The organism is Halorhodospira halophila (assembly GCF_016653405.1).
Taxonomy (GTDB): domain Bacteria; phylum Pseudomonadota; class Gammaproteobacteria; order Nitrococcales; family Halorhodospiraceae; genus Halorhodospira; species Halorhodospira halophila_A.
Window position 1 is genome coordinate 171,530 of the sequence record NZ_NHSN01000025.1, and the last position, 115,343, is coordinate 286,872.

The following is a 115,343-nucleotide window of genomic DNA, read 5'->3' on the forward strand; positions in this document are numbered from 1 at the left end:
TGATCGAACGGGGGAGCGGGCGTGACCTTTGACCTGCTGACCCTGTTCCTGGTGGGGGTCGCCTACCTGGGGCTGCTGTTCGTCATCGCCTTCGCGGTAGACCGACGCTGGTTCCCGCGGGCGGTGGTCCGTCACCCGGTCTTCTACGTCCTCGCCCTGGGTGTCTACGCCACCACGTGGAGCTACTACGGCTCGGTGGGCTTCGCCGACGAGCACGGCCTGATCTTCGCCACCATCTACCTCGGGGTCACCGCCGCCTTCCTCCTGACGCCGGTGCTGCTCGCCCCCCTGCTGCGCCTGACCAGCAACCAGCAGCTAACCTCCGTGGCCGACGTCTTCGCCTTCCGCTTCTCCAGCCAGTTCGCTGGCGTCCTGGTCACCGCCATCATGCTCGCCGGCATCCTGCCCTACATCGCCCTGCAGATCCGTGCCGTGGCCGAGTCGACCCTGGTGCTCACCGGCGGGGGCCACGACCCGCGCCCCCTGGCGCTGGCCTTCTGTCTGATCGTGACGGTCTTCGCGATCATCTTCGGCGCCCGCCACGTCACTCCGCGGGTGAAGCACACCGGGCTAGTGGTCGCCATCGGCCTGGAGAGCCTGGTCAAGCTCGGCGCCCTACTGATGGTCGCCTGGGTGGCCGTCGACCTCGCCTTCGACGGCCCGGCGGGCCTGTCGGCATGGCTGCGCGAGCAGCCACAGCAGACGGACGACTTCTATCAGCCGGCGCTGGAGGGGCCGTGGCTGAGCCTGCTCACCCTGACCTTCGCGGCCGCCTTCCTGCTGCCACGCCAGTTCCACATCCTCTTTACCGAGAACCTGTCGCCGCGCAGCCTGACCCGCGCCAGCTGGGCCTTCCCGCTCATGCTCCTGCTGCTGGCGCTGGCGGTGCCGCCGATCCTCTGGTCCGGCACCGCGCTGGATGCCGGCACGGCCCCCGATTACTACGTACTCGGCCTGGCCGCCCTATCCGGCTCCGAGCCGCTGACCCTGCTGGTGTACCTGGGGGGCATCTCGGCAGCGACGGCGATGATCGTCGTCTCGACCCTGGCCCTGTCGTCGATGACCCTGAACCACCTGGTCATGCCGCTGATCAAGTCGCTACCGCATCAGGAGCCCGACCTGTACGCCACCCTCCGCTGGACCCGGCGGTTCCTGATTACCCTGCTCATCGTCTTCGGGTTCACCTTCTACGAGTTGCTCGACCGCACCGAAGCGCTGGTCGAGTGGGGGCTGATGTCGTTCCTGGCCATGGCGCAGTTCCTGCCCGGGATCATCGGCGTCCTCTACTGGCAGCGAGCCACGGTCTACGGCTTCGTGGCCGGCCTGCTCGGCGGTGCGCTGATCTGGCTAGACACCGTGCTGCTGCCGGCACTGGCTGGCACCGAGCCGTTCTTCCTGCTCGGCTTCCCCCAGGCCCGAGAGAGCGCCACTGAGCTCTACGGCATCGCCACCTTCTGGTCCCTGGCCCTCAACGGCCTGCTCTTCGTGGGCGTCTCACTGTTCACGCCGCAGCGCTCGGCGGAGCGACAGGCCGCCGAGGTCTGCCGCGACCAGACGGCAGCGGTCGCACCCGGCACCCTGCAGGCGGCCTCGCCCTCGCAGTTCGTGGTCCAGCTAGCACCGGTCACCGGCGAGGAAGCGGCACGCCAGGAGGTCTCCCAGGCGCTGCACGACCTGGGGCTGCAATGGAGCGAAAACCGGCCCGACCGCCTGCGCGCCCTGCGCGATCAGGTCGAGCGCAACCTCTCCGGGATGATGGGGCCGATGCTCGCGCGGATGATCGTCGACAAGCGGCTCCAGCTCGACCGGACGGCCCGCACGGCGCTGACACACAACATCCGCCAGATCGAGGAGCGTCTGGAGTCCTCACGCAACCGATTCCGCGGCCTCGCCGCGGAACTCGACCGACTGCGCCGCTACCACCGCCAGATCCTTGAGGACCTGCCTCTGGGGGTCGTAGCGGTCACCACCCACGGCCGCGTGGTGCGCTGGAACACGGCGATGCAGGGCCTGTCCGGCATCCCGGCGAACACCGCGCTGGGCTCAAGGATCTGCGACCTGCAGGCACCGTGGGATTACCTCCTGGACCGGTTCCTGACCATCGAGCAACCACAGCACCAGGAGCAGATCCCGCAATCCGGCGGTGAGCAGCGCTGGCTGTCGCTGCACAAGACGTGCATCCGCGAATCCGGCCGCGGGCGGACCGGAGACACCCTGATGATCATCGAGGACATCACCCACATCCGCCGCCTCGAGCGGGAGCTGGCCCACAGCGAGCGGCTGGCCTCCATCGGCCGACTGGCCGCGGGCGTGGCACACGAGATCGGCAACCCGGTGACCGGCATCGACTCCCTGGCACAGAACCTGCGCGGCGAGTCCGACCCCGAGATCCTGCGCGAGAGCGTCGACGAAATCCTCGAACAGACACGCCGGATCAACAACATCGTGCAGACGCTGATCGGCTACGCCCACGCCGGCTGCGCCGACGAGCGAACACCGGACCCCGTGCCGCTGAGCGAAGTTGTCGAAGAGGCGCGCCGGCTGGTCCAGCTGAGCAAGCGCGGCCAGGACCTGGAGATCGACAACCAGCTCTGGGCCGAACTCCAGGTCCGCGGCGACCGCCAGCGGCTGGCCCAGGTCTTCGTCAACCTCTTCTCGAATACGGCCGACGCCTGCGGCCCTGGCGGACGGATCGCAATCTCGGCGCGCCGGCACGGCGACCGCGTGCAGATCCGCGTGGTGGACAACGGCCCGGGGATCCCGGCCGAACTGCTTGATAAGGTGATCGAGCCGTTTTATACCACCAAAGCCGTGGGTCAGGGCACCGGCCTCGGCTTGCCGCTGGTCTACAACATCGTCAGTGAACAGGGAGGCGAGTTCTCGATCACCGCCGACAGCGGCGGCACCACGGCGTGGATCACGCTGCCGGTGCTCGATGCCGCGCCGCCGGCCGAGCACGCCGCGACCAAGGAGGAATAACCCCAAATGGCCGACCTGCTGCTCATCGAGGACGAATCGGTCATCCGCAAGGCCCTGGAGCGGCTGCTGAGCCGTCACGGGTACAGTGTCCACCAGGCCGACTCTCTCGAACAGGCCCAGGAGCGCTGGAACCTGGACGCCTTCGACCTGATCCTCGCCGACATGCGCCTGCCCGGCGAGCCCGGCACCGAGGCCATCGAGCGCACCACGGCCCCGGTGATCATCATGACCAGTTACGCCAGCGTGCAGTCGGCGGTGGAAGCCATGCGCCAGGGCGCAGCGGACTATATTGCCAAACCCTTCGACCACGACGAGCTGCTGCTGCTCGTCGAGCGCACCCTCAAGGAAGGCCGGCTACAGCGCCAGAACGCCGCCCTCAAGGCCCACGTCGAGCGCGATTACCCGGTCACCGGCATCGTCGGCAACTGCGAGGCGATGCGGGCGGTCTTCGAGCGCATCCGCAAGGTCGCCCCCACCGATACCTCGGTGCTGATCCTGGGCGAATCGGGCACCGGCAAGGAGCTGGTGGCCCGGGCGCTGCACGAGCAGAGCGAGCGCCACGAGGGGCCTCTGGTGGCGGTGAACTGCGCGGCGATCCCCGACGGACTGATCGAAGCAGAGCTCTTCGGTCATGAGCGGGGCGCCTTCACCGGCGCCGTCGGCGCCCGTGCGGGGCTAGTGGAATCCGCCGACGGCGGCACGCTGTTCCTGGATGAGATCGGCGAATTGCCCCAGCAGGCCCAGGGACGACTGCTGCGGGTCCTCCAGGAGGGGGAGATCCGGCGCATCGGCTCGACACAGGCCCGGCGGGTGAACATCCGCCTGGTGGCCGCCACCCACCGCGACCTCAAGAGCCTGGCCGGCGCCGGCGAGTTCCGCGAGGATCTATTCTTCCGGATCAACGTGATGGAGATCCGCCTGCCCCCGGTGCGCGAACGCGCCCCGGACATCCCCGAACTCGCCCGCTTCCTGCTGGAGAAGACCTGCCAGCGGCTCAACCGCGCCCCTCTGGAGCTCTCGCAGGCAGCCATCGACGCCATGGGCGCATACTCCTGGCCGGGCAACGTGCGCGAGATGGAGAACACCATCGAGCGGGCGGTGATCCTCAGTGAAGGCAACACCATCAGCCCGGATATGCTCGGCCTGCCCGCGGCCGAAAGCGCGGCAGCCGGGTCCGAATCCGGCGCCACGGCCGAGACTGGCCCACGCCAGGACCTGTCCCTGGAGGACTACTTCCGCCAGTATGTCCTGACACACCAGGATCACATGACCGAGACCGCCCTGGCCCGAGGGCTCGGCATCAGCCGCAAGGCGCTGTGGGAGAAACGACAGCGCCACGGGATCCCACGGCCGGGTAGCAACCGGGCGTGACGTGTTACCTTTCGACACACCTGTGGACCGGAAGGCGTGCAACCTCGTAACACTTTGCTCTGCTATCCTCCCCGCGTGACCAGAGCGCGGGCACTTACGGCCGGGTCGTCGCCAGGAGACGGCCAGCTTGACCGACCAGAAATCCGGGAGGAGAGAACGATGTCGGAGACCAAGGTGTACCCTGTCCCCGAGGCGATCCAGCGGGACGCCCATCTGAACTTCGAGCAGTACCAGGAGATGTACAACCGCTCGATCCAGGATCCCGAAGGGTTCTGGTCGGAGCAGGCGGATAAGTTCCTGGACTGGTTCAGCAAGTGGGGCACCACCTGTCACTGGGATCTGGCCAAGGGCGACATCCGCTTCTTCGAGGGCGGGACCCTGAACGTGGCCTATAACTGCGTGGATCGTCACCTGGAGACCCGGGGGGATCAGACCGCCATCATCTGGGAAGGCGACGAGCCGGACCAGGATGAGCACATCACCTATCGCGACCTGTACGAGCGGGTTGGCCGCTTCTCCAACGCCCTGAAGGCCCGCGGCGTCAAGAAGGGCGACCGCGTCTGCATCTACCTGCCCATGGTTCCCGAGGCGGCGGTCGCCATGCTCGCCTGCGCGCGCATCGGCGCCGTACACTCGGTGGTCTTCGGCGGCTTCTCGCCCGAGGCCCTGCGCGATCGGATCCAGGACGCCGATGCCGAGGTCGTCATCACCTCGGACGAGGGTGTGCGTGGTGGCCGCAAGATCCCGCTCAAGGCCAACACCGACAAGGCCCTGGAGGGCTGCCCCAACGTCAAGACGGTCTTCGTGGTCCGTCGCACAGGCGGTGATATCGCCTGGAACGACGGGCGCGACGTCTGGTACCACGAAGCCTGCGCCGAGGCCTCTCCGGACTGCCCGCCGGAGCACGTGGACGCGGAGGATCCGCTGTTCATCCTCTACACCTCCGGCTCCACCGGCAAACCGAAGGGGGTGCAGCACAGCACCGCTGGGTACCTGCTTGGCACGGCGATGACCCACAAGTACATCTTCGACTACCAGGATGGCGAGGTGTACTGGTGCACTGCCGACGTCGGCTGGGTGACCGGCCACTCCTACATCGTCTACGGCCCCCTGGCCAACGGCGCGAAAACCCTGATGTTCGAGGGCGTGCCCACCTACCCCGATGCCGGTCGCTTCTGGCAGGTGGTGGACAAGCACGAGGTCTCCATCTTCTACACCGCCCCGACCGCCATCCGCGCGCTGATGGGCCAGGGCGACGACCACGTGAAGAAGACCTCGCGCAAGAGCCTGCGCATCCTCGGCACTGTCGGTGAGCCGATCAACCCCGAGGCCTGGGAGTGGTACTACCACACCATCGGCGAGGACCGCTGCCCCATCGTCGACACCTGGTGGCAGACCGAGACCGGCTCGATCCTGATCGCGCCGTTGCCCGGCGCCATGGACCTCAAGCCCGGCTCCGCCACCCTGCCCTTCTTCGGCGTGGAGCCGCAGCTGGTCGACGACAAGGGCAACGTGCTCGAGGGCGCGACCAACGGCAACCTGGTGATCAACCGCGCCTGGCCGAGCATGATGCGCACCATCTACGGCGACCACGAGCGGTTCATCAACACCTATCTCGCCGCGTATCCGGGCAAGTACTTCACCGGCGACGGTGCCCGCCGTGACGAAGACGGCTACTACTGGATCACCGGCCGGGTCGACGACGTGATCAACGTCTCCGGCCACCGGATGGGTACGGCCGAGGTCGAGAGCGCCCTGGTGCTCCACGAGAAGGTGAGCGAGGCCGCCGTGGTGGGCTACCCCCACGACGTCAAGGGTCAGGGCATCTACGCCTACGTCACCCTCATGGCCGGCGAGGAGCCGAGCGAGGAGCTCAAACAGGAGCTGGTCAAGCTCTGCATCCAGGAGATCGGCCCCATCGCCAAGCCGGACATCATCCAGTTCGCGCCGGGGCTGCCGAAGACCCGTTCCGGCAAGATCATGCGCCGCATCCTGCGCAAGGTCGCCGCGAACGAACTCGACAGCCTGGGTGACACCAGCACCCTGGCCGACCCGACCGTGGTGGATACCCTGATCGAGGATCGGGCCAACCAGTAAGGCGGGAGACGGACGGGGCCGGGCAACCGGCCCCGTCCTGCTGTTCCTGAACCCGGACCCTAGAACACCAAGCCCTAGAGACCCATGTCACCCTGGATCTACTTTCTCGTAACCCTCGCCATCGCCTGGCACGGGCTGACCTACAAGGACCCGGACGGCGATCACCCCACTGTGCACCTGCTCTTCGGCTGCATCGCCCTGATCTTCGCGATGCGCTTTCTCTTCGTCGATATCCTCGGGCTGCCGATCCTCGGCGTGGCGCCGCTGGACGCGGCCTGAACCACGCCACGGCACGGCCCGTTGAGGCGGGCCGTGGTGGGGTTGGGTCGGGTAGAGAGAAAGGCGGGACGGACATCCCACCCGGCAGGATCGGGCACGGCACGGCAGACGCCGCACCATCCCCTCTCTTCTGATGCGCTAGTCGGGCCGCTGCGTATAGGCCCGCTGCTGGCTGTCCTTCTCCGGATCGGAAAGCTTGCGCTCCGACTCCGGCAGCGCCAGTTGTTCCTCGATATAATCAGCCCGCTCGGAAATGCTCGGCTGTCCGTCCGGACCCATGTGGAAGAACCGGGTCAACCACCCCGGGCCGTCGTCCACGGCCTCGTCCAGCTCCGCCGCTTTGCGGTAATCGGCCAGCGCCTTTTCGTGCTCGCCAAGCCGGTCATAGGCAATGCCCCGATTCGCGTAGGCGCCGGCGAATTCCGGGTCGATCCACTCGATGAACCGATCGTAGAGGTCGATAGCGCGCTCGAACTCGCCGAGCTCGAGCAGCGTGGTCGCCTTGCCCAGGTGGGCGTAACGGTGCTGCGGCGCCTCCTCCAGCGCCCGGGAATACTCTTCCAGGGCGCGCTCGTAACGCCGATCCTGGAAGGCACGGTCGCCGGCGATGGTCTTCACATCGCCCGGGCCCCGATCCGGTGCCACGCCCTGGTACAGGGCATAGCCCAGCGGCAGGAGCGCCGCCACGATGGCGATCACCACCCAGGTCCGGTACCCCCGCTCGGTAATCTTGATCATTGCAACACACCCAACGTTGCGGAATTCAGGAAGAAAGAAAACACCGGCAGGATGATGGCGGTCAGCACGCGGGCCCGCCGTTTCTGCCCCGCCAGCTCCTCTTCGGACAACTCCCGATCCAGTCTCCGCTGCAGCCGCCGGACGCTCAACACCCAAATCCACTGACTGACGGGATAGAAGAGCAGGACGACCAGCAAAACGACCCAGAACAGGAATTGAAGCGTCGGATCCATATCGCTCGCTCGAATGAAGCCTTCTGGAAGGAAGGGGCGTAGGGGACCGAAATGGCCCCCTACGCTTCCCGGTCAAAGTGATCCGATGATCACCGACCCGTTACGGACGGCTGACGTCGTAGCGGGCCTTGCCCTGATCCTCGTCGAAGAGGACCTCGATTTCCTTCTCGGGCACGGTGCTCATCTCACACTTGTAGCAGGTGAACCACATCATGTAGATACCGATCACCCACCACAGCAGCTGCCAGACCCAGATGGACGGCAGGCCGAAGAACCACCAGGTATCGGGGTTGGTCGGATCGCCGAAGACCCAGTTGCCCAGCAGGGCGCCCGGACCGAAGGCGAAGATCCACCAGCCGATGACGATGGTGAAGGCGATCGGGATCAGGTGACGCTTCTCGGCCGGCAGCGACGCATGCTCACGCAGGAAGGCGTGCACCGTCATGCGGTGATCGTAGTCTTCCTTGTTGTTCTGCGTCATTGCCGAGACGATCACGGCCACCAGGGCGTTGAGCACCAGGCCCCACCCAGCCGAGTGGATGGTCAGCGGCCAACGACCCCAGGGCACGTCGACGCCCATCGCCGCCAGCAGGTCGATGCCGAGGTTCTCGGTCATCAGCACGGCGATGATGCCCACGCTCAGGCCCCAGACGACACCCGGACGGGTGAGCCAGGGGAAGAAGCAGATGGCTGCCAGGGGCACCCACATCTGCGTACCCATCGCGGTGGCCAGACCGCCGAGCAGCACCAGGGCGTCGGTGGTCACCGTTGCCACGGTCAATGCTGCAAGCACCAGGATGGTGACGAAGATCCGCCCCGCCACGACCTGGGTCTGGTTGCTGGCGTTCGGCATGATGTAGCGACGCAGCAGGTCACGGGTGAACATGCCACTGGTGGTGGACATGTACGCCGCACCGGTGGACTGCATGGCCGCCAAGGCACAGACCGCCAGCAGGGCCGCCAACCAGGGCGCTGCCGCCTCCAGCATATTCAGCAGCTGGGGCACCAGCTCGCTGTCACCGCCCCGATCCAGGGACAGGTCCAGCCAGGCCCGCTCGAGATCCCCCGGCAGGGCTGCCAGCCAGTCCGGATCCATGTTGCGCGGATCCTCACCAATGGACAGCGCCGCCAGACCGGCCGCAATGACCTGCTCGACCTCCTGACGGTTCAGCTCGGGGTGCTCGGCCTGGATCATGCCACGCTGCATGACCGCCGAGGGCACCAGCGGGCTGAGGTTCATGCCGTCCAGGGACTCACCGGCATCGAGGCGCTGGCGCACCTCGTCGACTAGCCCCCGGTGTTCCGCACCCGGCTCGAACAGCGTCCGGTACTCGGCCAGCTCCTCGCCGTACTGGTCGGAGAAGATGTCCTTGGCGAACTCGGTGTTGCCGCCCAGGCCGTGGGTGGCCATTGCCTGGATCGCCAGGAACGTGAACATCAGGGCACCGACGCCCAGCGGGGACATCCAGGTCTGCTGCGGCGCAAACGGCCGCGGGTTCTGGTTGGAGAACGCCCACATGGTGAACGAGGGCGAAGCCATGATGCCGCCCAGCGCCAGCATGTAGGTGATGTTCATCACGCCGGTCCAGACGCCGCCCTGGGCATTGGCCGCGGCACCGACCCACTGGATGGCACCCGGGATGGCGACGTAGCCGCTGGCACCGGAATCACCCGGGACCATGCCCGGCGAGATCTCCCCAGCACCGCCGGTGGCCGTCTCCCACTCGACGAGGCCGGCAATCACGTGCGTGAAGTTGTTCCAGCCGCCGATGTAGTAGAGCGCCACGATGCCGATGACGAAGATACCCGCCATGAGCAGCACGGCCTGCGCCGCATCCACGTACGCCACGGCACGCAGACCGCCCGAGGCCACGTAGAAAAGCACCACCGCGGACAGCAGCCACATGCCGATCTCGACGCCCATCCAGCCGTCGGTGAGCACGTGGAACAGGAAGCCCGAAGCGCGCAGCTGGATCCCCAGGTACGGCACCGCAAAGATCAGCGCCACGATGAGGATCAGGATGCGGATCGAGTCCGTCCGGAAGTAGTCCGCGAACATCTCGCCCGGCGTGACGTAGCCCCAGCGCTTGCCGATCATCCATTGGCGCTTGAGGAACAGCATGCCGGTAAACGGGATGCAGATGGAGTAGAACGAGGCGTAGGCGTACTGCAGGCCGGCCTCGTAGATCAGGCCCGGGTGGCCCACGAACGTCCATCCCGAGAAGGACGTGGCCGTCGCCGCCAGTATGAAGACCCACATACTGACGGAACGCCCAGCCACGAAGTAGTCGCTGGCTGTGCGCGACCAGAGGTATCCCTTGATACCCCAGAAGATGCAGTAGCCCCAGTACAGGCCTACAAACACCAACAGCCATATGGCCATAGCTGACATTACGCGTCTCCCCCTCACATTTCTGGAGTTATGAGGTGTTGCACCCCCCACAGGGGGCGGCAAGCACCTAGCGAAAAACGTGCCACCCTTGCGTGGCCCGCTAACCCGCTGATGCACCTGGGCGCCGGTCCCGGCCTCCCCGCGCGGACGTTACCCGCGGTAACAGGCCACGTTCCCGCAGGTAACACCGGTGAGTAACACCCGCACAGTGGTTTGTCTCCGCGGCCGGGCTTGGGCATGATCAAAGCGAGCAGACGCCCGCACAGGAGAAGCGCCAATGGCCACCGGAGCGAACAGCCCCGGGGAACCGCACGTATCCGCCGACACGCTGGATATCCGCCGCCTGGCCGAGAACGAGGTCTTCCGCAACCTCGACGACGGGGTCCTGCGTGCCCTGCTCGGCCGGGGCAGCGTCCACCACCTGGACAGTGGCGAGGTGCTCTTCCACCTCGGCGACCCGGACCGGGATACGCTCTTTATCCTCTACGAGGGGCGCGTGGAACTGCGCGACGCGCACAACGTGGTCACCGTGCGCGAGCCGGTGACCCTGCTCGGGCTGTCAAGCTACTTCGACGACGAGCCCTACACCCTCACCGCCCTCGCCACCCGGCCGACGCTGGTCGTCGGCGTCCCCTTCGAGGACGTGCGCACCCTCGAACGCGAGCACCCGGCGCTGGCCGACACCCTGAGCCGCATCATCGCCGACCGGATCCGCGCCAACTCCTGGCAGCACCGCGGCAGCCCCACTGGCGCCCTGTCGCAGCCGGCCCGCACCGCCATGTCCACGCCGCTGACCTACCAGCAGCCGGACTGCAGCCTCGCCGAGGCGTTCCGCTTCATGGACGAGCGCCAGATCGGCAGCATCGGCGTGCTCGACGAGGCTGGTGGACTGGTGGGCCTGGCCACGCTGCGCACCATCGGCCGGGCCATCTTCACCCGCGGACTCAGCCCGGACGCCTCCATCGTCGAGGCCGCCGAGCGGATCACCGCCATCGGTCCGGAAACGCCACTGTCCGAGGCCAAGGACATCCAGGCGCGGGAGAACGTCAAGTACCTGGTGGTCATGGACGGCACGCGCCCGGTGGGCATGCTCTCGCAGTCGAACATGCTGCAGGCGATCATGGCGCAGCAGACGGTCATGCGCGAGCGCACCAACCGAGCCACCAGCATGGCGGAGCTGCGCCAACTGGCCGGCGAGGTGGGCTACGTCGCCCGCGAGGCCTGGAACAACAACCGCGAGGCGAGCCGCGCCACCTACCTGCTCAGCGAATTCCACCTGCAGCTCCAGCGCCGCTGCATCGACCTCGTCCTCGACGAACTCCACGGCGAGGGATGGGGCGAGGCCCCGCGCCCCTACGCCCTGCTCGTGCTCGGCTCGCTGGCCCGCCGCGAGGCACTGATCAACCCGGATCAGGACAACGCCATGATCATCGGGGACTACCCCCGCGGCAGCAGCGAGCCCCGCCCCCTGGACGAGACCGAGGCGGAGTGGTTCGCCAACTTCGCCGAGCGGGTCAACGTCCGCCTCGACGAGCTCGGCTACGAGTGGTGCAAGGGCGATATCATGGCCCGCAACCCGGAGTACCGCCACGCGCTGGAGCGTTGGCGGCAGCAGTTGCGCTACATCGCCCGGCACCCGAACAGCACCTCGGCCCGGTGGAGCAACATCTTTCTGGATTTCGAACTCCTCTACGGTGAGCAGGGGCTGGTCACCGAGCTCTGGGATTTCGTCCTCGCCACCCTGCAGGAGCAGCCCAAACTGCTGCGCTTCATGACCGGCGACGACGCCGAGGGGCAGCCGGCCGTGGGGCTGTTCAACCGCCTGATCCGCTCGCGCCGCTCCGACAATGGTCACGGCTGCGTCGATATCAAGCGCAAGGGCCTGCGCATCATCGCCAACGGCGCGCGCATCTACGCACTCTCCGCCAACGTGCGGGAGACCAACACCGTCGCCCGGCTCAAGGGCCTGCGCCGCGAGGGTGTGCTCACCAGCGAGATGGTCGACTCGGTCCTGACCGCCCACGAGGAACTGCTCGACCTGCTGCTGACCCACCAGATCGAGCAGCATCAGGCGGGGCAGATTCCGGACAAGTACATCGACCCCGAGGAGCTGGACGACCTGACCCGGCAGTCCCTGGCGACGAGCATGAAAGCGGTCAAGCGCTTCCAGGACCGCGTACAAGGCGTCTTCGGCCTTTAGAATAGGGCGCTCGCCGGGGGGGCAGCACGCCCCCGGCGATGGCGACCCGGCACGATAACCGAGAGGAGGCGGCCACGAAGATGAGCCAAGAGATCCTGATCGTGGACGATGAGGACAACATCGTCTTGTCCCTGGAGTTCCTGATGAAGCAGGCCGGTTTCGAGGTACGCACCGCCCAGGACGGCGAGCAGGCCCTCGAGGCCCTCGAGGCGCGCATCCCGGACCTGGTGCTGCTCGACGTGATGATGCCCCGCAAGGACGGCTACGAGGTCTGTCAGGAGATTCGCCAGCGCGCCGAGTGGGCGCACCTGCCGGTGGTCATGCTCACCGCCAAGGGCCGTGACGTGGAGCGCGAGAAGGGGCTGGCCATGGGCGCGGACGACTACATCACCAAGCCGTTCTCGACCCAGGAAGTGGTGGAGACGGTCCAGCACATCCTGGCCAACGGGGCGCAGTGATGGCCAGCGCCATGGCTCGCCGCCGGCTGAAGTTCTGGGCACCGGCACTGTTCCTGCTCCTGCTGATCGCCGCTGCGCTGGCCACCGTCGGTTACTTGACCCTGGGCCACGTCCCCGAGGGCCCGGAGCGCGCCAACGCGCTGCTCGCCTTCGGGGCCGCCGGCGCCGTGCTCATGGGGGCCACCGTAGCCATCTGGATCCTCCTCGACGCCGCGGTGATCCGCCCTCTGGGTGCCCTGGCCCGCGGCGCATCGATCATGGCCCACTCCAATCCGGCCCACGAGCTGGAGATCCCGAGCATGCACCTGCTCGGCGAACTCCCGGAGAGCTTGCAGACCCTCGGCAGCAATCTCTACGAGAGCCGCCGCGAGGTGGCCAAGGCGCTGGGCTCCGGCGCGCAGGGGGCGGAGAACCAGAAAACGCGCCTGGAGATCGTCCTGCGCGAAATCCAGCAGGGTGTGATCGTTTGCGACACCGAGGGGCGGATCCTGCTCTACAACCCGGCCGCCGGGGAGATCCTGCGCAACGACGCCCTGGGCCTCGGGCGCTCGATCTACGATGTGCTGGCCCGCTCGGCGGTGGACCACACCCTGGAGATGCTCCAGCACCGGCTGGCCATCGCCGAGGACCACACGGTCGCCGAAAACCGGGCCGAGTTCGTCTGCGCAACGGTAGACGACGGTGCCCTGCTGCACTGCCGGATGAGCCTGCTGCCCTCCTCCAGCCCGCTGCGCTCCGGATTCGTGCTGACCCTGGAGGACATCACCCGCAAGATCGAGGGGGTGGCACGACGTGACCACGCCCTGCGCAGCGCCGTCGAATCGCTGCGCGCACCGCTGGCGAACCTGCGCGCCGCCGCCGAGAGCCTCGGGCAGGGCGACGAGGCCATGGCCCGCGAGCAGCGGCAGTCCTTCGAGGCCATGATGGTCCACGAGAGCCGCGAGCTGAGCCGGCGCTTCGAGCGCATGGCCCGGGAAACCCACCGCCTGGTCTCCGCCCCATGGACGATGGCGGACATCAGCAGCGCCGATCTCTTCGCCAGTGTGCTGCGCCGCCATCCCGAGGGGCTGCCCCGGGTGGAGGTGGTCGGCATTCCGCTCTGGATGCACGCCGAGAGCCACTCCATCGGCCTGGTGCTGGAGCACCTGCTGCGCCACCTGCGCGGCGACCTGGGCATCGAGTCGGTCCGGGCCGAGCCGCTCATGGGCGACCAGCGGGTCTATCTGGATCTCTCCTGGACGGGGGCACCGATCCCGCCGGAGAAGCTCGAGGGGTGGCTCGACGAGGAGTTGCCCGAGGCCACCGGACAGCTGACACCGCGTGGCGTCCTGGAGCGCCACGACAGCGTGGCCTGGAGCCAGACCCAGCCGCGTTGTGAAGACCGCGCGGTACTCCGCATCCCCGTGCCGGTGTCGCGGCGCCAGTGGGAGCAACCGGGCGAGCGGCTGCCGCCGCGGCCGGAGTTCTACGACTTCTCGCTGGCCGACCAGGCCGCCGACCAGGGCGAGCTGCTCGACCGTCCTCTGGCCCAGCTCTCCTTCGTGATCTTCGACACCGAGACCACGGGCCTGGCCCCTTCGGAGGGCGACGAGATCATCTCCATCGCCGGGGTGCGCATGGTCAACGGCCGCATCCTCGAGGGCGAATGCTTCGAGCAGCTGGTCAACCCGGGCCGGCCCATCCCCAAGGCGTCGATCAAGTTCCACGGCATCCGCGATGAGATGGTCGCCGACAAGCCCGGGATCACCACGGTCCTGCCGCAGTTCAGTGCCTTCGTCGGCGACTCGGTACTGGTCGCCCACAATGCGGCGTTCGACATGAAGTTCATCCGCCTTAAGGAGGAGCAGTGCGGCCTGAGGTTCGAGAACCCGGTGCTCGACACCCTGCTGCTTTCGGTCTTCCTGCACGACCACACCCCCGAGCACACCCTAGAGGCCATCGCCAACCGGCTGGGGGTGGAGATCAGCGGCCGCCACACCGCGCTGGGCGATACCCTGGTCACCGGCGAGATCTTCGCGCAGATGCTACCCCTGCTCGAGGAGCGCGGCGTCACCACCCTGCGCGAGGCCATCAACGCCTCCGAACAGATGATCGAGGTCCGCAAGCAGCAGGCTCAGTTCTGACGTGACGGAACGGCGCAGCGAGCGACTCACCGCCCTGGCCCTGCTCGGGGTGGTGCTGTTTAACTACCCGGTGCTATCGCTGTTCGCGGTGGACGGCAAGGTGCTCGGGGTGCCGGTGCTCTACGCCTACTTCTTCACCGTCTGGGCCGGACTGATCGCGGCCGTCGCCCGGCTCAACCGGGCGGCCGCACGGGGGTGAGCGCCGTGCTGCCGGCCTGGACCATTCTGCTGGTCTCGGCCCTTTACGTCGGGCTGCTCTTCGCCGTCGCCTATACGGCGGACAAGCTCGGCGACCGCGGCCTGTCGCTGGTCAACAACCCGTACGTCTACACCCTTTCCATCGCCGTCTACTGCACGGCCTGGACCTTCTACGGCAGCGTCGGGCTGGCCGCTGAACACGGGCTGGCCTTTCTGACCATTTACCTCGGCCCCACCCTGATGGCCATCGTCTGGTGGGTGGTGTTGCGCAAGATCGTGCGCATCAGCAAGCTCTACCGGCTGACCTCCATCGCCGACTTCATCGCCGCCCGCTACGGCAAGAGCATGCTGCTCGGCGGCCTGGCGGCGTTCATCGCCCTGGTGGGCACCACCCCGTACATCGCCCTGCAGCTGCAGGCCGTCTCATCGAGTTTCGACGTGCTGCTGCACTTCCCCGACATGGAGGCGGTCCAGGCGGGCAGCGCCGGCCTCCTCGACGACAAGGCGCTCTACGTAGCGGTCCTCCTGGCGCTGTTCACCATCCTCTTCGGCACGCGCCACATCGACGCCACCGAGCGCCTGGAGGGCATGGTGGTGGCCGTGGCCTTCGAGTCGGTGGTCAAACTCATCGCCTTCCTGGCGGTGGGGATCTTCGTCACCTTCGTTCTCTTCGCGGGTCCGGTGGAGCTCTTCCGCGAGGCAGCGGCCACCCCGGCCATCCAGGAACTCGGGCTGCTCACCGGGCTGCCCGGCGGCTACCAGAGCTGGATCGCCATGCTGGCGCTGTCAGCCCTGGCCATTCTCTTCCTGCCGCGGCAGTGGCAAGTGAGCTTAGTGGAGAACGTCAACGAGGATCATATTCGCACGGCCTCCTGGCTGTTCCCCCTCTATCTGCTGGTTATCAACCTGTTCGTCCTGCCGGTGACACTCGCCGGTCTGCTGTTCTTCGGCGACGAGATCCCCGGGGACGACTACGTCCTCGCCCTACCCCTGGCGGTGGATCAGGGCCTGCTCGGGCTGCTGGTGTACATCGGCGGCTTCTCGGCGGCCACCGGCATGGTCATCGTCGCCACCATCGCCGTGGCCATCATGGTCAGCAACGATATCGTCACCCCGGCCCTGCTGCGGCTGCGCCGCTTCCACGCCCGGGGCCGGCACGACCTGTCGAGGCTGATCGTCGCCATCCGACGCCTGGTGATCTGCGTCATCCTGGCGCTGGGCTATATCTACTACCTGCTCATCGCCGACACCCACGCCCTGGTCTCCATCGGGCTGATCTCCTTCGCCGCGGTGGCCCAGTTCGCGCCGGCGGTGCTGCTCGGGCTGTTCTGGAAGGGGGCGAGCCGGCGCGGGGCGCTGGCCGGGCTGGTGGCCGGCTTCCTGCTCTGGGTCTACACCCTGCTACTGCCCTCGCTGGCCGAGGCCGGCCTGCTTGGCGAACAGCTGCTCCGCGACGGGCCTTGGGGGGTCGAGTGGCTGCACCCCTACGCCCTGTTCGGCCTGGAGGGTATGGATCCGATCGCCCACGCCTTCTTCTGGACCATGCTCGCCAACCTCGGGCTGCTGCTGGGGGTCTCGCTGTTCGATCGACAGGGCGACATGGAGCGCATCCAGGCCACGCTGTTCGTCGACGTCTTCCTGCGCTCCGAGCGCGACGCCCGCTTCTGGGAAGGCACGGCCACCGTGGGCGATCTGCAGGATCTGCTCGGCCGCTTCCTTGGCCCGGAACGCTCCGCCGAGGTGATCCGCGAGTATGGCGCCCACCGCGGCCGCCCGCTGGACGAGGCCGAGCAGGCTCGGCCCGAGCTGGTCAACCACGTCGAGCGCCTGCTCGCCGGGTCCATCGGCTCCGCCTCGGCGCGGGTGATGGTCTCCTCCATCGTCAAGGGTGAGGCCCTCTCCTACGAGGGCGTGATGGAGATCCTCGACGCCACCTCGCGGGCCATCGAGTACTCACGGCAGCTCGAGGAGAAATCCCGCGCCCTGGAGAGCGCCACCGAGGAGCTGCGCGCGGCCAACGAGCGGCTCAAGGAGCTCGACCAGCTCAAGGACGAGTTCGTCTCCATGGTCAGCCACGAGCTGCGCACGCCGCTGACCTCCATCCGCGCCTTCGGCGAGATCCTGCTCAACAACCCCGAGATGGACGCCGATCAGCGCCGCGAATTCCTTGAGGTCGTGGTCCGCGAGAGCGAGCGTCTGACCCGACTGATCAACCAGGTGCTGGACCTGTCCAAGATCGAGAGCGGCTCGGCCCAGTGGCAGCTGGAGGACGTCGACCTCTCGCGCCTGGCCCGCGAGGCGGCCGAGTCTACCCAGCAGCTCTTCGCCGACCGGCAGACGCAGCTGCACATCGAGGTCACCAGCGACGACAACGCCGTCAAGGGTGATCCGGACCGGCTGATGCAGCTGATCATCAATCTGCTCTCCAACGCCTCGAAGTTCACCGAGCCCGGCGAGGGGCAGGTCTGGCTGCGTCTGGAGCCGGGCCGCGGCGACACCCTGCGCCTGTCGGTGACCGACAACGGCCCGGGCATCAGCGAGGAGGATCAGCGACGGATCTTCGACAAGTTCCACCAGATCTCTCAGCAACAGGCCGGCAAGCCCAAGGGCAGCGGTCTGGGGCTGGCCATCTGCCGGCTGATCGCCGACGCCCACTGGGGCACCCTGTGGGTGGAGAGCGAACCCGGCGCCGGGGCCAGCTTCGTCTGCGAACTGCCGTGCGCCGGCGGCGAGCACAGCAACGTCACCGGCTACGTAGCGTTCACCGAACACGGACCGACATCCCCAGGAGAGGCATCCGCGTGACCGATCCGCAGCCCCCCGCCTTCCAACCGGCCTGGTGGCTGCCGGGCCGCCACGCCCAGACCGTCTTCCCGGCCCTGCTGCGCAGCCCGCCGCGGATCCCGCTGACGTCGGAGACCTTCGAGCTGCCCGACGGCGACTTTCTGGAGCTGGCCTGGGGCCCCCCGGGCCAGGGGCTGGCGATTATCGGCCACGGCCTGGGCGGCAGCAGCGACTCGGCCTACGTGCGCGGGCTGGTGGCCGAGCTGGCCCGGCGCGGTATCGGATCGGTGGTCCTGCAGTCGCGGGGGGCCGGGCGGCGGCCCAACCGCCACCGGCGCTCCTACCACGCGGCGGCCTGGGACGATCTGGAGGCGGTGGTCGCCGGCCTGGTCGAGCGGCGCCCCGGGCAGCCCCTGGCGGTGGTCGGCTTCTCGTTGAGCGGCTCGATGCTGCTCAACTGGCTGGCCGAGCGCGGCGACTGCCCGGTGGCGCTGGCCGTGGCCGTCTCGTTGCCGTTCGAGCTGGACCGCTGCGCCGACGCCCTGGAGCAGGGTTTTGCGCGCGTCTACCAGGCGTACCTGCTGCGCCGCCTGCGGGCGATGGCCGCGGCCAAGTTCGCCGCACGCAGCGATGCGCCGGTGCCGGTGGAGCGGATCCGGCGCATCCGCCGCCTGCGCGAGTTCGACGACCTGCTCACCGCGCCGCTGCACGGCTTTCGCGATAGCGCCGACTACTACCGGCGGGCCAGCTGCCGGCAGCGTCTCGGCGCCATCCGCCAGCCCACCCGGATCCTCCACGCGGCGGACGACCCCTTCGTGCCACCGGAGACCATCCCGCAGGCCGACGAACTCGGCCCCGGGGTGTCTATGGAGCTGCAGCGCCACGGCGGGCACGTCGGCTTCGTCCATGGCACCCGGCCGGGCCGGCCCGGCTACTGGCTGGACGGGCGGATCGCCGGGCTCATCGAGACCGCGCTCGGCAACCCGCCCTCTACCGGCTAGACCGGCGCCGGGCTCAGAAGCGCAGCGTCCCGGTCACCCGGACGTCCCGGCCCGGCTCGTCGCGGATGTAGAAGTTGCCGCCCTCCTCGTCGACGAGTGAGGTGTGCTCGGCGTACTGCTCGTCGAAGAGGTTGTGCACCGCCAGCGCCAGGGTCAGGCGGTCGTCGGCCCACGGCTGCCACTCGGCCTGTACGTCGTGGAGGTGGTAGCCGTCGCGCTCCGGCTCGTCGTCGGGCACGTCGGTGTGATCACCCACCCAGGTGAACGTGTAGCCCAGGGTCAGGGTCTCGTGGGCCGCCCAGCGCTGATCGAAGACCAGGCGGTCACCGCCGCCCCCACCCAGGCGCCGGATCACCCCCACCGGGTCGCCGTCGTCGTCGACGGCCTCGGCGCTGAGGAACGAAAGCCGGGCGTCGTAGGGACCCACGCCCCAGGCGGCGCGCAGCTCGTAGCCACGCAGGCGGACCGAGTCGCGCTGAATGACCCCGTCGATATAGCCATGATTTTTTGATCGCCCGGGGTACCCGCTATCCGTGCGAGTCAGACTGTTCTTGATCCGCGTCTCGAAGAGCGTCGCCTCGAAGTCGAAGCGGTCGCGGGCCGTGATCCAATCCCGCCCCTGGTAGCGCAGGCCGCCCTCGGTGCGACGCGACTCCTCGGCCTTGAAGGGCTCGCCGTCGTTGAGGTTGGTCTTCTCATCGTCTATGAACTGCAGCCAGCCGATGGGCAGGACACCGGCGCCGCTGACCGCCTCGCCGTAGCCGGCGAACGCACTCCAGCCGGCGCTCATCTCCAGCTCGGCGCTGAGGTTGGGCGAGACGGCGTCGCCGTCCAGGTCCTGCTCCACCAGATCCGTGTTGTAGTCATCGAAGCGCAGCCCCGCCGAGAGGCGCAGCCGCTCCCAACGCATCCGGTTCTGCAGGAAGGCGCCGAAGTTGCGCGAGCGGTGGCTGAGCCGCGGACCGTCGGTCTGGCCGATGCGCCCGTCCTCGGTGTAGTAGTCGAAACCGGCGGTGAGCCGGTGACGGGTCGGCCCAGCGTCCAGGGTAAAGGTGTTGCGCAGGTCGCCACCGTGCTCCACGGCCCGGGTGGCGGTGCCCTCATCCTGGCGCTCGAGGCGATTGTCGTTGCGGTAGACCCGGGCCTGCCAGTCCACGTGGGGGTCGGCCGGTTGGTAGCGGTGCTCGGCGGTCCAGGTCTCACGCCGCTGCTCCTGGCCCGTTAGCTCCTGGTTCGGGTGGGTCCGCTCGCGGGGGTCGCCGAAGTCACTGCCCCAGGAACCGTAGTGGTGGTCCCCCTCGAAGGTGTTGCGCTGCACGCCGAAGCGCAGCTGGTGCCCGCTGGCCGGAACCCGGCTGATGCGGGCCAGGTAGTCGCGGTCGCGGCCGCCGGAGTACGGCATGCTCCCGCCGCCGCCAACGCGGTAGTCATCCCGGTTGACCGCACCGATGTGGGCCAGGACGCCCCAGTCGCCGCCCAGCCGGCCGAAGGCGGTGGCCGAGCCGCGCTCGGCCTCGTCGGCGCTGGCGTAGCCAGCGCGCAGGCGGGCCCCGATCTCCTCGTCGGGGTCGAGCAGGTCCTGGGCATCCACGGTCTCAAAGCGAACCGACCCCCCCAGGGCACCGGGGCCCTGGTCCGCCGCCGGACGCGGGTCGAGATCGGCCGACCGCAGCAGGTCCGGGTCGAGGCCGGTCAGGCCACCGCGGTGCTGGTGAAGATTGCGCCCCTGGCGGGCGCCGTCGACGCTGACGTTGAGGTTGCTCGACTCGACACCGCGCAGGTAGAGGCGCTGGGCGTTGCGGCTGCCGCCACCGACCCCGGCCGAGGCCTCGCCGCGGAAGATCTCGGCGCTGCTGGAGGCCTGGCGGCGCTGCAGGGCTTCGCTGTCCGCGCCGCGTCCCAGGGGATCGCCGCCGGCCTCGATGCGCACCGGCGACAGATCGGTGGAGGAAGCGATCGGTTGGTCATCGTCCGCGGCGTGGGCCGGGACCGACACCGCCGTGGCCAGCAAGGCACCGAGCAGGCGCCCGGGTTTTCGATCGTTCGGATTCATGTTCAGCGCTCCTCGTCTTGCGACGGGCGCTGGCGACTCAAACTGGGGGAGCGACGACGGCTGCAGCGCCGCCGCCGGACGGATGGGATCACCGGCAAGCTCACCCCCAGGCGCGCCGCCCGCACGCCGTTTCGTGGGTTGCTGTGGGCCGGTCTCCGGGCTCGTGGGGGGACGCTGGATGCGTCGTTGCGGATCGCCTTCCCGCGAGGGCCGCCGGGTGACGGCTGTCTCGCAGTGGCCTGTGATCCGCAGGCCCCACCTACCGTTGCGGGGGCAGCGCCGGCTTCACTGCTGGGTGCAGCTGGACCGGACTTCCCGTTTAACCCCAGGCGATCCTGTTGCGCCTGCGGGCACCCACATCGAAGTCGCGGAGTTTAGGCAGGCTGATCGGCCGGTTGCAAATCGACGAGCCGGACAGTTCGTCGCAGGGGGCGCGATCCCCGTGCCCACCCCCGGGGGATGCACCGACGGAACGCGCACCTAGCCCGCCGGCCGCCCCGGCACGCCGAGCGCCTCCAGCCAGGCGGGTTCCAGGGCCTGCTCCAGGGTGTCGGCAAGGCGATCCAGCTCCGCCTCGATGCGCGCCTGCTCGTCGCCACCCTCGCCCTCCAGGGCGAACCACTCCACCAGCAGGGCGCGGCGGAACGGCCCGCTGTCGAAGAGCCGGTGGAGGTAGCTGCCGAGCACGCGGCCGTCGTCGGAGCGCGCCACGAAGGGGAAGAGGCCCTCTTGGGCGCCGGTGACACCGTGGTGGATCTCGTAGCCGGTGACGGTCACCGGCGCCGGCCACTCGGCGTGGCCGTGCACCTCGGCCAGCTGCTTGGTCGCCGCCAGGCGGGTGCGCACCGGCAGCAGGCCTAGGCCCGGGGCGCTGCCGCCGCCCTCGACCCCTTCCGGGTCCTCGATGTGCTCGCCGAGCATCTGCAGCCCGCCACACAGGCCGACCACCCGGCCTCCATACCGACAGTGGCGCAGCAGCGCCTCGGCCACGCCGGATTCACGCAGCCAGGCCAGATCCGAGAAGACGTGCTTGGAGCCGGGCAGGACGATCAGATCCGCCCCGTCGAGATCCCGCGGCTGCCGGGCGAAGCGGACGTGGACCCCGGACTCCGCATCCAGGGCGTCGAGGTCGTCGTGGTTGCTCATCCGCGGATAGGCCACCGCCACCACCTGCAGGGCGCCGCCGGGGCCGCGCGGCCCGGCCATCCGGTAGGGGGCGTCCTCCTCGGGCAGGTGCAGATCGGGCACCGCCGGGACCACGCCGATCACCGGCACGCCCCCGCGCTCGGCGAGCTGCGCCGGCGCCTCGCCGAGCAACTCCGGGCTGCCCCGGAAGCGGTTAATGATCAGCGCCTCGACCCGGCGCCGGTCGGCCGCATCAAGCCACTCCAGGGTGCCGAGCAGGGAGGCGAAGACGCCGCCGCGGTCGATATCGCCCACCAGCCAGACCGGGACGTCGGCGGCCTCGGCGAAGCCCATGTTGGCGATGTCCCCCTGGCGGAGATTGGGCTCTGCCGGCGAGCCGGCGCCCTCGACCAGCACCACGTCGTAGGCGGCACGCAGGCGCTCGAAGGACTCGAGCACCGGCGGCAGCAGCGGCTGGCGGGCCTCACGGAAGGCGCGCGCCTCGAGCCGCCCGGTGACCTGGCCCTGGAGCACCACCTGGGCGGTGCGCTCGGCCTCGGGCTTGAGCAGCACCGGGTTCATGTCGGTGTGCGCCGGCACCCCGGCGGCCAGGGCCTGGAGCCACTGGCCTCGGCCGATCTCGCCGCCGTCGCGGGTGACCGCCGCGTTGTTGCTCATGTTCTGCGGCTTGAACGGCGCCACGCGGACCCCATGGCGGGCGAGCAGGCGGCAGAGACCGGCTACCAGCGCCGTCTTGCCGGCGCCGGAGCAGGTGCCCTGGAGCATGAGGGTGCGGGCACTCACCACTCGATCCCCGGCTGGGCGCGCACCCCGGCCTCGAAGGCGTGTCGCACGGCGCCTACCTCGCTGACCGTATCCGCGGCGTCGATCAGCGGCTGCGGCGCGTGACGGCCGGTAACCACCACGTGCTGTTCGTAGGGCCGCCGGGACAGGTCATCCAGGACCTCGCCCAGTTCCAGGTACTCGTAGCGCAGGACGATGCACAGCTCATCGAGCACCACCAGCGACGGCCCCTCCTCACACAGCCAGCCCCGGGCGGCGCGCCAGGCCTCGCGGGCAGCCGCCACATCCCGCTCGCGGTCGGCGGTCTCCCAGGTGAAGCCCTCGCCCATCACCTGCCAGTCGACCCCGGGCTGGTCACGGAAGAAGGCCTCCTCGCCGGTGGCCCGGCCGCCCTTGATGAACTGCATCACCCCGGCGCTGCGGCCGTGGCCCAGGGTCCGCGCCACCATGCCCAGCGCCGACGAACTCTTGCCCTTGCCCGGGCCGGTGAGCACCAACAGCACACCGCGATCCTGCTGCGCGCGGGACCGGCGCTCCTCCATGACCGCCCTCTTGCGCTCCATGCGCGCCGCGTGCCGCTGCGGATCCTTCGCGTCTTCACGCATCGCTTCGCACACCTCGTTGCTCGGGAGAAACCGCTCCCCGGGGAAGCGGCGACAGGTAGCCTACCGGCTCAGGAGCCCGGCGACGACCTCGGGCGCCGAGGGAAAATACGCGTGGAAGTAGGTCGCCGTCAGGCTGCCGACCCGGTAGACGCCCTCGGCCGGGCTGCCGCTGCGCCGCACGGTTTGCTCCGTGGGCTCCAGGGCCGTCTCCAGCCGCGAGTGGTGGAAGGTGTGGCCGCGCAGCTCGCCCTCCGGGCGGGACAGGCTCTGCAGGCCGATGCCCGTCAGCCGCCCGGCCATCTCGGCACGCCCCGCGAGGAGGCCGAGCATCGGGTGCTCGACGCCCTCGCCATCGACCAGCGACTCGGCGCAGTACATCAGACCGCCGCACTCGGCGAGGGTCGGCCGGCCCGCCGCGTGGTGCTCGCCGATGGCGGCCCGCATCCCGTCGTTGGCGGCCAGGGTGGCGGCGTACAGCTCCGGGTAGCCGCCGGGCAGCCAGAGGGCATCGCAGGGGGGCAGCGTCGCATCGCGCAGCGGCGAGAAGGGCACCACCTCGGCCCCCATCGCCTCCAGCAACTCGAGGTTGGCCCGGTAAGCAAAGGCAAAGGCGGCATCCCGGGCCACCGCGATCCGCTGCCCATGCAGCCGCCGGGGCGGAGCCGGCGGCGCCTCGCCGTGCAGGGCGACCGGGGGCGGCAGGCGGTCCACGCCGGCCTCGGCAAGCACCGCTGCGGCCGCATCCAGGCGTGCATCCAGATCGGCCACCTCGCCGGCCTGGACCAGTCCGAGGTGGCGGTCGGGTACGTGCAGGGCCTCGTCGCGGGGCACCGCCCCGAGCCATTCCACCCCCTCGGGCAGGCTGCCGGCGAGCATGCGCGCATGCCCCGGACTCCCCACCCGGTTGGCGATGGCCCCGATCACCCGCACGTCATCGCGGTGGCGGGCCAGTCCACTGACCACGGCCCCGAAGGTCTCGGCCATGGCCCGGGCGTCGATCACCACCGCCACCGGCAGGCCGGCCAGGGCGGCCAGATCGGCACTGGAGGGGTCGCCATCGAAGAGCCCCATGGACCCCTCGACGAGGATCAGGTCGGCCTCGCGCGCGGCCTCGGCCAGGCGCCAGCGGCACTCGGCCTCGCCGGTCATCCACGGGTGGAGCTGGTAGACCGGCGCCCCGCTGGCCCGCTCCTGGACCATCGGATCCAGGTAATCCGGGCCGTGCTTGAACACCCGCACCCGGCGCCCGGCATTGCGGTGCAGCCGGGCGAGCGCCGCGGTGATCATCGACTTGCCCTGGCCGGAGCCCGGGGCGGCGATCAGCAGCGCGGGGACCGTCATTGCCCGAAACCCTAGCGCAGGATGAGCAGCGGCGTGCTCGAGCGCATGATCATGTGGGTGGTCGTGCTGCCGACAAAGAACCGGCGCAACCGCGAGTGGCCGTAGGCGCCCATGGCCATCAGGTGGATATCCTGCTCCTTGCGGTAGTTGCACACCGTCTCGTCGATCCCGCCGGGACGGACCTCGGCGTGGACCGTGAAACCGGCCGCCTCCAGCTGCTGACGCGGGGCGAGCAACCGCTCGCGGTTGACCTCGGTATCGGCGTCAACCAGGAGCAGGTGCGCCTCGAGCCCCTGGAGCAGCGGGCTCTCGGTGATGCGATCGACCACCTTCTGGGCCGCCGGGCTGCCGTCGTAAGCGATCAGGAAGCGTTCCGGCTCGCGGAAGGCCAGCGGCGCCACCAGGATCGGCTTCTGCACCCGGCGGATGGTGCTCTCCAGGTGGCTGCCGATATGCTGCTCTTCGGCGTCGCCGTCCTCGCCCTGCTTGCCGAGCACCAGCAGGCGCATCTCCTCCTGCGCCTTGTCCAGCACATCGGTCACCTCGCCGTTGCGCAGCAGCCGCCCGGGGTTCTCGATGCCCTGTTCCCGGGCGCGGCTCATGGCATCCTCGAGGATGGCGCGCGCCTGCTCGCGTGCGAGCCTACCCCGCTGCTCCTCAAGCTGCACCATCTCGTCGAGGAGGTTTTCCCGCACCCCGAAGGTCAGATTGCCGCTGAGATCCGCCTCGCGCTCACCGTGCGGGTTGCGAAAGGCGTGCAGGAACGTCAACGGCGCCTGCAGGCGCCGTGCGGCCCAGACCGCGTGATCGCAGACGGAGGGCGACGAGCGGGATCCGTCGACGCTGGCGATGATTTTGCTCATGGTCGTTGACTCCTTGCCCGGCTCAGTGACCCATCAACCGCTCGACGGCATCCGGCTCGTTGTGGACCGCGTAGCGATCGACGATGGTCGCCGTCGCCTCGTTCATGCCGACCACGTCCACCGCGACGCCTTCGCGGCGGAAGTTTATGACGACCCGATCCAGCGCGGCCACCGACGTGATGTCCCAGAAATGGGCCCGGGTTAGATCGATGGTGACGGTGTCCAGGTCCTCACCGAAATCGAAGGACTTGCGGAAACGCTCCGCCGAGGCGAAAAAGACCTGGCCGACCACCTCGTAGCGGCGGTGCAGCGTCTGGTCGTCAGGCAGGCTCTGCACATCCGAGCGCACGTACATGAAGCGGCTGACCTTGTTGGCGAAGAACAGCGCCGCGAGCAGGACGCCGGTGAGCACGCCGATGGCCAGGTTATGCGTGAGCACCGTTACGGCCACGGTGCTGATCATGACGATGTTGGTACTCATCGGGTGCTTGGGCAGATCCCGGATCGAGGCCCAGCTGAAAGTGCCAATAGAGACCATGATCATCACCGCCACCAGCGCCGCCATCGGGATCATCTCCAGCAGCGGGGTCAGAAAGACCACGAGGATCAGCAGCACCAGGCCGGCGACCAGCGACGACAGCCGCCCCCGCCCGCCGGATTTCACATTGATCACGGACTGGCCGATCATCGCACAGCCGGCCATGCCCCCCAGGCTGCCCGCGGCGATGTTGGCGATACCCTGCCCCTTGCACTCGCGGTCGCGGTCGGTCTCCGTATCGGTCAGGTTGTCCACGATCCCCTGGGTCATCATGGACTCCAGCAGCCCCACCACGGTCAACGCCAGCGCATAGGGGAGGATGATCCAGAGCGTCTCCAGGTTCAGCGGGACATCCGGCCAGAGGAACACCGGCAGGGTGTCCGGCAGCTTGCCCATGTCCCCCACGGTGGGGATGTCCATGCCGAGGAACCAGGCCAGCGTGGTCAGGACGACGATGGTCACCAGCGGGGACGGCACCATCCGGGTCAGATACGGGAACAGGTAAAGGATCGCCAGACCGCCGACAACCATCGGGTAGACGGTCCACGGCACATCGATCAGCTCCGGGATCTGCGCCATAAAGATCAAGATGGCCAGAGCATTGACGAAACCGGTCATCACCGAGTTCGAGATGAAACGCATCAACTGCCCGACCCGCAGATAGCCGGCGATGATCTGCAGCACGCCGGTCAACAGGGTCGCCGCCAGCAGATACTCCAGCCCGTGCTCCTTGACCAGGGTGACCATCAGCAGCGCCATCGCCGCGGTGGCCGCCGAGATCATCCCCGGCCGCCCGCCGGTGAAGGCGATCACGACCGCGATGCAGAAGGAGGCGTAGAGGCCGACCTGCGGGTCCACACCGGCGATGATGGAGAAGGCGATGGCCTCGGGGATCAGGGCCAGTGCCACCACGATGCCGGCGAGCACGTCGCCCCGGATGTTGCCGAACCACTCCCGCTTGAGCCTGCTCCAGTCCATTCCGTTCCCCAAGTCACCAGACCATTACGCCCCCTTTCGGACCGCTCCAGGACCGAGGGCTCGTACGCAATACGAAACCGCGATGGTGCGCTCACGGGCCGGGCCCGGAGCCTGGATGCCGCGAATCACCAGCAGACCCGGAAGGGCCCGCCACCAAGGAGGGCGCTGTTCGTGCCAATCGCGAAAGGGCGAGGATCCTACCAGCCCTGGGGGGGCGAATGACAGACGGAGACCTCCGCGAAGCGCACCGCACCCTCGCCGGCGGGCACACGGATTGACGGCACATGCCCTGCGGCCGGATACTTACCGGCAATTTGCCGGCGATCCGTCCAACCGGTGGCAACACGGAGCGGGAGGCAAGCGTGAACCGCGTGATCTTTAATCAGAAAGGCGGGGTGGGCAAATCCACCATCACCTGCAACCTGGCCGCCATCAGCGCCGCCTCCGGGTTGCGGACGCTGGTGGTCGACTCCGACCCGCAGGGCAACTCCTCGCAGTATCTGCTCGGCGCCGATGCCGACGCGTGCGAGTCCACCATCGCCGACTTCTACGCCTCGACCCTGGGTTTCCGTCTCGGCCCCCGCAAGCCGGCGGATCTCGATCAGTTCATCACCGAGACCCCGTTCGAGAACCTCTCGATCCTGCCGGCCAACCGGGAGTTGGAGGCGCTGCAGAACAAGCTGGAGGCGCGCTACAAGATCTACAAGCTGCGCGACGCCCTCTCCAGCCTGCAGACCCCATTCGACGCCATCTACATCGATACCCCGCCGGCACTGAATTTCTTCAGCCGCTCGGCGCTGATCGCCGCGCAACGCTGCCTGATCCCCTTCGACTGCGACGACTTCTCCCGCCGTGCGCTCTACGAGCTCGTCGAGCACCTGGAAGAGATCCGCGAGGATCACAACGAGGCGCTGCGGGTCGAGGGCATCGTGGTCAACCAGTTCCAGCCCAGCGCCAATCTGCCCCGGCAGCTGGTCGAGGAACTGATCAACGAGGAACTGCCCATCCTCGCCCCCCACCTGAACACCTCGGTCAAGGTCCGCGAATCGCACCAGAACGCCCAGCCGCTGATTCACTGGGCGCCGAGGCACAAGCTCACCGGACAGTTCCGCGAACTCTACGAGAACCTCAACGGCGCGACGGTGGCCTGCTAGGGCGCGCCCGGCTACCCGTCCGTCCCGCGGCGGGCCAGAATCCGGTCGAGTTGGTTGGCGAAGGCCTGGCGGTCACGCTGGCTCAGCGCCGCCGCCCCACCGGTCTCCACCCCGCTGGCGCGCATAGTATCCATGAAATCACGCATATTCAGGCGCTCCCGGATGGTGGCGGGCGTGTAGAGCTCGCCACGGGGGTTGAGCGCCTGGGCGCCGGCCTCGATGACCTCGGCGGCCAGCGGGATGTCGCCGGTGATGACCAGATCCCCCGCTGCCACCTGGCGGACGATCTCATGATCGGCGACGTCAAAGCCGGGCGCCACCTGGACGGCGCGGATATGCTTGCACGGCGGCACCCGGATCGGGTGGTTGGCCACCAGCGTCAACGGCACTTCCGTGCGCTGGGCGGCGCGAAAGAGGATCTCCTTGATCGCGCCCGGGCAGGCATCCGCATCGACCCAGATCTTCACAGTGTCCTCCAGGCAGGTTCCGTATCGGTCTCAGGAGGCGGCCGGCCATCGAGCCTGGAGCCACCGCGCCACTCCAGCGTAACCGATCGCCACCGCCGCCAGGCAGAGGACCGTGGTGGCTAGCACATTGGCGCCGGCAAGAGCGGGCGCCCGCTCGAGGAGGGTCAGCGTCTCCAGGTTGAAGATGGAGAACGTGGTGAACCCGCCGCAGAAGCCGTTCACGGCGAACTGCCGCCAGTGGGTGGGCAGCGTCCGCTCCGCCGGATCCGCCGCCGCCCAGGCCGCCACGGCACCGATGAGCAGCGAGCCGAGGGTGTTCACCAGCAGGGTTCCCCCAGGGAAGGCCACCCAGCCGGCCACCTGCATCAACCGGTCCACGCCGTAACGGCTCAACCCGCCGAGGGCGCTGCCGGCGGCGACCCAGAGGGTGATCCTCATGAGCCGCCTCCGGCGATCCACGCCCCCGCCTGCAACCCGGCCCAGGCGCCCGCCAGGGTCAGCGCCAGGGTGGCGGCGATGTTCCCCACGGCACGGACCCCGCTGCCCGTCCGGGCGAGGGTGTAGGTCTGCAGGGCGAAGGAGGAGACCGTGGTGTAGCTGCCGCAGAAGCCGATCAGCAGCAGCCCTTCCAGCGTGGCGAATCCACCGCCCGTGGCGGCGAGCACAGCGGCCAGCACCCCGGCGAGCAGCGCCCCGGTGACGTTGACCACCAGCGTCCCCCAAGGGAAGGCCTCGCCCAGGCGCCGGTTGACCGCCGCCGCCCCCCAGAAACGGCCCACCCCGCCGAGGGCACTGCCCACGGCCACCGCCAGCGCACCGGCCATACCCGCCGAGGATGCCATGGCTCAGGCCGCCCTCAGGGTGCGAATCCCGTACTGGCGGATCCGCTCAAGAGCTGGGACTTGGCCTCATGAATGTTGACCTGTTTCATCGCACACCGGTATTCGCTAAGTCGGACTAGGCTATACGCCGCGGCCAGGGCCGGACAACGCCGCTGCGCCCCGGCGGCCCGGTCAGCGGCGCACGCTCAGCCGCCCTCCGTCGGCCAGTTCTCGGGGCGGGTGCACCACTACCTCGGCGCCGGCCTCCAAGCCCGAGTGGACCCGGGTCAGACGGGCACCGCGTTCGCCGATGGTCACCGGCTGCAGCCGCGCCCGCCCCTGCTCGACCACGAAGACCGCCCAGCCGTCGTCGTGGCGGAACAGGGCGCTGGTCGGCACCCGCAGCACGTCCTCCGCCGACCAGAGCACGAAGACCGCGTTGACCCGGTAGCCATCGCCAAGGCGCGCCCACGCCTGCCGGGGCGAGGCGAGATCGGCGATGACCCGCACCCGCCGCTCCTCCACGCCGAGGGCGGTGATGTACTCGAAACCGTAGGGCTCCACCCGGCGGACCACGGCCTCCAGGGGCTCGGCCTCGCCCCAGCGTTCCAGGCGCACCAGCATCCCGGGGGCGATGCGCACCGCATCCGCCGAGCGCACCTCGACCTCCACCTCCAGCCGGGCGAGATCGGCCAGCTCCAGGATCGGATCACCGGGCTGCACCACCCGGGCGCTCTCGAAGTGGCGCTGGAGGATCACGCCGTCGATGGGGGCACGCAGACGGATCGGCTCGGCAGCGCCGGCGTCCAGGGCCTCCTCCCCTTCCCAGCGCAGGACCGCCTGGGCCTGATCCCGCTGGGCCTCGGCGCTGGCCACCCGGAACTGCGCCGAGCGCCAGGCCGCCTGGGTCTGCCGGCGCTCGGCGTCGGCCCGCTCCACGCTCCGCTCCGAGACCGCCCCCTCCTCGCCCAGGGTCGCCAGACGGCGGTACTCATCGGCCGCCGATTCCGCCGTCGCCCGGGCCGCCTCGGCCTCCTCGCGGGCCGCCTCCAGCGCCGAGCGCGCGGCCTCCAGCTGGGCCCGGGCCTGCTCCCGGGCCCGCGCGTCGAGCACCGGGACGGCCATCGGGTCGAGGGTGGCGAGGACCTGCCCGGCCTCGACCCGATCCCCGGGCTCGGGAGTGACCCGCCGGGCCTGGGCCGTTGCCGGGGCGGAGAGGAGATAGCGATCGGCCACGCGGGTCTTGCCCTCCTCCTCCAGGGTGACCTCCAGGGCGCCGCGGCTGACCGCCTCGGTGTCCACGAGGATTGGCGCCGGCCGCAGCACCAGGACCAGCAGGCCGATGACTGCGACCCCGGCCAGGGTCCATGCGATGACGGCTTTCCAGCGTGGCTGCATCCCTACTCCCTCGATTTCAGGGCCTCGACCATGTCCAGGCGATCCAGCCGGCGCCGCACCACCCAGGCCGAGAGAGCGGCGACGCCGAGCAGGACCAGGGTAGCCAACGCCATGCCGGCCACCGACGGGATCATGGGGACCCGGTAGAGCTCCGACTCCGCCGCCTGGACGATGATGGCGTAGAGGTAGTGGCCGATCACGAACCCGATGGGCAGGGCGGCGGCGATCAGCACCGCCTGCTCGCCGAGGAGCAGATAGGCGATCTCGCGCCGGGTGAAGCCGAGCACCCGCAGGCTGGCCAGCTCGCGCCCGCGCTCGGCCAGTGCGATCCGGGCGTTGTTGTAGACCACCCCGAAGGCGATGGCACCGGCGAGCAGCGTGGTCATCGCCGCGGTGGCCATCATCGTGCCGGCCACGTTCTCCTCGAAGTTGCGCATGGCGGCATCGGCCTCGGTGGCCCCGGCCACCCGCGGGCGGCGGTCGAGCTCGCACAGCAGGGGGCCGCGCTCCTGCCCGGCAAGACCCAGCCAGGCCCCGGAGATCGCCTCGCCCTCGCCGAGGAGCCGATTGAGTGCGTCCAGCTCCATGTAGACCGACACCCCCAGGTACTCGGCGATCACCCCGCTGACCGGGACCTCCAGCGTCTGCCGCCGCCCCTCGAGCACACGGATCTCCAGCGTATCCCCGGGCCCGACCCGCAGCTGCTCGGCCAGGTAATCCGTCAGCAGCACCCCCTCCCCGGGCAGCGGAACCGTACGCAGGTCGGTATCGAGCAGCCGGCGCAGGTCCGCATCCGGCTCCAGGCCCAGCACCGCCATGCGGTGGCTGCGGTGCCCGAAGGCGACCTCCGCCGCCACCTGGCGAAACGGCTCGGCGCGATCGACACCGGGCAACCCGGCAAGCTCGTGGATCACCTTGCGCGAGGTCGTCTCGTAGAAGGAGACCGTCACGTCATCGCGCTGAACCAGGTTGAACTGGACGTCGATCATGGTGTTGAGCGCGTTGCGCTGATACGGGCCGATCATCAGGATCGCCACGGCCAGGGCGATCCCCACGGTGGCCAGCCCGGCGCGCAGGGGACGGCGCTCGAGACCGCGCAGGATCATCCGCGTCGGCTGGCTGAACCAGCGCTGCAGCCCAAGGCGCTCGATCAGTGTAGGCCGATAGGTCGGCGGCGGCTCCGGGCGCATCGCCTCCGCCGGCGGCAGCCGCGCAGCACGCCGGACCGCCAGCCACGTCCCGAGCAGCGCCGAGAGCGTGGTCACCGCCGCGGCGATGGCGACCACCGGCGGCTGAAGCCGGAACTCGAGGAAGGGGAAGCGGAAGAAGCCGGCGTAGATCTCGGCCAGCTGCACCCCCAGCCAGTACCCGGCCGCCACCCCGGCGAGCACCCCGAGCACGACGATGAGCAGCACCAGCCGGACGTAGTGCCCGGCGATGGCCAGCCGCGAGTAGCCGAAGGCCTTCAGGGCGCCGATGATCTCGCGCTGCGTGGCCACCAGGCGGCTGACCACCACATTGAGCAGGAAGGCGGCCACGCCGAGGAAGATCGTCGGGATCACGTAGGCCAGGTTGGCCAGCTGGGTCAGTTCGTCCTCGAGCAGAGCGTGGGAGAGCTGATCCCCGCGGTCGTGGGCGCCGCGCCCGCCCCAGGGCTCCAGTAGGCGGTCCACGGCCTCGATGACGTCACCGGGCCGGGCGCCATGCTGCAGGGTGAGCAGCAGGTCGTTGAAGGCCCCGTCCATGTCGTAGGCCGCGGCCAGGGCCCGGCGATTCATCCACAGGATGCCGTAGCGCTCGTAGTCGGGGAGGATCTCACCCGGGCGGATCTGATAGATGAACTCCGGCGAGACCGCCACGCCGACCACCTCCAGGCGCTGGTAGCGGCCGCGGATGATCGCCGCCAGGTCATCGCCGGGACCCAACCCATGGGCCTCGGCGAAGGCGTCACTGACCACCACCTCGGCCTCGCGGTCCGGCTCCGGCAGCCGCCCCTGGCGCAGGTGGAGGCGGTTCATGTCCGGCTGGCGGCCCTCGGGCAAGGAGAGGATGCGCCCGGTCACCGGGTTGTCGTAGCCGGGGACGTCCAGGTTGGCCGCGGTGACCACGCGGTCCTCCACGCGCTGGACGCCGTCGATCCGTTCGATCTCCGTCACCAGGCCCCGGGGGGCCCGCTCGGCGCTGGCGAAGAGATCCGCGAAGCGGTACTCCTGGTAGAAGGCGTCGCGGGTCTCGGTCAGGGCAAAGAGCGCGGTGAGGAACATCATCAGCGTCGCCACGCCGCCGGCGATGACCACGGCAATGGCGATCACCTGCCCACGCAGAGTCACCAGCTCGCGCAGCAGCTTGCGGGTGAGCGCGCTCACCAGACCAGCTCCGCCGCCCGGCGCCGCTGGTCATTGGTGTGCACCGAGTCGATCAGCCCGTCCTTGAAGTCCACCACCCGGTGGGCCATGGAGGCGATGTCCGCGTTGTGGGTGATCAGCGCGGTGGTAGTGCCCAGCTCCGCATTGATGCGCTCGAGGACCTCGAGCACCGCCACCCCGGTCTTCGAGTCCAGGGCGCCGGTGGGCTCGTCGCAGAGCAGGACCTGGGGGCGCTTGGCCACGGCGCGGGCGATGGCCACCCGCTGCTGCTCGCCGCCGGAGAGCTGCGAGGGGAAGTGGTCCAGTCGGCTGCCCAGCCCGACCAGCGCCAGCGCCTCCTCGGGGGGCATGGGGTCGCGGGCGATCTCGGTGACGATGGCCACGTTCTCGCGGGCGGTCAGACTGGGGATCAGGTTGTAGAACTGGAAGACGAAGCCGACGAAGTGGCGGCGAAAGGCGGTCAGCTCCGCCTCCCCGGCCCGGGTGAGATCGCGCCCCTGGACGATGACACGACCGCTGGTGGGCGTATCGAGCCCGCCGAGGATGTTGAGCAGGGTCGACTTGCCACTGCCCGAGGGCCCGAGCAGGACCACCAGCTCCCCGGCGTAGAGGACCAGGTCCACCCCGCGCAGGGCGTGCACGGCCACCTCGCCCATGCGGTAGACCTTGGTGATCCCCTCGGCGCGGAAGACTTCCTGGGCGGGCAACGGGGCGCCTCACGATGACCGGGCAGCGGTTCCCCCTATTCTAGGCGGTCCGCGGCGGCCACGGCCGATGCCCGGGGCATGGCCCCCCGTGGCGCTCAGTCGCCGCGCCGGCGCCGATCCGCCCGAAGCCGGGCGGCGGCGAGGCTGGAGAGCAACGGGATGGCGCCGAGGGCCACCAGCGAGGCGATCATCCCGGTGCTCATCAGCTCCGCCGGGGTGTGGACCGCCTCCAACTGCGCGCCGGCGTTGGTGAGGATGGCCACGCCGGGGAACATCCCCAGCAGGCTGACCCAGAAGTAGGTCCGCGCCGGCATCCGCGTCAGCGCGAAGAGCGCGTTGATCAGGAAGGTGGGGAACGGCTCGGCGATGCGCAGCAAAAACAGCGCGCTCGGGCCGTGGTCGGCACAGTGGCGGTCGACGCGCCGCAGTGCTTCCGGGAACCGGCGGCGCACCGCGTCGTGGAGGGCGTAGCGGGTGAGCAGGAAGATCGCCAGCGCGCCGGTGCCCACCGCCACCAGGACCAACGCCAGACCGGCCCAGAAGCCGAACATCACCCCACCGGCGACGGTCAGCACCCCGCTTCCGGGGACTGAGACCACCGAGAAGAGAAAGCGCAGCGACAGGAAGACGAGCGCCGCCTGCACCGGCTGCGACTCGGCCACCTGCCGCAGCTGTTGCAGCTGGCCGTGCACCCACGCCCACTCCGGCGCGCTGCCGGCCAGCAGGGCACCGAGCAGGGCCAGCACCAAGGCCGCGAGCACGGCGCGGGCACCGAGGGTCGTCCAGCTGAGGGTGGCTCCGTTCACGTCGTTTCCGGTGGCCGATGGAGATAGAGCGCGGTGCGGTCGAAGGTCGGCATCCCGTGCCGACAGCTCCCGGCCGCCGTCTCGCCGTCCGGCGCGGCCCCGTACTGGCCCTCCAGCCCGGGCCGCGGCAGCCGAAAGAGGATACGGGCCGGCGCGCGCTGGCGGCGGATGTTGGCAAGGATCGGCGTCCGCGGGCAAGCCTGCAGGGCGATCAGCGCCACATCCACCTCGGGCAGGGCGTCGGCCGCCGCATCGGCACAGAGGACCCGGACGCGCCCCGGTCCCTCACCGAGGAGGCCCAGGTGCGCCACCACGGCTTGCGCCCCGGCCACGGCGGCGGCGGAACGGTCCACGGCGATCACCCGGGCCCCGCCCAGGCGCGCGGCCAGCACCGCAGTGAACGGCAGCGCCCCGCAGCCTACATGCAGCAGCCGCTCGCCGGGCACGACCCCGGCCAGGCGCAGCTCCCGGGCCACCAGCCGGCGGTACGGCCAGGCGTAGAGGTGAAAGAGGAGCGGCCAGCGCGCGCTCCAGCGCTCCAGGGCGGCGACGCCGGGGGCGATCAGCCGCACGGCAGACCGCCGGCGGGTACGAAGACACGGGCCCCGTCGGCCTCGGCGGCGACCAGCCGCTGGCCGTACAGCGCCTCCAGCGCCTCGGTGACGAGCATCACCTCGGCGGGCCCCCAGCAGGCATCGCCGTTGGGGTAGAGCAGCAGGATGTGGGTACACCAGCGCGCCGCCAGGTTGATGTCGTGCAGGCACAGGAAGACACCGCGCCCCTCCCGCGCCTGGCCGGCCAGCAGGTCCATGACGGCCACCTGATGACGCAGGTCCAGGTGGTTGGTGGGCTCGTCGGCCAGCCAGACGGCCGGGTCCTGGGCCAGCACCGTGGCCATCGCCAGGCGCTGGCGCTCGCCGCCGGAGAGGGTGCTGACCAGCCGCTCCTCGAGCCCGCCGAGCTCCAGCCGCTCCAGCGCCTGCCGGGCGCAGGCCAGATCCTCGGCGGTCTCCAGATCCCACGGCGTCAGGTAGGGGTGGCGACCGATGAGCGCGGTCTCCAGCACCGAGGCCGGGAAGCCGTCGTGGCGCTCCTGGAAGACCACCCCCAGGCGCCGAGCCAGCGCCTTGCGCCGCCAGCGGCGCAGGCTGGCGCCGTCGAGCTCGACCGCGCCGGCGCGGGGCGCGCGCAACCCGGCCAGGGTGTGCAGCAGCGTCGTCTTGCCCGCGCCGTTGGGCCCGAGCACGCCCCAGATCTCCCCGGGCTCGATGGTGAGGTTGAGCGGATAGCCGTCGGGCCGCTCGGGGATGTCGATGATCAGATCCTGGGCCTGGAGCATGCTTCCCCCCTAACGACTGCGGTGCAGCAGGTAGAGGAACAGCGGCACGCCGAGCATCGCCGTGATTACGCCCACCGGGAGCTGCTCCGGGGCGATGAGCGTGCGCGCGAAGACATCGGCCAGCGCCAGCAGCGCCCCGCCGGCCAGCGCCGCGGCGGGCAGGATCAGCCGCTGGTCGTTGCCCAGCACCAGGCGCAGCATGTGCGGGACCACCAGCCCGACGAAGCCGATGCTCCCGGCGGTGGTCACGGCGACGGCGGTGAGCACGCTGGCCGCCACATAGACCGCCCACTCCAATGGCCGCACGGCGACGCCGAGCGCCGCCGCCTGCAGTGGCCCGCGGGCGAGGACGTTGAGGCTGCGCCCGAGCGGCAACGCCACCAGCACGGCCACGGCCAGGGCGACCAAGGCGAGCCACGGGCCGCGGGCGTAGGCCAGATCGCCCATGAGCCAGTAGAGCATGCCGGGCAGCTGCTCGGTGGGCCCGACGGCGAGCATGAAGGTGACCAGCGCCCCCCAGCCGGAGGCCACCACCACGCCGGTGAGCAGCAGCCGGGTCGGCGTCCAGCTGCCGGTGCCGTGGGCCAGGCCGAAGACCAGCAGGGTCGAGAAGAGCGCCCCGACGAAGGCCGCCCCGGAGACCAGGGCCATGCCCAGCCCGAGGAGCATCGCCGCCAGGGCGCCCACGGCGGCCCCGCCGGAGAGCCCGAGCACGTAGGGGTCGGCCAGCGGGTTGCGCAGCAGCACCTGCATCAGCGCCCCGGCCACGGCCAGCAGTCCGCCGACGGCGAAAGCGGCCAGGGCCCGGGGCAGACGCAGCTCCAGGACCAGGGTCTGGTGCAGCGGCTCGCCGCTGCCGGCCAGGACCGCGAGGACTTCGCCCGGGGTCAGGGGCACGCTGCCGATGGCCACCGCCGTGGCCACCGCCAGCAGTGCTGCCAGCGCCAGCACGCCCAGGGGCAAAAGGAAGCGCACCGGCGATCCGACCCCACTCGGCTGGGCCAGCGCCCCGCCCTCCTCGCTCACGGCGCCGGAGCGGCCCCGCTGATCGGCTGTGCGCCCGATCCCCATCAGCGGTTGCGCCGGGCCTGCTCGAGCTTGTCACACAGCGCCCGCGTCCCCTCGAGGATGCGCGGCGTCGGGCGCTGGATCGTCGAGGGCTGGACGAAGAAGAGGTTGTCCTTGGCGGTGGCCTCCAGGACGTCGTAGCGCCGCCACTCGTCCAGCCAGGCGTCGTCGGCCTCGCCCATCCCGCCGGCGACGATCGCCTCCGGGTCGGCTTCGAGGACGGACTCGGTATCCAGCCGCGGGGTCAGGCTGCCGAGATCGCCGAAGACGTTCTCGCCGCCGCAGATGCGGATCGACTCACTGATGATCTGCTCGTCGTTGATGGTCATCACCGGGTCCGGCCAGATCTGGTAGAAGACGCGCACCGGGTCGCGGCCGGCGTACTCGGCCTCGAGTTCCGCCACCGCATCGCGAAACCGGGCGGCCTCGGCCTCCGCGACCTCCTCGCTGCTGGCCAGGGCCCCGAGCCGTTCCAGGGAGGTGGCGATCTCCTCAAGGTGGCGGGGATCGCTGCGGTAGAGCGGCACGCCCAACGACTCGATGCGCTCGAGCTGGCTGCTGGAGTTGCCGCTGGTCCAGCCGATGACCAGATCCGGCTCATGGGCGAGGATCGACTCCATATCGAGCCGGTCGTAGCTGCCCACCCGGGGCAGATCGGCGGCCTCCTCCGGGTAGTCGGCGTGGCTGACCGCAGCCACCACATGATCGCCGGCGCCGGCGGCGAAGAGCAGCTCCGTCGCCCCGGGCGAGAGGGCCACGATCCGCTGCGCCGGGGCCTCCAGGCAGACCTCTTGGCCGGTGTCGTCCTCCACACAGCGCTCCCCGGCGTGCACCGGCGCCCACGCCGCCAGCGACACCAGGAACCCGGCTGCGATGCCCCCTAGCGCGGCTCGGGCCCCGGCGGGGCGTCCTCGAAGACCTCGGCTCCGACGAGTCGCGCCTCCAGGCTGGCCAGCACCACTTCTTCGTGGGCCTCGTGCGGGTACAACACCCAGTGGCCCTGACCGTCCGAGCGGTAGAGTTCCAGGCTCCCGATCTCCGGGTCGATGAGCAGATACTCCCGCAGCGAGGGGAGCTTGCGGTAGGCGGCAAACTTGGCGCCCCGGTCGTAGGCCGCCGTGGAGGGGGACAGCACCTCCACCACGAGGCACGGCGCCTCCTTGTGTTCGGAGCGCTGATGATCGGTCGGATCGCAGGTGACCAGCACATCCGGATAGAAGAAGGCGTCGGCCGCCTCCACCCGGACCCTCATGTCGGCCATGAACGTACGGCATGGCCCCCCGCGCAGCTGCTGGCGCAGCGCGCTGGCCGCATTGAGCGTCACGGTCACGTGCCGCTCCGGAGCCCCACCCATGGCGAAGACTTCCCCCGCCACGAACTCGTGCTTGAGGGGCTGCTCCGCCTCCCAGGCAAGGTACGCCTCGGCGGTCATCCCGGCTGGCTGCGGATCGGCCATGGCTGGAACCTCGGGATAAACAGTCATCGCCAGTGTAGCAGTGCCGCCACGCCTGCCCGACGCTCTTCAGCCGGCAGAGCCGCACCGCCAGCCGGCGCACCACGCCCCCGACTGCCATCACGTGTGTCCACCCTACCGTCGCGCCCACCATCGACACTTTACGCGCTCTCATCCGCCGCCCGCTGACCGGCCGGGCGCCAGAGCACCTCGCCGCCGTTCTCGTAGCGGGAGAGGACCCGGGCGACGACGAAGAGCAGGTCGGAGAGGCGGTTGAGGTAGGCCATGGACTCGGGCCGCACCGCCTCGTGGTGGCTCAGGGCCACGACCTTGCGTTCCGCACGCCGGCAAACCGCCCGGGCGACGTGGCAATCCGCCGTGGCCCGGCCGCCACCGGGGAGGATGAACTCCTTGAGATACGGCAGCGAGTCATTGAAGTAGGACAGCGCCGCATCCAGGCGATCCACGGCCCCCTCGGGGAACGCCTTGTGGCCGGGCACGGCCAGCTCGGCGCCCAGGTCGAAGAGCTCGTGCTGGACCTGTGCCAGCACCGGGGCCACGTCCTCGGGCAGCTCGTGGGCCAGCAGGCGCCCCAGGAAGCTGTTGAGCTCATCCACCTCGCCGAAGGCCTCGACGCGGTGGCTGTCCTTGTCCACCCGCGACCCGTCACCGAGGCCCGTGCGGCCCTCATCACCGGTGCAGGTGGCGATCTTGGAAAGTCGGTTTCCCATGGTTTCCTTCCTACTCCTCTAGCGGGGCGGGGCACCCGCACAGTAACGCGCCCGGTGCCCTGCGGCACCCTACGCCCCGTGCGGGTGCGCCGCGAATCGGGGTCTGCGTCGATGCATCCGCTCCATCGACACGCCCCGGTTAGTGCTGATTGAAGTGCAGAGAGACGTAGACCGCCCGGCCCGGCTGGTTGTAACCGTCCGCGGTTTCGAAGTCCTTGTCCAGGGCGTTCTCCAGCGTCCCGCGCAGGGTCCACTCCGGGGTGATGGCGTAGCTGGTACGCAGATTCAGGAGGCCGTAGCCGGAGAGGCGCGTGTCGTTGGCTTGGTCGTCGTAGCTACGCCCCCGTGCAAGAGCGGTCGCACCTACCGAGAAATCGCCCAACTGCCGGTCGATATCTACACGCGCCGATTCATTGGGCCGGCGCTGCAACTCATTTCCGGTGTCTCTATTCTCGTGATCGAGGTAAGTAAAGGCGCCGGAGACCTGCCATTCCTGCCAGTGGGCACCCGCTTCCAATTCGGCGCCGCGGACGCGGGCCTCGTCAATATTAATATTTTCTGATGAATCAATCAAATCGTCGATATCGGTCTGAAACACGGCGAGATCCCAGTAAGAGTATCGGCCTGCCTGGCGAACCCCGATTTCAAAAGACTCCGAGGTCTCCGGCTCCAGCTCTGGATTGCCAAAATCCGGGAAATAAAGTTCGTTAAACGTCGGCGCGTTGAAGGCCGTGCCGTAGCTCGCCCGGGTCTGGACTGCCTCGGTCAGCTGCCACCCCCAAGCAAGCTGTCCGGTGGTTTGGTCGCCAAACTCCTCGTCATCGTCGTAACGCAGACTCCCCTGCAGCTGATGAGAGCCGAGCCAAGCCGTCAGCACCTGATAGGTGCCGATGTTGTAGCGACTGTCTTCATCGAAGTCCGTGGTGGAATCAACGTGATCCTCACGCCAGTCCGCGCCAACGGCCAAATCCAGGTCCCTGCCTAGGTCAAATTCATTGTGCCACTTGGCCATATCGCGCCGGGTGTCGAAGGTTGAGTCATCAGGCCCCGCTTGGTCATCGTAGAGGTTATCTTCCTGGTCGCGGCTTTGAGAGATCGCGACCTCCATTTGCCACAAATCCGTAACTGAGAGCCTACTACCCGCCTGAAGCGCCGCCTGGGTAAACTCGTTATAGGCCGAGGCGGTGGGATTATCCGGATCAAAGTCGCTTTCACCCTCGGCATAGAGAAAGTTACCGAAGACCTCGGCTTCACGCGTCAACCGATGGCTCAACTGACCACTGACGGTCATATTGGTATAACCATCCTCATCATCGTCACCCGCTTCATCCCGGACATTGATGCCGTCGGTGTGAAAGTGACCGGCTGAGAGGCTGTAGAGGGTATCCCCGGTTCCGCCGGCCACCCCTGCGCCGTATTCGTAGGTATTGAAGCTGCCGCTGCCGGCAAAGGCGTTCACCCGCGGCGGCCCCTCTTGGCCCTCACGGGTGAAGACCTGCACCACGCCCCCAATGGCGTCTGCGCCATAAATCGAGGAGCGCGGCCCTCGAACGACCTCAATGCGCTCGATCTCGGAAGGCGGCAGATACTGCCATGAAGCCCCTCCAGTCGTCGCCGACCCCATGCGCACCCCATCGACCAGCAGCAGGGTGTGGTCCGATTCGGTGCCACGCATAAAGAGACTGGTGTCTTTCCCGAACGGGCCGTTGCTTGCCAGGCTCGTCCCCGCCCGCCCCTGCAGCAGGTCCGAGACCTGCCGCGGCTGCTGGCGGTCGATCTCGTCGCGGTCAATCACGGAGACGGAGGACAGGGATTCGTCGACGGTCTGGGTCATTCGGGTTGGCGTGACCACGAGGGGGGCAAGTTGCGCCGACTCGCCGTCGGTATCGGCCATGGCCGGGACGCTGCCCACGATCAGGCCGACCGCCACGCCCGCGGCGACCCGGCTGGTGGTGTTGCTGGACATATTTTCCTCCCTTCCGCGCGCCACCCGCACGCGCGTCGGTTTGGTTCCACCGCAGGGAGGAGGACAGAAATGGGGGGAGGGATCGCGCTTGCGCCCGGCAAACGGAGGCCTGCCCCGGTCTGCCGCCTCCCGCGGCACCTGGGTTCCCTCAGGCCGGTCTCCGGGCTCGTGGGTGGGGTCGGTGACCCCGGGCGAATCGCCTTCCCGCAGGGCCCGCCGCCGAACGACGGCGCCTTGCAGTGGCTTTGTGATCCGCCCCCCACCTACCGTTGCGGGGGCAGCGCCGGACTCGCCGCTAGGTGCGGCTGAACCGGTCTTCCCGTTTCACCCCGCCGCTGCTCGCGCGGGGCACCTGAGGAGCTTGGTACTCTAGGCAGCCTGGGCCCCGCCGTCAAACCGCCGCACCCCGACGTCCAAAGGAGACGTGATGCACCGCCACCGACTGGCACAGACCACTGCCCCGGCCCGCCATGGCACCTGAGCCGCTGCGTGTCCTGCTCCTTGGCGGTACCGGCGAGGCGCTGGCACTGGGCCAGGCGCTGGAGCAGGAGCCCGGGATCGCCGCGGTCTATTCGGTGGCCGGGGTGACTCGCCGCCCCCGCCTGCCCCGCTTGCCGGTCCGTCGCGGCGGATTCGGGGGCGTTGCCGGACTGGCCGGGTACCTGCGCCAGCACGGTGTGCACTGCCTGGTCGATGCCACCCACCCCTTCGCCGCCGGCATATCGGCCAACGCGGCGGCGGCCGCCCGGCAAACGGGGACAACCCTGCTGGCAGTGCGTCGACCAGCGTGGCAACCGGGGCCGGACGAGCAGTGGCACCGGGTGGCCGATATGGCCGCCGCCGCCCAAGCGCTGGGTCCGCAGCCGGGCCGGGTGCTGCTGACCATCGGCAATCAGGAGGTCCCGGCCTTCTGCGCCGCGCCCCACCACCACTACTGGATCCGCTGCCTGGAGCCGCCGGAGCGGGTGCCGCCTGGAGCCCGGATCCTCTTCCAGCGCGGGCCGTTCCACTACGCCGACGAGTGCCGCCTGCTCCGCGAGCACGGCATCGACACCCTGGTCACCAAGAACGCCGGCGGGGCCGCCACTCGCAGCAAACTCGATGCGGCCCGGGACTGCGGAGTCCGCATCGTGATGGTCGAGCGCCCGCCGGACCCGCCGGAGGCGGAGGTGGCCACCGAGGTCGAGCAGGCGCTGGCGTGGTTGCGGAGACGACGCCCGGCGGCGGCTGACCCTCGCCTGGGTTAGGATCAGCGCATGGCGCAAGATCCCGAGTCCTTCACTGAGACCTCCGCCGGCACCGCCCTGCGCCGCGGCTGGACCACCGGCGCCTGCGCCGCCGCCGCGGCGCGGGCGGCCTTCTCGGGGCTGGTCAGCGGCGCCTTCCCCGATCCGGTCACCGTCCGGCTGCCGCGGGAGCGCGCCCCGGCCTTCGCCCTGGCCGCTCAGGCCCGCGGCGACGGCTGGGCGCGGGCCGGCGTCATCAAGGACGCCGGTGACGACCCCGACGTCACCCACGGCGCCCTGGTCTCGGTGACCGCACGCCCCGGCGCACCGGGCGGCGGGGTGCGGCTGCGCGCCGGCCCCGGCGTGGGCACGGTGCGCCGCAGCGGTCTGCCCGTCGCCGCCGGCGAGCCGGCGATCAACCCCGGTCCGCGGGGCTACATCGAGCAGGGTATCCGCGAGGCCGCGGCCGAGCTGTCGGTGCCGGCCGACGTCACCCTGGAGGTCGCCATCGAAGACGGGGAACGCTTGGCGGCGCAGACCCTCAACCCGCGATTGGGGATCGAGGGCGGACTGTCGGTGCTCGGCACCACCGGGGTGCTGGTGCCCTTCTCCTGCGCCGCCTGGATCGACGCCATCCAGCGCGGCATCGACGTGGCCCGGGCCGCCGGGCTCGGGCATGTGGCCGGGAGCACCGGACGCACCTCGGAGCAGGCGGTGCAGGCCTACCACGGGCTCCCGGACGAGGCGCTGATCGACATGGGCGATTTCGTGGGCGGGATGGTCAAGTACCTGCGCCGGCACCCGGTACCGCGGATCACCATCGCCGGCGGCCTGGCCAAGATCACCAAGCTCGCCCAGGGCTTTCTCGATGTGCATTCGCGCCGCGGGCAGGCCGATCTGACGGCGCTGGCCGAGACCGCTGCACAACTCGGCGCGGATGCCGCCTGCCAGGAGGGCATCGCCACCGCCAACACGGTCGCCGAGGCCTTTGACCTCGCGCAGGCCGCTGATCTCCCGCTGGGCGACGCGGTGGCGCGGGAGGCGCAGCGCACCGCCCTGGCCCTGGTGGATCCGGCAGCCAGCGAGGTGGAGGTGCTGATCTTCGATCGCCGCGGCCAGCCCGTGGGCCGGGCCGGCTGGGCACGGCACTGAGACCTACCAGCGGCGGGCCGCTGCCTCGGCCTCGGCATTGGTCGGCCGCGCGATCAGGCCGCCCCGGGTGACCGCCACACGGTACTCGGCGCCGTCGGCCATGGGCAGGTAGGTGGCGCTGCCGTAGGTGGCGTCCACCCAGGGGAGACGATCGCCGTGGCGCTGACCCAGCAACCAGGGGTCGATACCCCGCTGCGGCGGGGCCAGGGGGTGCACGGTACGCAGCGCGGTGCGCTCGGCCTCGGGGTCGGCGTAACGACCACTGATCCGCTCCAACCGGTAGCGGGTCTCCAGACCGAGCACCGTCGCGAAGCCGCTCCAGCGCAGCACCCGGGCATCCACCTGCCACTGATCGCCGGCCAGCGGGACGGTCACACGCCGCCCGTCCGGGTAGATCAGCCGCGCCACATAGCGCTGTCCGGCCACCTCCTGGAAGCGCAGCGCCAGCACCGGGCGCTCCCGCTCCAGCCGCTCATAGGCCAGCAAACCCAGCCCGAGGGCGCCGGCAGTTCCCAGCCCGCCGAGCAGGATCAGCCCGGCGGCGAGCACGGACACCCCGCGGAGTAGGCGACCGCGCAGCAGCGCCCACCCACCCGTGACGGCCAACCCCAGGGCGAGGACCAGCAGCACCGCCGCCGCCATCAGCACCGCCCAACCGGCCCCGCTGATCTGAGCTGCCGTTTCAAGCCCCCCGTGCATGCGGCCTCCCGCGCCAACGCGCGACGCTGTACCCTGTGCGGGATGATACGCTGTACGATTGCGTATATGGTGTCCGGAGCGCTCGGCCGGGGCCGTCTCAGCCGGGCTCGCGGTGTAAGCGCGCACCCTGTTCCGCGCAATCAGTCGTTTGATACAAAGTAGCCGATGAACTAATCGGGAGGTCCGGTATGGAAGCGTTTGATCCAATCCTGCTACTTGTCGTCGGTGCCGTGGTCGGTGCCGCTGTGGGTGCCTACGTCGGGCGCGCCTCTTCGCCCAACACCCAGGAGATCCGCGACGCCGAGAGCGTGGCCCGCCGCAACCGCGAGGAAGTGCGCAACGTCCGCAGCGAGGTGGACCAGCACTTCGAGCAGACCGCCCAGATCATGGGCGAGGTCACCAAGGCGTACCGTCGCCTCTACGAGCACATGGCCACCAGCTCCCAGCGTCTGGCGCCCCGCCGCACGCAGGACCTGGTCAAGTCCCTGGGTGACCAGCGCCTGCTGTCCCAGGACGTGGTCGAGCAGTCCGCCCGGCGCATGAGCGAGATGAAGGCCAAGGAGCAGCGTGAGGCCCAGGCCCGCCGCCAGATCAGCCAGGAGCGTTCCGAGCGCTCTTCCGGCGACCGCTCCGCCAGCAGCAGCAGTGGCGGCAGCAGCCGCAGCGCCGGCAGCAGTCGGAGCAGCGGTTCCTCCGAGTCGGCCGTCGGCTCCTCCAGCCGCTCCTCCGAGTCCGCCATCGGCCGTCGCCCGACGCGCAGCCGCTCCACCACCTCTTCCTCCCGGTCCCGCAGCAGTGCCCCGGAGCGTACCCGGAGCACGGCCACCGAGGAGCGCAGCAGCAGCAGCGGTGAGAAGCGGCGTCGGCGCCCGAGCATCTTCAGCTGAAGAGCTGCCCGGGGACGTGAACGGTCCACCGACCGTTCATGGCGATACGGACCCCGGGGCCTGCCGGCCCCGGGGTTTTTTTGACCCATCGACCAATCCTGATTGGTTCCAGTTCTTATCTCTTTCGGGATATAGCACCCCGACGCTGCGCCTCCATCCTTGGTGAAAGACCAGACATTTTGTCGCACCCAAGGAGTGAGGAGGCTAACCATGCTGGACACCCTGAAGACCGCCTGGACACCGGCCGTTGCCTGGGAGCACCTGCTCGGCGCCGAGCGGCTGTTCATCCTGGATGTGCGCAACCCCGACGAGTTCGAGCGCTGGCGCGTCGAGGGCCCGCACGACACCCCGACTATCAACGTCCCCTACTTCGAGCTGCTCGACCTCGATGAGGACGCCGACGACATGGACGCGGCCGTGCTGCGCGGCATCCGGGCGCAGCTGTCCGACCGGTTACCCACCGACCACACCATCCTGACGGTCTGCGGCGAGGGGCACACCTCGGAGCACCTGGCCCACGGCCTGCGCGAACTCGGCTACCCGGCCCTGAACCTGGAGGGCGGCATGGAGGCCTGGGGCGATTTCTACTACCACCGGGTAGTGGGCAACCACGAGCGCTACACCGTCTACCAGGTGATCCGCCCGGCCCGTGGCGACCTGAGCCACGTGATCATCAGCGACGGCGAGGCCGCTGTCATCGACCCCAATCGCCACGTGGACGTCTACGAGGAGCTGATCCATGCGCGGGGAGCCCGCATCACCCAGGTCCTCGACACCCACGCCCACGCCGACCACATCAGCGGCGGCCCGGAACTGGCCCGTCGCCACCGGGTCCCCTACCACCTGCATCCCTACGACGCCATCCACCCGATGGACATGCTGCCGGCCCGCATCGACTTCGCACCGCTGTATGCCGATCAGTCGGTGCGCGTCGGGGCGATCACGCTGCGCGCCCTGCACGTCCCCGGCCACACCCTGGGCATGGTGGCTTTCCTAGTCGACGAACAGTACCTGGTCTCGGGGGACAGCATCTTCCTGGAGTCCATCGCCCGCCCCGACTTGGGCGGCGCCGCCGAGGCTTGGACGCCGCTCTTCCATGACTCCCTGCAGCGGCTGCTGGCCCTGCCCGAGGACACCGTGGTCCTGCCCGGCCACGCCACCGACCCCAGCGTCGCCGATACCCGGGGCCGTTTCTGCGCCGAACTCGGTCCCCTGCGCCGCAGCAATCCGGGGCTGCGACAGGTGGATGCCGGTCCGGAGCCGTTCCGCAGCTATATCCTCGGCAGCCTGCCCCACTTTCCCAAGGCGTATATCGAGATCAAGCGGGTCAACATCGGCCTCGTCCAGCCCGACGAAGCAGAGGCCCGGCGCCTGGAGGTGGGCAAGAACGTCTGCGCCCTGAGTGAGGCCGCGGCCGCCTGATAGCGGCCCGGCCCGCGGTACCCCGTTGGAGATATTTGCATGACACATGCGCGCGTCATGATGGATGGCGCACCAGCCAAGACCAGCAGGGGACCCCGCGATGGACCACTACCCGATCTTCCTCAAGCTCCACGGCCGCAACTGTCTGGTGATAGGCGGCAATGAGACCGCCGCCCGCAAGGCCGAGGATCTGCTCGACAGCGGGGCGACCGTCACTCTGGTTGCCCGCGAACTCGGCGGGGACTGTGAGGAACTGCTGCAGCGCCATCCCGACCGGGCCCACCATCGGGCCGAGGACTACCGCCCCGGCATGGAAGAAGGGGCGGCACTGGTGCTCAACGCCGCCAACCACGAGGCCACCGACCAGCTGGTCTACCGCCGATGCTGCGAATGGGGCATACCCGTCAACACCGTCGATCGGCCGGAGTACTGCAGCTACATCACCCCGGCGGTGGTGGACCGCTCCCCGCTGCAGGTGGCGATCACCAGCGGTGGCGCCGCGCCAGTGCTGGCCCGTCAGGTACGCAGCCAGATGGAGACCCTGCTGCCCACCGCCTACGGGCGGCTGGCCGCCCTTGCTGGCCGCCTGCGGGAGCGCGTAGCTGCCGCCCTCCCCACCGGGCGGCAGCGCCTGCGGTTCTGGGAACAGGTCTTCGAAGGCCCGGCGGCGGAGTCCATGCTCGCGGGTCGGGAGCGGGAGGCCGAACAGGCAATGCTCGAGCTGCTGCGCCAGGAACAGGCCCGCAGTGACGGGCGCGGCGAGGTCTACCTGGTGGGTGCCGGCCCAGGCGACCCCGACCTGCTCACCTTCCGCGCCCTGCGCCTGATGCAGCGTGCCGACGTAGTGCTCCACGACCACCTGGCGGCGCCCGCGCTGCTGCGCCTGGTGCGCAAGGACGCCGAGCGGATCCCCGTCGGCAAGCGCCGTGGCCGGCACACGCTGCCCCAGGAGGCGATCAACGACAAGCTCATCGAGTTGGCCGCTGCCGGCAAGCGGGTGCTGCGCCTCAAGGGCGGGGACCCGTTCATCTTCGGCCGCGGCGGCGAGGAGATCGAGGGGCTGATCGAGCACGGCATCCCGTTCCAGGTGGTGCCGGCGGTGAGCGCCGCCCAGGGTGCTGCGGCCTACGCCGGCATCCCCCTGACCCACCGGGATCACGCCCAGAGCTGCCGCTTCCTGACCGGGCACCGCCGCCACGGCGCCCTGGAACTCTCCCAGTGGGCCCCGTTCCGCCGCGACGAGACGCTGGTGGTCTACATGGGGCTCACCCATCTGGAGACGGTCTGCGCCCAGCTTCAGTCGGGCGGCCTGCCGCCGGACCAGCCCGCCGCAGTGATCGATCAGGCCACCACCCCGGCACAGCGTGTGATCACCGCCCCGCTCGGCGAGTTGCCCGGACAGGTGCGCAATGCGCGGCTCCAGGGCCCGGCGCTGATCGTCGTCGGCCCCACCGTGACGCTCCAGCCGCAACTGGGGTGGTACCACAGCTCACCCAACGCCGAGCCGGCCTTCCCGGAGCACGGCTGCCTGAACAGCGAACCGCGCCCCGTCCGCCGTCGCGTCCCGGCGGATACCGAACAGGCCTAAGCGGCCGTCCACCTCCTGCGCAATAACCGAGACCCGGGCCGAGCTGGCCCGGGCCTCGGCGGTTTAAGGCGGGGCGGCGCAGAGACCCCGCCGGGGCTTGCGCGCCTTACAGCCGCGCCTCGTGGTAATAGAGACGCACCGCGTGGCGGGCCTCGGCGAAGACCAGCCAGCGTTCGATGAGCGCGCCGAGCAGCGCCACCGCCACCGCCGCGTAGGCCCACACCGCCCCGGCCCCAAGGGCCACGGCGCTCAACGCGGCGATGGGGAAGGCGAACGTTGCGGCCAGTGCCAACCCACGGTAGACCTGCGCGCGCCCCTCGGGCAGGGGGTACTGGAACTCCCAGGTCAGGAAGTTGCCGGCGGTGTGACCGGCGTCGACCAGGCGCACCGGGGCACCGCTCAGCCCCAAGGCCGTCGTCTTGCTGGAACTGCCGGGACGGCGGTTCCACAGGTACCAGGCCGACTTGGTCACTGCGGCCACCGCCAGCAGCGCCACCCCCATGGCCGCCGCCGGGGCCGGATCGGCGCCGAAGAAACCGCGCACGGCGGCGAGCACGGCGGCGCCCAACCCCAGACCGATGAGCAGGTAGTTTACCGGGGTCAACCCCTGGCTCCACTCGCGGATGGCGCGGACACAGGCGTAGATCATGCCCGTCGCCACGACCGTGGCCAGGGCCAGCACCGCCGTCAGCCCGGCGAACACGAGGGTCACGGCGTTGTGCTCCAGCCCGAGCAGGAAGTAGGGCCCGAAGTAGAGCAGGGCCACCGGGTAGAAGAGCACGGCGAGCACCGCCTCGCGGGACAGCCAGGAGGTCCGGAAGCGAGCGAAAGAACGCCAGGCATTGCGCGGATTGGCGAGGTGACCGGCGGACGACATCAGGCCGATTGTGATGAGCACGGCACCGATGGCGACCGCGGCCAGCAGCTCTCGCTGCCCGACCGCGCCACCAAGGGCGAGGATATCGGTCAGGGCGAACAGGGCGACGAAGCCGTAGCCGGCACCGGAGAGCACCGTGAAGAAGACAACGGACCAGGCGGGATGCATGGGTGAATCCTCCCTCAGCGGTGAACGACGCGGTTGGGCCAGTGCTGGACGCTGGCCGGATCGGTGCCCTGCCCCGGGGACGTACCGGTCGTTTCGGGCAGCGGACGGCTGGCTTCGGGCGGGCGCACCGGCAGGTAGTGGTTGACCGGCTGGCACCCCATCTCGGGGAGCATCACGAAGCCCCGCCGCTCGCGCACCAGCTGGCTGACCCGCGAGTCGGGGTCGTCGAGATCGCCGAAGTGCCGTGCCCGGGCCGGACAGGAGAGCACACAGGCGGGCTGGCGCTCGGCCTCGGGGAGGCGGTCGTCGTAGATCCGGTCGATGCACAGCGTGCACTTCTTCATGGTGCCGCTGGCGTGATCGAGTTCGCGGCAGCCGTAAGGGCACGCCCAGGCGCAGTAGTTGCAGCCCATGCACTTGGCCTCGTCGACCAGCACGATCCCGTCGGCGTCACGCTTGTAGGACGCGCCTGTGGGACAGACATCCACGCAGGGCGGCTCATCGCAGTGCATGCAGGAGACCGGCACGTTGACGGTCTTGCTGTTCGGGTACGTCCCTTCCTCGTAATGACGCACGCGGTTGAGCATGACCCCGCTGGGGGATCCACCGTAGGGGTGGTAATCGGTCAGCGGACCGACCGTCCCCGAGGTGTTCCACTGCTTGCACGCCACCACGCAGGCGTGACAGCCGACGCAGGTATCGAGATCGATGACCAGTCCCAGTCTCATCAACGCCCCCGGCTCAGAATGTCGCGCATGGAGCGGTGCAGGCGCACCGCCTGGTGGGTTGCGTAGCGCATGAGCCTCATCGGCCCGTTGTCGACGCCCGGCGGCGGGATCAGATCGGTGAACTGCGGTTGCGAGATCCCGCCCTCCCCGGGTGCCGCCCTGTGGATGCGCACCTGCAGGTCGTACCAGGCCGCCTGCCCGGTGATCGGATCGGAGTTGCTCAGCGGCTTCTCGTCATCCCGGCGTGGCAGGCGGTCATCGATCAGGTGGTTGAGGAGGAACCCCCGGCTGGCCTCCGGCCCGCCGGGCTCCAACCCCCAGGCCCCGGAGCGCTTGCCCACCGCATTCCAGGTCCAGACGGTATCCGCCTGCACGCCCTCGACCAGCTGCAGCGGCACGCAGATGCGCCCATTGTGCGACTCGACCCAGACCCAGTCGCCATCGCTAAGGCCCAGCGCCTCGCCGCGTGCGCGGTTCATGTAGAGGACGTTCTCGGCCATGATCTGGCGCAGCCAGGCATTCTGGCTGTCCCAGGCGTGGTAGTGGGTCATCGGCCGCTGGGTGATGGCGTGGAAGGTATACCCCTGCCCCTCGACGCGGCTCTGTTCCAGCGGCGCGTAGTGGAAGGGCAGCGGATCACAGTAGGTGCGCACCCGCTCGCGGTCCACGGGATCCTGGGGTTGCGGCCCGTCGTAGAGCCCCTCGGCGGCGAGTCGAAAGCGCTGCAGGGGCTCGGCGTAGACGCTCATGACCATCGGCTCGGCGGAGCCGTTGATCCCGGCCGCCTCGGCCCACTCCAGGTAGCCCTTGTTGGCGAACTTGTAGAACTGATGCGAGAGCGGCAACTCGTACTGGAAGAAACCGCCGTTCTCGATGTAGTGCTCCCACTGCCGGGGGTTGGGCTCGCCGCGCAGCGGCTTGCTGCCGTCCTCGCCCCGCCAGCCGGCCAGGAACCCGACCCCCGGCGCCTTCTCGAAGCGGACGATGAAGTCCTCATAGCCGCTGTACTTCGGACTGCCGTCCTCGTTGGTGAACGCCGGCAGCCCCAGGCGGGCGCCGAGTTCGATCATCACCTCCTGCCAAGGACGTGCCTCGCCCTCCGGCTCCAGGATCGGCTGACGGATGGCGTCCGCCGGCCCCTCGGCGGTGGAGATCGGCCGGTCGAGCATGGAGATGCAGTCGTGGCGCTCCAAGTAGGTGGTATCCGGGAGCACCAGATCCGCGTACTGCACGGTCTCGGAGTGGAAGGCGTCCACCACCACCAGGTAGGGGATGCGGTACGCGCCGGATTCGTCCCGGGCGCGCAGCATGTCCTGGATACTGGTGGTGTTCATGGTGGAATTCCAGGCCATGTTGGCCATGAACAGCATCAGGGTATCGATGGGGTACGGATCCCCGTCGTGGGCGTTGCTGATGACCGTGTGCATCTTGCCGTGGGGCGAGACCGGCGCCTCCCAGGAGAACGCCTTGTCGATGCGCAGCGGCCGGCCCTCGCCGTCGATGACCAGATCCTCGGGCGCCACCGGGAAACCCAGCGGCGAGGCCGCCAGCGGAGTATCCGGTGCGGTCTCCCGGGCGGGACGCAGCGGTGGCGGGATCGGCTTCGGGTACGGGGGCTTGGCCCGATGCCCACCGGGGCAATCCACCGAGCCGAGCAGCAGCTGCAGCAGGTGCAGCGCACGGGCCGCCTGGAAGCCGTTGGAGTGGGCTGAGACCCCCCGCATGGCGTGCATGGAGACCGGGCGGCCGATGAACCGGTCGTGCCGGCGTCCAGCCCAGTCGGTCCACTCGCACTCGATCTCGATGGTTTCCTGGAAGGCCACGTGGGCCATCTCGGCGGCCAGGCGCTCGATGGTCTCCGCCGGCACGCCGCAGACCTCGGCGGCCCGCTCCGGGGCGTACTGTGCGTCCAGGTAGCGCTCGGCGAGCAGGGTCATGGCCGTTTTCACCGGCCGCCCGTCAGGCGCCGTCCAGGCACCGAAGAGCGCCGGCGCAATCCCGGCCTGCGTGCCATCGACGAACGCCTCCTGCTGCAGATCCCGGACCAGCGGCGCGCCCTGCTCATCGCGCAGGAACAGCCCATCCCCGGCCTGCCCCGGGGTCTGAACCACCAGGTAGGGGGCGTTGGTGTAGCGGATGAGATAGTCCTGGTCGAACTGCCCGTCGCGCAGCAGGCAGTGGATCAGCGACATGGCGAGCATGCCGTCCGTGCCCGGACGGATGGGCACCCACTCGTCGGCGACGGCCTGGTAGCCGGTGCGCACCGGATTGATGGCGACGAAGCGCCCGCCGCGGCGCTTGAGGGTGTCGATGCCGAGCTTGAAGGGGTTGGAGGCGTGATCCTCGGCGGTGCCCCAGAGCAGGAAGTAGCGGGTCCGCTCGAAGTCCGGATCACCGAACTCCCAGAAGGCGTGCCCCAGGGTGTAGAGCCCCGCAGCGGCCATGTTCACGGAGCAGAAGCCGCCGTGGGCCGCCCAGTTGATGGTGCCGAACTGCGTGGCCCAGAGCCCGGTCAGCGCCTGCATCTGATCACGACCGGTGAAGTAGGCGAGCTTCTTCGGGTCTTCGGCGCGGATCCGGCGCAGCCGCTCGGTGAGCTCATCCAGGGCCTCGTCCCAGGAGATCTCCTCGAAGGCGCCTTCGCCGCGCTCCGTGCCCGGTTTGCGACGCAGCGGGCGGCGGAGTTTCGCCCTGGAGTTCTGCTTCATGATGCCGGCGTTGCCCTTGGCACAGAGCACGCCGCGGTTGACCGGGTGATCCGGGTTGCCCTGGATGAAGCGAACCTGGCCGTCCTCCAGGGTGACCTGAATACCGCAGCGGCAAGCGCACATGTAGCAGGTGGTGTAGCGGACTTCCTGGCGGTCCCGAGGCTCAAGACGAGCGGGGTCGTCCGCCACCTCGGCTTGCGGGGTGACGCGCATGGCTGCCTCCATGGCCGGCTTGCGGGTGTGGGATCGGGGCGGGGCCGCCAACCGGGGCCGGCCCCGCAGCCGGCTCAAGCGCGCTTGAGCCGGAAGTGGTAGGTCCCGTCCTCTTCCTTCTGCTCGAGCAGCTCGTGCCCCGTCTGCTTGCTGAAGGACTCGAAGTCCTTCACCGATCCCGGATCGGTGGCCATGACGTAAAGCACCTCGCCGGTGTTCATGGTGGCCAGGGTCTTCTTGGCCTTGAGAATAGGCAGCGGGCAATTCAGCCCGGTGGCATCGAGGGATTGATCAAACTCCGCCATCTCCGGTGCTCCTCAGTTGGACGCCACGATGTTGTCGGTACGACCCTCCAGGCCGTCGGCGTAACCCGCTTCATAGCGGTCATTGACGCGCTGCTCTTCACGCTTGGGGTTCTGCAGATAGCCGCCGATCCAACCGGCCATGTAGTCGGCATCGACCCCCTGTTCCTCCATCCGCCGGACGGCGTTGTAGTACTCCCGGTTCATCACCGCCTCTCCCCGCTGTCGTTGTGCGACGCTACGTTTCGCTGAAGAATGCCCATGTCCTGATATATGCAACAACCTGCCAAAGGGGAGACCGCACACGGGGCATCTATCCCCGAGGGGGTATTGCGACCAGCCCTCCGCCGCGCCGCCGCACGCCCCTCCCCAAAAGGGAATAGGCCGGCGCCCCGGCTGTCACCCACCAATGGGTATTCCGCCACTGCGCACGCGGTCCTACGTTTGATTTTGATCGATCGCAATTAAACCAACGAACGCAACCGAGGAGCCTGGCGATGCGCTTATCCCGGCGCGACTTCCTGGAGCTGATGCTGGCCGCCGGCGCGGCCGGCGCGCTGGCCCGCCCCGGCAAGAGCCTGGCGGGCGGCAACGGCGCGGGCGACTGGCGGGCAATCCCGGAGAATTTCTACGACCTGCCGCGCAGGGGCAACGTCCACTTCCTCCACTTCTGCGACCTCCACGGTCAACTCAAGCCGGTCTATTTCCGCGAGCCCAACATCAATCTGGGCCTCCACGACTTCAAGGGCAAGCCACCGCTGCTCGTCGGCGAGGAGCTCCTCCGCCACTACGAACTCGATCGCTTCAGCCCCGAGGCCCACGCCTTCACCCACCTCGACTTCCAGGCGGCGGCCGAGTATTACGGTCGTGTCGGCGGCGCCGCCCACCTGGCCACGGCGGTGAAGCGGGCCCGCGCCGAACGCCCCGACGCCCTGCTACTCGACTCCGGAGACACCTGGCACGGATCAGGCCCGGCCCTGTGGACCGAAGGCCGCGCCATGGTGGATTTCCAGAAGCAGCTCGGGGTCGACGCCTGCACCGGGCACTGGGAGTTCATCTACGGCGACGAGCGCGTCCAGGAGCTGGTCGCCGACCTCGACGACGCCGGGGTGCGCTTCCTCGCGCAGAACGTGCTTGACCGCGACTGGCTCGACCCGATCTTCGACGCCTACACCCTGCACGAACAGAACGGCGTCCCCGTGGCGGTGGTCGGCCAGGCCTTCCCCTTCACCCCCATCGCCAACCCCGGGTATATGTTCCCGCAGTGGGAGATGGGTCACCGGCTCGACCGCCTTCAGGAGCAGGTGAACAAGGCACGCGAAGACGGCGCGCAAGTGGTGGTTCTGCTCTCCCACGCCGGCATGCTCACCGACATGGCCTACGCGCGGCAACTGCGCGGGGTCGACGCCATCCTCGGCGGCCACACCCACGACCCGGTCCCCTACCCCGAGCGGGTCGAAGACCCCGACGGCGAACCGACGCTCGTCGTGAACAGCGGCTCCAACGGCAAGTACCTCTCCGTGCTGGACTTCGAGGTCCGCGACGGACGCATTCGCGACTTCCATTACCGCAACCTGCCGATCTTCTCCAACGCCCTCGACCCGGACCCGGAGATGCAGTCGCTGGTCGACGACATCCATGCCCCGTACGAGGAGAAGCTCTCCGAGGTGGTCGGCGAGGTCGATGGGGTGCTGTACCGGCGCGGCAACTTCAACGGCACTTTTGATGAGGTGCTCGCCCGGGCCCTGATCGAAGGACGCGACGCCGAGGTCGCCTTCACCCCGGGGTTCCGCTGGGGACCGAGCGTCCTGCCCGGCAAGGTCACCTTCGAGGACTGCATGAACCAGACCTGCAGCACCTACTCGGAGACCACCCGCAACGAGATGACCGGCGAGGCGATCAAACACGTCCTCGAGGACGTCGCCAATTCCATCTTCAACAAAAATCCGATGCTCCATCGCGGTGGCGACATGGTCCGCAGCGCCGGGCTGCGCTACGCCATCGATCCGACCCGGGAGATGGGCGATCGCATCAGCGACCTGGAGATCAACGGCGAGCCCATGGACCCCAAGCGCAAGTACGTCGTGGCCGGCTGGGCCGACGTCAACGAGCCCCAGGACGGACCGCAAGCCTGGGATGTGCTGGCGGACTACTTCCGCAACCACAACGCGCTGCGGGTCGAGGAGCCCTACGTGCCGAAGCTCAAGGGGGTCAGCGATGACAACCCGGGTCTCGCGCTCTAACACGTTGCCCGCCGGCGGGCTGGTGGCTGGGGCGATGCTCCTGTCACCTGCCCTCGCCGATGAGCTGTTCGTTCCGGAGGCCGAGCCGGTGACCGACGGGATCCACGCGATCATCGGCCCGACGGATGCCCGCACCTACGAGAACCACGGCATGAACGCCAACTACGGCATCGTCGAGACCGACGAGGGCGTCCTGCTCATCGACTCGGGGCCCACCGCCTTCAGCGCGGAGCTGATCGAGGAGGCGGTGGCCGAGGTGACCGACGCACCGATCCGCTGGGTTCTGAACATCGGGGTCCAGGACCACCGCTGGCTGGGCAATGACTATTTCCAGCGCGAGCACGACGCCGAGGTCATCGCCTTCGAAGAGACAGTGACCCAGCAGGAGGCATTCGCCGACGACCACCTCGAGGGGCGCCTCAGGGAGGCCGTCGGGGGCCGGCTCGAGGGGACCGAACCGGCCTTCGCCGAGCGCCGCCTGGAGGGCGAGGAGGCGACCCTGGAACTCGGCGGGGTGACCATCGAGATGCAGCGCACCGATGCCCACTTCCCCGGCGACGCCATGGTCCACCTGCCCGATGCGGACGTGGTGTTCACCGGCGATCTGGTCTACGTCGATCGCATGCTCGGCGTACACCCGTGGTCGAGTGTGAAGAACGGCTATGAGGCCTATCAGGAGCTCTCGGAACTGGACCCCGGAACAGTCGTCCCCGGCCACGGGCGGATTAGCGACATGGAGCGGGTCGAACAGGACACCGGCGCCTACTACGAATTCCTCGTCCACGAGGTCGGCGCCGCCGCCGAGGAGCTCGAACCTCTCGACGAGGTGGTGGACCGGCACCGCGAAGAGCCGGCCTTCAAGCACCTGGAGCACTTCGACGGCTGGCATACCACCAACATCAATCGCGCCTACCTGGAGTTCGAGTGGTAGGACGCAGCAACCGAGTCGAGCAACCGGCCCAACGGGCCGCAACGGGAGGAATCCACCATGGATAAGCAACAAGTCGACACCCAACGCCGCAAGCTTCTCACTGGCGCCCTGGGCCTCGGCGGCGTAGGAACCGCTGTGGGCCTGGGCATGCTGGCCCCGTCCCAGGCCCTGGCCTCCTGGCGGGAGGAGTCGATCATGGCCACCAGCCTCGAGGACGGCCTCAACGCGGTACTCGGCGCCGCGGATTACGAGGAGAGCGACGAGATCCGCATCGACGCCCCGGAGGTGGCCGAGAACGGTGAGACCGTGCCGGTCACCATCGAGACCTCACTGCCGGACGTGGAGAGCATCACGGTCTACGTGCCGGAGAACAACGCGCCGGTCTCGGCGGTCTTCGAGCTCGGCGGCAAGACCAAGCCCAAGGTCTCGCAGCGGATCCAGATGGCCGACACCTCGGACGTCGTGGCGATCGCCAAGAGCAACGGCAAGCTCTACGGCACGAGCCGCCGCGTGCGGGTCACCATCGGCGGCTGCGGCGGCTGAGCTGCCGACCGGCGGCGTTCACGTCACACCCGCGAAAGATCACAAGGGAGCCAACCATGTCTTCGATTCGAGCACGCGCAACCCTGGTCGACGGAATGGCGGAGGTCCGCGCCCTGATCAGCCACCCGATGGACGCCCCCGACGAGGAGACGGGCGATGAGGGCCACTTCATCCAGGAGGTGATCGCCGAGATCAACGGCGAGAAGGTCCTCCACGCCCACTGGGGGCCGAGCATCTCGCCCAACCCCCTAATCGAGTTCGAGACCGAGGCCGAAGCCGGCGACACCCTCAAGATCCGCTACACGGACAACCGCGGCGAGGGCGACAGCCACGAGATGGAGCTGACCTGAAGCCGGACGCGGGGCGCGGAGGGCGTCGGTCGCGACGCCCCCCGCCCACGCGCCGGTTACCTGCCTTACTGAATCTTGATGTAGGAGAAACCGCGGCGCTGGAGCTCCTCGAGCCGGGTGGCGCCATAGTCGATCAGCTCGGCCTCCACCGCCAGGTCCTCCGCCGCCAGGCCCGCCTCATCCATGGAGCTGGCGCAGACCTCCAGCTGCACGTCGTAGGTATCGGCCAGCGAACGCAGCCGCTCGAGCAGCTCATCGCGTTCGGCCCGCTCGGCGTCATCGACCTCATAGGCGGTATCCGCCAGCCGGTCCTCGGTGACGTACTGCAGGCCGAACCCGTGCAGGACAATCCGCACATCGTAGTCGAGCAGCTGCCCCTCGTAGTGGCTGGCGGCGTTGTTGGCGTTGAAGATGGTGGAACTGACCCGTTGCGGCTCCTCCATATCCACGTGGAAGACCAACCGGGGCTCGGGGAATTCCTCCGCGGAGACCCCGCCCAGCGAGAACCCGAGTGCCACCAGGCCGGCGGCCAACACCCCCTGGCGGCCCCGTGAACGGCTCTGTACGGTCATGGTGATCCCTCCTGCGGACCGACCCACCTACTGCGCTTCCTGCTCGAGCAGATCGGCAAGGTCCTCGGGCGTCAGGCGGAAGGAGAGCTCGCCCCCCGGGGTGGCCATGGTCGGTGTGCCGGGCACACCGATCTGCTGCGCCGTTTCCTGATGGCGATCCACCGGCGAGGCGTCGCAGGCCTCGGCCTCCGGCTGTTCACCGGATTTGGCCGACTCCAGCGCCTGGTGCCGATCCTCGCTACACCAGACCCGGTCCATCAGCTCCCGCGAGGCATCTGAGAGGGCGAAGGCGGCGTAGCGCACGCGGATACCCTGCTCCAGGTAATCATCCAGGTCAGCGTGGAGGTCCTGGCAGTGCGGGCAGGTCACGTCGGTGAAGACCGTGACGCTGTGCTGCGCCTCCCCCGCTTCGGGCTCGAAGATGATCAGATCCTCCTCCGGCATGGCCTCGAGGGTCTCGGCGATCTCCTCCGGCATGGCACCGGAGGCGGCCATCGCCGCGCCCATACACCCCCCCAGCACCAGCCCCCGGACGGCGCCGCGGCCGGTCCGGGGGAACGGTTCCCAGGTTCTGGTCGGCTCCCTGCGCATGGCGTCCTCCCTCGCTAACCGAAGATGTCTCGGGTGATCGAGGCGTACCAGCCAGGGGCGTAGTCGGCCTCGCGCTTGCGGAACTCCCGCGAGGCGCCCTCGGGACTCAGGCCACCGGCCCCCTCCACCGAGCGCATCGCACCGTCCCGGTACTCGTAGACCGCTGCGACGGTTACACCCCAGTCCGGCGCGGCCAGGCTGTAGCAGGTATTCACCGTGGGGAAGCTGGGCACCTCGTGGCCGCGCAACTCACTGACGATGCTCGCCGCCACCAGCTTGGCCTGGTTGTTGGCGGCGTGGCCCGACTTGGGCATGTCGCCGGCGACGGCGGCGTCCCCTACCACGTAGACGTCGTCGTGACGGGTCGAGCGGAAGGTACGCTGGTCCACCGGGCACCAGCCGTCGTCGTCGGTCAGCCCGGCCCGCTCGGCGATGGCACCGGCCTTCTGCGGCGGGATCACGTTGAGCACGTCGGCGCGGTGCTCGGCACCACCGCCATCGGTGAAGACCTTGCGATCACGCACCGAAATCCGGTCCGGCTTGCCGCCATCCGCGGCCGGCACCCACTCGATCATATCGCCGTAGAGTTCCTCCCACGCCTCCTCGAACAGCCCCTGTTTGGAGAAGCTGTCCTTCGGATCCAGGGCGAGGACCTTGGCCCGCGGCTTGTGCTGCTTGAGGTAGTGGGCGATCAGACTCATGCGCTCATACGGCCCCGGGGGGCAGCGATACGGCCCGTCCGGCGGGCAGATGACCACGGTACCGCCGTCGTCCATGGCCTCGATCTGGCCGCGGAGGATGGAGTACTGCGCCCCGCCCCACCAGGCGTGGGGGACAGCAATGGTGTCGTCGCCGTCCATCCCCTCGACCCGGTCCCAGTCGAAGGCGATGCCCGGCGCCACCACCAGCCGGTCGTAGGCGATGGAGCCGTTCTCGGCGGTCTCCACCCGGTGACCATCCAGGTCAATGTCCCGGGCCCGATCGTGGATAACCTGGATGCCGTACTCGTCGCGCAGGGTGTGGTAGCCGTGGCGAAGGGTACGCAGCTCGCGGAAGCCACCCAGATACCAGTTGCCGGCGTAGCAGGTGTAGTAGCTCTCGTTGGGTTCGATGAGGGTCACCTCCAGCTCCGGCGCGTGGTGCTTGAGGTAGCGCGCGGCGGTGGCACCGCCCGAGCCGCCGCCGACCACCACCACACGGCCCTCGACCCGGCCATTGACTTCCGGTTCTCTGGGGGCGCAGCCGGCCAGACCCAGTCCGGCACCTGCGGTCCCGAGACCCGCGAGGCGGATGAAATCCCTTCGCGTAAGACGTTTGCTCATGCCTGCCCTTCCCTTATTGATCCATCTCGGCGATATAGGCAGCCGCCGCGCGCAGCTGCTCATCGGTGTAGCCGGTGGCGTGCCGGTCCATGACCGTGGGGTCGCCCCGTCCCTCGCGGAACTCCTTCATCACCTCGACCAGGGCCTCCTCGTCCCAGCCGGCCAGTGGCGGCATGCTCTCCGCACCCTGTCCGCCGGGGCCGTGGCAGGCCAGGCAGCTGTTGGCGATCATCTCGCCCTCGGAGATCGCACCGTCACCGGCCGCTGCCGTGCTCCCCCCGAGCACCAGCCCCAGGGTGACGGCACCGCCGAGCAGTGCCCTGCGCGCTGATTGCTGCATGGATCCCCTCCTCCTTCTCTCATGGTCGGGGGCGGCCACGGCCGCCCCGCTCAGAACGTGGCGCCGAAATCGTACCGGGCGCCAATGGCGTAAGTGGTCAGATAGTCGTCCCCGTCATCATTTATTGCACCGATCATGTCGTCGAAAGACTGGTGCTGCACACCGGCGTAGACCCGGAAATCCGCGTGGGGCCGGTGGACCAGCGCGCCGGTGACCGAGGTCACGTCCTCGTCGTCGCCATCGGCATCGGCGTGCCCGAAGGCCACCACCCAAGTGTTGCGGCCCTGTTCATAGGTCCCGATAAGAGCGTGGTGGTTAACGGCATCGCTGAATCGACCCTCGCCACCGCCGACCCGGTTGGTCGCATCATCATCCAGGTTGTCGATCCGCCCGGCACCGGCCGGGCCGCGGATGATCTCCGCCGACTCGTACTGGTAGGCGAACGAGAAGGCGTCTGGCGACCAGCGCGCCCCCACCTTCCAGTTGGTGTCGCCGTCGTCGACGTCGTCCACGTCGGCGAACGGCTCGTCGAGGTGCATCACCGCGGCGATGAACTGCCAGTCGGGCAGGCCGGTGTAGTCCACCCCGAGGATGACATCACCCTGCCGCATTGCCTGATCCGCGTCTCCGTCGTCTGTACGATCCTGGTTGTCGTCCTCCGTCCCGATCTGCGCGTGCAGCTGCCAGCCAGCCAACTCCGGGCTGACGTACTGCACGGCGCGGTCCACGAAATCATTGTGGCCGAACGATCCCCCGGACATGCCCCCGGTCCGCCGCTGCTGCAACTCGGTGGTCACCAGCGGATCCCAGCGGACGCCACCGAGGGTCTTGTAGGCGGCGTGGACCGCACCCACCACCACCTCGCCGTAGGGGCCGTCCACCCCCACGTAGCTGATCCGGCGGCTGAGATTGTCCTCGCCCAGATGGGGCCCGACGGCCCACTCCAGCTGCCCGATGGCCGCCCAATCACCGTCCAGGAGCTGTCGGCCGGCAACCCCGAGGCGGCTCCGCCCCTGATCGGTGAATTGGGTGACATCCGAGGCGTCCTCGTAGGAGAAGTGGTTCAGCCCCGCATGGACCTGCCCGTAGAGATCGACCTCAGCGGACCCGGACTGCGCCACCCACGGGATGCCGCCCAGGCTAAACGCGCCTGCCAGTACCGCCGCCGTTGTTGTTCTTTTCATGGTGCCTGCCTCCGGTGCCTGTTGGGGTTCCGGGCCGGAGACCGCGCCGAGTCCGCAGGGGACCTTCGCCGTCTCGCCAGCCCGCTCGCGCACCGGCCAGCCTGTTGCAACGCCCGAGAGCCAACAACTGCCCAGTTGGGCAGCCCGGCCTGCCCGATGGGGATAGGGCTTTGAACAACAGCTCACCCTAAAAAGGGTATTCGCACGCTCCCCCCCGCCCGCTAGCCTGCCAACACAGGCTACCCAGCCCACGATGCGACCAGAAATGGCCAATCGGACAATCCATATTCCGGGTTTCAAGGAGGGGGTCCCATGACAGCGCGCAGCCCTACACGCTCGGCACGAATCGCAGCAACCCTCGGCCTCTGTACCGGCGCGGCGGCCATCGGTCTCCTGGCGACACAGGGCGCCGGCGCCGGAGAGCAGGAGCGGAACATCGAGCCGCGCCCGGCCCCCGACGGCATGGATCACCACACCAGCGAGACCTGGGAATCCCTTGCCACGGAGCCCTCCCAGGGCCGGATCGTGGAGCAGGACGGCGAGACGCGACAGGTCCGCTACGAGTTCGGCGGTTTCCCGGGTGAGGAGAACGAAGACTTCGGCGACTGGCCGACCCACTCCTACGCCGACGAGACCGAATACCCGGAGCCGCAGGAGGCGGACATCCCCGACGACCTCGAGGGTGATCCCGAGCGCGGCCGCGAGCTCTTCGCCAAGGGCGAGCTTGGCCCCTGTTCCTCTTGCCACTTGGTTCCCGAGGCGGGGATCGATTCGCCAGGCAATGTGGGCACCGACCTGCGCACCGTCGGCGAGTGGGCCCCGGACAAGGAGTGGCTCTACCAGGTGGTCTACGACCCCCGGGTGTTCTACGGCGAGGACAGCCCCATGCCCCCGTTCGGCCTGAGCGGTATGTGGTCCGAAGAGCAGATCGTCGACGTGGTCGCCTACCTGATGACCCTCGAGGGCGACGAGGACGGCGAGCCGATCACTCCGGAGGGGGTGGATCGGCACTGGGACCCGAACACCCGCCCCGCGCTGCAACCCGCGGGCGAACACTTGGATCCGTTCGACAATCCGGCGCTGATGCATGCCGAGCAGATCGCCGTCCCGCTCTGGGACGAGCCAGGCCCCAACGGCGAGTCCTGCGCCAGCTGCCACGGCGAGCTGGAGCCCGCCGATGAGTTGCGCCCGGTCGGCGTCATCGAGGACCTGGAGGGCGTGGCCGCCGAGTACCCGAAGTGGTTCGACGAGTACGACCGGATGATGTCCATCGAGGACTTTCTGGCGGTGCACGCCAAGGAGGAGCAGGACATGGAGCTGCCCACGCAATCGGACGAGAACCTCTATATGTCGCTGCTGGTGCACAGCCAGTCCAACGGCATGGCTTACGACCTGGATGACGACGACCCCAACGTCCAGGCGGCCATTGAACGGGGCGAGGCACTGTTCCACCGTCCGGTCGGGGAACGGGCCCACGCCTGCGCCAACTGCCACACCGACCGCGGCGGTGGGGATAAGTGGCTCAGCGGCCGTATCCTCGCCAATATCGAGGCCGAAGATACGGCGATGAGCAACCACCCCTACTGGCGCACGGCGCAGAGCCGGGTGTGGGATCTGCGCACCCGCTTCCAGTGGTGCATGACCCCGCTGGGCACCAACTACCTGCCGGGGGATGCGCCGGAGTACGCGGACCTGGAGACCTACCTTATCTCCGAGCAACAGGGCGAGGAGGTGCTGGTCCCGCGCTACGCTCACTGACCGGCGCCCGCCGCCCCGGCGGCCCGCCACGGCCGCGGCCCGGAGTCTCGGGCCGCGGCCGCTCCATGGACGAACCCGCGCGGGCCGAACCCGCCCGGACCAGGGCCCTTTAGGCCCCGGCCGGCTCATCCGCACCCACCCCGAGATTGCCCAACAGCCCACCGATGACCGGGCGCAAATCGGCGACCATCTCGGGCCCTTCGACCTCGGTCAGCCGCCCGTGCAACCACAGATCCCGCGGCCGGTCGCTGGCATCGCAGCCGCGCTGACCCAGCAGGTTGTAGGCCGGGAACCCCGGATCCTCACCGGCATAGGTGATGCGTGCATACTCGTTGAGGCGCTCGCCGGCGCGGGCCAGGAACGCCCGCCCCGCATCGGTGTCGCTGCCGTTGTCGCGGATGCCGTCGGCCAGGCGCTTCACCATGGCCTCGACCAGCCGGCGGCGCGACTCGTCGGCCAGCCCCCGCAGCCAGGCCAGCCGGTCGGTGTACTGGACGGCGAAGAGCAGCAGCTCCTCCACCAGGGCCAGATGCCCCCCGGTGCGATCGGTGATCGGGCCGTCCTCGGAGAGGGTGCGCACCGCCGCGGTGGCGACACGCCAGGCACGGATCGACGCCGCGGCGCCAACCTCCTCAGGCTGCTGCTCGTCGCGGGGGCGGAACCAGTGGGTCTTGGTACGCATGATCAGATCACTGCCTTGTGGGGAATGAACAGCCCGCAGCCCCAACAGGGGCCGCGACCCAGCCCCCGGGCCTGAAGCCTGCGCCCGGCCTGGGGGCCCATGCCGTCGACCAGCAGACTGCGTGTGGCCACGGGCCCATCCGCGGTCACCAAGGTCTCCTGGCGACCGCAGAGCAGGCGCTTGGGGTGGACACCCATGCCTGCGAGCTCCTCGCGCGCCGCCGCCAGCAGTGCAGTCTCCTCCACTGCGCCGCGCTGTGGCCCCAGAACCCGATGGGCGTAGACGGTGGCCGCGGCGGGGATCTCAAAGCTCTGGGCCTGCCCCAGCGCAAGGACCTCGCCGGCGACATCCAGTGTCGCCCCGGTCAGCCCGGCCACGGCCCCGGCGTGCTCGCGGGGCACGCGCAGCACCAGGCGGCTGCGCCGCGGCAAGAGGATCGGTTGATCCGGCGTGCGCCACCAACCGTGGCCACTGGCCGGCAGGTGGGTGATGCGCACCCCCACCTCGTCGGGATCGAGCTGCGGCACCAGGCGCGGGGCCAGGGCCTCCGCCAGGGGCGCGGCGTAGGCCTCGGGCAGTGCGCGACCGCTCAGCGCGAAGGCCACGTCCACCGCCTCAGCGGTCTCCTGTGCCTGCTCCTGCTCGGTTTCCCAGTACACCGCGGCCTCCACACCGTTCGGGCTGACCCGAGTACAACCGCGCACCGAGCAGCGCTCTATATCCCGAAAGGGATACGCCGTATTCCTATTCAGCTCCTTGAATGGATATTCCCTCGCCCCGGCCCTCTGGCTAGCTTGGTCACCAACCGAGACCGGGCCGCCTCCCGCGGCCCTGAGATCCGTCAGCCGCAGGCGAGGTGAGGATCAGCGCCATGACCGACAAGACGTACAACACCCCGAAACTCGACGAGCTGGAGAGCGGCCCGTGGCCGAGTTTCGTCACCGGGCTCAAGCGCCTGGCCGAGGACAAGCCCATGATCGCCGGCGTGCTCGGGCAGCTGGAGCACTCCTACACCGACCGCAAGGGGTACTGGAAGGGCGGCACCATCGGCGTCTATGGGTACGGCGGCGGCATCATTCCCCGCTTCACCGAGCTCAAGGACGACGACGGCAACCCGATCTACCCGGAGGCCCAGGAGTTCCACACCATGCGCTTCATCCCGCCGGCCGGGATGCACTACTCCACGGAACTGCTGCGCGACATCTGCGACATCTGGGAGAAGCACGGTTCGGGGCTGATCGCCCTGCACGGACAGACCGGCGACATCATGCTCCAGGGCATCACCGCGGACAACGTCCAGGCCTGCTTCGATGAGCTCAACGCCTACGGCCTCGATCTCGGCGGCGCCGGGCCGGCGGTGCGCACCGGCATGTCCTGCGTCGGCGCCGCCCGCTGCGAGCACTCGTGCTGCAACGAGCAGAAGATCCACCGCCTACTCGTCAACAACTTCCTCGACGACATGCACCGGCCCAGCCTGCCGTACAAGTTCAAGTTCAAGGTCTCGGGCTGCGCCAACGACTGCATGAACAGCATCGAGCGCTCGGACTTCGCGGTCATCGGCACCTGGCGCGACGACATCCAGGTGGATCAGGCCGAAGTCCAGGCCTTTGTCGAGACCAAGGGCCGCAAGCACACCATCGACAACGTGGTCAGCCGCTGCCCTTCCGGCTCCCTGAGCCTGAACGACGACAACACCCTGGAGATCGACAACGCCAGCTGCGTGCGCTGCATGCACTGCATCAACGTCATGACGCGGGCCCTGGCGCCGGGACAGGACCGGGGCGTCACCATCCTCGTCGGGGGCAAGCGCACCCTGCGCATCGGCGACCTCTTCGGCACGGTAGTGGTGCCCTTCCTGCCCCTGCGCAGCGACGCCGACTACCAGCGCATCCTCGAGATCGCCCAGGAGATCGTCGACTTCTTCGCCGAGAACGCCCTCGAGCACGAGCGGGTCGGCGAGATGATCGAGCGCATCGGCTTGGTCAACTTCCTCGAGGCGGTGGGCCTGGAGGTCGACCCGAACATGATCCACGAGCCGCGCTCGATCTCCTACGTCCGCACCGACGACTGGGACGAAGAGGCCGAGAAGTGGTACCGGCGCCAGCACATGCAGTCCGAGCAAGCCTCGTGAGGCACGCGTCAACGCCCCGGGCGCTCAGCAGCGGAGGAAGAGCGAATCATGGCTGAAGCAAGCACCACCAACCAACCGCGGTCCCCCGTCGAGAGCGGGACCCCGGATCCGTTCCCGCACATGCACGCCACGCTGCGCCGCAACTTCGGGCTGTGGCGCCACCACGACCGGCCGCAGCCGGGCGTGCTCCACCACGTCTCGGAGACCGGCGAGGAGGTCTGGACGGTGCGCGCCGGCACCCAGCGGCAGATGGACCTGGCCACGGTGCGTAAGCTCTGCGACATCGCCGACGAATACGCCGACGGCTACCTGCGCTTCACCATCCGCTCCAACGCCGAGATCACCGTCGACCGCGAAGAGAAGGTCCAGCCGCTGATCGACGCCCTACGCGGCGCCGGTTTCCCGGTGGGCGGCACCGGCCCGTCGGTGACCATGATCTCGCACACCCAGGGCTGGCTGCACTGCGACATCCCCGCCACCGACGCCTCCGGCGTGGTCAAGGCGCTCATGGACGAACTGCACCAGGAGTTCGTCCGCGAGGAGATGCCCAACCGCGTGCACATCACCACCTCGTGCTGCCAGATCAACTGCGGCGGCCAGGGCGATATCGCCATCAACATCCAGCACACCAAGCCGCCGAAGATCCAGCACGACCTGGTCGGACAGGTCTGCGAGCGCCCCTCGGTGGTGGCCCGCTGCCCGGTGGCCGCCATCCGCCCGGCGGTGGTCGACGGCAAACCCTCGCTGGAGGTGGACGAGAGCAAGTGCGTCGCCTGCGGCGCCTGCTACCCGCCCTGCCCGCCGATGCAGATCAACGACCCGGAGCACTCGCGCCTGGCTATCTGGGTGGGCGGCAACCACTCCAACGCCCGCGGCGTGCCGACGTTCCACAAGCTGGTGGTGGCCGGCCTGCCCAACAACCCGCCGCGCTGGCCCGAGGTCGCCGAGCACGTGAAGAAGATCCTCTACACCTACCGCGACAACGCTCGGGACTACGAACGCGTCGGCGAGTGGATCGAGCGCATTGGCTGGAAGCGCTTCTTCGAGCTCACCGGCCTGCCCTTCACCAAGCACCACATCGAGAACTGGCAGGGCTCGCGGCACAAGCTCAACGCCTCGGCCCATCTGCGCTTCTAGGCAAGGAGGACCCATGCAATTCGGAATCCTGGTCAACGAGGGGCCGTACCAGCACCAGGCATCGGACAGCGCCTACCAGTTCGCCGTCGCAGCCTTGGAACAGGGCCACGAGGTGCCCCGCGTCTTTTTCTACATGGACGGGGTGCACAACGCCAACCGGCTCCAGGAGCCGCAGCAGGACGACCGCAACATGGTCCGACGCTGGTCCGAGCTCGCCGAGCGCCATCACACCGATCTGGTGGTCTGCGTCGCTGCCGCCCTGCGTCGCGGCATCAAGGACGAGATCCTGGCCCCGGGCTTCCGCATCTCCGGGCTCGGTCAACTGGTCGAGGTGGGCATCCAGGCGGACCGGCTGGTGACCTTCGGCGACTAGCGACGCCGGCGCAGGCAATTCGACAGGAGGCGAGACCGTGAGCGAGGCAATGGATCTGGAACAGGAAGGCGATATCAAGCGGTTCATGTTCATGAACCGCAAGGCGCCGCACGGGAGCATCTACGCCCTGGAGGCACTGGAGGTCGTGCTGATCGCCGCCGCCTTCGACCAGGACGTCAGCCTGGCGTTCCTGGACGACGGGGTCTTCCAGCTGCGCCAGGGGCAGAACGCGAAGGCCATCGACATGAAGAACTTCGCACCCACCTTCCGCGCCCTGGAGGACTACGACATCGAGAAGCTTTACGTCGAGCGCGAGTCCCTCGACGAGCGAGGGCTCACGGAAGCGGACCTGATCGTCCCCGTCGAAGTCGTCGATCGGGCGCGCATGGGCGCGCTGATGGCCGACCAGGATGTCGTGCTGTCGTTCTAGGAGGAATCGTCGTGCTGCACACCGTCAACAAATCCCCCTGGCAGACCCCCAACCTCGACGCCTGCCTGGCCCATCTCGGCAACGAGCGTCTGCTGCTGATCGAGGACGGAGTCTACGCCGCCGTGGCACGCAGTGACGCGGCCGGCAAGCTCGACACCCCGGCCCGCGACGGGCGGGTCTACGTCCTCGGCCCCGATCTGGAGGCCCGCGGCATCGACCCCGAGCAGATCGCCGAGGGTATCGAGGTGGTCGATTACACCGGCTTCGTGCAACTGGTCGCCGAGCACGGGCCGCACCAGGCCTGGCTCTGAGCACCGGAGGCACGGCCGCACCGGCTCCACGAGAAGAGAGACAACCGCAGAAGAGGAGAGCGAACCATGGCAATCCAGGTCAACGGCACCACCATCCCCACCGACGAGGAAGGCTACATCGAGGACCTGAGCCTCTGGAGCCCCGAGGTGGCCGAGATCATGGCGCAGGAAGATGGCCAGGAGCTGACCGAGCAGCACTGGGAGGTCATCAACTTCCTGCGCGAGTACTACGACGAGTACCAGATCGCACCAGCGGTGCGGGTGCTGACCAAGCAGATCGGCAAGCGCCTGGGCCCGGAGAAGGGCAACAGCAAATACCTCTACGAACTCTTCCCTTACGGCCCGGCCAAGCAGGCTTGCCGCTACGCCGGCCTGCCCAAGCCCACCGGCTGCGTCTAGGCCCACGGCAACAGCGCCGCCCCGGGGAGCGACAGGGAGAGCGAGTACCGTGCTGACAGCAACCTTTGCCGTGCTGTTCTACACAGCCACCGTGGTGCTGGTGCTCGGCCTGGCGGCGCGGGTCTACCTCTACGCCCGCACGCCAGCGCCGCTGCGCATCCCCACCACGCCCGCCCCGACTTCCCGGGGCGGCGCCGCCCTACGCGTGACCGGCGAGGTGGTGGCCTTCCGCAGCCTCTTCCGCGGCGAGAAGCTGCTCTGGCTGCTCAGCTGGGCCTTCCACGTGGCCCTGCTGCTGGTCATCCTGCGCCACCTGCGCTACTTCCTCGATCCGGTGCCGCAATGGCTGGTCTGGATCCAGCCGCTCGGGCTGTATGCCGCCTACGTACTCGCGGCAGCCCTGATCGGCCTGTGGCTGCGGCGCCTGTGGATCGAGCGGGTGCGCCACATCAGCACCCCCTCCGATCACGCCGCCCTGGCCCTGTTGCTGGCCATCGGCTTCACCGGGCTGGGCCTGCAGCACTTCCAGCCCACCGATATCGTGGCGGTGAAGGCGTTCTTCATCGGCCTGATGCAGTTCGACTGGCAGCCGCTGCCGACCGAACCGCTCCTGCTCCTCCACCTGGCGCTGGTCGCCCTACTGATGATGGTCTTCCCGTTCAGCAAGCTGCTGCACGCCGCCGGGGTGTTCTTCAGCCCCACCCGCAATCAGCCGGACAACCCGCGGGAGCGCCGGCATACCGCCCCGTGGGCACGCGCCCTGGAGCAGGAAGCCACCCACCAACCGCACGAGTGAGGATGCCGTGAGCCAGGATCCCTTCCAAGTGCCGCCCCTTGCCGCGGACCCCGAGGCCAACGGCCCGCCGCGCATGGAGAACGAGGCGACCGGGCACGTGCGCCCGCACCCGGCAAGCAGCGATCACCAGGAGGCGCTCGGCTTCCCGGGCGAGATCCCGGAGGACTGGCAGGAGCGCGCCCTGGCGCGCATGGAGACCCTGCTCGAGCGCAACCGCTCGCTGCGCGTCTACATGGACGCCTGCGTGCGCTGCGGTGCCTGCACCGACAAATGCCACTTCTACCTGGGCACCACCGATCCGCGGAATATGCCAGTGGCACGCCAGGACCTGATGCGCGATGTCTACCGCCGCCACTTCACGGCGGCCGGCCGCAACTTCCCGGGTCTGGTCCGCGGCCGCGAGCTCACCCGCGAGGTCATGGAGGCGTGGTTCACCTACTTCCATCAGTGCTCGCAGTGCCGGCGCTGCTCGGTCTTCTGCCCCTACGGCATCGACACCGCGGAGATCTCCATGGCGGCCCGGGAGATCCTCGACGCCGCCGGCTTCGGCCAGAAGTACACCAACGAGATCATCGGCAAGGTCCACAAGGTCGGCAACAACCTCGGCCTCCCCGGCCCAGCCCTCGAGGACACCCTCGAGGGCCTGGAGGAGGATCTCAAGGACGACACCGGTCACGACATCCGCATCCCGCTCGATCAGGAGGGCGCGGACATCCTCCTGGTCACACCGTCGGCGGACTTCTTCGCCGAGCCCCACGTCGACGGCCTGATGGGCTACGCGAAGGTCCTTCACCAGGCCGGCCTCTCCTGGACGCTGAGTTCCTACGCCTCGGAGGCGGCCAACTTCGGCATGTTCATCGGCAGCTACGAGCAGATGAAGCAGATCGCCGAGCGCATCCGCAAGGCCGCCGTGGACCTGGGTGTCAAACGCATCGTGGTCGGCGAGTGCGGCCACGCCTGGCGCGTTGCGTACAGCTTCTGGAACACCCTGGCTGGCATCGGCCGCGGGGCGGATGCCGACGACACCTACGCGCGGGCGCTGCAGCGCCAGCTCGATCCGCGCTACCCGGTACCGCAGCACATCTGCGAGCTGACCCAGGACCTGGTAGACAGCGGCGCCATCCGCCTCGACCCGGAGGCCAACAGCCACTACGGCGGCGTCACCTTCCACGACTCCTGCAACGTCGCCCGGGCCTCCCGCATGGGTCAGCGCCCCGGGGGGCAGCTGGAGATCCCCCGCCGTCTGCTGCGCGCCAGCGTGCACAACTTCCGGGACATGGCCGACGCCACCATCGGCGACGAGACCTTCTGCTGCGGCGGCGGGGGCGGGCTGCTCACCGATGAACTCATGGAGCTGCGCGTCAAGGGCGCGCAGCCCCGCGTCTCCGCACTGCGCGAGACCATGGACGAGCACGGGGTCGACCGCATGGTGGCCATCTGCGCCATCTGCAAGGCCCAGTTCAGCAAGGTCCTGCCGTATTACGACATCCCGCGCGAGACCGTCATCAGCCTCCACGAGGTGGTGGGCAACGCGGTGCGGCTGGACCGCAGCGAGGCTTAAGCCGGCGCTGGGCCCGCGGGCCCCGGCCGAATAACGAGGGAGAGAGTCATGGCGACCCACGCGGAAGAGATCCCCTTTACGTTCCGTCGCTACCGCGACGGCGACGACCGGCAGCGCGCCTGGCGCGAGCAGATCTTCAAGGCGGACACGTCCCATAAATGCCCGACGTACGTCCACCGCACACCGCCGTGCCAGGCCAACTGCCCGGCCGGCGAAGAGATCCGCGGCTGGCTGCACGCCGCCCGCGGCCTGGAGAAACCCGCCGAAGGCGAGGCCTGGCAGGCGCTCGCCTTCCGCCGCCTGGCCGCCGCCAACCCCTTCCCCGCGGTGATGGGGCGCGTCTGCCCCGCGCCCTGCCAGCAGGGTTGCAACCGGCGGGTCGTCGACGACCACATCGCCATCAACGCCATCGAGCACACGATCGGCGACTACGCCCGCGATCACGGCCTGGACCTCGGCGAGCCCGGAGCGGACACCGGGCACCACGTGGCCGTCATTGGCGGTGGCCCGGCAGGGCTGTCCGCCGCCTACCAGCTGCGCAAGCGCGGCCACCGCTGCACCCTGTTCGAGGCGCAGCCAGAGCTCGGCGGCATGATGCGCTACGGGATCCCCGGCTACCGCGTTCCGCGCGAGGTCGTCGACACCGAGATCCAGCGCATCCTCGACCTCGGCGTCAACGTCCGCACCGGCTACCGGGTCGGCGAGCAGGTCACCCTTGAACAGCTCGAAAGCAACTACGACGCCGTACTCTGGGCCGTGGGCACCCACGAGGGGCGTCCCCTGCCGGTAGACGGCTGGGACGAGGCGTCCAACTGCCTGACCGGCGTCGAGTTCCTGCGCGCCTTCAACGAGGGCCGTCTAGGTGCGGTCAGCGACCGGATCCTGGTCATCGGCGGCGGCGACACCTCCATCGATGTGGCCTCCGTGGCCCGGCGCCTGGGCTACAGTGCCGAGCTGCCCGACGAGGACCGGCCGGAGCACGCCGTGCTCGGTTACACCGCCCACGACGCCGCCAACCTGGCGATCCGCGAGGGAGCGGAGGTGGTTCTCACCTCCCTGTTTCCCCGTGAGGAGATGGCCGCCTCGGAGCAGGAGATCGAGGACGCGCTGCGCGAGGGGGTGACCATCCGCGACGGGGTGATGCCCCTGGCCGTCGAGCGCGACGCCGACGGCCGCGCCCGCGCGGTGCGCTTCGCCGAGTGCCGCATGGAGGGCAACACCCCGCACCCGATCGAAGGCACGGAGTTCCGGGTCGAAACCGACCTGGTCATCGCCGCCATCGGCCAGCGGGGCAACCTCGAGGGGCTCGAGGCGCTGGATAACGGCCACGGATTCATGGATGCGGACCAGTCCTACCAGCTCAGCGGCCGTCCGGGCCACTTCGTCGCCGGCGACATCATCCAGCCGCACCTGCTGACCACAGCCATCGGCCAGGCGGCCACGGCAGTGCAGGGCATCGACGCCTACCTCCAGGGCCGCGAGCCGTCCCGGCCGCCCAAGGTCAATGCCCACCATTTCCGACTGCTCGACGCGCTGCGGCGGGCAGGCCGCGAACCGGAACCCTATGAGCCGGCAGCGGTGCGCGGCACCGATACGAGCGGCTTCGCCATCCACAACTTCGAGGACCGCGCCACCCACGAGGTGATTCGCCACGACCGGCTCTACCTCGGCCACTTCACCCCCGGGGAACGCCCCGAGCGCGAACGCCGAGCCATCGACCCGGAAGGCGTGATCGGCGACTTCAGCGAACGCATCCAGCCGCTGCCCGCCGAGACGGCCGTTGGCGAGGCTCGCCGGTGCATGAGCTGTGGGCTCTGCTTCGAGTGCGACAACTGCCTCGTCTACTGCCCACAGACCGCCGTGCAGCGCGTGCCCAAAACTGAGCGGGCCATCGGCCGCTACGTGCAGACCGACTACAGCCGCTGCGTGGGCTGCCACATCTGCCGAGACGTCTGCCCCACGGGGTACATCGAGATGGGCTTGGGCGAGTAGGGGGAACCGGCCATGCGGCGGAGACATCGACTGGCGTGGATCGGCTCCGGGGCCGCACTGGTGCTGGTGGCCACCGGCCTTGCCCTGGCCATCGGCGGCCTGCCCGGCAACGGTGGCGAGCCGTCAGCCCTCGCCGACCGTCCCGAGCCCCGGGGCGACGCTTGCATCCACGACGATGCCGGCACCATGCGCCGCGAGCACATGGACCTGCTCCGGGCGCACAAGGATGAGTCAGTGCGCGAGGGCCGGCGAGACGCCGACAAGAGCCTGCAGGGGTGCGTGAACTGCCACGCCACCCCTGCCGAGCAGCAGGCGCAGGGCGTCCCGGAGATGGCCTTCTGCACCAGCTGCCACGAGTACACCGCCGTGGAGATGGCGTGCTTCCAATGCCACAGCAGCGACGACACGGAGGGGCACGATGAGCGATAGGGATCCGGGCGGCATCAGCCGCCGGCGGCTGCTCGGCAGCGCCGCGGCGCTTGCCGGCGCCGCGCTCGCCCCCGGGCTTTTCCTAGTCCAGGCACACCCGGATGGCGGGGCCGATGCCGGGGCCCGCTGGGGACTGCTGGTGGATACCAACCGCTGCCGCCGGGATTGCCGGGCCTGCGTGGACGCCTGCCGCGAGGAGAACGGCTGGCCCGCCGCCGACAACGCGGGCGGCGACATCCACTGGATCCGCAAGGTGGACCTGCAGCCGGCCGAGGCAGACGGTCCCGGCCACTCTGCGCCGGTGATGTGCCAGCACTGCGCCGAACCGCCCTGCGTCAGTGTCTGCCCCACACGGGCCTCGTTCCGGCGCGCCGACGGCATCGTGTTGGTCGACAAGCATCGCTGCATCGGCTGTCGCTACTGCATGGTGGCCTGCCCCTTCCACGCCCGCGCCTTCGTCCATGCGCCGGTCGACGAACGCTCGCCCAACCACCCACGGGGCAAGGGTACCGTGGAGTCATGCACCCTCTGCGTCCACCGCATCGACCGGGGCGAGGCCCCGGCCTGCGTGGCACGCTGCGCCGAGGCGGGGCACGCGGCCCTCGTCTTCGGCGATCTCAACGACCCCGACAGCGAGATACGCCACGCCCTGCGCGAGCGCAGCGCCGAATCTCTGCGCCCGGACCTGGCGCTGGATGCCGGCGTGCGCTACCACGGACTGTCCTGAGGGAGCATCAGTCATGGCGACACGGATTCGCTATCAACACCTGGGCACGCGCCACCCGCTGCGCTGGGCTGCCGCCATGGCTGGCGCCGGCGTGCTGGCGCTGATCGGGGCGGCAACAGGCCTCTATCTCATCGTGGCCGGCCACCACCTGACCGGCATGGGCCAGCAGGTGGTCTGGGGGTGGCCACACGTCGTCGCCATCGGCCTGATCCTCGCTGGCGCCGGGGCCTTCGCCCTGGCGGCACTGGCCCCCGGCGCCCTGGGGCAATCCGGCGAGCCGTGGGCCCGCCTGGGCACGGCGTCCGCGGCGGCACTGCTGGTCGGCGGGCTGGCGGTCCTCAGCCTGGATCTGGGCAGCCCGCAGCGCATCCTTCCGCCGCTGGAACTCAACCTGATGTCGAGCTTCAGCCGCAACCTCTTCCTGTACACGGCGTTTCTGGCCGTCGCCCTGCTCTACCTGGCCACCCTGATCGAGCCGCGCATGCGTCGCTACACGGTGACCGCCGGCGCCCTGGCCGCGGTGGTAGCGGTCCTGCTGGCGCTGAACGTCGGCTCGATCTTCGCCATGCTCGCCGCCCGTCCGGTCTACGGCGGCGCCATCATGATGCCGCTTTTCCTCGCCGCCGCACTCACCCTGGGCACGGCGGCCCTCTCCCTGATCTGGCTGGCGGTGCTGCGCGCCCAGGGCCAGGCGCCGCCGCCCCGGGCCACGGAGCGGCTCGGCAGCATCCTGCTCGTCGCACTGCTGGCCCTGGCCACCCTGCTGGCGCTGCACTTCGTGACCCTTGCCTACCAGCCGGGCCATAGGGACATTGCCCGTTTCCTCCTCGTCGACGGCGGCGTCTACCCGATCGTGTTCTGGCTCGGGGCAGTCGCCGTCGGCATCATCACGCCCACTCTCCTCCTGCTGCGGAAGGCGGCCCGCGCTCGTGGTCAGGCCCTCGCCTGGGCCTCGGGGGTTGCCCTGATCGGCGGGTTCGCCCATCTTTTCGTGATGATCGTCGGTGCCCAGGCCTTTCCGCTGCAGATCTTTCCGGGGCGCGAGGTCCAGGGCGCCGTCTTCGACGGGGAGGCTGCCTCCTACCTCCCCAGCGCCTGGGAGGCCCTGCTGAGCTTGGCCGGCCCCGGGCTGGCCCTGCTCATCCTCCTGCTGGCGCTGCGCGCGCTGCCCCTGGCAGCGGTGCACCCCCCGGAGGAGCGAACGGCGGCGGAAGACCCGCCAGCAGCCGACTCCGAAACCCGGGCAACCCCCGAGCCGGGCCAGTGACCCGCGGCATGACCGGACACCCAGCCAGGCTCTACCTCTCGGCCCTGCACAAGGGCTCCGGCAAGACCTCCCTGAGCGTCGGCCTGGCCGCAGCCCTGATCCGCCAGGGGGTCGGGGTGCGACCCTACAAGCGCGGGCCGGACTATATCGACCCCGGCTGGCTGACGCTGGCCAGCGGCCACCCGTGCCGCAACCTCGACCACCACACCATGGCGCGCGACGAGATCCGCGCCGAGGTGGCCGGGGCCGGCGACAGCCTGGCGCTGATCGAGGGCAACAAGGGCCTGCACGATGGCGTCGACCCCGGCGGCCGGGACAGCAACGCCGCACTGGCCGCAGAGCTGCAGGCACCGATCGTGCTCATCGTCGACACCCGGGGCATGACCCGCGGGATCGCCCCCACGGTCCTCGGCCACGCCGGCTTCGACCCGCAGGCCCCGGTCGCCGGGGTGATCCTCAACCGCGTCGGCGGCTCCCGCCACGAACGCAAGCTACGCCAGGCCCTGGAGACCTACACCGATCTGCCCGTGTTCGGGGCCGTTCCCGACGACCGCACGCTGCACATCGACGCCCCGTATCTGGGGCTGATCCCGGCGGCGGAGCAGGCGCAGGCCCAGCGGGTGATCGATCGCTGGGCCGACCGGGCCGAGACGCACCTCGATCTTGACGGCCTACAGGCTCTGGCGGCGACGGCCCCGCCACTACCAGCCCCAGCCCGACCCGCGACCCTGGGGCGGGCGGCGGATGTGGACATCGGGATCGCCCACGACCGGGCGTTCAACTTCTACTACCCCGGGGACCTGGAGGCCCTCGAACGGGCCGGTGCCCGGCTTCACTGGATCGACCTGATCTCCGACATGCGCCTTCCAGCGCTCGACGGGCTCATCCTCGGTGGCGGATTCCCTGAGCGTCACGCCGCCGAACTCGCCGCCAACCAGGCCATGAGGCGAGCGGTTGCCCGGCTTGCGGCGGCGGGACTGCCCGTCTACGCCGAGTGTGGCGGACTGCTCTACCTGTGCCGGCAGCTCCACACCCACGATGGCTATCACGCCATGGCTGGTGTTTTCCCGGTGGACGCCGAGATGACCGACCGGCCCCAGGGGCACGGATACATGACGCTGCACGCCTCGCCGCAGGCCCCGTGGAACCCGGGGACCGGGACGGCCGGGATCCCGGCCCACGAATTCCATTACTCCCGACTCCGCGCGCCTCTGCCACAGGAACTGCCGTGCGCCTACCTCGTTGATCGCGGCCAGGGCCTGGGCGGGGGCCGGGACGGCCTGGTCACCGGCAACACCCTGGCCTCGTACGCCCACCTGCGCCATACGTGGGCCACGCCATGGGCCGAGCGCTTCGTGGACTTCGTCCGCGCGCAGCGGTCCGGTGCAGCATGCGCCGCCCCAGGGTGACGTTTGCGTCAGATCAATTTTTTCGCCTTCCCCCCCTTTATTCCGGACGTGCTGATGAATATAGTCTGAATATATGAGGCAGATAGCCGCGGACTTTCTGCGGCGAAAAAAACAGCAACGGCCCTAATAAAAACAAGGACTTACGTTCCAAAGGGCCCCCGGTTGAACGTCAGGAGGAGACATGTACGCCGGGAGAGATGCGGACCCAACCGGCCTGCGCCGGCAACGGGCGGCGCGCACTATCGAGCCCCCCAACGCACGGGAGCCCCACGGGCATGGATTCCACGAGGGACCCGGCGGCTCCAGCCGCTGGCGGCCGCTGCGCCGGTTGCGGACCCTCCCGACCCCCACACACTACCCCGATACGCCGCATGCCTCCGCATCCTCAGCCACCGAGCAGGAAGCCCTGCACCTGCTCAGCGCCCTGGGCGTAGTGGCGGCGCAGGCCCGCGACCTCGATGAACTGCTCGAGCACGGCCTGGCACGACTCATCGAGCAGACGGGGGCCGCCGCGGCCGCCGTGCGCCTCTTCGACGAGCAGGGTTATCTGCGCCTGGTCGAGGCCAACGGACTCAACGCCGGCTTCATCGACGCCGAGCGTCGTCAGCCGGCGGAGGGCTGCCCCTGCGCCATCGCCGGAGAACGCACCGCTGTGCAGTTCCGCGGCGACCTGCGTCAGTGCATCCGGCGCAGCGGCTGCAACCCGCTGCCGAACCGACCACAGCTGGCCATGCTGGCGGTACCGATTCTCGATCCGGGCGGCAACGGCGTTGGCATCTACAACCTGTACTTCGAACCGCACGAAGCACAGCGCTGGATGCACCCGCCGCGCATGCTGGAGTGGATCGGCCGTCAGCTCGGCGCGGCCATCGCCCGGATCCGCGAAGAGTACCGCACCCATCACAGCGCGCTGCAGGAGGAGCGCAACCTCCTCGCCCACGAACTACACGACACGGTCGCCCAGGAGGTGGCCACGCTGCGCCTGCGGGTCCGGCAGCTGGAGGAACGGGTCAGCAGCGGAGCCGACACCGAGGCCCTGCTCGCCCCGCTGGAGGATCTGCGCACCCGGCTCGACCACACCAACGACCAGGTCCGGACGGTGATGCAGCAGTTCCGCACGCAGGCGTTGGGCACGCCGCTGGAGACGGCCCTGAGCCGACTGGTCAACCGGTTCAGCCGGGACAGCGGCATCGAGGTCCGACTGATCCACCGCTGGCCGGAGCTGGCCCTCGGCGAGCGCGAGCAGCTGCACATCCACCGCATTGTCGAGGAAGCCCTGTCCAACGCCTGGCACCACGGCGGCGCCCGCAATGTCCGCCTGCAGCTGGAGACCCCCGGCGGTGACCTCTGCCTGCTGATCGAGGACGACGGCGGCGGCTTCGTGGTGGACGAGGTACCCGATTCGGACCCGACCCAGCCCCGCGGACACGGCCTGCGGGGGATGCGCGAGCGCGCCCGGCACCTGGGGGCGATCCTGAGCGTGGAGAGCGAGCCGGGCCAGGGCACTGCCATCCATCTGCGCCTGCCGCAGCCGCAGCGCCTGACGTGGACCACCAAGAGCCTTCACCAAGCGGGGTTCAACGACCATGCGTATCCTGCTTGTCGATGATCATCAGCTCTTCCGCGCCGCGCTGCAGGAGCTGCTCAACGCCCAGGGGCTGACCACCGCGAGCGGCTCCGGCCAGGACGACGTGCTCGCCCTGGTGGCTTCGTTCGGACCCGATCTGGTGCTGCTCGATCTGCGCATGCCCGGACAGGACGGGCTGACGGTCCTGCGGCGGATCCACGATCAGCACCCCGGGCTGCCGGTGGTGATGCTCACCGGCAGCGAGGAGGAGCGCGACTTGTTCGACTGCCTGCGCGCCGGGGCGCAGGGGTACCTGCTCAAACACAACGACCCCGATTACCTGATCTCCGCCTTGCACCAGGCCACCGACGGTAAGATCGCCGTGGCGCCCCAACTGACCGACACCCTGGCGCGGGCCCTGGGGCAGCCGCCTGATCAGCGAGCCGACGACACCCCGCCGGACCCCTTCGCCGGCCTCACCCCGAGGGAACGGGACATCCTCGAACGCCTGGCCGCCGGCGAGAGCAACAAGGTCATCGCCCGGCACCTGGGAATCTCCGACGGGACCGTCAAGCTTCATGTCAAATCGGTGCTGCGCAAGCTCGGCGTCCACTCCCGGGTTGAGGCGGCTATCAAGGCCGTGGACTTCGGGCTGACCCGTCGCCCCACCACCTGAGACGCCACCTCGGCTACCCTCTCCCCCGCGCGGGGGGCCGTTCAGCGACTGCAGTCCCCCGTTTGGGATATTCCGGGCAACGCTTGCACGCTGAAGAATGTGCCGGGCAGAGACGCAGACCGCCCGGCGCCGCCGGGCTGCCCTCCTGAACCGACGCTGAAGGGTCGCACAGTTATGGTCTTCGATTCCTTTATCGCAGCGCACTGGACGATGCTCGGCACCGTCTTCGCCATCGCGGTGGTCCTCGGTGCCGTCGTCAACAAGAGCAACTTCTGCACGATGGGCGCCGTCTCCGACATCGTGAACATGCAGGACTGGCAGCGGATGCGCATGTGGATCCTGATCATCGCCGTGGCGATCCTCGGCGTGGGGCTGCTCGAGCCACTGGGGCTGATCAATGCCGACGAGAGCATGCCACCATATCGCAGCGCCGACTTCGCCTGGGCCGGCTACCTCGTCGGCGGCCTGCTCTTCGGCATCGGCATGACCCTGGGCAGCGGCTGCGGCAACAAGACCGTGGTGCGCATCGGCGCCGGCAACCTCAAGTCGCTATTCGTGGCCGCGATCCTGGGCACGGTGGCCTTTTTCATGGTCAATCCCCTGCCGCTGGTCGACGCCTCGCTGCGCGATCTGCTCTTCGGATGGGTCCAGGCGACGGCCCTGTCCCACAGCCACGGCCAGGACCTGGGCAGCGCCATCGCCGGCGAGGCGGGGCACTGGGTGCGGCCGCTCCTGGCCCTGTTCATCGGCGGCGCCCTGCTCTACGCCGTGCTGCGGGTGACCGGCTTCCGCCGGGACCGCAACGCCGTCTCCGGGGCCCTGATCATCGGCGCCTGCATCGTCGCGGTCTGGACGGTGACCAGCAACGTCTACGTGGCCGACGAGATGGGTCAGCGGGATACCCTGCAGACCTACGCCACAGACTGGGACTTCCACCACCCCGACACCGACACCGGCCGCCCGGAGAGCACCCGCTGGCTGGCACCGCAGGGGGTCAACTTCGTTGGTCCGCTGGTGCAGAGCACCGAATACACCGCCAGCGGCTTCGATCCGGCACTGGTCACCGTGGGCGTGATGGTCATCGGCGGCGTAATCCTCGGCTCTTTCCTTTGGGCCCTGATCAGCCGCAGCTTCCGCTTTGAGTGGTTCGCCGACCGCCAGGACTTCAACCGCCACCTCAGCGGTGGCGTCCTCATGGGCATCGGCGGCCCCCTGGCAATGGGGTGCACCTTCGGCCAGGGCATCACCGGCATGTCCACTCTGGCCCTGAGCGCACCGCTGGCCCTGGGCGGACTGATCCTGGGCAGTGCCCTAACCATGAAGGTCCAGTACTACAAGCTCCTCTACGAAGACGAGGCGACCTTCGGCAAGGCCTTGGTCACCGGCTTGGTGGACCTGCGCCTGTTACCGGCATCGCTGAGGCAACTCGATGCGCTTTGACGGCAGCGGGCGGTGGGCCCCCGCCCGCCGCCTGATCCCCTGTCGCGAGTGGCCCCGTCCAACCCCGGCGAGCATCCGGGCCGACCTGATCGCCGGCATCGCCGTGGCGCTGGTGCTCATCCCCCAGTCCATGGCGTATGCGGCGCTGGCCGGTATGCCGCCCTACTACGGCCTGTACGCTGCCTTCCTGCCGGTGATCGTCGCAGCCGTATGGGGCTCCTCGCCGCAGCTGGCTACCGGCCCGGTCGCTGTAGTGGCCCTGCTAACGGCCTCGGCACTGACCCCGCTGGCCGAGCCGGGCAGCGGCGAGTTCATCACCCTGGCTATCGCCCTCGCCTTCCTGGTCGGCGTGATCCAACTGGTGCTCGGACTCTTCTCCCTGGGCACTCTGGTGAACTTTCTCGCCCACCCGGTCATCCTGGGCTTCACCAACGCCGCTGCCATCGTCATCGCCCTGTCCCAGGTCAACGACCTGCTCGGCGTTCCCTTGGACCGCGACGCCGGAATGCTGGTGGCCTTCGCCGACGTCCTCGGTCGGCTGGAGAATGCTCATCTGCCCACGCTGGCTATGGGGCTCGGCGCGCTGGCTCTGATGCTCGCCGCCCGGCGCTGGCTGCCGCGGATCCCCGGCGTCCTGCTGGCAGTGGCCGTCGGCGTGCCGGTGAGCTACCTGGTGGGGTTTGAAGACCTCGGCGGGGCCGTGGTGGGTACGGTGCCCGAGGGCCTGCCCGCGCCCGCGCTGCCCGAGCTGAGCTGGGACCTGGTGGTCACCCTGCTCGGCACGGCGGCGGTGATCGCCCTGGTCGCCTTCATGGAGGCGATCTCCATCGCCAAGGCCCTGGCGACGCGTACCCGCGACCGCATCGATCCCAATCAGGAGCTGGTCGGCCAGGGGCTGTCCAACCTCACCGCCAGCGTTTTCCAGGCCTTCCCGGTCAGCGGCTCGTTCTCGCGCAGCGCGGTGAACCACGACAGCGGAGCCCGCAGCGGCCTGGCCTCGGTCTTCACGGCGGCGCTGGTGGGCCTGACCCTGCTTTTCCTCACCCCGCTGCTCCACCACCTGCCCGAGGCAATCCTGGCGGCGATCATCATCATGGCGGTGATCGGACTGGTGAACATCCGGGCCCTGGTACAGACCTGGCACACCCACCGCCATGACGGTATCGCCGCGCTGGTGACCTTCGGCGGGACCCTGATCTTTGCCCCCCACCTCGACTACGGCATCCTCCTCGGCGCCGGGCTGGCGATCGTGCTCTACCTGCTGCGCACCATGCGCCCACGGGTGGTTATCCTCTCGCGCCACCCGGAGGACGGAGCGCTGCGCGACGCACGCTTTTTCGACCTGCCCGAGAGCGAGCACATCGCGGCGCTGCGCTTCGACGGGCCACTCTATTTCGCCAATGTCGGCCACCTGGAGGACACGGTGCTGCAGATCAACAACGAGCACCCGCAGGCGCGCTTCCTGCTGCTCGTCGCCGACGGCATCACCTCCATCGACTCCTCCGGGGTGGAGAGCCTGCACGGGCTGCGGGAGCGGCTTGACGACAATGGCGTGACCCTGGTGCTGGCCGGGGTCAAGCTTCAGGTCCGGGAGGTGATGCAGCGCGCCGGGCTGGAGACCGAGATCGGCGCGGAGAACATCTTCCGCCACGAGGACGACGCCATCGAGGCCATCCACCAGCGGATCGATGACCCGACCTTCGATCCAGCCCGGTGCCCCCTGGCACCGCAACGGGGCGCCGCAGTCTGATGGCGCCCCGTCACCTCAGTCGATATCGAAACGGTACATCAGGTCGAGGGCGCTATCCTCACCGCTGACCGCCTCGAGGTAAAGCTGCCAGGTCAGGTAGTAGCGCAGGGTCACGGTATTCACCGGGCTGAACACGGCCACCCCGTACGCGACGTAGAGCCGCGGAGTGATGTACCCGGAGAGCACCACTTGGGCGTCCTCGCCCTCGCCGGCAGTGTCGATGTCGAAATCGCGTATACCCACCTGCTCGGCCGCCGCGGTGACCACGCCGGCGCCACCGTAAAGCCCGAGGGCCAGGGCCGCCGAGGCGAGCATTTCGTCGGTCCCGGGGCCCTCGGCCCCCATCGGCCGCCCCCGGATCAGGTAGGACAGGGCGTTCTCCTGGGACATGGTCGGCTCGCTGAACAGCGTGACCTGGGGCTCGTCAGCAAAGCCGCCGACGCGGATGCCGGCCGTTACCCGGTCACGCTCGATCCGCCGCACAGCCTCGATATCGAGCTGCGGCCGATCCAGCGGACCAGCAAACAGCACCAGCCCCCGCCGGATGGCCAAGCGCTGCCCGTAGGCACGGTACTCGCCATCCTCGACGCGCAGCTCGCCGTAAGCCTCGGTGGATCCATCCGGCTGCTGGAGCACACGCAAGGCCCCGCCGAGGCGCCCGCGCACCCCGAAGGCGGCAAGGGTGACCGCATCGCCGAGGGCCAGCTCCACATCCCCCTCTACCTGCCAGCCTTCGGGCATGGCGTCGGTCAGCGCCGGCGCCTCTTCGTCGCGGCGAACCACCACCACATCGCGCGAATGCCCTACCGCCCGGTCCGGAAGCTCGCGTATGGCGATGGCGCCCCGCGGCACCTGCACCTGTCCACCAACGCGCACCTGGCCCGGGCGCACTGCCAGGTTCAGCCGCGGACTGACCGCCAACTCGGCGAACGGGGGCACGTCCGCCCATAGCTCGTCCCCGTCCAGGCCCAGGTCCACGCGCCAGTCATCCCCGTTCCAGGCGGCGTCCCCCTGGATCCGCGCCTGGCCGTCGCCGACCCGGAAGCCGCCGCCGATATCGGCCTGATCGCCGTCGAAAGCGACCCACAGCCCCAAGTCCTCCACACGGCTGGCGGACTGCGGCGCCGCTACGATGCCATCCCGCAGCTCGACCCGCCCGGCCAACCGCGGATCGCTGCGTGTACCGGTGAGCTGCGCCCGAGCATTGACCTCACCGGCCAGTTCGCTGAGATCGGGCACAAGGGGCCGGAAGAAGCCCACGCGCAGGCCGTCGACCCTCAGTTCGCCGGCAACGGCCTCACCGTCCGCACGCGGATCGCCGCGGACCCGGAGCGCCGCATTGCCCGCATCGGCGGCCTCAAAGTCGAGCTGGGCCTCCGCCTCGTCAGGGCTATAGCGCCCCTGGACAGCCAGGCGCTGATAATCGACGTCGCGAATCACCGGATCCCCATCGTCGAATTCGTCGTGTAGCGTCAGGGCCAGGCGCCCATCGAGGCTTTCCGCCCGGACCCGGGCGTCCACACCCTCCTCCGGGGTCCAGCGGACCGCGCCGTCCCCGGACAGGCCGCCCTCCCAGTCAACCCCGGCGGGGAGCCAAGGCTCTACCCAGGCCAGGTCGAAGCCCTCGAGGAGGAATCGCAGGTCGGCCCCCTCGGGGCCAGCGCGCACACCGTCGGGCAGCTGCAGGCGCGCGTCCCGGTAACGCCAGCACTGCGCCCCAAGTTCAAGCTCCTCGTCGGCATAGCGCATCGGGAAGGGAGCATCCAGGCGAACCCGGTGGTCGCGGAACTCGCCGCCGGCGTCCACGAGCAGACCACTCCAGCCGAATTCCGGTTGCCAGCCCCCGGCCACCCCCAGGTGGCCCTGCCCCTCGGGGGCGTGCAGGCGCACCCCTAAGTGGTGGGCGGCGCGGCTGCCGGTGGCGCGCATCTCGAGTTCGTCGACTCCCCCCTGGGGCAGCTCGATACCTCGGGCCTGCACGACGGCATCGCCCGGCTGCTGCGCCAGCGCCGGGACATCGGCCTGCCAGTCCAGGGCATCGATGTGGTAGGCGTCGTAGCGCAGCCCGCGCCCACGGCCGGCACTTTCGATATCCAGGGCGTCGGGGGCGCCGCGAACCCGTGCATGAGCCTCCAGGGCGCCGCCCAGACGCTCGTCCAACGCGCCGAGATCAGACAGCCGGGCGCGTAGCTCTACATCCCAGGTCTCCGCCAGGGCACCGTCCAGCAAGACCTCCCCACCATCGACCCGCGCCTCGATGCCGCTCAGGCGCCAGACCTCGTCCAGGGTGTGCTCGCCACGGCCGCGGACGGCCACCGCGCGCCCGTGCAGCTCGCCACTCAGGCCGGGGGTATCGATGGTCAACGCCCACCCCTCCCCGCCGGCCTGACCGCGGACGCTGAGCGGTCCGCTCACCCCTTGCGGGGCCTGCGGCCATTCCAGCGACGGATCCAAGGCGACAGCCTCGGCGGTCACGTCCCAACGCACCCCGTCGGCGTCCCAGCCGAGCCGCGCCTGCCCTTCGAGCTCGCCGCCGAGCAGCTCACCCCGCAAATCGGTAAGACGCGCCCCCTCGGCATCAACCTCGAACCGGCTGCGCCAGTACCCGCGGGGCACGTGCTCACCGGTCAGATCGGTGTCCAGGGTGCCGCGCAGGCCGTCGAGATCCCCCTCGGCAGTCAGGTTCAGCCCTTCGGCGGCCACGACCCCCCGGGTATCCAGGGGCCAGCCGCCATCCAGATCCTCGGTCTCGATCCGCAGAGGCAGCTGCGGATCGAGCGGCTGGATATCCAGATCGATCGCGCCGCTGACCGGCCCAGCCAGGGTGCTGGTCACCCGCAACGCCGCCACGCTGCCACCGAACCGCGAGGCGAAACGGAGACGTTCCGGCAGCCCGGGGGCTGCCGCTGTGCCGCGCACAAACAGGGACAGCGGATAGCTCTCGGCGGTATGCAGCGAGCCCTCCAGCTCCACCCGGGCGTCGTCCCGCTCGACCAGCAACCGATGGATGCGCCACTCGGTGCCGACAGCCGTCCACGCGGTCTCCAGACGCTTGATCCGCTGCGCCGGGGCATCACCGAAGGTCAGGGTCACCTGCTCGACCAGCAGTTTCTCGACGTCGACGGCGAGGGGCAGCTCGATGCGGGGCAGGGTCAGCGGCTCGTCCCGGGCCTCCGGGTCGGCTTGGACCGGCGGCTCCTCTCCCTCGGCCACGGTCACCTCGACCCCACTGACCCGCAGGGAATCGACCCGCGCCTCACCGGCAAGCAGGCGCTGCGGCTGCCAGACCAGGGCCGCGCTCGTCACGGCGACGTCGACCCGTTCATCGCGCCAGCCCACGTCCGCCACTTCAACGCCCCGCGCGAGGTTGCCGCCGGTGACCCGCAGCTCCAGCCGCGGCTCCACCGACTCGGCCACGGCGGCGGCCAGGCGCGCCCCCGAGGTGGTCATCAGCAGCCAGGCAAGCGCCAGCAAAAGCAGGCCGAGCACCGCCAGAAGGATCGTGCCGGAAAGCTTGAACAGGCGACGCAGAGTGATCACAGGTCCGACCCCATGGAAAAGTGGAGACGCCAGGAGTCATCCGCCTCCCCCACCGTCGAGGCGAGATCGAGACGGACCGGCCCCACCGGCGACGACCAACGGATACCGAAACCGGCCCCGGTTTTCGCTTCGCTGCCGAGGTTGTCCCAGTCGGCGTAGGCATTGCCGCTGTCGAGAAAGACCGCCGGGCGCCAGTTGGGCGTAAGCTGGTAACCGTATTCGACACTGCCTACGGCCAGGTAACGCCCGCCGATCACCGTGCCGTCCTCCTCCGGCCCCAGCGTCTGGTACTTGTAGCCGCGCACGCTCTGATCACCACCGGCGTAAAAGCGCAGCGACGGCGGTACATCCGCGAATGAATCCGTGGCCAGCGCACCGACTTCACCACGGACGAGGAAACGGTGCCGCTCGCCCAGCGTGCGCACCCAGCGGGTGGCGGCACGCACACGGCGCAGCTCAATGTCCGAGGCCAGATCGGGGTCCGCCACCTCCAGGGCCAGCAGCTGCCGGTCGCCCCAGCGCGGATCGAGCCCGCCGCGGCTGCGCACCCGGCTCCAGCTGACGCCCGGGATGTAGAGCTGCGTCGTGCGCCGGTCGTCATCGATGCGGTATCGCTCGCGCTGGGCGCGCAGGGACAGGACCTGCTGCCAGCCACTCTCCAGCCGATGCCGGTGCTGAACGGAGGCGGTGATCTGCTCGGTATCGATGTCCGCCACGTCCTGGGCCTGGACCCCAAGCTGGTATTCCAGCTGGGTGCGCAGGGGGTCGCGCAGCGGCACCGTATAGGTGCCGCTCAGGTTCTGCCGGCGCTGGGCGATCTCGCTTTCCACCGCCAGGGAGTGACCCAACTGGTTAACCCAGGGCCGACGCCAACCCAGACGAATCCGGGCACCGAGGTCCGTGGTGTAGCCCACCCCGGTGGTGATCTCATGCCGGGCCCGGGTCGAGAGGTCCACGTCTACCGGCACCTCGCCCTCGTCCGTGCCATCGCGCTGCGGGCGAACGCGCACGTCGGAGAAATAGCCGCTGTCGAGCAGCTGGCGGTTGAAGGCCGCCACCTGCTCGGCGGTGTACGGCTCGCCGCGCTCGAAGGGGACCAGGCGCTGCAGGAACTCTTCGGCCAGGGGGGCTTCGGCGAACTGCACCACTCCGAAGCGGTACCGTATGCCGCTGTGGTAATGCAGGATCACCTCGGCCTCGCGGGCCTCCGGGTCCACCTCGACCCGGCGGGTGACGTAGCGGCCATCGAAGTACCCCCGATCCAGCGCGAGGTTCTGGATCGCCCGGCGCGCCGCCTCGTAGCGCCCGTGGTGGAGGACATCCCCCTCGGCGAGGCCGAGCCGCTGCTCGATCCCGGCGAAGGCCGGATCCGTCCCCGCCGGCCCAGTGATTAGCACGTGCACACGGCTCAGGCGGACCGGCTCACCCGGATCCACCAGCACGGTCAGCCGCACCTGCTCTTCGTCGATCCGCTCGCGACGCACCTGGACCTGCGAGTCGTAATAGCCCACGGCCTGCAGTCCGCGCTCGGCCCGCTCCGGGGCCCGCCGGCGGAAGGCGGCAACAACCGCAGGGTCGGCGGATGCCGGTTCGCCGATATGGCCGCGCACCTGATCGGCCAACTCGCCGCTGACCCCCTCGATGACCACCTCCACCCCGGCTTGGGCCGTACGCCCGGGCAGTGCCAGCAGGATCAGCAAGAGCACGACCGGCAGCCAGACCGGGGGGGTCACCAAGGGCCGGCACAGGCTTGTATACTCGGGGGCCGCGCCCCCCCGGGAGCGCCTTGGCCGATCAGAAGAGGGGATCACGAGGTCCATGCAAGAAGAGCCGGAAACGGAACGGACGGAACAGGATGAGCACCACCTGCGCCTGCGCAACATGGTCCTCGAGGACTATGACGATGTCGCGCGCATCATGGACCAAGTGTATCCCGATATGGACGGGGCGTGGTCCCGGGAGCAGTTCGCCGCGCAGATCAACCGCTTCCCGGAGGGGCAGATCTGCATCGAGGACAATGGTCGTGTGGTTGCCGGCGCCATCACGCTCATCGTGGACTACGGCCGTTTTGGCGACAAGCACACCTACGAGGAGATCACCGGCGGGGGCTACCTGACCACCCACGACCCCAACGGCGACGTCCTCTACGGCGTGGACATCTTCGTCGATCCGGAGTACCGCGCCATGCGCCTCGGCCGCCGGCTCTACGACGCGCGCAAGGAGCTGTGCCGGCGCCTGAACCTGCGCGGCATCGTCGCCGGCGGGCGCATTCCCGGCTACACCCGGCACGCCGACGAGATGTCGCCCGAGGAGTACATCGAGCTGGTCAAGCGCCGCGAGATCCACGATCCGATCCTCTCCTTCCAGCTCGCCAACGACTTCCACGTGCGGCGGATCATCACCGACTACCTGCCGTCGGACCGCGACTCGCACGCCTACGCCACCCTGGTGCAGTGGAACAACATCTTCTACGAGCCCAAGGAGCAGCCGCTGATCACGCGGCGCAAGGCCGTGGTCCGGGTTGGCACCGTGCAGTGGCAGATGCGCCCGATGAGCTCGGTCGATGAACTGATCGACCAAGTCGAGTTCTTCGTGGACGCCCTGGCCGGCTACAACGCCGATTTCGCCCTGTTCCCGGAGTTCTTCAACGGCCCGTTGCTGTCACTGTTCAACCAGGAGAACCCGGCCGAGGCCATCCGCGGACTGGCGCAGTACACCGACGAGATCGTCGATGAGATGTCGCGTCTGGCCGTCTCCTACAACATCAACATCATCGCCGGCTCGATGCCGGTCTACCAGGAGCAGTCGCTCTACAACGTCTCCTACCTGTGCCGGCGCGACGGCACCACCGACGAGCAGCACAAGCTGCACATCACCCCCGACGAACGCTCCTACTGGGGCGTGCGCGGCGGCGACGAGCTCAAGGTCTTCGAGACCGACATCGGCAAGATCGGCATCCTGGTCTGCTACGACTCCGAGTTCCCGGAACTGCCGCGAATCCTCAACCAGAAAGGGGCGCGCATCCTCTTCGTGCCGTACTGGGTGGACACGCAGACCGGCTACCTGCGCGTGCGCCGCTGCGCCCAGGCCCGGGCCATCGAGAACGAGTGCTACGTGGCGATCACCGGATCCGTCGGCAACCTGCCCAAGGTCGAGAACATCGACATCCAGTATTCACAGTCGGCCGTGTTCTCGCCGGCGGACTTCGCCTTCCCCCACGACGCCATCGTGGCGGAGACGACGCCGAACACGGAGATGACCCTGATCGTCGACCTGGACCTGGACAAGCTCACCGAGATCCGCAACGAGGGATCCGTCCGCAACTACAAGGACCGCCGCCTGGACCTCTACCGCATCCAGTGGCTGGGCCGGGACTGATCGGCCCGGCCCCGGAAATCAGGCGATCAGCGCCAGCAGCACGAGTACAGCGCAGACCACGGCGGTGAGCCGCCCGCGGAGCTGGCGGTACCAAGGCGGGAAGCCGGTCCCCGGATCGGCGAGGCGCTCGTAGCCGTACCAGGCGGCGAACCCGGCGGCCAGCAGCAGTGCCCCGGCGGCAGGGGCGGCAACAACCCCGAGCCCGGCACCCAGCCAGCCGACCAGCGCCGGCAGGACACCGACTGTCATGACCGGCCAGGGGCGCTGGTCCCGCAGCAGCGCCACCCCCCAGTGGACCCCGCCGAGGAACGCCAGGATGGCGGCGCCGTAGGCCAGGGTGGCGGCCACCGCCTGCTCGTGGACCCCCGCGGGAGCGGCGGCGGCCACCAGCAGGCCGACCACGAACGGGATCAGCCCGGCATAACCCAGCGCGCGGCCCGGGCGCTCGGCCCGTGCCGACGCTGCGGTGTCACCGCCGACCACCGGATGCTCGAGGAGCTCATCGGGACCGCCGACGAAGGCGCCGTGCACGAAGATCTGGGGCAGGCTCCGCCAGCCGGTCATCTCCTGGAGCTGGTGGAATCGGTCGCGCATCTGCGCCGATCCCATGGGCATCTCGACCTCCCGGTAATCCACCCCGCTGCGGTGCAGCGCCCGCACCACCGAACGGGTATCGGTCAACCCCGAGCGGAAGATGACCACCGTCGCCGAACTCAGCTCACGGGCCAATGCGGGATCGCCGCCGCCCTGCCGTATCGTGCCGTCATCTGTCATGCCAGCTCCTCCGGTTGCATCGCGCCCCCAGTGTAGGGGATCCGGCGCGGCACCGTCGCCGGACATGCGGACTCTGAAAGTCCACTTTTGCTAGCATGAACCCGTCCGCCACACCGTTCAGCAAACCCGGGGATCCGAGCCATGTACGCACCCAAGGGCGAACCCATCACCTTCCAGCGCGACTGCGAAGCCGTGGTCATCCCCGCCGGGGACACCGGCATCATCCCCGCCGGCGCAGAAGGGGTGCTGACACAGGCCCTCGGCGGGAGCTACACCATCTACCTGCAGGGCTACCTGTTCCGCATCGACGGCGCCAACGCCGACGCCATCGGCAAGGAACCACCCCAGCCCCCGGAACTCCCGGAAGGCGCCGGCGACGAGGACGTGGAGCGGCTGATCTGGGAACAGATGGCCACCTGCTACGACCCGGAGATCCCGGTCAACGTGGTCGACCTCGGGCTGATCTACCGCTGCGACATCCACAAGGACGAGCACGGGCAGCGCCATGTGGACATCGACATGACCCTCACCGCGCCAGGCTGCGGCATGGGCGACATCCTCGCCCACGACGTCCGGGTCAAGGTGCAGATGGTGCCCACCGTCGCCGAGGCCCAGGTGAACCTCGTCTTCACGCCGCCGTGGAGCAAGGAGATGATGTCCGAGGCCGCCAAGCTGCAGGTCGGCCTGATGTAGTCGCAGACACTGGCGCCGCCGCGGGGGCGTGCCCCCGCGGCGGCGCGGACATCCGGCCGCGATCAGAAGCCCTGCTTCTCCATCCAAGGGATGATGCGATCGAAGGCACGCTCGATATCGTCCATGGAGGCCGCGTAGCTGATGCGCAGCGAATTCGGGCAGCTGTCACCGAAGGCATCGCCGGGGACCACGCACACGCCGGTCTCTTTGAGCATTCGCGTGGCCAGATTGGTGGCGTCGGTGTTCGGCGGCAGCGACGGGAAGATGTAGAACGCCCCCTGCGGCCGATAGCTGGTCATATGCGGGGTGTTGCTGACCAGCTCCACAATGCGGTCACGACGCTGACGGTAAGCGTCGAGCATCTCGTCGACGCACGCCATCCCCCCCTTGAGGGCGGCAACCCCGGCCCACTGGGCCGGCGTGTTGGCGACCGTGGTGGTGAAGATGTGGAAGCGCTGGAGCTTCTTGATCGCCCCCTGGCTGGAGATCAGCCAACCGATGCGCAGACCGGCCATGCTGAAGGTCTTCGACAGGCTGGAGACCGCCATGACGTGGTCTAGGTCCGAGGTGCAGCGCAGCACACTCGGATACTCCATCTCGTCGAGCACCAGGTGATCGTAGACCTCGTCACTGAAGACGTAGACCCCGCGGTAGGCGGCCTCCTGGACGATGGCCTCGACGGTCTCCCGCGGGTAGACCGTGCCGGTGGGGTTGCTCGGCGAGTTGAGGATGATGCCGAAGGTGCGCATGCCGATGTTGTCGATCACCTCCTGCGGATCGATCTGATGACCGTGCTCCGCCCGGGTGGGGATCGGCTTGACCTCCGCGCCGTTCATGCGGATCAGGGGGGCGTAGAGGGGGAAGGTCGGATCCGGGACGAGGAACTGCCGCCCCGGCGCCGCCGTGGCGGCGATCGCCAGGTACATCGCCTCGGTGGCGCCGGTGGTGATGAGCACGTTCTCCGGGGCCAGCGGACGATCGTAGCGCTCGCTGTAGTACTCCGCCACGGCCTCGAGCATCTGCGGCAGGCCGGCATCCATGGTGTAGCCGGTCTTGCCGTCCCGCAGGGCCTGGATATGCGCCTCGACCACGTGCTCCGGCATGGGGAAATCGGGCTGGCCGATGGACAGGTGGATCACGTCGTCCATCTCGGCCGCCATGTTCACCATCTTGCGGATGCCGGGGATGGGCAGGGCCCGGATCGAAGGGCTCCATACCGGCTCGCGCTCGTCGTCGGGATCGATATCGTCGGGATAGGCCACGGCACGCTCCCTGCGTTTCTTCGCACTGGACTCGCGGGTGGCGGCTGCTTCGCCACTCGCCCCTGACTGCAAAGTGTCATCCTTTCCAGTCCGCTTACAAGACCCCCGCGGCCGAAAGCCGGGCAGTCGCGCTCCTTGTCCCTCCCCCGTCCACCCGATACCTTGGACAGAAATCACCGCCAGGAGGTCGAGGGGTCATGGCCGACGGAGCACGACCTGTCATCGCCCTGCTCACCGCCCCGGACGAGGGACCGCCGCCGGGGCTCGAGCAGCTTGAGGACCGCGCCGAGGTCCGCCACGCCACCACCCGCGAAGGGCTCACCGAAGCCATCGCCGATGCCCGGGTCCTGCTGGTGACGGATTTCCGCACCCGCTTCGTCCGCGATGCCTGGCCCCACGCCCGTCAGCTCGAATGGGTCCACGCCACCAGCGCCGGCGTCGACGCCCTGCTCTTCCCCGAGATGGCCCGCTCCTCGATCCCCCTGACCAACGCCCGCGGCATCTTCGACCGGGCCATCGCGGAGACGGTGCTGGGGATGATCCTGCTCTTCGCCAAGGACATGCGTACCACCCTGGCCCTGCAGGAGCGCCGCGAATGGCGCCACCGTGAGACCGAGCGCATCCAGGGCAAGCGGGCGCTGGTCGTCGGGGCCGGATCCATCGGCCGGCAGATCGCCCGGCTACTGGACGGCGCCGGGCTGTCCGTCGACGGCGTGGCCAGCCGTCCGCGCAGCGACGACGCCGACTTCGGCACGGTCTACGGCACAGCGGACCTGCACGAGCAGCTGCCGCGGGCGGACTACGTGATCATCGCCGCCCCGCTGACCGACGCCACCCGGGGGCTGTTCGACCGCCGTGCCTTCCGGGCCATGGACCCCGGCGCGCGCCTGATCAACATCGGCCGCGGGCCGATCGTGGTCACCGAGGATCTGGTCGCGTCCCTGCACGACGGGGAAATCGCCGGCGCCGCCCTGGACGTCTTCGAGGAAGAGCCCCTGCCGGCGGCCCACCCGCTGTGGGACATGCCCAACGTCTTTATCTCCCACCATATGGCCGGCGATTTCGTCGGCTGGCGCAAGGCGCTGATCCATCAGTTCATCGACAACTTCGAGCGGTGGTCCACCGGCTCACCGCTGTGCAACGTCGTCGACAAGCAACGCGGTTACGTGCCACCGGAGAATCCAGCATGAGCAGCAACCCCAACGCCATCGCCGAACTCACCGCCAGCGAGCTGCTCCGTCGCTACCGCGACGGCACCCTCTCCCCCGTCGAGGCCACGGAGGCGGCCCTGGCGCGGATCCGGGCCCACAACGAGACGGTCAACGCCTTCTGCCTGGTGGACGAAGAGACGACGCTGGCCGCTGCCCGGCGCGCCGAGCAGCGCTACCACAACACCTCGCCGATGGGCGAGCTCGATGGCGTGCCGGTGGCCATCAAGGACGTCTTCCTGACCCGCGGCTGGCCCAATCTCAAGGGCTCCAAGACCGTCGACCCGGCCGGCCCCTGGGAGCAGGACGCCCCGGCGGTCTCGGCGCTGCGCCGCCACGGCTTCGTCCCGCTGGGCAAGACCACCACGCCGGAACTCGGCTGGAAGGGGGTCACCGACTGCCCCTGCTACGGCGTCACCCGCAACCCCTTCGACCCCGACAAGACGGCCGGTGGCTCCAGCGGCGGCAGCGCCTCCTCGGTGGTACTGGGCATGGGCCCGCTGGCCCTGGGCACCGACGCCGGCGGCTCGATCCGCATCCCGGCCGGCTTCTCGGGCCTGGTCGGGCACAAGCCAACCCAGGGCCGGGTGCCCCTGTGGCCGGCGAGCCCGTTCGGGCAGCTGGCCCACCCGGGCCCGATGACCTGGACCGTGGAGGACGCCGCACGGCTGATGAACGTCATCGCCGAACCCGACCCCCGGGATCCGACCCTGCCCGCGGCCGGCGGCGACTACGTGGCCGCACTGGCCGGCGGTGTCGGCGGCCTGCGCGTGGCCTTCAGCCCCAACCTCGGCTACGTGCAGGTCGATCCCGAGATCGCGCGCAGCGTGGCCGAGGCGGCGCGCCTGTTCGAGGGGCTGGGCGCGCAGGTCGAGGAGGTGGATCCGGGCTTCGCCGACCCGCGCGAGGCCTTCGATCTGCTCTTCTTCGGCGGTGCCGCCAACGCCCTGCGCAGCATCCCCGAGGAGCGCCACGCCGAGATGGACCCCAACCTCATCGAAGCGGTGGGCAGCGTTCGCGACGCCTCCATGCTCGACTACCTGGCGGCGATGAACGAGCGGGCCGCGCTCATCGAGCGCACCAGCCTGTTCCACCAGCGCTACGACCTGCTGCTCACACCGACGCTGCCCATCCCGGCGTTCACGGCCGGGCTCGAGGTGCCGGAGGGGTGGCACGACCGCCGCTGGCCCAGCTGGACCCCCTTCACCTACCCGTTCAACATGACCGGCCAACCGGCCTGCTCGGTACCGTGCGGCTTCACGGCCCAGGGCCTACCCATTGGCCTGCAGATCGTTGGCACCCGGCACGCCGACGCGCTGGTCCTGCGTGCGGCCCACACCTACCAGCAGGCCGCGCCGCTGACTGACCAGCGACCAGCCTGGGCCCACTGACCGGCGGGCACCGGCTCCGGAATACCGAACCACGACTCCGCTGCCAAGAAGGTCAACATGATCGATTCTCCGCTACTGCCCGAATTCAACTCTTACATCGCCGGCAACTGGGTGGGCGCCGACAACGGCGCCACATTCCAGATCACCAACCCGGCCAACGGCGAGCTGCTCGGCGAACTCCCGGCGCTGGGCGCCCACGAGGCCAACCGGGCGGTCGATGCCGCCGATGCCGCCCTGGCGGAAACGCCGGACCTGGAGACCCGGCGCGGCTGGCTGCAGGCCATCGATGCCGCACTGCGCGAGCACCAGGAGGAGCTCGGGCGCATCCTGACCCTGGAACACGGCAAACCCCACGCCGAGGGCCAGGGCGAGGTGCTCTACGCTGCCGGCTTCTTCGCCTACGCGGCCCGCAACCTCGATGCGCTCGCCCCGCGGACCCTGGAGGAACAGCCCCGCGGCTGCACCTGGACCGTACACAACCGTCCAGCGGGCGCGGTGGCCCTGGTCACGCCGTGGAACTTCCCCATCGGCATGATCGCCAAGAAGCTCTCCGCCTCCCTCGCCGCCGGGGCGCCGGCGGTGGTCAAGCCGTCCTCGAAGACACCGCTGACCATGGTGGCGCTGTTCACCCTGCTCCACCGCGAGCTGGACCTGCCGCCGGGCATGGTCAACCTGGTCACCGGGGCCGCGGGCCCCATCGGCGATGCCCTGCTCGCCGACCGGCGCATCCGGGTGTTCAGCTTCACCGGGTCGACCGGCGTCGGTCAGCAACTGATCCGCGCCAGCGCCGACGACTGCACGCGCCTGGCTCTGGAACTCGGCGGCAACGCACCGTTCATTGTCTTTGCCGACACCGATCTTGACTGGGCCGCGGATCAGCTGATGGCCAACAAGTTCCGCGGCGGCGGACAGACCTGCGTCTGCGCCAACCGCATCCTGGTCGAGGCGTCGGTGATCGACACCTTCTCCGAGAAGGTGGCCGAGCGCGCCGCCCGGCTGACCGTCGGTGATGGCATGGCCCCCGGGGTGGATCTGGGGCCGCTGATCGACCGCAGCGGTTACGACAAGGTCCGCCGCCACTACCTGGACGCCGTCGAGCAGGGCGCCACGCCGGTGCTCGGCGAAGACCCCGGCCCGCTGGAGCACGAGCACGGCGCCTACTTCCCGCCGACGGTCGTCCGCGGCGTCACCGCCGACATGGCCTGCTGGCAGGAGGAGACCTTCGGGCCGCTGGTGCCCATGGCCGCCTTCGGCGATGAGGCCGAGGCGCTGGCCATGGCCAACGATACGGAGTTCGGCCTGGCCGCCTACCTGTTCACCGGTGACGACGCCCGGGCCGAGCGATTCATCCGGCGCCTGGCCTTCCCCCACGTGGGCTGGAACACCGGCAGCGGCCCGACGCCGGAGGCCCCCTTCGGCGGCATGAAGCTCTCCGGCTACGGCCGCGAGGGCGGCCTCGAGGGGCTGTTCGAGTTCATCGATACGCAGACGGTGCCCCGCGGCGGCTGACCCTCCGCGGCGCCCCGGTGGCCTGCGGCTGCCGGGGCGCCCCACCCCGCCTACCCGTCGGCCCCGCGCACCTCGCGGAGCGACGAGGCGCCCAGCGCCAGCGCCAGGAGCCGATCCACCCCCAGCGCCACACCGGCGCAATCGGGAACGCCCTGCTCGAGCGCGGTGAGCAACCGCTCATCGAGCGCGTGTACCGGCTGGCCGGCACCGCGGCGCTCGGCCTGCTCGGCCCGGAAGCGCTCGCGCTGCGCCGCCGCATCGGTGAGCTCATGGTACCCGTTGGCGATCTCCAAGCCGTCGATGAAGAGCTCGAAGCGCCGGGCCGTGCGCGGGTCGGCGTCGTCCAGGCGGGCCAGGGCGGCCTGGCTGGCCGGGAACCCATCGAGAAAGGTCAACTTACCGTGGCCCAGGGCCGGCCCCACGGCGTGAGAGAGCAGCAGATCGAGCGTCTCATCGCGCCCCGCCGGGACGCCCCCGTGCAACTCGATGCCCTGGTCCGCCAGAGCGTCGCGGAGCACGTCATCCGCGTCGGCCAGGGGATCGACACCGGCATAATGACGAAAGGCCCCTTGGTAGGACCAGCGCTCCACCGGGCGATCACCGACAAGCAGCGCCGCCAGCGCCGCCACCTCGTCCATCAGGTGGTGGTGATCAAAACCAATGCGATACCACTCGAGCAGGGTGAACTCGGCGGCGTGCCAGCGCCCGCACTCGCCACCGCGCCAGGCCGGACCGAGGTAGTAGATGTCGCCACTGCCGGCGGCAAGCATCGCCTTCATGGCCGATTCCGGCGAGGTCTGCAGGTAAGCGGTGGCGCCGTCAGCGGCGGCGCCTGGCACCGAGATGCTCTCCAGCGCCGGGTCCATGGCCGCAGGACCGAGACACGGCGGCTGCACCTCCAGCACCTCGCGCTCGGCCAGGAAGCGGCGGATCCGTGCCAGCTCCCGCCCCACCCGGCGCACGGTGGCACCATCGGCGGCGCCGCGCGGAGCGCCGGCCGCCATCGTCAGTCCTTGGCGCGGCTGACGTACTCCGCCTTGCGGGTGTCGACGCGCAGCACCTCACCCTCCTCGATGAACAGGGGCACCCGCACCGTGGCTCCGGTCTCCAGCTTGGCCGGCTTGGTGCCGCCGCTGCTGGTATCGCCACGCACACCCGGATCGGTCTCGATGACCTTGAGGTCGACGAAGCTCGGCGCCTCGACCTGCAGCGGCGCGTCGTTCCAAAGGATCACGGTGCAGGTATCCTGCTCCTTGATCCACTGGGCCGCATCGCCCACGGCGCTGGCCGGGGCGGCCTTCTGGTCGAAGGAGTTGGGATCCATGAAGTACCAGAACTCACCGTCGTTGTAGAGGTACTGGAGTTCGGTCTCCATGACGTCGGCCGCCTCGACGCTCTCGCCGGACTTGAAGGTCTTCTCGACGACGCGGTTGGTCTTCAGATTGCGCAGCTTGACGCGGTTGAAGGCCTGCCCCTTACCGGGCTTGACGAACTCGTTCTCGACGATGGTGTAAGGATCACCGTCGAGCATAATCTTGAGTCCGCCCTTGAATTCGTTGGTGCTATAGGTCGCCATAATCCCCTCGGGTATGCGAAGTTGAAGCGATGCTAACCGATACGGCCCGACAGCCCAAGCCAGGCAGGCAACGCCGCGCCAACGAGCGCTGGCGCCAGGAGCTGGTCGGCGCGATCCGCCAACCCGCCGAGCTGCTCCACCGCCTGGACCTGCCCGAGGCCCTGCTCGCCCCGGCGGAGCGGGCGGCGCGGTCATTCCCGCTGCGGGTCCCAGTTCCCTATCTGGCACGCATCCGGCCCGGGGATCCCCACGACCCACTGCTGCGTCAGGTGCTCCCCATCGATGCGGAACTCGAGACGCACCCCGGCTACACCGCGGATCCCCTGGCCGAACAGGACGGGCACCCCGGCAGCGGCGTCCTGCAGAAGTACCAGGGCCGCAGCCTGCTCATCGCCACCGGGGGCTGTGCCATCCACTGCCGCTACTGCTTCCGGCGCTGCTTCCCCTACAACCGCGAACCCGGCTGGCGCACCGCCCTCGACCGGCTGGAGCAGGCGGGAGCGCCGGAAGAGGTGATCCTCAGCGGCGGCGATCCGCTGCTGCTCGATGATCAGGCCCTGGGCGCCTGCCTCCGGCGCCTCGGTGAAATCGAGGCGGTACGCCGGGTGCGTATCCACACACGGCTGCCGGTGGTGATCCCGTCCCGGGTGACGGCCGCCCTGGCCCGCCATCTGGGACAGACCCGCCTGCAGACCCTGGTCGTCGTTCACGCCAACCACCCCAGGGAGGTCGACGCGGAGGTGGGCTCGGCGTTGGCCCGTCTGGGCAATGTCTGCTCGACAGTGCTCAATCAGACGGTCCTCCTGCGAGGGGTCAACGACGACAGCGCCACTCTGGCAGCGCTCTCCGAGCGGCTGTTCGCCGCTGACGTCCTGCCCTATTACCTGCACCTGCTCGACCCGGTGGCCGGCGCCGCCCACTTCGACGTCGACGAAAAAACCGGGCAGCGGCTCTGGGCGGAACTCGCCCGGAGACTGCCCGGCTACCTGGTCCCGCGCCTGGCCCGCGAGGAGCCCGGCGCGGCGGCCAAGACGGTGATTACACCGGACGCGCCTTGAGCGCCTCGATGCGCTCATCCAGCGGCGGGTGCGACATGAACAGCCGCTTGATCGAAGAGCCGCCCATCCGGCCATTGATGCCGAAGGCCTCCATCTCGTCCGGCATGTTCTGCGGCTCCACCGAGCGCTTGAGCTTCTCCAGCGCGGCGATCATCTTGTCGCGCCCGGCCAGCTTGGCGGACCCGGCGTCGGCCCGGAATTCGCGCTTGCGCGAGAAGTACATGGTAATCATCGAGGCCAACACGCCGAGGACCATCTGGGCGAAGATCATGGTGATCCAAAAGCCGGGGCCGTGACCGCCCTCATTCTTGAACACCACCCGGTCGACGAAGCGCCCGGCAACGTGGGAGAGGAAGATCACGAAGGTATTCACCACACCCTGGATCAGGGTCAGGGTGACCATATCCCCGTTGGAGACGTGCGCCACCTCGTGGGCGATGACGGCCTCGGCCTCGTCGCGGGTCATGTTCTGCAGAAGCCCCGAGCTGACCGCCACCAGGGCGCTGTTGCGCCGGGCGCCGGTGGCGAAGGCGTTGATCTCCGGGGCGTCGTAGATCGCCACATCGGGCATGCCGATGCCCTCACGCTGGGCGAAACGGCGCACCGTCTCCACCAGCCACTGCTCCTGCTCGCCGCGCGGACTCTCGATGGGCTGTGCACCCATCATCTTCATCGCCATGTACTTGGACATCGCTAGCGAGATGAACGAGCCGGCGAAGCCGATACCCGCGGCAAAGATCAGCAGCGTGACCAGCTCCGCATCGATGCCGTGCTCGCGGAGGAACTGCTCCACGCCGAGCAGGTTCAGGATGATCGACAGCACCAACACGACGGCGATGTTGGTCGCCAGCAATAACGCGATCCGGGTCAGCATCGTTGAGAACGCTCCTCTTTCGTCAGACTGCGGGATCCACTTCCTGACGCTTGGATTGGGTTCGGCGGCAAAGGTTTCAAGACCCCTTCACCACGCTCAGACGTCGACACGCAGGCCGCGGACCTGGCGCAGCCCCCGCGGCAGCTGAACGCCACGCCGGCCCCGGGCGGCGCGGAAGGCCTCCAGGTCGTCGCGACTGAGCCGCTTGCCGGTCTTGCCGGCCTCCACCCGCAGCGCAGCGCCGGCGGGCAGCACGGCGACCGCCACCACCACCTCCTCACGGCTGCGCAGGCGCTGGGCCGGGATGCCGATGAGCTTGTTGCCCTTGCCCCGCGCCATCTCCGGGAGCTCCTCGAGGGGGAAAACCAGCAGCCGACCGTCGGAGCTGGCCACCGCCACCTCGGCCCCATCGGCCTCGGCGGGCAACGCCACCGGCGGCAGCACCGCCGCCCCCTCCGGCAGGGTCAGCACGGCCTTGCCCGCGCGGTTGCGCGAGAAGAGCTCCCGCAGGGGGACACGGAAGCCGTAGCCGGCGTCGGAGGCGAGCAGCCAGCGCGACTCCGGGTCGCCGGCGAGCACCGACTGGAAGCGCGCCTTCTCCGGCGGCGTGAGCCGCTTGGTCAGCGGTTCACCTTGGCTGCGCGCCGACGGGAGCGTGTGAGCCGGCACCGCGTAGGCCCGGCCGGTGGAGTCGAGGAAGACCGCCGGCTGGTTGGAGCGCCCCGGGGCGTGATCCAGGTAACCGTCACCGGCTTTGTAGGACAGCCCGCTCGGATCAACCTCATGCCCCTTGGCCGCGCGCACCCAGCCCTTCTCCGAGAGGACCACGGTCACCGGCTCGCTGGGCATCAGCTCGGTCTCGTCCATGGCCCGCGCCGGGCCGCGGTAAACCAGTGGCGAGCGCCGCTCGTCGCCGTGGGCCTCGGTGTCGCTGAGCAGCTCGCTCTTGACCTGCTCGCGCAGCCGGGCCTCATCGCCGAGGGTGGCGCGCAGCTCGTCGCGCTCGCGCTCCAGATCCCCCTGCTCACCAAGGATCTTCATCTCCTCGAGCCGCGCCAAGTGGCGCAGGCGCAGCTCGAGAATCGCCTCGGCCTGGGCATCACTAAGCCCGAAGCGCTCCATGAGCACCGGCTTGGGCTCGTCCTCCTCGCGGATGATGGCGATGACCTCATCGATGTTCAGATAGGCGGTGAGCAGGCCCTCGAGGATATGCAGCCGGTCCTCCACCTTATCCAGGCGCCAGGCCAGGCGGCGGCGGACCGTCTCGGTGCGGAAGCTCAGCCACTCCGCGAGCAGGTCGCGCAGGGAGAAGACCCGCGGCCGGCCATCGAGGCCGATGACATTGAGGTGAACCCGGTAGCCGCGCTCGAGATCGGTGGTGGCGAACAGGTGATCCATCACCCGCTCCGGATCCTGGCGCCGTGAGCGCAGCTGGACCACGATGCGCACCGGCGCATCGTGGTCCGACTCATCGCGCAGATCCTCGACCATCGGTAGCTTGCGCGACTGGATCTGGGCCGCGATCTGCTCCATGACCTTGGCGCCGGCCACCTGGTAGGGAAGCGCGTGGATGACGATCTGCGCCTGCTCCCGCTCGTACTCCCAGCGGGCCCGGGCGCGCACGGTGCCGTGACCGCGCTCGTAGATGCCGCGCAGCTCCTCGCGCGGGGTGATCACGTCCGAGGCAGTGGGGAAATCCGGCGCCGGAACGTGCTCGCAGAGTTCAGCGGTGGTGGCCTCGGGATGGTCGAGCAGATGGACGCAGGCGGCAACCACCTCGCGCAGGTTGTGCGGGGGGATGTCCGTGGCCATCCCCACGGCGATCCCCGAACCGCCGTTGAGCAGCACGTTGGGCAGTCGCGCCGGCAGGCGCTCCGGCTCCTGAAGGGCGCCATCGAAATTGGGGATCCACTCCACCGTGCCCTGCCCCAGCTCGCTGAGCAGCACCCGGGCGTAGGGCGTCAGGCGCGCTTCGGTGTAACGCATGGCCGCGAAGGATTTCGGGTCGTCCGGCGAGCCCCAGTTGCCCTGCCCGTCGATCAGCGGGTAGCGGTAAGTGAACGGCTGGGCCATGTGGACCATGGCCTCATAGCAGGCCGCGTCTCCGTGGGGGTGGTACTTGCCCAGCACATCGCCGACGGTGCGCGCCGACTTCTTGTACTTTGCCGCCGCCGAAAGGCCGAGCTCGGACATGGCGTAGACGATCCGCCGCTGCACCGGCTTGAGGCCGTCGGAGACGTGGGGCAGGGCACGATCGAGGATGACGTACATCGAGTAATCGAGGTAGGCCCGCTCCGTGAACTCGCGGAGCGGCTGGGTCTCGAAATCGGAGGCAGCGGGATCGGACATAGTTTTTCAGGATTCAGGTTTAGGGGTTCAGGGCTCAGGGGGCAGCGGTCAGGTTGAACGGATCAGGGGCAGTGGCTACTGGTCCCTAAATGACAATCTCCGCCAAGTTGCCCTTGCTCTCCAGCCACTCCCGGCGCTGGGCGGCGGCGCCGCGACCGAGCAGCATGCCCAGCAGGCGCTCGGTCTCCTCCGGGTCGTCGACGGTGAGCTGCACCAGGCGGCGGGTATCCGGGGCCATGGTGGTCTCGCGCAGCTGGACCGGATTCATCTCGCCCAGGCCCTTGAAGCGGGTCTCCTGCACCTTGCCCTTGATGCGCTCCGCCTCGATGCGGTCGAGGATGCCCTGGCGCTCGTCGCGATCCAGGGCGTAGAAGGTCTGCTTGCCGACATCGATGCGGTAGAGCGGCGGCATGGCCACGTAGACGTGTCCGCCGGCGACCAGGGCCGGGAAGTGGCGCTGGAACAGCGCGCAGAGCAGCGTGGCGATATGCGCCCCATCGGGGTCGGCGTCGGCGAGGACGCAGACCTTGTGGTAGCGCAGCCCGGAGAGGTCGTCGCTGCCCGGATCGACCCCCAGCGCCACGGCGATGTCGTGGACCTCCTGCGAGGCCATGACCTCGTCCGGCGCCACCTCCCAGGTGTTGAGGATCTTGCCACGCAGGGGCATGACCGCCTGGAACTCCCGCTCGCGCGCCTGCTTGGCGGAACCGCCGGCGGAATCGCCCTCGACCAGGAAGAGTTCACTGCGCGCCGGATCCTGCCCGGTGCAGTCGGCCAGCTTGCCCGGCAGCGCCGGCCCGCTGCCGACGCGCTTGCGGGTCACCTTCTTGGCAGCGCGCTGACGGCGCTGCGCGGCGCGCACCACCAGATCGACGATCTGCTCGGCGCTCTGGGTATGCTCGTTGAGCCACAGGCTGAAGGCGTCCTTGATGGCTCCGGAGACGAAGGCGGCGCAGTTGCGCGAGGAGAGCCGCTCCTTGGTCTGCCCGGCGAACTGCGGCTCGTGCATCTTCACCGACAGGACGTAGCTGATGTGCTCCCAGACGTCCTCCGGGGCAATCCGCACGCCGCGCGGCAGCAGGTTGCGCAGCTCGCAGAACTCCCGCAGGGCCTCGGTCAGCCCGGTACGCAGGCCGTTGACGTGGGTGCCGCCCTGGGCGGTGGGGATCAGGTTGACGTAGCTCTCGGCCGGGCCGCTGCCCTCGGGGAGCCAGACCAGGGCGCACTCCATCTCCTCGTGCTCGGAGCCGAGCCGGGCGGTGAACGGCGGATCCGGCAGGTGCTCGTACTCGGCCACGGCGCCGGCCAGGTAGTCGCGCAGACCGTCCTCGTAATACCAGCTCAGCACCTCCGGCTCCTGCCCCTCGCCGCCGGTGGCGTCGCGGAGGACGACCGTCAGCCCCGGGCAGAGCACCGCCTTGGCACGCAGCAGGTGCTCGAGCCGCGCCCGGGAGAAGCGCGGGCTATCGAAGTAGCTGGTATCCGGCCAGAAGCGCAGCGTGGTCCCGGTCTCCCGCGTCTTGCCCACCTGCTCCAACGGCTCGATGCGCTCCCCTGCGGAGAAAGCGATGGTGTGCTCGGCGCCGTCACGGCGGATGTGCACCTGCAGCCGCGTCGACAGGGCATTGACCACCGAGACGCCAACCCCGTGCAGGCCGCCGGAGTAGCGGTAGCTCTTACTGGAGAACTTGCCGCCAGCGTGGAGCCGGCCGAGGATCACCTCCACGGCCGGGACCCCTTCGGTGGGGTGGGTATCCACCGGCATCCCGCGGCCGTCGTCGCTGACCTCCAGCGAACCATCGGCGTGCAGAGTCACCTCGATACGCCGGGCGTGGCCGGCCACCGCCTCGTCGACGCTGTTGTCGATGACCTCCTGTGCCAGGTGGTCGGGGCGGTTGGTCTCGGTGTACATGCCGGGGCGCCGGCGCACCGGCTCCAGGCCGGTGAGGACTTCGATGTCGGTGGCGTCGTAGGTCTGCTGGGTCTTGGTCGTCATCGGATCACGTGGTCGCGGATCGGGCCATTGAGGGTTCGCGCTCAGGGCGAGCAGTTTCCGGCTCCCGGCGGCAACTTACAAGGGAGCCGTGCACCGGATATCCCGTCCCCCCTCCGGGGCACGGGCGCGAGCGGGCACCCTGCCGGCTCGACGCTCATTTGACCACCCCTTGCGGCTCCGTTACTTTTCCCCGTCATGAGTGAGAGCGATTCGCAGGAATCCGCCCCCCAGGGCGACCTCCCCGACTTCGAGCGCTCGGTGGCCGAGCTCGAGGCACTGATCGAACGCATGGAGCGTGGCGAGCAGAGCCTCGAGGAGGCGCTGCGCGACTTCGAGCGGGGCATCCACCTGACCCGCCACTGCCAGAAGGCGCTGGGCGCCGCCGAGCAGAAAGTGGCCATCCTACTCGAGAACAGCGAGGACGGTGATGTCGGCCCGTTTCGACCCGACGATTCTTGAAGCCCTGGAGGCGGCACTGCCGCCACTGCGCGAACGCGCGGAGCGGGCCCTGGAGGCGGCCCTGCCCGCCGCTGAAGCCCACCCGACGGGCCTCCACGAGGCCATGCGCTACGCCGTGCTCGGCGGCGGCAAGCGCATGCGCCCGACCCTGGTCTACGCCACCGGCCGGGCCCTGGACTACACCGGCAGTGGGCTGGACGCCCCGGCCTGCGCCGTCGAGATGATCCACGCCTATTCGCTCGTCCACGACGATCTGCCCGCCATGGACGATGACGACATGCGCCGCGGGCAGCCCACCTGCCACCGCGCCTACGACGAACCGACGGCCATCCTGGTCGGCGACGCCCTGCAGGCCCGGGCCTTCGAGCTGCTCGCCGACGGCGAGCGGGAGGACGCCCCGGCCCCGGCCGCCCGCGCCGGGATGGTGCAGGCACTGGCCCGGGCGGCCGGCTCGCGCGGCATGGTCGGCGGCCAGGCCATCGACCTCGCCTCCGTCGGGCGCCGGCTCGACGCCGCCGAGCTCGAGGACATGCACATCCACAAGACCGGGGCCCTGATCCGCGCCAGTGTCCAGCTCGGCGCCCTGGCCAGTGGCCCGACCTGCGCCGCCACCCTCAACGCCCTCGACCGCTACGCCAAGTGCGTCGGTCTCGCCTTCCAGATCCACGACGACGTGCTCGACGTCGAAGGCGACGCCAAGGCCCTGGGCAAGGAGCAGGGCGCCGACGCAGCCCGGGATAAGCCCACCTACCCGTCAATCCTCGGGCTGCGCCAGTCGCGCGAACTGGCCGAGCGGCTGGCTGGCGACGCCATCGATGCCCTCGACGGGCTGGGCCCCGGCGCCGATGTACTGCGCGGACTGGCCGCCTACTGCATCCAGCGCCAGGCCTGAAAGCCCGCCTTCCCGGACAAAAACCCTGCCGAGACCGTCGGGATCGCCCCTTTACAAATATTTAAACTCGTTCCAAATTCAAACCTACCGCTGGAAGCCGAGACCGAGGCCGCAGAATCATGCTGAACCCCACTTGTCACCCGCCGCACACGACGGGCTCAGACACCAGGAACAAGACCATGGAAGACGTCCAGGGACGAGCCGACACCCGGCAGATCGAGATCAACAAGGTCGGCATCAAGGACATCCGCCATCCGGTGCGGGTCCGCGACCGCACGGGGCGGGACCAGCACACCGTGGCCACCTTCAGCATGTACGTGAACCTGCCGCAACACTTCAAGGGCACGCACATGTCGCGGTTCGTCTCGATCCTCGAGGGCCACGACCGCGAGGTGACCGTCGAGTCCTTCCACGAGATGCTCGCCGAGATGACCGACCGGCTCGAGGCCCATTCCGGGCACATCGAGATGGCGTTTCCCTACTTCGTGAACAAGCAGGCGCCGATCACCGGGGTCGAGAGCCTCATGGACTACGAGGTGACCTTCGTCGGCGAGATTCACGGCGACCGGCACGAAACCTGGGTGCGCGTTGCCGTGCCGATCACCACACTCTGCCCTTGCTCCAAGGAGATCGCCGACCGTGGCGCCCACAACCAGCGCTCGCTGGTCATCGTGACGGCCCTCATGGACGGTTTTGTCTGGCTTGAGGAACTCATCGACCTCGTCGAGCAGGAAGGCTCCTGTGAGCTTTACGGGCTCCTCAAGCGCCCGGACGAAAAACACGTGACGGAGCGCGCCTACGACAACCCGAAGTTCGTCGAGGACGTGGTCCGGGACATCGCCGGCCGCCTCAACGACGATGAGCGCATCGCCGCGTACTCCGTGACCTCCGAGAACTACGAGTCCATCCACAACCACTCCGCGTTTGCGCTCATCGAGCAGGACAAGCGGGGGCGCTGACCCCGCGGCGACACCGCCCCGGCGCGGCCCGGATCAGCTGCCCCGCCCCGCCCGGGGGGCGACCTCCGCCCCCCGGGCGCCCATTTGACATCAATCAATCGCGACCCGTGCATCGACCGCCTTGAGTGCGTAGCATAGTCCTTGTAGAGTCTCTGACCGTTCGGTCGGTTGGCGAGATGACCGCACCCCGGAACCCGACGTAGGACGCGGAGCCCATGCCCGACAACACCGGTCGCACCGAAGCTGCCGAACGGATCGTCGCCGCTGCCAAGCAACTGTTCGCCCGCGAGGGCTACAGCTCGGTGTCGATCCGCGACATCGCCGAGGCCGCCGAAGTCAGCAAGGCCAATGTCTTCCACCACTTCGCCTCCAAAGAGGAGCTCTACGTGGAGACGCTGCGCCGCTGCTGCGAATCGGCCCGGGCGCTGATCCACGCCTTCGCCGAGGAAGAGACCCGTGACCCGGCACAGCAGCTGCGGGCCTTCGTCCGCGCCGACCTGCACCCCGCCCTGGACGACCCCGATGCCACCCGGCTGGTGCTCGCCGAGGCCTTTGACGCCAATCCGTGTCGCGCCCGGACCCTGGTCGACGAGGTCTTCGGTGCCGACTTCCAGCGCATGACAGAGATCTTCTCGCGCGGCCAGCACACCGGCTCCTGGCGCCGGGACACGAACCCGGCGCTGATGGCGTCACTGATGCTCGCCGCCAACACCTTCTACACCGCTCACCGAGAGGTCCTGCGCCAGCTTCCCGGCGTGGACTTCGCCGACGACCCTGATCAGTACGCGGATCACGTCGTCGACATCCTGCTCGACGGGATCCAAAAGGAGGCCTAAGTGACTGACTGGCACATGCTCGATTCGTCCCCCGAGGCGCCGGCCCGGCCACGCCGGCTGCGGACGGTGGTCGCCATCATCGCCCTGGCCCTGCTCGCTGCCGGCTGTGGCGACGATGCCGGCGACAACGACGGGAACGGCGGCGAGGAGGCGCTTTCGGTGACCTGGATCGAGGCCACCGAGGAACAGGTCCGCGAGGTCCGCAACACCGTCGGCAGCGTCGAGGCCAAGTCGCGCCCGCTGCTCGCCGCCGAGGTCGGTGGCGTCATCGATGCCATCCATGTCGACGAGGGCGCCCGCGTCGAGCGCGGCGACCTGCTCGCCGAGATCGACCGCGAGGACTACGTCGACGACCGGGATGCCGCGGCCGCCGATGTGGCCCGGCTGACGGCGATGGTCGGCGTGCAGGAGCGCAACGTGGCCCGCAACCGGGAACTCTACGAGGACGATCACATCTCCGAGGACGAGCTCGACAACGCCGAGGCCGAACTCGAGGCTCGCGAGGAGGAGCTCGCCTCCGCCCTGGCGCAGTTGCGGCGCGCCGAGCGGGACCTGGAGCGGACCCGGATCCGCGCCGTGGTCGGCGGTGCCGTTGATGAACGCCACATCAGCGAGGGCGACTACGTCACCGCCGGCGACTCGGTCTTCCAGCTCATCAATCTGGATCGGCTCAAGGTCCGCCTGCCGGTCTCCGAGAGCCTGGCCCCGCGGCTCGACAGCGGGACAGAGCTGATCCTGCGCAGCCGCTCCGGCCTGCAGCCAGAGCTGGAGACCACCATCTCGGACCTGCGACCCGGCATCCGCGATGCCACCCGCTCGCTGCAGCTGATCGCCGAGGTGGACAACCCCGGCGGCTGGCGCCCCGGGGCCAGCGCCGAGGCGGAGGTGGTGCTCGATGTCCGCGACGGCCTCGTCCTGCCCAACCAGAGCGTCGTGCGCCGCCCCGCCGGCGAGGTGATCTACGTCCTCGGCGAGGACGGCGGCGCCGTCGAGGAGCGCGCCGTGGAGGTCGGCACCCGCTTCGGGGACCGCGCCGAAATCCGCGACGGGCTGGAGCCGGGTGAGCGCGTCGTCCTCGACGGCGCGGGCTTTCTCACCGACGGCGCCGCCGTGGACGCCGCTCCCCACGAAGGCGACGACGCGGACACGGAGTAACGCACCATGACGCTCTCCGAGCTCTCCATACGCCGCCACGTTCTGGCGGTGATGATCAGCGCGCTGATCGTGCTCATCGGCGCGATCGCCTATCAGGATATCGGCACCGACCGCATCCCCAATATCGACTTCCCCATGGTCAGCGTCACCGTCCACCAGGACGGCGCCGACCCGGAGCTGATGGATTCGGCGGTCACCGACGAGGTCGAACGGGCCGTCAACACCGTCCCGGGCATCGACGACATCCAGTCGGTCTCCCTGCCCGGGACCTCGGTGGTCACCATCCAGTTCGATCTGGAAGTGGACGTGGACGTGGCCTTCAACGAGGTCAACGCGAAGGTCTCCGAGATCGTCCAGGACCTGCCCGAGGAGGCGGAGGCACCGGTCGTCGACAAGGTCGAGATGGACGCCCAGCCGATCATGTGGCTCTCCCTGCAGGGAGATCGCACGGCGCAGGATCTCGACCGCTACGCCCGCAACGAGGTCCGCCCGCAGCTGGAGGGCATCACCGGCGTCGGCGAGGTGCAGATCGGCGGCGCGCGCGAGCGGACCATGCGCCTGGAGGTCGACCCGGACCGCATGGCCGCCCACAACGTCGACGCTCAGTCGGTCATGCAGGCCCTTGAGGAGGAGCACGCCCAGATGCCGGGCGGCTTCCTGGTCGGTGGCGAGACCGAAGAGATGCTCAAGCTCGACGTCGAGTACCACGACGCCGAAGGACTCGAGCAGATGATCGTCGCCGGGGACGGCGACGAACGCGTGCGCTTTAGCGACATCGGCCGGGTCGAGGACGGCCTGGCGGACATGCGCCAGCTGGCCCGGTTCAACGGCGAGCCGACCATCGGCCTGGGCGTGGTCAAGATCTCCGGGGCTAACACCGTCGCCATCATCGACGAGGTCAAGGAACGCCTGGACGATCAGATCCGTCCCCAGCTGCCGCCGGGGCTGGAGCTGCACATCTCCACCGACGAGTCGCAGTTCATCCTCGAGCAGATCGACTCGCTCTACCTGACCATTGCCCTGGGCATCCTCTTCGCTGCCCTGGTGATGTGGCTGTTCCTGCGCAACCTGCGCTCGACGGCCATCGTCTCGCTGGCGATCCCCGTCTCGCTGATGGCGGCCATCGCGGTGATCCACTTCTTCGGCTACACGCTGAACTCGATCACCATGCTCGGCATGCTGCTGCTCATCGGCGTGGTGGTGGACGACGCCATCGTGGTGCTGGAGAACATCTACCGCCACCGCCAGCAGTACCGGGAAGGCCCCATGGCGTCGGCGATTTCCGGCTCCAACGAGGTTTTCTTCGCGGTCATCGCCTCCACCCTGACGCTGATCTCGATCTTCGGTTCGGTGATCTTCATGGAGGCGATCATCGGTCGGTTCTTCGAATCGTTCGCGGTGGTGGTCGCCTTCGGCGTGCTCGCTTCGAGCATTGTTGCCCTGACCCTGATCCCGATGCTCGCCTCCCGCTTCCTCCACGTGCCCGAGCAGGAGGGAGCCTTCTACCGGGCACTGGAACAGGGCTTCAAGGCCATCGAGCGGGTCTACCGGTGGTCTCTGGGCTACATCCTGCGCTTCCGCTGGACAACCCTGGGCCTGGCGCTGGTCTTTGCCGTCGCGGTGGCTACCGTCATCGCCCCGCGCCTGGGCGGCGAGTTCGCCCCGGACGAGGACACCGGGGAGTTCATGGTCAATTTCCAGACGCCGCTCGGCTCCGGGATCGAGTACACCGACCGGCAGATGCGCGAGGTCGAGGCTATCCTTGAGGCGCAGCCGGAGGTGGATCGCTACTTCTCGGCCATCGGCATCGGCGACCGCGGGCAGGTCAACCGCGGCATCGCCTTCGTCCGCATGGTCGACCGCGACGAGCGGGACGCTTCGCAGCAGGAGGTGGTGCAGCGGATCCGCCCCGAGCTCGCCGAACTGCCCGGGGTACGCGCCTTCGCCTCCGACGTGCCCTTCGTCCCCGGCCAGCGCGGCGAGCCCCTGCAGTTCGTGGTCACCGGACCCAACGTCGAGGAACTCGGCGATCACGCGCGGGCGATCCAGGAGCGCCTGGAGGAGGTCGACGGCATGGGCAGCATCGACCTGGACCTGGATCTGGAGCTGCCCCAGGTGGAGGTCGAGGTGGATCGGGAGCAAGCCCGGAGTCTGGGCCTGAACGCCCACGACATCGCCCAGACCATCAACGTGCTTGCCGGCGGCTTCGATGTGGCCCGCTTCGACGACGGCCCCGGGGGCCAGGACGGGCGGCGCTACGACATCCGCCTCAAGGCCCAGGAGGACATGATCCGCGACATCGACGACCTGCAGCGGATCCAGCTCCTCTCTGAGCACGGCGATATGGTGCCGCTGGAGGCGGTGACCACCATGGAGGAGACCTTGGGGCCGGCGGCGATCACCCGCCACAACCTCTCTTACTCGGCGGAGTTCTACGCCGACCCGGAACTACCACTGGCCGAGGCCGTCGAGGAGCTCAACGCCGTGGCCGACGACGTCCTGCCGCTGAACTTCGACGTGGAGCTGGTCGGCCAGGCCGAGGAGATGGAACGGGCCGTCGCCGCCATGCTCTTCGTGCTCTTCCTGGCGGCGACGCTCGTCTATATCGTGCTGGCCAGCCAGTTCAACTCCTTCGTCCAGCCACTGCTGATCATGGCGGCACAGCCGCTGGCGCTGATCGGCGGACTGCTCGGTCTCTGGGTGGGCGGCTTCACGCTGAACATCTACTCGATGATCGGCATGGTGTTGCTCATGGGCCTGGTCACCAAGAACGGCATCCTACTGGTGGATCTAACCAACCAGTACCGCGAGAAGCGGGATCTCTCGATCAACGAGGCCCTGGCCGAGGCGTGCCCCATCCGTCTGCGCCCGGTCCTGATGACCTCGCTGACGCTGATCCTGGCGCTGATCCCGGCGGCGGCCGGCCTGGGTGCCGGAGCCGAGACCAATGCACCGATGGCAGCGGCGATCATCGGCGGTATGATCACGGCCATGCTGCTCACCCTGGCTGTAATACCGGCGGCCTACTCCCTGCTCGAGGGCTACCTCGCGCGGCGGGGCTGGGGCCGGCTGAGCAAGATCGCCGAGGACTACTTCGGATGAGGGGCGGCCCCGGGGGCCTGACGGCCCCCAAGCCCCTGCGAAAAGGACCAACGCCCATGAAGCGAGGCAACACGAGAGCGCAGTTCAGGCTCGCCCCCCGGTTCACCGGCTGGACCCTGGCCGCCCTACTGGCGCTGCCCGGGGCCATCGCCGCCGGTGACAACGGCAACAACGAGCACGACGCCGCGGAGGCGGTGGTCGACGCCCCGGTCCCGGTGGAGGACGACGAGGACGCCCTGGCGCCGGCAGAGGTCAAGGAGCGAGACCCGCAACAGGACCTGCTGCAGGTGTACCGGCTGGCCCTGGAGGCGGACCGCAGCCTGGCCGCCGCCCTCAACCGGCGCCGCGCCGCCGACGAGGAGATCGCCCAGGCCCGCTCGCAGTTCCTGCCACAGATCACCGCCTCGGCGGGCTACGAGGACGAGACCCAGGACATCGAGGACGTGCCGGAAGATCTGGACACCTCCGGCTGGGACGCCTCGCTGTCTCTGACCCAGCCGATCTTCCGGCGCGGCAACTTCATCGACCTGGAGCGGGCCCGCACCGCCGTGGACCGGGCCGACGTGGAGCTCTCCCTGGCCGAGCAGGCACTGGTGGTGGATGTCACCGAGGCCTACTTCGACGTCCTCCTGGCCCAGGACGAGCAGGCCCTGGTCGAGGCCGAGCTGGCCGCCGTCGAGAGCCAGCTGCGCCGGGCCGAGCGGGCCCTGGAGGTGGGCACCGGCACCCAGACCGACGTCGACGAGGCGCGGGCCGCCTTCGACCGGGTGCGCGCCGAGCAGGTGGCCGTGGACAACCAGGTGGAGGTCGCCCAGCAGGCACTGCGCCGGCTGACCGGCGAACTGCCCGGCGAGCTGGCCGGCCTGGGCGAGACGTTCGAGCCCAAGCCGGTGGAGCCCACCGACACCGACCACTGGGTGGACCTGGCCCAGCGCTACAACCTGGAGGTCCAGCTCGCCGAGCGCGATGACCAGCTGGCCCGACACGACGTCGAAAGCCAGCGCGCCGATCGCTGGCCGGAGGTGGACCTGGAGGGGCGGCTGACGCGCTTCGATGGCGAGCGGGATCAATTCAACCAACCCACCCAGGACGGCTACACAGACACCCGCTCCATCCGGCTACAGGTCTCGGTGCCGCTCTACACCGGCGGGGCCATCTCCAGCCGGGTGCGCCAGGCCGAGGCGGAGCGCACCGCGGCCAGCGACGACCTGGCCGATCAGCGCCGGGCCGCTGCCCTGGACGCCCGTTCCGCCTTCCTCGGCCTGACCTCGGAGCTGGAGCGAGTCCGGGCGCTGGAGCAGGCCCTCGTCTCGGCGCGCAGCAACGAGGCCTCGGTGCGTCGCGGCCAGGAGGTAGGTACCCGCACCACCACCGACGTCCTCGACGCCCAGAGCCAACGCTTCGAGACCAAGCGCGACCTGGCTGCGGCGCGTTATGATTACCTGCTGAACTTCGTGCAGCTGCAGGTGGCCGCCGGACTGGCGGTGGACGAGACGGTCATCCGCGAGGTCAACGAACAGCTGCAATCGGTTTCCCGATAACCCCGGATCCCATGAAACAAGCAGCGTGCACGACGACCACGGACGAAGCCCTGCAGGCCCTGCGTGACGCGGGGCTGCGCCTGACCCAGCCGCGGCGGCAGATCGTCGCCACCCTGGTGGCCGCCGATACCCCGCTGAGCCCGCGCGAGCTGCATCAGCAGCTCGGGTCTACGGCGTGCGACCCGGTGACGGTCTACCGCTGCCTGACCGACTTCGAACGCCTCGGGCTCGTGCACCGACACGAGTTCGGGGACGGCTCCACCCGCTACCAGCTGGTGGAGGCCGACGGCAGCCACCAGCACTACGTCATCTGCCGGCACTGCCAGCGCAAGGACCCCATCCACGCCTGCCCGGCGGACCTCGAAGCCGCGGTGCGCGCCCGCGGCTACGCCGGGGTCAGCCACACCCTGGAGTTCTTCGGCGTGTGCCCGGACTGCCAGCAGGGATCCGATCAGGAGCCCCGGTGAGCGCCTCCCGAGCCACGCGCACTGCCGAGGATCCTGCACGGGCCAAGCGCCGGGTCACCCTGATCGGCGGGGTGATCAATCTCTTCCTCGGCTCCGGTAAGATCGTCGCCGGCTGGCTGGGGCAATCCCAGGCCTTGGTCGTGGACGGGGTCCACTCCCTCTCGGACCTGGCCTCCGACGCCCTGGTGTACGTGGCCGCCACCTACGGGAGCCAGGAAGCGGACAGCGACCACCCGTACGGCCACGCCCGCATCGAGACGGCGGCGACCGCCGGCATCGGCGCGGTGCTCCTGCTGGTGGCCGCCGGGTTCATCTACGACGCGGTACAGCGGCTACTCGTCGCCCCGGAGTCGCTCTGGGTGCCGGGCTGGCTTGCCCTCGGCGCAGCGCTGGCGTCGCTGGTCATCAAGGAGGGCCTCTACCACTACACCCGGTGGGTGGCCAACCGGGCGCACTCGAACCTCATCCACGCCAATGCCTGGCACCACCGCTCCGATGCCCTCTCCTCCGTGGTGGTCATCGGCGGCATCATCGGCGTATTCCTGGGGCTACCGTGGCTGGACGCCGTCGCCGCCATCGTGGTGGCACTGATGCTCGCCCACGTGGGGATCCGCTTCGCCTGGCGCTCGGTCTGCGAGCTGGTCGATACCGGCCTCGATCCGGAGCAGGTGGCGCGCATCGAGGGACTGGTCGGCGAGATCGACGGGGTTCGCGACGTTCACGGCCTGCGCAGCCGGCACATGGCCGAGGAGGCACTGATCGACCTGCACATCCAGGTGGACCCGCGGCTGAGCGTCTCCGAGGGCCACCGGATCAGTGAGGCCGTGCGCCGGCGCCTCATCGAGGACATCGGCGTGGTCACGGAAGTGCTGGTGCACGTCGACCACGAGCCGCCGCACTGGGACGAGGCCACCGCCGCCCTGCCCCTGCGCAGCAAGGTCGAGCGCGACCTACAGACCGCCTGGTCGGGCATCCAGGGGGGCGACAGCGTCGAGCGCGTCGACCTGCACTATATGGAGGGACGCCTGGAGGTGGAACTCCACCTGCCCTGGGGCCCGGACTGCGACACCACCGCCCTGCACCAACGTGCCACCCAGCTGGCCGCAGCCGCCGAGGGCCTGGCCTACGTCAGCGCCTGTCGGGTCCACTTCATCGGACGCTGAGCGGGGGCTCGGCCAAAGCAGCCAGTTGCTCGCGCAGCGCCAACATGTGTTCCTCCCAGTAGCGGGGCTCGGCGAACCAGGGGAAGGCCTGCGGGAACGCCGGATCCTCCCAGCGCTCCGCCAGCCAGGCGGCGTGGCGCATCAGCCGCAGGGTGCGCAGGGGCTCGATCAGGTGCAGCTCGCGCGGGTCGAGCTCACAAAAGGTCCGGTACCCCTCCAGGACCGCCTCGAGGAACGACTCCTGCTCGGCCCGCTCGCCGGGAAGCAGCATCCAGAGATCCTGGACGGCCGGCCCGGTGCAGGTGTCATCCAGGTCCACCAGATGGAACCCGGCCTCGGTCTGCAGCACGTTCCCCGGGTGGAAATCGCCGTGCACGCGGATCGGGCGCACCGCCCCGGCACGCTCCCAGCAGGCGCTCACCGCCTCGAGGAGATCCTCGGTAAGGGTGGCGTAGGCCTCCTCCAGGTGCGGCGGCAGCCAGTTGCCGGCCAGCAGCCGGTCCCGGACCCGCCGGCCGTGATCCCCCGGGTCGAGGGCGGGACGATGGGTGAAGGCACCGCCCCCGCCGACGACATGGATGCGACCCAGGTAGGCGCCCAGGCGGCGAAGCACGTCGCGGTTGTCCACCTCCAGCATGCGCCCGCCCCGCATGGGATACAGGGCGATGCGGAAGCCGTGACTGTGGGCGAGGGTGCTCGCTCCACAGCGCATGGGCGCCACCACCGGCACCTCGGCGGCGACCAGCTCCTCGCTGAAGGCGTGCTCCTCGAGGATCTGCGCATCGTCCCAGCGCCCGGGGCGGTAGAATTTGGCCACCACGGCCGGGCCGTCCTCCACCCCGAC

At 69.3% G+C, this 115,343-nt stretch carries 100 protein-coding genes and 2 riboswitches (2 of these 102 running past the window's edge); of the genes, 54 read left to right on the forward strand and 46 right to left on the reverse strand.

Annotation, left to right across the window (positions count from 1 at the left end):
• From CCR79_RS10150 to CCR79_RS10170, 5 genes are all read left to right on the forward strand, one after another.
• Positions 1-32, forward strand: partial view of a hypothetical protein gene (locus CCR79_RS10150; protein WP_201171796.1) — the final stretch only. It extends 160 nt beyond the left edge of the window; the window shows 32 of its 192 coding nt (coding positions 161-192); its start codon lies beyond the left edge, outside the window; the stop codon is at positions 30-32.
• The gene (locus CCR79_RS10155) at positions 22-2,979 is read left to right on the forward strand and encodes an ATP-binding protein (RefSeq protein WP_201171801.1); all 2,958 of its coding nucleotides are present in this window, start codon (positions 22-24) and stop codon (positions 2,977-2,979) included. The genes CCR79_RS10150 and CCR79_RS10155 overlap by 11 nt, the downstream gene beginning before the upstream one ends.
• Positions 2,980-2,985: 6 nt before the next feature.
• Positions 2,986-4,350 carry a sigma-54-dependent transcriptional regulator gene (locus CCR79_RS10160; protein ID WP_201171802.1) on the forward strand — a complete coding sequence of 455 codons (1,365 nt, stop codon included), beginning with the start codon at positions 2,986-2,988 and terminating at the stop codon, positions 4,348-4,350.
• Between the two features lie 159 nt (positions 4,351-4,509).
• Positions 4,510-6,447, forward strand: a complete 1,938-nt coding sequence (acs, locus tag CCR79_RS10165; RefSeq protein ID WP_201171803.1) for an acetate--CoA ligase — start codon at positions 4,510-4,512, stop codon at positions 6,445-6,447.
• Between the two features lie 84 nt (positions 6,448-6,531).
• Entirely contained in the window at positions 6,532-6,726 is a 195-nt protein-coding gene (locus CCR79_RS10170) for a hypothetical protein (RefSeq protein ID WP_201171804.1), read from the forward strand.
• Between the two features lie 138 nt (positions 6,727-6,864).
• Here CCR79_RS10170 and CCR79_RS10175 read toward each other — a convergent pair whose 3' ends face one another.
• From CCR79_RS10175 to CCR79_RS10185, 3 genes are all read right to left on the reverse strand, one after another.
• On the reverse strand, positions 6,865-7,464 hold the full coding sequence (locus CCR79_RS10175; protein ID WP_201171814.1) for a tetratricopeptide repeat protein: 600 nt from the start codon (positions 7,462-7,464) through the stop codon (positions 6,865-6,867).
• Positions 7,461-7,697 carry a hypothetical protein gene (locus CCR79_RS10180; RefSeq protein ID WP_201171817.1) on the reverse strand — a complete coding sequence of 79 codons (237 nt, stop codon included), beginning with the start codon at positions 7,695-7,697 and terminating at the stop codon, positions 7,461-7,463. The genes CCR79_RS10175 and CCR79_RS10180 overlap by 4 nt, the downstream gene beginning before the upstream one ends.
• A 100-nt stretch (positions 7,698-7,797) precedes the next feature.
• Positions 7,798-10,062 carry a sodium:solute symporter family protein gene (locus tag CCR79_RS10185; RefSeq protein ID WP_304118897.1) on the reverse strand — a complete coding sequence of 755 codons (2,265 nt, stop codon included), beginning with the start codon at positions 10,060-10,062 and terminating at the stop codon, positions 7,798-7,800.
• A 304-nt stretch (positions 10,063-10,366) separates the two neighbouring features.
• On the opposite strand from CCR79_RS10185, the gene CCR79_RS10190 reads away from it, so the two are divergent.
• The 6 genes from CCR79_RS10190 (at position 10,367) to CCR79_RS10215 (ending at position 18,853) form a co-directional block, all read left to right on the forward strand.
• On the forward strand, positions 10,367-12,289 hold the full coding sequence (locus tag CCR79_RS10190; RefSeq protein WP_201171825.1) for a putative nucleotidyltransferase substrate binding domain-containing protein: 1,923 nt from the start codon (positions 10,367-10,369) through the stop codon (positions 12,287-12,289).
• A gap of 80 nt (positions 12,290-12,369) precedes the next feature.
• Positions 12,370-12,747, forward strand: a complete 378-nt coding sequence (locus CCR79_RS10195; RefSeq protein ID WP_201171826.1) for a response regulator transcription factor — start codon at positions 12,370-12,372, stop codon at positions 12,745-12,747.
• On the forward strand, positions 12,747-14,870 hold the full coding sequence (locus tag CCR79_RS10200; RefSeq protein ID WP_201171829.1) for a 3'-5' exonuclease: 2,124 nt from the start codon (positions 12,747-12,749) through the stop codon (positions 14,868-14,870). The genes CCR79_RS10195 and CCR79_RS10200 overlap by 1 nt, the downstream gene beginning before the upstream one ends.
• Position 14,871: 1 nt before the next feature.
• Complete coding sequence (locus CCR79_RS10205) at positions 14,872-15,069, forward strand: hypothetical protein (RefSeq protein ID WP_201171832.1); 198 nt, start codon at positions 14,872-14,874, stop codon at positions 15,067-15,069.
• Positions 15,066-17,873, forward strand: coding sequence for a sensor histidine kinase (locus tag CCR79_RS10210; RefSeq protein WP_345941494.1), 2,808 nt, complete (start codon positions 15,066-15,068; stop codon positions 17,871-17,873). The genes CCR79_RS10205 and CCR79_RS10210 overlap by 4 nt, the downstream gene beginning before the upstream one ends.
• Positions 17,870-18,853, forward strand: a complete 984-nt coding sequence (locus tag CCR79_RS10215; protein ID WP_201171835.1) for a hydrolase — start codon at positions 17,870-17,872, stop codon at positions 18,851-18,853. Before CCR79_RS10210 ends, CCR79_RS10215 begins: the two co-directional genes overlap by 4 nt.
• Positions 18,854-18,866: 13 nt before the next feature.
• On the opposite strand, the gene CCR79_RS10220 is transcribed toward CCR79_RS10215, so the two are convergent.
• From CCR79_RS10220 to CCR79_RS10245, 6 genes are all read right to left on the reverse strand, one after another.
• The gene (locus CCR79_RS10220) at positions 18,867-20,906 is read right to left on the reverse strand and encodes a TonB-dependent receptor plug domain-containing protein (RefSeq protein ID WP_201171837.1); all 2,040 of its coding nucleotides are present in this window, start codon (positions 20,904-20,906) and stop codon (positions 18,867-18,869) included.
• A gap of 129 nt (positions 20,907-21,035) precedes the next feature.
• Positions 21,036-21,269, reverse strand: a riboswitch (cobalamin riboswitch).
• Positions 21,270-21,386: 117 nt separating this feature from the next.
• The gene (locus tag CCR79_RS10225) at positions 21,387-22,835 is read right to left on the reverse strand and encodes a cobyric acid synthase (RefSeq protein ID WP_430654668.1); all 1,449 of its coding nucleotides are present in this window, start codon (positions 22,833-22,835) and stop codon (positions 21,387-21,389) included.
• Positions 22,832-23,440, reverse strand: coding sequence for a cob(I)yrinic acid a,c-diamide adenosyltransferase (gene cobO, locus CCR79_RS10230; protein WP_201171838.1), 609 nt, complete (start codon positions 23,438-23,440; stop codon positions 22,832-22,834). The genes CCR79_RS10225 and cobO overlap by 4 nt, the downstream gene beginning before the upstream one ends.
• A gap of 60 nt (positions 23,441-23,500) precedes the next feature.
• On the reverse strand, positions 23,501-24,781 hold the full coding sequence (locus CCR79_RS10235) for a cobyrinate a,c-diamide synthase (RefSeq protein ID WP_201171839.1): 1,281 nt from the start codon (positions 24,779-24,781) through the stop codon (positions 23,501-23,503).
• An 11-nt stretch (positions 24,782-24,792) separates the two neighbouring features.
• Positions 24,793-25,644 carry a universal stress protein gene (locus CCR79_RS10240; RefSeq protein WP_201171840.1) on the reverse strand — a complete coding sequence of 284 codons (852 nt, stop codon included), beginning with the start codon at positions 25,642-25,644 and terminating at the stop codon, positions 24,793-24,795.
• Between the two features lie 22 nt (positions 25,645-25,666).
• Positions 25,667-27,160, reverse strand: coding sequence for a SulP family inorganic anion transporter (locus CCR79_RS10245; RefSeq protein WP_201171841.1), 1,494 nt, complete (start codon positions 27,158-27,160; stop codon positions 25,667-25,669).
• 362 nt (positions 27,161-27,522) lie between these two features.
• Here CCR79_RS10245 and CCR79_RS10250 point away from each other — a divergent pair, with 362 nt between their 5' ends.
• On the forward strand, positions 27,523-28,314 hold the full coding sequence (locus CCR79_RS10250) for an AAA family ATPase (RefSeq protein WP_201171842.1): 792 nt from the start codon (positions 27,523-27,525) through the stop codon (positions 28,312-28,314).
• Positions 28,315-28,325: 11 nt separating this feature from the next.
• On the opposite strand, the gene CCR79_RS10255 is transcribed toward CCR79_RS10250, so the two are convergent.
• The 14 genes from CCR79_RS10255 to CCR79_RS10320 all read right to left on the reverse strand — a co-directional run bounded on the left by CCR79_RS10255 (position 28,326) and on the right by CCR79_RS10320 (position 41,436).
• Entirely contained in the window at positions 28,326-28,781 is a 456-nt protein-coding gene (locus tag CCR79_RS10255; RefSeq protein ID WP_201171843.1) for a YaiI/YqxD family protein, read from the reverse strand.
• Positions 28,782-28,811: 30 nt separating this feature from the next.
• A complete protein-coding gene (locus tag CCR79_RS10260) occupies positions 28,812-29,219 on the reverse strand; it encodes a fluoride efflux transporter FluC (RefSeq protein ID WP_201171844.1) in 408 nt (135 codons plus the stop codon).
• A complete protein-coding gene (locus CCR79_RS10265) occupies positions 29,216-29,623 on the reverse strand; it encodes a CrcB family protein (protein ID WP_201171851.1) in 408 nt (135 codons plus the stop codon). Before CCR79_RS10265 ends, CCR79_RS10260 begins: the two co-directional genes overlap by 4 nt.
• A 171-nt stretch (positions 29,624-29,794) precedes the next feature.
• A complete protein-coding gene (locus CCR79_RS10270) occupies positions 29,795-31,000 on the reverse strand; it encodes an efflux RND transporter periplasmic adaptor subunit (protein WP_201171853.1) in 1,206 nt (401 codons plus the stop codon).
• A gap of 2 nt (positions 31,001-31,002) precedes the next feature.
• On the reverse strand, positions 31,003-33,366 hold the full coding sequence (locus CCR79_RS10275) for an FtsX-like permease family protein (protein ID WP_201171856.1): 2,364 nt from the start codon (positions 33,364-33,366) through the stop codon (positions 31,003-31,005).
• Positions 33,363-34,022, reverse strand: coding sequence for an ABC transporter ATP-binding protein (locus CCR79_RS10280; RefSeq protein WP_430654669.1), 660 nt, complete (start codon positions 34,020-34,022; stop codon positions 33,363-33,365). The genes CCR79_RS10275 and CCR79_RS10280 overlap by 4 nt, the downstream gene beginning before the upstream one ends.
• A gap of 146 nt (positions 34,023-34,168) precedes the next feature.
• On the reverse strand, positions 34,169-34,879 hold the full coding sequence (locus CCR79_RS13695; RefSeq protein WP_201171860.1) for a TVP38/TMEM64 family protein: 711 nt from the start codon (positions 34,877-34,879) through the stop codon (positions 34,169-34,171).
• Complete coding sequence (locus CCR79_RS10290) at positions 34,876-35,451, reverse strand: methyltransferase domain-containing protein (protein ID WP_201171862.1); 576 nt, start codon at positions 35,449-35,451, stop codon at positions 34,876-34,878. The genes CCR79_RS13695 and CCR79_RS10290 overlap by 4 nt, the downstream gene beginning before the upstream one ends.
• A complete protein-coding gene (locus CCR79_RS10295; RefSeq protein WP_201171865.1) occupies positions 35,442-36,218 on the reverse strand; it encodes an ABC transporter ATP-binding protein in 777 nt (258 codons plus the stop codon). The genes CCR79_RS10290 and CCR79_RS10295 overlap by 10 nt, the downstream gene beginning before the upstream one ends.
• Before the next feature lie 9 nt (positions 36,219-36,227).
• Positions 36,228-37,289: a FecCD family ABC transporter permease gene (locus CCR79_RS10300; RefSeq protein ID WP_242510893.1), complete on the reverse strand. Its 1,062-nt coding sequence runs from the start codon at positions 37,287-37,289 to the stop codon at positions 36,228-36,230.
• Positions 37,289-38,143 (reverse strand): helical backbone metal receptor, encoded by an 855-nt coding sequence (locus CCR79_RS10305; RefSeq protein ID WP_201171867.1) that lies wholly within the window; start codon positions 38,141-38,143, stop codon positions 37,289-37,291. Before CCR79_RS10305 ends, CCR79_RS10300 begins: the two co-directional genes overlap by 1 nt.
• 23 nt (positions 38,144-38,166) lie before the next feature.
• Positions 38,167-38,742, reverse strand: a complete 576-nt coding sequence (locus CCR79_RS10310; RefSeq protein ID WP_201172533.1) for a Uma2 family endonuclease — start codon at positions 38,740-38,742, stop codon at positions 38,167-38,169.
• Between the two features lie 158 nt (positions 38,743-38,900).
• On the reverse strand, positions 38,901-39,470 hold the full coding sequence (locus CCR79_RS10315) for a cob(I)yrinic acid a,c-diamide adenosyltransferase (protein ID WP_201171870.1): 570 nt from the start codon (positions 39,468-39,470) through the stop codon (positions 38,901-38,903).
• Between the two features lie 139 nt (positions 39,471-39,609).
• Positions 39,610-41,436 carry a TonB-dependent receptor domain-containing protein gene (locus CCR79_RS10320; protein ID WP_201171874.1) on the reverse strand — a complete coding sequence of 609 codons (1,827 nt, stop codon included), beginning with the start codon at positions 41,434-41,436 and terminating at the stop codon, positions 39,610-39,612.
• 134 nt (positions 41,437-41,570) lie between these two features.
• Positions 41,571-41,807: riboswitch (cobalamin riboswitch) on the reverse strand.
• A gap of 99 nt (positions 41,808-41,906) precedes the next feature.
• On the opposite strand from CCR79_RS10320, the gene CCR79_RS10325 reads away from it, so the two are divergent.
• Together CCR79_RS10325 and CCR79_RS10330 are read left to right on the forward strand one after the other, a co-directional pair.
• The gene (locus tag CCR79_RS10325) at positions 41,907-42,683 is read left to right on the forward strand and encodes a cobalt-precorrin-6A reductase (RefSeq protein ID WP_201171877.1); all 777 of its coding nucleotides are present in this window, start codon (positions 41,907-41,909) and stop codon (positions 42,681-42,683) included.
• Between the two features lie 9 nt (positions 42,684-42,692).
• Positions 42,693-43,814, forward strand: coding sequence for a cobalt-precorrin-5B (C(1))-methyltransferase (locus tag CCR79_RS10330; RefSeq protein ID WP_201171880.1), 1,122 nt, complete (start codon positions 42,693-42,695; stop codon positions 43,812-43,814).
• A 3-nt stretch (positions 43,815-43,817) separates the two neighbouring features.
• Here the strand turns inward: CCR79_RS10330 and CCR79_RS10335 are convergent, their stop codons facing one another.
• On the reverse strand, positions 43,818-44,513 hold the full coding sequence (locus tag CCR79_RS10335; RefSeq protein ID WP_201171883.1) for a hypothetical protein: 696 nt from the start codon (positions 44,511-44,513) through the stop codon (positions 43,818-43,820).
• 188 nt (positions 44,514-44,701) lie between these two features.
• Here CCR79_RS10335 and CCR79_RS10340 point away from each other — a divergent pair, with 188 nt between their 5' ends.
• From CCR79_RS10340 to cysG, 3 genes are all read left to right on the forward strand, one after another.
• Positions 44,702-45,400, forward strand: coding sequence for a ZapG family protein (locus CCR79_RS10340; protein WP_201171887.1), 699 nt, complete (start codon positions 44,702-44,704; stop codon positions 45,398-45,400).
• A 210-nt stretch (positions 45,401-45,610) separates the two neighbouring features.
• Entirely contained in the window at positions 45,611-46,822 is a 1,212-nt protein-coding gene (locus tag CCR79_RS10345) for an MBL fold metallo-hydrolase (protein ID WP_201171889.1), read from the forward strand.
• Between the two features lie 100 nt (positions 46,823-46,922).
• Positions 46,923-48,410: a siroheme synthase CysG gene (gene cysG / locus CCR79_RS10350; protein WP_201171891.1), complete on the forward strand. Its 1,488-nt coding sequence runs from the start codon at positions 46,923-46,925 to the stop codon at positions 48,408-48,410.
• A 106-nt stretch (positions 48,411-48,516) separates the two neighbouring features.
• On the opposite strand, the gene CCR79_RS10355 is transcribed toward cysG, so the two are convergent.
• From CCR79_RS10355 to CCR79_RS10375, 5 genes are all read right to left on the reverse strand, one after another.
• The gene (locus CCR79_RS10355) at positions 48,517-49,455 is read right to left on the reverse strand and encodes a dimethyl sulfoxide reductase anchor subunit family protein (RefSeq protein WP_201171897.1); all 939 of its coding nucleotides are present in this window, start codon (positions 49,453-49,455) and stop codon (positions 48,517-48,519) included.
• Positions 49,456-49,469: 14 nt separating this feature from the next.
• Positions 49,470-50,183 (reverse strand): 4Fe-4S dicluster domain-containing protein, encoded by a 714-nt coding sequence (locus CCR79_RS10360; RefSeq protein WP_201171899.1) that lies wholly within the window; start codon positions 50,181-50,183, stop codon positions 49,470-49,472.
• Positions 50,183-53,104, reverse strand: a complete 2,922-nt coding sequence (locus CCR79_RS10365; RefSeq protein ID WP_207189778.1) for a molybdopterin oxidoreductase family protein — start codon at positions 53,102-53,104, stop codon at positions 50,183-50,185. The genes CCR79_RS10360 and CCR79_RS10365 overlap by 1 nt, the downstream gene beginning before the upstream one ends.
• A 74-nt stretch (positions 53,105-53,178) precedes the next feature.
• Positions 53,179-53,409 carry a sulfurtransferase TusA family protein gene (locus CCR79_RS10370; RefSeq protein ID WP_201171901.1) on the reverse strand — a complete coding sequence of 77 codons (231 nt, stop codon included), beginning with the start codon at positions 53,407-53,409 and terminating at the stop codon, positions 53,179-53,181.
• A gap of 12 nt (positions 53,410-53,421) precedes the next feature.
• Positions 53,422-53,613: an Alvin_2107 family globule sulfur oxidation protein gene (locus tag CCR79_RS10375; RefSeq protein WP_201171903.1), complete on the reverse strand. Its 192-nt coding sequence runs from the start codon at positions 53,611-53,613 to the stop codon at positions 53,422-53,424.
• A gap of 290 nt (positions 53,614-53,903) precedes the next feature.
• Here CCR79_RS10375 and soxB point away from each other — a divergent pair, with 290 nt between their 5' ends.
• From soxB to soxZ, 4 genes are read left to right on the forward strand one after another with little or no spacing between them, the layout of a single operon-like run.
• On the forward strand, positions 53,904-55,649 hold the full coding sequence (soxB, locus tag CCR79_RS10380) for a thiosulfohydrolase SoxB (RefSeq protein WP_201171906.1): 1,746 nt from the start codon (positions 53,904-53,906) through the stop codon (positions 55,647-55,649).
• Positions 55,624-56,580 (forward strand): MBL fold metallo-hydrolase, encoded by a 957-nt coding sequence (locus CCR79_RS10385; protein ID WP_238636639.1) that lies wholly within the window; start codon positions 55,624-55,626, stop codon positions 56,578-56,580. The genes soxB and CCR79_RS10385 overlap by 26 nt, the downstream gene beginning before the upstream one ends.
• Positions 56,581-56,637: 57 nt before the next feature.
• The gene (gene soxY, locus CCR79_RS10390; RefSeq protein ID WP_201171910.1) at positions 56,638-57,123 is read left to right on the forward strand and encodes a thiosulfate oxidation carrier protein SoxY; all 486 of its coding nucleotides are present in this window, start codon (positions 56,638-56,640) and stop codon (positions 57,121-57,123) included.
• Positions 57,124-57,179: 56 nt separating this feature from the next.
• Positions 57,180-57,473, forward strand: coding sequence for a thiosulfate oxidation carrier complex protein SoxZ (gene soxZ / locus CCR79_RS10395; protein WP_201171911.1), 294 nt, complete (start codon positions 57,180-57,182; stop codon positions 57,471-57,473).
• Between the two features lie 65 nt (positions 57,474-57,538).
• Here soxZ and CCR79_RS10400 read toward each other — a convergent pair whose 3' ends face one another.
• The 5 genes from CCR79_RS10400 to CCR79_RS10420 are packed head-to-tail and all read right to left on the reverse strand — an operon-like array spanning position 57,539 to position 61,482.
• On the reverse strand, positions 57,539-58,045 hold the full coding sequence (locus CCR79_RS10400) for a DsrE family protein (RefSeq protein WP_201171913.1): 507 nt from the start codon (positions 58,043-58,045) through the stop codon (positions 57,539-57,541).
• Positions 58,046-58,072: 27 nt separating this feature from the next.
• Positions 58,073-58,636, reverse strand: coding sequence for a DsbC family protein (locus CCR79_RS10405; RefSeq protein ID WP_201171916.1), 564 nt, complete (start codon positions 58,634-58,636; stop codon positions 58,073-58,075).
• A gap of 14 nt (positions 58,637-58,650) precedes the next feature.
• On the reverse strand, positions 58,651-59,958 hold the full coding sequence (locus CCR79_RS10410; protein WP_201171918.1) for an NAD(P)/FAD-dependent oxidoreductase: 1,308 nt from the start codon (positions 59,956-59,958) through the stop codon (positions 58,651-58,653).
• A gap of 13 nt (positions 59,959-59,971) precedes the next feature.
• On the reverse strand, positions 59,972-60,298 hold the full coding sequence (locus tag CCR79_RS10415) for a c-type cytochrome (protein ID WP_201171919.1): 327 nt from the start codon (positions 60,296-60,298) through the stop codon (positions 59,972-59,974).
• Between the two features lie 50 nt (positions 60,299-60,348).
• Positions 60,349-61,482, reverse strand: coding sequence for a porin (locus CCR79_RS10420; RefSeq protein WP_201171921.1), 1,134 nt, complete (start codon positions 61,480-61,482; stop codon positions 60,349-60,351).
• Between the two features lie 312 nt (positions 61,483-61,794).
• Between CCR79_RS10420 and soxA the strand changes: the two genes are divergently transcribed.
• Entirely contained in the window at positions 61,795-63,240 is a 1,446-nt protein-coding gene (gene soxA, locus CCR79_RS10425) for a sulfur oxidation c-type cytochrome SoxA (RefSeq protein WP_201171923.1), read from the forward strand.
• Positions 63,241-63,349: 109 nt separating this feature from the next.
• On the opposite strand, the gene CCR79_RS10430 is transcribed toward soxA, so the two are convergent.
• Positions 63,350-63,922, reverse strand: a complete 573-nt coding sequence (locus CCR79_RS10430; RefSeq protein WP_201171926.1) for a hypothetical protein — start codon at positions 63,920-63,922, stop codon at positions 63,350-63,352.
• 2 nt (positions 63,923-63,924) lie between these two features.
• Complete coding sequence (locus CCR79_RS10435) at positions 63,925-64,581, reverse strand: type I-MYXAN CRISPR-associated protein Cas6/Cmx6 (protein WP_201171929.1); 657 nt, start codon at positions 64,579-64,581, stop codon at positions 63,925-63,927.
• 212 nt (positions 64,582-64,793) lie between these two features.
• Here CCR79_RS10435 and dsrA point away from each other — a divergent pair, with 212 nt between their 5' ends.
• The 17 genes from dsrA to CCR79_RS10520 all read left to right on the forward strand — a co-directional run bounded on the left by dsrA (position 64,794) and on the right by CCR79_RS10520 (position 82,317).
• Positions 64,794-66,053 (forward strand): dissimilatory-type sulfite reductase subunit alpha, encoded by a 1,260-nt coding sequence (gene dsrA / locus CCR79_RS10440; protein ID WP_201171943.1) that lies wholly within the window; start codon positions 64,794-64,796, stop codon positions 66,051-66,053.
• 48 nt (positions 66,054-66,101) lie between these two features.
• Positions 66,102-67,190: a dissimilatory-type sulfite reductase subunit beta gene (dsrB, locus tag CCR79_RS10445; protein ID WP_201171949.1), complete on the forward strand. Its 1,089-nt coding sequence runs from the start codon at positions 66,102-66,104 to the stop codon at positions 67,188-67,190.
• Between the two features lie 13 nt (positions 67,191-67,203).
• Positions 67,204-67,563, forward strand: a complete 360-nt coding sequence (tusD, locus tag CCR79_RS10450) for a sulfurtransferase complex subunit TusD (RefSeq protein WP_201171952.1) — start codon at positions 67,204-67,206, stop codon at positions 67,561-67,563.
• 49 nt (positions 67,564-67,612) lie between these two features.
• Positions 67,613-67,993, forward strand: a complete 381-nt coding sequence (gene tusC / locus CCR79_RS10455; protein ID WP_201172551.1) for a sulfurtransferase complex subunit TusC — start codon at positions 67,613-67,615, stop codon at positions 67,991-67,993.
• Positions 67,994-68,004: 11 nt separating this feature from the next.
• A complete protein-coding gene (gene tusB / locus CCR79_RS10460) occupies positions 68,005-68,304 on the forward strand; it encodes a sulfurtransferase complex subunit TusB (protein ID WP_201171954.1) in 300 nt (99 codons plus the stop codon).
• Positions 68,305-68,370: 66 nt separating this feature from the next.
• Complete coding sequence (locus CCR79_RS10465; RefSeq protein WP_011814742.1) at positions 68,371-68,703, forward strand: TusE/DsrC/DsvC family sulfur relay protein; 333 nt, start codon at positions 68,371-68,373, stop codon at positions 68,701-68,703.
• A 49-nt stretch (positions 68,704-68,752) separates the two neighbouring features.
• On the forward strand, positions 68,753-69,499 hold the full coding sequence (locus CCR79_RS10470) for a respiratory nitrate reductase subunit gamma (RefSeq protein WP_201171957.1): 747 nt from the start codon (positions 68,753-68,755) through the stop codon (positions 69,497-69,499).
• A gap of 7 nt (positions 69,500-69,506) precedes the next feature.
• Positions 69,507-71,060, forward strand: a complete 1,554-nt coding sequence (dsrK, locus tag CCR79_RS10475) for a sulfate reduction electron transfer complex DsrMKJOP subunit DsrK (protein WP_201171960.1) — start codon at positions 69,507-69,509, stop codon at positions 71,058-71,060.
• A gap of 48 nt (positions 71,061-71,108) precedes the next feature.
• Positions 71,109-73,052, forward strand: coding sequence for an NAD(P)-binding protein (locus CCR79_RS10480; protein ID WP_201171963.1), 1,944 nt, complete (start codon positions 71,109-71,111; stop codon positions 73,050-73,052).
• A 12-nt stretch (positions 73,053-73,064) separates the two neighbouring features.
• The gene (locus CCR79_RS10485; RefSeq protein ID WP_201171966.1) at positions 73,065-73,481 is read left to right on the forward strand and encodes a sulfur reduction protein DsrJ; all 417 of its coding nucleotides are present in this window, start codon (positions 73,065-73,067) and stop codon (positions 73,479-73,481) included.
• Complete coding sequence (gene dsrO / locus CCR79_RS10490) at positions 73,471-74,208, forward strand: sulfate reduction electron transfer complex DsrMKJOP subunit DsrO (RefSeq protein ID WP_201171969.1); 738 nt, start codon at positions 73,471-73,473, stop codon at positions 74,206-74,208. The genes CCR79_RS10485 and dsrO overlap by 11 nt, the downstream gene beginning before the upstream one ends.
• Positions 74,209-74,221: 13 nt before the next feature.
• Complete coding sequence (gene nrfD, locus CCR79_RS10495; protein ID WP_201171984.1) at positions 74,222-75,475, forward strand: NrfD/PsrC family molybdoenzyme membrane anchor subunit; 1,254 nt, start codon at positions 74,222-74,224, stop codon at positions 75,473-75,475.
• Between the two features lie 8 nt (positions 75,476-75,483).
• A complete protein-coding gene (locus CCR79_RS10500) occupies positions 75,484-76,884 on the forward strand; it encodes a cobyrinate a,c-diamide synthase (RefSeq protein WP_201171987.1) in 1,401 nt (466 codons plus the stop codon).
• 181 nt (positions 76,885-77,065) lie between these two features.
• Complete coding sequence (locus CCR79_RS10505) at positions 77,066-78,493, forward strand: GAF domain-containing sensor histidine kinase (protein ID WP_201172002.1); 1,428 nt, start codon at positions 77,066-77,068, stop codon at positions 78,491-78,493.
• A complete protein-coding gene (locus tag CCR79_RS10510; protein WP_201172005.1) occupies positions 78,471-79,127 on the forward strand; it encodes a response regulator in 657 nt (218 codons plus the stop codon). The genes CCR79_RS10505 and CCR79_RS10510 overlap by 23 nt, the downstream gene beginning before the upstream one ends.
• 174 nt (positions 79,128-79,301) lie before the next feature.
• On the forward strand, positions 79,302-80,567 hold the full coding sequence (locus CCR79_RS10515; protein ID WP_201172008.1) for a YeeE/YedE family protein: 1,266 nt from the start codon (positions 79,302-79,304) through the stop codon (positions 80,565-80,567).
• Positions 80,557-82,317 carry a SulP family inorganic anion transporter gene (locus CCR79_RS10520; protein WP_201172010.1) on the forward strand — a complete coding sequence of 587 codons (1,761 nt, stop codon included), beginning with the start codon at positions 80,557-80,559 and terminating at the stop codon, positions 82,315-82,317. The genes CCR79_RS10515 and CCR79_RS10520 overlap by 11 nt, the downstream gene beginning before the upstream one ends.
• A gap of 15 nt (positions 82,318-82,332) precedes the next feature.
• On the opposite strand, the gene CCR79_RS10525 is transcribed toward CCR79_RS10520, so the two are convergent.
• Both CCR79_RS10525 and tamA read right to left on the reverse strand, forming a co-directional pair.
• Positions 82,333-85,857 (reverse strand): translocation/assembly module TamB domain-containing protein, encoded by a 3,525-nt coding sequence (locus CCR79_RS10525; protein WP_201172014.1) that lies wholly within the window; start codon positions 85,855-85,857, stop codon positions 82,333-82,335.
• Positions 85,854-87,563: an autotransporter assembly complex protein TamA gene (gene tamA / locus CCR79_RS10530; RefSeq protein WP_345941495.1), complete on the reverse strand. Its 1,710-nt coding sequence runs from the start codon at positions 87,561-87,563 to the stop codon at positions 85,854-85,856. Before tamA ends, CCR79_RS10525 begins: the two co-directional genes overlap by 4 nt.
• 112 nt (positions 87,564-87,675) lie before the next feature.
• On the opposite strand from tamA, the gene CCR79_RS10535 reads away from it, so the two are divergent.
• On the forward strand, positions 87,676-89,235 hold the full coding sequence (locus CCR79_RS10535) for a bifunctional GNAT family N-acetyltransferase/carbon-nitrogen hydrolase family protein (protein WP_201172018.1): 1,560 nt from the start codon (positions 87,676-87,678) through the stop codon (positions 89,233-89,235).
• A gap of 18 nt (positions 89,236-89,253) precedes the next feature.
• Here the strand turns inward: CCR79_RS10535 and CCR79_RS10540 are convergent, their stop codons facing one another.
• Positions 89,254-90,009 carry a DUF3429 family protein gene (locus CCR79_RS10540; protein ID WP_201172020.1) on the reverse strand — a complete coding sequence of 252 codons (756 nt, stop codon included), beginning with the start codon at positions 90,007-90,009 and terminating at the stop codon, positions 89,254-89,256.
• 141 nt (positions 90,010-90,150) lie between these two features.
• Here CCR79_RS10540 and sufT point away from each other — a divergent pair, with 141 nt between their 5' ends.
• Positions 90,151-90,702, forward strand: a complete 552-nt coding sequence (sufT, locus tag CCR79_RS10545) for a putative Fe-S cluster assembly protein SufT (RefSeq protein WP_201172022.1) — start codon at positions 90,151-90,153, stop codon at positions 90,700-90,702.
• Between the two features lie 62 nt (positions 90,703-90,764).
• Here the strand turns inward: sufT and CCR79_RS10550 are convergent, their stop codons facing one another.
• Positions 90,765-91,964, reverse strand: coding sequence for an aminotransferase class I/II-fold pyridoxal phosphate-dependent enzyme (locus tag CCR79_RS10550; RefSeq protein WP_201172034.1), 1,200 nt, complete (start codon positions 91,962-91,964; stop codon positions 90,765-90,767).
• Positions 91,965-92,161: 197 nt separating this feature from the next.
• Here CCR79_RS10550 and CCR79_RS10555 point away from each other — a divergent pair, with 197 nt between their 5' ends.
• Genes CCR79_RS10555 through CCR79_RS10565 form a run of 3 tightly spaced genes read left to right on the forward strand, consistent with a single transcriptional unit; the run spans position 92,162 to position 96,072 of the window.
• Entirely contained in the window at positions 92,162-93,154 is a 993-nt protein-coding gene (locus CCR79_RS10555; RefSeq protein ID WP_201172036.1) for a D-2-hydroxyacid dehydrogenase, read from the forward strand.
• Positions 93,151-94,563: an amidase gene (locus CCR79_RS10560; RefSeq protein ID WP_201172049.1), complete on the forward strand. Its 1,413-nt coding sequence runs from the start codon at positions 93,151-93,153 to the stop codon at positions 94,561-94,563. The genes CCR79_RS10555 and CCR79_RS10560 overlap by 4 nt, the downstream gene beginning before the upstream one ends.
• 57 nt (positions 94,564-94,620) lie before the next feature.
• A complete protein-coding gene (locus tag CCR79_RS10565) occupies positions 94,621-96,072 on the forward strand; it encodes an aldehyde dehydrogenase family protein (protein ID WP_201172051.1) in 1,452 nt (483 codons plus the stop codon).
• 50 nt (positions 96,073-96,122) lie between these two features.
• On the opposite strand, the gene epmA is transcribed toward CCR79_RS10565, so the two are convergent.
• Both epmA and efp read right to left on the reverse strand, forming a co-directional pair.
• The gene (epmA, locus tag CCR79_RS10570) at positions 96,123-97,076 is read right to left on the reverse strand and encodes an EF-P lysine aminoacylase EpmA (protein WP_201172053.1); all 954 of its coding nucleotides are present in this window, start codon (positions 97,074-97,076) and stop codon (positions 96,123-96,125) included.
• Between the two features lie 2 nt (positions 97,077-97,078).
• Positions 97,079-97,648 (reverse strand): elongation factor P, encoded by a 570-nt coding sequence (gene efp, locus CCR79_RS10575; RefSeq protein ID WP_201172055.1) that lies wholly within the window; start codon positions 97,646-97,648, stop codon positions 97,079-97,081.
• Between the two features lie 29 nt (positions 97,649-97,677).
• Between efp and epmB the strand changes: the two genes are divergently transcribed.
• Positions 97,678-98,706 carry an EF-P beta-lysylation protein EpmB gene (gene epmB / locus CCR79_RS10580; protein ID WP_201172057.1) on the forward strand — a complete coding sequence of 343 codons (1,029 nt, stop codon included), beginning with the start codon at positions 97,678-97,680 and terminating at the stop codon, positions 98,704-98,706.
• Here the strand turns inward: epmB and htpX are convergent.
• The 3 genes from htpX to parE all read right to left on the reverse strand — a co-directional run bounded on the left by htpX (position 98,687) and on the right by parE (position 103,925).
• Entirely contained in the window at positions 98,687-99,577 is an 891-nt protein-coding gene (gene htpX, locus CCR79_RS10585; RefSeq protein ID WP_201172554.1) for a protease HtpX, read from the reverse strand. The two genes, epmB and htpX, sit on opposite strands and share 20 nt — an antisense overlap.
• Positions 99,578-99,676: 99 nt before the next feature.
• Positions 99,677-101,929, reverse strand: coding sequence for a DNA topoisomerase IV subunit A (parC, locus tag CCR79_RS10590; protein WP_201172059.1), 2,253 nt, complete (start codon positions 101,927-101,929; stop codon positions 99,677-99,679).
• An 85-nt stretch (positions 101,930-102,014) separates the two neighbouring features.
• Complete coding sequence (gene parE / locus CCR79_RS10595) at positions 102,015-103,925, reverse strand: DNA topoisomerase IV subunit B (protein ID WP_201172061.1); 1,911 nt, start codon at positions 103,923-103,925, stop codon at positions 102,015-102,017.
• Between the two features lie 195 nt (positions 103,926-104,120).
• Here parE and CCR79_RS10600 point away from each other — a divergent pair, with 195 nt between their 5' ends.
• From CCR79_RS10600 to CCR79_RS10640, 9 genes are all read left to right on the forward strand, one after another.
• A complete protein-coding gene (locus CCR79_RS10600) occupies positions 104,121-104,384 on the forward strand; it encodes an exodeoxyribonuclease VII small subunit (RefSeq protein WP_201172064.1) in 264 nt (87 codons plus the stop codon).
• Complete coding sequence (locus CCR79_RS10605; protein ID WP_201172067.1) at positions 104,353-105,276, forward strand: polyprenyl synthetase family protein; 924 nt, start codon at positions 104,353-104,355, stop codon at positions 105,274-105,276. Before CCR79_RS10600 ends, CCR79_RS10605 begins: the two co-directional genes overlap by 32 nt.
• 179 nt (positions 105,277-105,455) lie before the next feature.
• Positions 105,456-106,235: a GTP cyclohydrolase FolE2 gene (gene folE2 / locus CCR79_RS10610; RefSeq protein ID WP_238634003.1), complete on the forward strand. Its 780-nt coding sequence runs from the start codon at positions 105,456-105,458 to the stop codon at positions 106,233-106,235.
• Between the two features lie 215 nt (positions 106,236-106,450).
• Positions 106,451-107,071 (forward strand): TetR/AcrR family transcriptional regulator, encoded by a 621-nt coding sequence (locus CCR79_RS10615; RefSeq protein ID WP_201172073.1) that lies wholly within the window; start codon positions 106,451-106,453, stop codon positions 107,069-107,071.
• Complete coding sequence (locus CCR79_RS10620) at positions 107,072-108,226, forward strand: efflux RND transporter periplasmic adaptor subunit (RefSeq protein WP_201172077.1); 1,155 nt, start codon at positions 107,072-107,074, stop codon at positions 108,224-108,226. It begins immediately after the preceding gene.
• A gap of 6 nt (positions 108,227-108,232) precedes the next feature.
• The gene (locus tag CCR79_RS10625) at positions 108,233-111,328 is read left to right on the forward strand and encodes an efflux RND transporter permease subunit (RefSeq protein WP_201172080.1); all 3,096 of its coding nucleotides are present in this window, start codon (positions 108,233-108,235) and stop codon (positions 111,326-111,328) included.
• Positions 111,329-111,384: 56 nt separating this feature from the next.
• On the forward strand, positions 111,385-112,869 hold the full coding sequence (locus CCR79_RS10630; RefSeq protein ID WP_201172083.1) for a TolC family outer membrane protein: 1,485 nt from the start codon (positions 111,385-111,387) through the stop codon (positions 112,867-112,869).
• An 11-nt stretch (positions 112,870-112,880) separates the two neighbouring features.
• Positions 112,881-113,336 carry a Fur family transcriptional regulator gene (locus CCR79_RS10635; RefSeq protein ID WP_201172086.1) on the forward strand — a complete coding sequence of 152 codons (456 nt, stop codon included), beginning with the start codon at positions 112,881-112,883 and terminating at the stop codon, positions 113,334-113,336.
• The gene (locus CCR79_RS10640) at positions 113,333-114,499 is read left to right on the forward strand and encodes a cation diffusion facilitator family transporter (protein ID WP_201172089.1); all 1,167 of its coding nucleotides are present in this window, start codon (positions 113,333-113,335) and stop codon (positions 114,497-114,499) included. Before CCR79_RS10635 ends, CCR79_RS10640 begins: the two co-directional genes overlap by 4 nt.
• On the opposite strand, the gene CCR79_RS10645 is transcribed toward CCR79_RS10640, so the two are convergent.
• Positions 114,486-115,343: the 3' portion of a serine/threonine protein kinase gene (locus CCR79_RS10645; protein WP_201172096.1), read on the reverse strand. The gene runs 129 nt beyond the window's last position; the window shows 858 of its 987 coding nt (coding positions 130-987); its start codon lies beyond the right edge, outside the window; it ends in the stop codon at positions 114,486-114,488. The genes CCR79_RS10640 and CCR79_RS10645 overlap by 14 nt on opposite strands.

Excerpts from the sequence above, each read along its gene's own strand:
- CCR79_RS10160 (WP_201171802.1), top strand. The coding sequence starts at position 2,986 with ATGGCCGACCTGCTGCTCATCGAGGACGAATCGGTCATCCGCAAGGCC.
- acs (WP_201171803.1), top strand. The coding sequence starts at position 4,510 with ATGTCGGAGACCAAGGTGTACCCTGTCCCCGAGGCGATCCAGCGGGAC.
- CCR79_RS10170 (WP_201171804.1), top strand. The coding sequence starts at position 6,532 with ATGTCACCCTGGATCTACTTTCTCGTAACCCTCGCCATCGCCTGGCAC.
- CCR79_RS10175 (WP_201171814.1), bottom strand. The coding sequence starts at position 7,464 with ATGATCAAGATTACCGAGCGGGGGTACCGGACCTGGGTGGTGATCGCC.
- CCR79_RS10180 (WP_201171817.1), bottom strand. The coding sequence starts at position 7,697 with ATGGATCCGACGCTTCAATTCCTGTTCTGGGTCGTTTTGCTGGTCGTC.
- CCR79_RS10190 (WP_201171825.1), top strand. The coding sequence starts at position 10,367 with ATGGCCACCGGAGCGAACAGCCCCGGGGAACCGCACGTATCCGCCGAC.
- CCR79_RS10195 (WP_201171826.1), top strand. The coding sequence starts at position 12,370 with ATGAGCCAAGAGATCCTGATCGTGGACGATGAGGACAACATCGTCTTG.
- CCR79_RS10200 (WP_201171829.1), top strand. The coding sequence starts at position 12,747 with ATGGCCAGCGCCATGGCTCGCCGCCGGCTGAAGTTCTGGGCACCGGCA.
- CCR79_RS10220 (WP_201171837.1), bottom strand. The coding sequence starts at position 20,906 with ATGAATCCGAACGATCGAAAACCCGGGCGCCTGCTCGGTGCCTTGCTG.
- cobO (WP_201171838.1), bottom strand. The coding sequence starts at position 23,440 with ATGCGTGAAGACGCGAAGGATCCGCAGCGGCACGCGGCGCGCATGGAG.
- CCR79_RS10235 (WP_201171839.1), bottom strand. The coding sequence starts at position 24,781 with ATGACGGTCCCCGCGCTGCTGATCGCCGCCCCGGGCTCCGGCCAGGGC.
- CCR79_RS10240 (WP_201171840.1), bottom strand. The coding sequence starts at position 25,644 with ATGAGCAAAATCATCGCCAGCGTCGACGGATCCCGCTCGTCGCCCTCC.
- CCR79_RS10245 (WP_201171841.1), bottom strand. The coding sequence starts at position 27,160 with ATGGACTGGAGCAGGCTCAAGCGGGAGTGGTTCGGCAACATCCGGGGC.
- CCR79_RS10260 (WP_201171844.1), bottom strand. The coding sequence starts at position 29,219 with ATGAGGATCACCCTCTGGGTCGCCGCCGGCAGCGCCCTCGGCGGGTTG.
- CCR79_RS10265 (WP_201171851.1), bottom strand. The coding sequence starts at position 29,623 with ATGGCATCCTCGGCGGGTATGGCCGGTGCGCTGGCGGTGGCCGTGGGC.
- CCR79_RS10270 (WP_201171853.1), bottom strand. The coding sequence starts at position 31,000 with ATGCAGCCACGCTGGAAAGCCGTCATCGCATGGACCCTGGCCGGGGTC.
- CCR79_RS10280 (WP_430654669.1), bottom strand. The coding sequence starts at position 34,022 with ATGGGCGAGGTGGCCGTGCACGCCCTGCGCGGGGTGGACCTGGTCCTC.
- CCR79_RS10295 (WP_201171865.1), bottom strand. The coding sequence starts at position 36,218 with ATGCTCCAGGCCCAGGATCTGATCATCGACATCCCCGAGCGGCCCGAC.
- CCR79_RS10300 (WP_242510893.1), bottom strand. The coding sequence starts at position 37,289 with ATGGGGATCGGGCGCACAGCCGATCAGCGGGGCCGCTCCGGCGCCGTG.
- CCR79_RS10310 (WP_201172533.1), bottom strand. The coding sequence starts at position 38,742 with ATGGCCGATCCGCAGCCAGCCGGGATGACCGCCGAGGCGTACCTTGCC.
- CCR79_RS10315 (WP_201171870.1), bottom strand. The coding sequence starts at position 39,470 with ATGGGAAACCGACTTTCCAAGATCGCCACCTGCACCGGTGATGAGGGC.
- CCR79_RS10320 (WP_201171874.1), bottom strand. The coding sequence starts at position 41,436 with ATGTCCAGCAACACCACCAGCCGGGTCGCCGCGGGCGTGGCGGTCGGC.
- CCR79_RS10325 (WP_201171877.1), top strand. The coding sequence starts at position 41,907 with ATGGCACCTGAGCCGCTGCGTGTCCTGCTCCTTGGCGGTACCGGCGAG.
- CCR79_RS10330 (WP_201171880.1), top strand. The coding sequence starts at position 42,693 with ATGGCGCAAGATCCCGAGTCCTTCACTGAGACCTCCGCCGGCACCGCC.
- CCR79_RS10335 (WP_201171883.1), bottom strand. The coding sequence starts at position 44,513 with ATGCACGGGGGGCTTGAAACGGCAGCTCAGATCAGCGGGGCCGGTTGG.
- CCR79_RS10340 (WP_201171887.1), top strand. The coding sequence starts at position 44,702 with ATGGAAGCGTTTGATCCAATCCTGCTACTTGTCGTCGGTGCCGTGGTC.
- CCR79_RS10345 (WP_201171889.1), top strand. The coding sequence starts at position 45,611 with ATGCTGGACACCCTGAAGACCGCCTGGACACCGGCCGTTGCCTGGGAG.
- cysG (WP_201171891.1), top strand. The coding sequence starts at position 46,923 with ATGGACCACTACCCGATCTTCCTCAAGCTCCACGGCCGCAACTGTCTG.
- CCR79_RS10355 (WP_201171897.1), bottom strand. The coding sequence starts at position 49,455 with ATGCATCCCGCCTGGTCCGTTGTCTTCTTCACGGTGCTCTCCGGTGCC.
- CCR79_RS10360 (WP_201171899.1), bottom strand. The coding sequence starts at position 50,183 with ATGAGACTGGGACTGGTCATCGATCTCGATACCTGCGTCGGCTGTCAC.
- CCR79_RS10365 (WP_207189778.1), bottom strand. The coding sequence starts at position 53,104 with ATGCGCGTCACCCCGCAAGCCGAGGTGGCGGACGACCCCGCTCGTCTT.
- CCR79_RS10370 (WP_201171901.1), bottom strand. The coding sequence starts at position 53,409 with ATGGCGGAGTTTGATCAATCCCTCGATGCCACCGGGCTGAATTGCCCG.
- CCR79_RS10375 (WP_201171903.1), bottom strand. The coding sequence starts at position 53,613 with ATGAACCGGGAGTACTACAACGCCGTCCGGCGGATGGAGGAACAGGGG.
- soxB (WP_201171906.1), top strand. The coding sequence starts at position 53,904 with ATGCGCTTATCCCGGCGCGACTTCCTGGAGCTGATGCTGGCCGCCGGC.
- CCR79_RS10385 (WP_238636639.1), top strand. The coding sequence starts at position 55,624 with ATGACAACCCGGGTCTCGCGCTCTAACACGTTGCCCGCCGGCGGGCTG.
- soxY (WP_201171910.1), top strand. The coding sequence starts at position 56,638 with ATGGATAAGCAACAAGTCGACACCCAACGCCGCAAGCTTCTCACTGGC.
- soxZ (WP_201171911.1), top strand. The coding sequence starts at position 57,180 with ATGTCTTCGATTCGAGCACGCGCAACCCTGGTCGACGGAATGGCGGAG.
- CCR79_RS10400 (WP_201171913.1), bottom strand. The coding sequence starts at position 58,045 with ATGACCGTACAGAGCCGTTCACGGGGCCGCCAGGGGGTGTTGGCCGCC.
- CCR79_RS10405 (WP_201171916.1), bottom strand. The coding sequence starts at position 58,636 with ATGCGCAGGGAGCCGACCAGAACCTGGGAACCGTTCCCCCGGACCGGC.
- CCR79_RS10410 (WP_201171918.1), bottom strand. The coding sequence starts at position 59,958 with ATGAGCAAACGTCTTACGCGAAGGGATTTCATCCGCCTCGCGGGTCTC.
- CCR79_RS10415 (WP_201171919.1), bottom strand. The coding sequence starts at position 60,298 with ATGCAGCAATCAGCGCGCAGGGCACTGCTCGGCGGTGCCGTCACCCTG.
- CCR79_RS10420 (WP_201171921.1), bottom strand. The coding sequence starts at position 61,482 with ATGAAAAGAACAACAACGGCGGCGGTACTGGCAGGCGCGTTTAGCCTG.
- soxA (WP_201171923.1), top strand. The coding sequence starts at position 61,795 with ATGACAGCGCGCAGCCCTACACGCTCGGCACGAATCGCAGCAACCCTC.
- CCR79_RS10430 (WP_201171926.1), bottom strand. The coding sequence starts at position 63,922 with ATGCGTACCAAGACCCACTGGTTCCGCCCCCGCGACGAGCAGCAGCCT.
- dsrA (WP_201171943.1), top strand. The coding sequence starts at position 64,794 with ATGACCGACAAGACGTACAACACCCCGAAACTCGACGAGCTGGAGAGC.
- dsrB (WP_201171949.1), top strand. The coding sequence starts at position 66,102 with ATGGCTGAAGCAAGCACCACCAACCAACCGCGGTCCCCCGTCGAGAGC.
- tusD (WP_201171952.1), top strand. The coding sequence starts at position 67,204 with ATGCAATTCGGAATCCTGGTCAACGAGGGGCCGTACCAGCACCAGGCA.
- tusC (WP_201172551.1), top strand. The coding sequence starts at position 67,613 with ATGGATCTGGAACAGGAAGGCGATATCAAGCGGTTCATGTTCATGAAC.
- CCR79_RS10465 (WP_011814742.1), top strand. The coding sequence starts at position 68,371 with ATGGCAATCCAGGTCAACGGCACCACCATCCCCACCGACGAGGAAGGC.
- CCR79_RS10480 (WP_201171963.1), top strand. The coding sequence starts at position 71,109 with ATGGCGACCCACGCGGAAGAGATCCCCTTTACGTTCCGTCGCTACCGC.
- CCR79_RS10485 (WP_201171966.1), top strand. The coding sequence starts at position 73,065 with ATGCGGCGGAGACATCGACTGGCGTGGATCGGCTCCGGGGCCGCACTG.
- dsrO (WP_201171969.1), top strand. The coding sequence starts at position 73,471 with ATGAGCGATAGGGATCCGGGCGGCATCAGCCGCCGGCGGCTGCTCGGC.
- nrfD (WP_201171984.1), top strand. The coding sequence starts at position 74,222 with ATGGCGACACGGATTCGCTATCAACACCTGGGCACGCGCCACCCGCTG.
- CCR79_RS10500 (WP_201171987.1), top strand. The coding sequence starts at position 75,484 with ATGACCGGACACCCAGCCAGGCTCTACCTCTCGGCCCTGCACAAGGGC.
- CCR79_RS10505 (WP_201172002.1), top strand. The coding sequence starts at position 77,066 with ATGTACGCCGGGAGAGATGCGGACCCAACCGGCCTGCGCCGGCAACGG.
- CCR79_RS10510 (WP_201172005.1), top strand. The coding sequence starts at position 78,471 with ATGCGTATCCTGCTTGTCGATGATCATCAGCTCTTCCGCGCCGCGCTG.
- CCR79_RS10515 (WP_201172008.1), top strand. The coding sequence starts at position 79,302 with ATGGTCTTCGATTCCTTTATCGCAGCGCACTGGACGATGCTCGGCACC.
- CCR79_RS10520 (WP_201172010.1), top strand. The coding sequence starts at position 80,557 with ATGCGCTTTGACGGCAGCGGGCGGTGGGCCCCCGCCCGCCGCCTGATC.
- CCR79_RS10535 (WP_201172018.1), top strand. The coding sequence starts at position 87,676 with ATGCAAGAAGAGCCGGAAACGGAACGGACGGAACAGGATGAGCACCAC.
- CCR79_RS10540 (WP_201172020.1), bottom strand. The coding sequence starts at position 90,009 with ATGACAGATGACGGCACGATACGGCAGGGCGGCGGCGATCCCGCATTG.
- sufT (WP_201172022.1), top strand. The coding sequence starts at position 90,151 with ATGTACGCACCCAAGGGCGAACCCATCACCTTCCAGCGCGACTGCGAA.
- CCR79_RS10555 (WP_201172036.1), top strand. The coding sequence starts at position 92,162 with ATGGCCGACGGAGCACGACCTGTCATCGCCCTGCTCACCGCCCCGGAC.
- CCR79_RS10560 (WP_201172049.1), top strand. The coding sequence starts at position 93,151 with ATGAGCAGCAACCCCAACGCCATCGCCGAACTCACCGCCAGCGAGCTG.
- CCR79_RS10565 (WP_201172051.1), top strand. The coding sequence starts at position 94,621 with ATGATCGATTCTCCGCTACTGCCCGAATTCAACTCTTACATCGCCGGC.
- epmA (WP_201172053.1), bottom strand. The coding sequence starts at position 97,076 with ATGGCGGCCGGCGCTCCGCGCGGCGCCGCCGATGGTGCCACCGTGCGC.
- efp (WP_201172055.1), bottom strand. The coding sequence starts at position 97,648 with ATGGCGACCTATAGCACCAACGAATTCAAGGGCGGACTCAAGATTATG.
- epmB (WP_201172057.1), top strand. The coding sequence starts at position 97,678 with ATGCTAACCGATACGGCCCGACAGCCCAAGCCAGGCAGGCAACGCCGC.
- parC (WP_201172059.1), bottom strand. The coding sequence starts at position 101,929 with ATGTCCGATCCCGCTGCCTCCGATTTCGAGACCCAGCCGCTCCGCGAG.
- parE (WP_201172061.1), bottom strand. The coding sequence starts at position 103,925 with ATGACGACCAAGACCCAGCAGACCTACGACGCCACCGACATCGAAGTC.
- CCR79_RS10600 (WP_201172064.1), top strand. The coding sequence starts at position 104,121 with ATGAGTGAGAGCGATTCGCAGGAATCCGCCCCCCAGGGCGACCTCCCC.
- CCR79_RS10605 (WP_201172067.1), top strand. The coding sequence starts at position 104,353 with ATGTCGGCCCGTTTCGACCCGACGATTCTTGAAGCCCTGGAGGCGGCA.
- folE2 (WP_238634003.1), top strand. The coding sequence starts at position 105,456 with ATGGAAGACGTCCAGGGACGAGCCGACACCCGGCAGATCGAGATCAAC.
- CCR79_RS10615 (WP_201172073.1), top strand. The coding sequence starts at position 106,451 with ATGCCCGACAACACCGGTCGCACCGAAGCTGCCGAACGGATCGTCGCC.
- CCR79_RS10625 (WP_201172080.1), top strand. The coding sequence starts at position 108,233 with ATGACGCTCTCCGAGCTCTCCATACGCCGCCACGTTCTGGCGGTGATG.
- CCR79_RS10630 (WP_201172083.1), top strand. The coding sequence starts at position 111,385 with ATGAAGCGAGGCAACACGAGAGCGCAGTTCAGGCTCGCCCCCCGGTTC.
- CCR79_RS10635 (WP_201172086.1), top strand. The coding sequence starts at position 112,881 with ATGAAACAAGCAGCGTGCACGACGACCACGGACGAAGCCCTGCAGGCC.